This is a genomic window from Pandoraea horticolens (assembly GCF_902459555.1).
Lineage (GTDB): Bacteria > Pseudomonadota > Gammaproteobacteria > Burkholderiales > Burkholderiaceae > Pandoraea > Pandoraea horticolens.
In genome coordinates this window covers 228,991-343,686 of the sequence record NZ_CABPSM010000004.1, presented here as the reverse complement: position 1 = coordinate 343,686, position 114,696 = coordinate 228,991, and the positions used below count along the sequence as shown (strand labels likewise).

At 62.9% G+C, this 114,696-nt stretch carries 103 protein-coding genes, 5 tRNA genes and 5 pseudogenes (1 of these 113 only partly in view); 46 read left to right on the top strand and 67 right to left on the bottom strand.

What is annotated here, in order from left to right; translation table 11 throughout:
• The first annotated feature begins 67 nt into the window (after positions 1-67).
• Both PHO31112_RS10050 and PHO31112_RS10045 read left to right on the top strand, forming a co-directional pair.
• Positions 68-1,297 carry a hypothetical protein gene (locus PHO31112_RS10050; protein WP_150620366.1) on the top strand — a complete coding sequence of 410 codons (1,230 nt, stop codon included), beginning with the start codon at positions 68-70 and terminating at the stop codon, positions 1,295-1,297.
• Positions 1,298-1,640: 343 nt separating this feature from the next.
• Complete coding sequence (locus tag PHO31112_RS10045; RefSeq protein ID WP_150620365.1) at positions 1,641-2,639, top strand: hypothetical protein; 999 nt, start codon at positions 1,641-1,643, stop codon at positions 2,637-2,639.
• Between the two features lie 455 nt (positions 2,640-3,094).
• Here PHO31112_RS10045 and PHO31112_RS10040 read toward each other — a convergent pair whose 3' ends face one another.
• From PHO31112_RS10040 to pgsA, 5 genes are all read right to left on the bottom strand, one after another.
• On the bottom strand, positions 3,095-3,253 hold the full coding sequence (locus PHO31112_RS10040; protein ID WP_174995657.1) for a hypothetical protein: 159 nt from the start codon (positions 3,251-3,253) through the stop codon (positions 3,095-3,097).
• A gap of 156 nt (positions 3,254-3,409) precedes the next feature.
• A tRNA-Cys gene (locus tag PHO31112_RS10035) sits at positions 3,410-3,483 on the bottom strand.
• A 111-nt stretch (positions 3,484-3,594) separates the two neighbouring features.
• A tRNA-Gly gene (locus PHO31112_RS10030) sits at positions 3,595-3,670 on the bottom strand.
• A gap of 49 nt (positions 3,671-3,719) precedes the next feature.
• Positions 3,720-3,795, bottom strand: a tRNA-Gly gene (locus PHO31112_RS10025).
• A 177-nt stretch (positions 3,796-3,972) separates the two neighbouring features.
• Complete coding sequence (pgsA, locus tag PHO31112_RS10020; protein WP_150620364.1) at positions 3,973-4,566, bottom strand: CDP-diacylglycerol--glycerol-3-phosphate 3-phosphatidyltransferase; 594 nt, start codon at positions 4,564-4,566, stop codon at positions 3,973-3,975.
• Between the two features lie 176 nt (positions 4,567-4,742).
• Between pgsA and kch the strand changes: the two genes are divergently transcribed.
• On the top strand, positions 4,743-5,969 hold the full coding sequence (kch, locus tag PHO31112_RS10015) for a voltage-gated potassium channel protein (protein ID WP_150620363.1): 1,227 nt from the start codon (positions 4,743-4,745) through the stop codon (positions 5,967-5,969).
• Positions 5,970-5,982: 13 nt separating this feature from the next.
• Here kch and uvrC read toward each other — a convergent pair whose 3' ends face one another.
• On the bottom strand, positions 5,983-8,328 hold the full coding sequence (gene uvrC, locus PHO31112_RS10010; RefSeq protein WP_246177964.1) for an excinuclease ABC subunit UvrC: 2,346 nt from the start codon (positions 8,326-8,328) through the stop codon (positions 5,983-5,985).
• Positions 8,329-8,470: 142 nt separating this feature from the next.
• Between uvrC and earP the strand changes: the two genes are divergently transcribed.
• Both earP and efp read left to right on the top strand, forming a co-directional pair.
• Positions 8,471-9,706 carry an elongation factor P maturation arginine rhamnosyltransferase EarP gene (gene earP / locus PHO31112_RS10005; protein ID WP_174995672.1) on the top strand — a complete coding sequence of 412 codons (1,236 nt, stop codon included), beginning with the start codon at positions 8,471-8,473 and terminating at the stop codon, positions 9,704-9,706.
• Between the two features lie 140 nt (positions 9,707-9,846).
• Positions 9,847-10,404 carry an elongation factor P gene (gene efp / locus PHO31112_RS10000; protein ID WP_010805217.1) on the top strand — a complete coding sequence of 186 codons (558 nt, stop codon included), beginning with the start codon at positions 9,847-9,849 and terminating at the stop codon, positions 10,402-10,404.
• Between the two features lie 132 nt (positions 10,405-10,536).
• On the opposite strand, the gene nagZ is transcribed toward efp, so the two are convergent.
• The 21 genes and pseudogenes from nagZ to PHO31112_RS09895 form a co-directional block, all read right to left on the bottom strand.
• Positions 10,537-11,571, bottom strand: coding sequence for a beta-N-acetylhexosaminidase (gene nagZ, locus PHO31112_RS09995; RefSeq protein ID WP_150620361.1), 1,035 nt, complete (start codon positions 11,569-11,571; stop codon positions 10,537-10,539).
• Entirely contained in the window at positions 11,568-12,086 is a 519-nt protein-coding gene (gene acpS, locus PHO31112_RS09990; RefSeq protein WP_150620360.1) for a holo-ACP synthase, read from the bottom strand. Before acpS ends, nagZ begins: the two co-directional genes overlap by 4 nt.
• Positions 12,087-12,127: 41 nt before the next feature.
• A complete protein-coding gene (gene pdxJ / locus PHO31112_RS09985; protein WP_150620359.1) occupies positions 12,128-12,889 on the bottom strand; it encodes a pyridoxine 5'-phosphate synthase in 762 nt (253 codons plus the stop codon).
• Entirely contained in the window at positions 12,886-13,884 is a 999-nt protein-coding gene (gene recO, locus PHO31112_RS09980; protein ID WP_246177954.1) for a DNA repair protein RecO, read from the bottom strand. Before recO ends, pdxJ begins: the two co-directional genes overlap by 4 nt.
• Entirely contained in the window at positions 13,871-14,764 is an 894-nt protein-coding gene (era, locus tag PHO31112_RS09975; protein WP_010805222.1) for a GTPase Era, read from the bottom strand. The genes recO and era overlap by 14 nt, the downstream gene beginning before the upstream one ends.
• A gap of 321 nt (positions 14,765-15,085) precedes the next feature.
• Positions 15,086-15,818, bottom strand: a pseudogene (gene rnc / locus PHO31112_RS09970) (ribonuclease III); the annotation flags it as partial.
• A 275-nt stretch (positions 15,819-16,093) separates the two neighbouring features.
• Positions 16,094-17,008: a signal peptidase I gene (lepB, locus tag PHO31112_RS09965; RefSeq protein WP_150620357.1), complete on the bottom strand. Its 915-nt coding sequence runs from the start codon at positions 17,006-17,008 to the stop codon at positions 16,094-16,096.
• Positions 17,009-17,026: 18 nt separating this feature from the next.
• Positions 17,027-18,832: a translation elongation factor 4 gene (gene lepA / locus PHO31112_RS09960; RefSeq protein WP_150620356.1), complete on the bottom strand. Its 1,806-nt coding sequence runs from the start codon at positions 18,830-18,832 to the stop codon at positions 17,027-17,029.
• Between the two features lie 188 nt (positions 18,833-19,020).
• The gene (locus tag PHO31112_RS09955; RefSeq protein WP_010805226.1) at positions 19,021-19,266 is read right to left on the bottom strand and encodes a glutaredoxin family protein; all 246 of its coding nucleotides are present in this window, start codon (positions 19,264-19,266) and stop codon (positions 19,021-19,023) included.
• A 12-nt stretch (positions 19,267-19,278) separates the two neighbouring features.
• Complete coding sequence (locus PHO31112_RS09950) at positions 19,279-20,769, bottom strand: DegQ family serine endoprotease (protein ID WP_150620355.1); 1,491 nt, start codon at positions 20,767-20,769, stop codon at positions 19,279-19,281.
• Positions 20,770-20,899: 130 nt separating this feature from the next.
• Positions 20,900-21,919: a MucB/RseB C-terminal domain-containing protein gene (locus PHO31112_RS09945; RefSeq protein WP_425495173.1), complete on the bottom strand. Its 1,020-nt coding sequence runs from the start codon at positions 21,917-21,919 to the stop codon at positions 20,900-20,902.
• 39 nt (positions 21,920-21,958) lie between these two features.
• On the bottom strand, positions 21,959-22,660 hold the full coding sequence (locus PHO31112_RS09940) for a sigma-E factor negative regulatory protein (RefSeq protein ID WP_150620353.1): 702 nt from the start codon (positions 22,658-22,660) through the stop codon (positions 21,959-21,961).
• 38 nt (positions 22,661-22,698) lie between these two features.
• Positions 22,699-23,298, bottom strand: a complete 600-nt coding sequence (gene rpoE, locus PHO31112_RS09935) for an RNA polymerase sigma factor RpoE (RefSeq protein WP_010805230.1) — start codon at positions 23,296-23,298, stop codon at positions 22,699-22,701.
• 167 nt (positions 23,299-23,465) lie between these two features.
• Positions 23,466-24,704: a beta-ketoacyl-ACP synthase II gene (fabF, locus tag PHO31112_RS09930; RefSeq protein ID WP_150620352.1), complete on the bottom strand. Its 1,239-nt coding sequence runs from the start codon at positions 24,702-24,704 to the stop codon at positions 23,466-23,468.
• 142 nt (positions 24,705-24,846) lie between these two features.
• Positions 24,847-25,086, bottom strand: coding sequence for an acyl carrier protein (gene acpP / locus PHO31112_RS09925; protein WP_010805232.1), 240 nt, complete (start codon positions 25,084-25,086; stop codon positions 24,847-24,849).
• A gap of 136 nt (positions 25,087-25,222) precedes the next feature.
• The gene (fabG, locus tag PHO31112_RS09920) at positions 25,223-25,975 is read right to left on the bottom strand and encodes a 3-oxoacyl-ACP reductase FabG (protein ID WP_150620351.1); all 753 of its coding nucleotides are present in this window, start codon (positions 25,973-25,975) and stop codon (positions 25,223-25,225) included.
• A gap of 24 nt (positions 25,976-25,999) precedes the next feature.
• A complete protein-coding gene (gene fabD / locus PHO31112_RS09915) occupies positions 26,000-26,929 on the bottom strand; it encodes an ACP S-malonyltransferase (protein ID WP_150620350.1) in 930 nt (309 codons plus the stop codon).
• A 139-nt stretch (positions 26,930-27,068) separates the two neighbouring features.
• Positions 27,069-28,058 (bottom strand): beta-ketoacyl-ACP synthase III, encoded by a 990-nt coding sequence (locus PHO31112_RS09910; RefSeq protein ID WP_150620349.1) that lies wholly within the window; start codon positions 28,056-28,058, stop codon positions 27,069-27,071.
• Positions 28,059-28,096: 38 nt separating this feature from the next.
• Positions 28,097-29,149, bottom strand: a complete 1,053-nt coding sequence (gene plsX, locus PHO31112_RS09905; RefSeq protein WP_150620348.1) for a phosphate acyltransferase PlsX — start codon at positions 29,147-29,149, stop codon at positions 28,097-28,099.
• Positions 29,150-29,269: 120 nt separating this feature from the next.
• Complete coding sequence (rpmF, locus tag PHO31112_RS09900) at positions 29,270-29,449, bottom strand: 50S ribosomal protein L32 (RefSeq protein ID WP_010805237.1); 180 nt, start codon at positions 29,447-29,449, stop codon at positions 29,270-29,272.
• Between the two features lie 128 nt (positions 29,450-29,577).
• A complete protein-coding gene (locus PHO31112_RS09895) occupies positions 29,578-30,180 on the bottom strand; it encodes a YceD family protein (RefSeq protein WP_150620347.1) in 603 nt (200 codons plus the stop codon).
• A 175-nt stretch (positions 30,181-30,355) separates the two neighbouring features.
• On the opposite strand from PHO31112_RS09895, the gene PHO31112_RS09890 reads away from it, so the two are divergent.
• Positions 30,356-30,976 (top strand): Maf-like protein, encoded by a 621-nt coding sequence (locus PHO31112_RS09890; protein ID WP_150620346.1) that lies wholly within the window; start codon positions 30,356-30,358, stop codon positions 30,974-30,976.
• Positions 30,973-31,689, top strand: coding sequence for an SAM-dependent methyltransferase (locus tag PHO31112_RS09885; protein WP_150620345.1), 717 nt, complete (start codon positions 30,973-30,975; stop codon positions 31,687-31,689). Before PHO31112_RS09890 ends, PHO31112_RS09885 begins: the two co-directional genes overlap by 4 nt.
• Before the next feature lie 83 nt (positions 31,690-31,772).
• Here PHO31112_RS09885 and PHO31112_RS09880 read toward each other — a convergent pair whose 3' ends face one another.
• From PHO31112_RS09880 to PHO31112_RS09865, 4 genes are all read right to left on the bottom strand, one after another.
• Entirely contained in the window at positions 31,773-32,822 is a 1,050-nt protein-coding gene (locus tag PHO31112_RS09880; RefSeq protein WP_150620344.1) for a S49 family peptidase, read from the bottom strand.
• A gap of 62 nt (positions 32,823-32,884) precedes the next feature.
• Entirely contained in the window at positions 32,885-33,298 is a 414-nt protein-coding gene (locus PHO31112_RS09875) for a Rieske (2Fe-2S) protein (protein ID WP_150620343.1), read from the bottom strand.
• Complete coding sequence (locus PHO31112_RS09870; protein ID WP_010805243.1) at positions 33,295-33,957, bottom strand: HAD family hydrolase; 663 nt, start codon at positions 33,955-33,957, stop codon at positions 33,295-33,297. The genes PHO31112_RS09875 and PHO31112_RS09870 overlap by 4 nt, the downstream gene beginning before the upstream one ends.
• Positions 33,944-34,948 (bottom strand): RluA family pseudouridine synthase, encoded by a 1,005-nt coding sequence (locus PHO31112_RS09865; protein WP_150620386.1) that lies wholly within the window; start codon positions 34,946-34,948, stop codon positions 33,944-33,946. The genes PHO31112_RS09870 and PHO31112_RS09865 overlap by 14 nt, the downstream gene beginning before the upstream one ends.
• Before the next feature lie 621 nt (positions 34,949-35,569).
• Between PHO31112_RS09865 and PHO31112_RS09860 the strand changes: the two genes are divergently transcribed.
• The 7 genes from PHO31112_RS09860 (at position 35,570) to PHO31112_RS09830 (ending at position 44,212) form a co-directional block, all read left to right on the top strand.
• Positions 35,570-38,848 (top strand): Rne/Rng family ribonuclease, encoded by a 3,279-nt coding sequence (locus PHO31112_RS09860; RefSeq protein WP_150620342.1) that lies wholly within the window; start codon positions 35,570-35,572, stop codon positions 38,846-38,848.
• Between the two features lie 302 nt (positions 38,849-39,150).
• On the top strand, positions 39,151-40,278 hold the full coding sequence (gene moaA, locus PHO31112_RS09855; RefSeq protein ID WP_150620341.1) for a GTP 3',8-cyclase MoaA: 1,128 nt from the start codon (positions 39,151-39,153) through the stop codon (positions 40,276-40,278).
• Positions 40,279-40,343: 65 nt separating this feature from the next.
• Entirely contained in the window at positions 40,344-41,228 is an 885-nt protein-coding gene (locus PHO31112_RS09850; RefSeq protein ID WP_150620340.1) for a hypothetical protein, read from the top strand.
• A 38-nt stretch (positions 41,229-41,266) separates the two neighbouring features.
• Complete coding sequence (gene mobA, locus PHO31112_RS09845) at positions 41,267-41,887, top strand: molybdenum cofactor guanylyltransferase MobA (protein WP_150620339.1); 621 nt, start codon at positions 41,267-41,269, stop codon at positions 41,885-41,887.
• A gap of 88 nt (positions 41,888-41,975) precedes the next feature.
• Complete coding sequence (gene moeA, locus PHO31112_RS09840; protein WP_150620338.1) at positions 41,976-43,259, top strand: molybdopterin molybdotransferase MoeA; 1,284 nt, start codon at positions 41,976-41,978, stop codon at positions 43,257-43,259.
• Between the two features lie 108 nt (positions 43,260-43,367).
• Positions 43,368-43,652 (top strand): hypothetical protein, encoded by a 285-nt coding sequence (locus PHO31112_RS09835; protein WP_010805250.1) that lies wholly within the window; start codon positions 43,368-43,370, stop codon positions 43,650-43,652.
• A 74-nt stretch (positions 43,653-43,726) separates the two neighbouring features.
• Entirely contained in the window at positions 43,727-44,212 is a 486-nt protein-coding gene (locus PHO31112_RS09830; RefSeq protein WP_150620337.1) for a GNAT family N-acetyltransferase, read from the top strand.
• Between the two features lie 35 nt (positions 44,213-44,247).
• On the opposite strand, the gene PHO31112_RS09825 is transcribed toward PHO31112_RS09830, so the two are convergent.
• The 5 genes from PHO31112_RS09825 to pncB form a co-directional block, all read right to left on the bottom strand.
• Positions 44,248-45,714: a DNA recombination protein RmuC gene (locus PHO31112_RS09825; RefSeq protein ID WP_174995655.1), complete on the bottom strand. Its 1,467-nt coding sequence runs from the start codon at positions 45,712-45,714 to the stop codon at positions 44,248-44,250.
• Between the two features lie 103 nt (positions 45,715-45,817).
• Positions 45,818-46,810 carry a 2-hydroxyacid dehydrogenase gene (locus PHO31112_RS09820; protein ID WP_150620384.1) on the bottom strand — a complete coding sequence of 331 codons (993 nt, stop codon included), beginning with the start codon at positions 46,808-46,810 and terminating at the stop codon, positions 45,818-45,820.
• A 38-nt stretch (positions 46,811-46,848) separates the two neighbouring features.
• Complete coding sequence (locus tag PHO31112_RS09815; protein WP_150620336.1) at positions 46,849-48,267, bottom strand: sodium:proton antiporter; 1,419 nt, start codon at positions 48,265-48,267, stop codon at positions 46,849-46,851.
• 245 nt (positions 48,268-48,512) lie between these two features.
• Positions 48,513-49,175: a LutC/YkgG family protein gene (locus PHO31112_RS09810; protein WP_150620335.1), complete on the bottom strand. Its 663-nt coding sequence runs from the start codon at positions 49,173-49,175 to the stop codon at positions 48,513-48,515.
• 206 nt (positions 49,176-49,381) lie between these two features.
• Entirely contained in the window at positions 49,382-50,575 is a 1,194-nt protein-coding gene (gene pncB / locus PHO31112_RS09805; protein ID WP_150620334.1) for a nicotinate phosphoribosyltransferase, read from the bottom strand.
• A gap of 259 nt (positions 50,576-50,834) precedes the next feature.
• Between pncB and fdxA the strand changes: the two genes are divergently transcribed.
• The 3 genes from fdxA (at position 50,835) to PHO31112_RS09790 (ending at position 51,500) form a co-directional block, all read left to right on the top strand.
• Positions 50,835-51,158, top strand: coding sequence for a ferredoxin FdxA (gene fdxA, locus PHO31112_RS09800; RefSeq protein WP_010805257.1), 324 nt, complete (start codon positions 50,835-50,837; stop codon positions 51,156-51,158).
• Between the two features lie 104 nt (positions 51,159-51,262).
• Positions 51,263-51,338: transfer RNA gene (locus PHO31112_RS09795), tRNA-Asn, on the top strand.
• A gap of 86 nt (positions 51,339-51,424) precedes the next feature.
• Positions 51,425-51,500 (top strand) — tRNA-Asn (locus PHO31112_RS09790).
• A 222-nt stretch (positions 51,501-51,722) separates the two neighbouring features.
• Here the strand turns inward: PHO31112_RS09790 and oxlT are convergent.
• Both oxlT and PHO31112_RS09780 read right to left on the bottom strand, forming a co-directional pair.
• Positions 51,723-53,048 carry an oxalate/formate MFS antiporter gene (gene oxlT, locus PHO31112_RS09785; protein ID WP_150620333.1) on the bottom strand — a complete coding sequence of 442 codons (1,326 nt, stop codon included), beginning with the start codon at positions 53,046-53,048 and terminating at the stop codon, positions 51,723-51,725.
• A 997-nt stretch (positions 53,049-54,045) separates the two neighbouring features.
• A complete protein-coding gene (locus tag PHO31112_RS09780; protein ID WP_174995653.1) occupies positions 54,046-54,852 on the bottom strand; it encodes a FadR/GntR family transcriptional regulator in 807 nt (268 codons plus the stop codon).
• A 279-nt stretch (positions 54,853-55,131) separates the two neighbouring features.
• Between PHO31112_RS09780 and PHO31112_RS09775 the strand changes: the two genes are divergently transcribed.
• The 7 genes from PHO31112_RS09775 (at position 55,132) to PHO31112_RS09745 (ending at position 63,158) form a co-directional block, all read left to right on the top strand.
• A complete protein-coding gene (locus PHO31112_RS09775) occupies positions 55,132-56,727 on the top strand; it encodes an FAD-linked oxidase C-terminal domain-containing protein (protein ID WP_246177931.1) in 1,596 nt (531 codons plus the stop codon).
• Entirely contained in the window at positions 56,727-57,851 is a 1,125-nt protein-coding gene (glcE, locus tag PHO31112_RS09770; RefSeq protein ID WP_150620331.1) for a glycolate oxidase subunit GlcE, read from the top strand. Before PHO31112_RS09775 ends, glcE begins: the two co-directional genes overlap by 1 nt.
• Positions 57,852-57,859: 8 nt before the next feature.
• A complete protein-coding gene (gene glcF, locus PHO31112_RS09765) occupies positions 57,860-59,110 on the top strand; it encodes a glycolate oxidase subunit GlcF (protein WP_150620330.1) in 1,251 nt (416 codons plus the stop codon).
• A gap of 193 nt (positions 59,111-59,303) precedes the next feature.
• A complete protein-coding gene (locus PHO31112_RS09760; protein WP_010805147.1) occupies positions 59,304-59,708 on the top strand; it encodes a DoxX family protein in 405 nt (134 codons plus the stop codon).
• A 66-nt stretch (positions 59,709-59,774) separates the two neighbouring features.
• Positions 59,775-60,602 carry a dioxygenase family protein gene (locus tag PHO31112_RS09755; RefSeq protein ID WP_150620329.1) on the top strand — a complete coding sequence of 276 codons (828 nt, stop codon included), beginning with the start codon at positions 59,775-59,777 and terminating at the stop codon, positions 60,600-60,602.
• A gap of 147 nt (positions 60,603-60,749) precedes the next feature.
• The gene (locus PHO31112_RS09750; RefSeq protein WP_150620328.1) at positions 60,750-61,661 is read left to right on the top strand and encodes a LysR family transcriptional regulator; all 912 of its coding nucleotides are present in this window, start codon (positions 60,750-60,752) and stop codon (positions 61,659-61,661) included.
• A 144-nt stretch (positions 61,662-61,805) separates the two neighbouring features.
• Entirely contained in the window at positions 61,806-63,158 is a 1,353-nt protein-coding gene (locus PHO31112_RS09745) for a hemolysin family protein (RefSeq protein ID WP_150620327.1), read from the top strand.
• Between the two features lie 220 nt (positions 63,159-63,378).
• Here the strand turns inward: PHO31112_RS09745 and PHO31112_RS09740 are convergent, their stop codons facing one another.
• The 3 genes from PHO31112_RS09740 to PHO31112_RS09730 form a co-directional block, all read right to left on the bottom strand.
• Positions 63,379-64,146 carry a flagellar brake protein gene (locus tag PHO31112_RS09740; RefSeq protein WP_150620326.1) on the bottom strand — a complete coding sequence of 256 codons (768 nt, stop codon included), beginning with the start codon at positions 64,144-64,146 and terminating at the stop codon, positions 63,379-63,381.
• Between the two features lie 271 nt (positions 64,147-64,417).
• Positions 64,418-65,056, bottom strand: a complete 639-nt coding sequence (locus PHO31112_RS09735; protein WP_150620325.1) for a LysE family translocator — start codon at positions 65,054-65,056, stop codon at positions 64,418-64,420.
• Positions 65,057-65,272: 216 nt separating this feature from the next.
• On the bottom strand, positions 65,273-65,476 hold the full coding sequence (locus PHO31112_RS09730; RefSeq protein WP_150620324.1) for a cold-shock protein: 204 nt from the start codon (positions 65,474-65,476) through the stop codon (positions 65,273-65,275).
• A gap of 440 nt (positions 65,477-65,916) precedes the next feature.
• Between PHO31112_RS09730 and PHO31112_RS09725 the strand changes: the two genes are divergently transcribed.
• Complete coding sequence (locus PHO31112_RS09725) at positions 65,917-66,714, top strand: peptidoglycan DD-metalloendopeptidase family protein (protein ID WP_150620323.1); 798 nt, start codon at positions 65,917-65,919, stop codon at positions 66,712-66,714.
• 114 nt (positions 66,715-66,828) lie between these two features.
• On the opposite strand, the gene mdoH is transcribed toward PHO31112_RS09725, so the two are convergent.
• The 3 genes from mdoH to PHO31112_RS09710 all read right to left on the bottom strand — a co-directional run bounded on the left by mdoH (position 66,829) and on the right by PHO31112_RS09710 (position 71,995).
• The gene (gene mdoH, locus PHO31112_RS09720; protein WP_246177930.1) at positions 66,829-69,441 is read right to left on the bottom strand and encodes a glucans biosynthesis glucosyltransferase MdoH; all 2,613 of its coding nucleotides are present in this window, start codon (positions 69,439-69,441) and stop codon (positions 66,829-66,831) included.
• Positions 69,438-70,934, bottom strand: a complete 1,497-nt coding sequence (locus PHO31112_RS09715; RefSeq protein ID WP_174995670.1) for a glucan biosynthesis protein G — start codon at positions 70,932-70,934, stop codon at positions 69,438-69,440. Before PHO31112_RS09715 ends, mdoH begins: the two co-directional genes overlap by 4 nt.
• Positions 70,935-71,302: 368 nt before the next feature.
• Positions 71,303-71,995 carry a LysE family translocator gene (locus tag PHO31112_RS09710; protein WP_150620320.1) on the bottom strand — a complete coding sequence of 231 codons (693 nt, stop codon included), beginning with the start codon at positions 71,993-71,995 and terminating at the stop codon, positions 71,303-71,305.
• A gap of 217 nt (positions 71,996-72,212) precedes the next feature.
• Between PHO31112_RS09710 and PHO31112_RS27540 the strand changes: the two are divergent.
• A pseudogene (locus tag PHO31112_RS27540) lies at positions 72,213-72,653 on the top strand (LysR family transcriptional regulator); the annotation flags it as partial.
• 37 nt (positions 72,654-72,690) lie between these two features.
• Entirely contained in the window at positions 72,691-73,035 is a 345-nt protein-coding gene (locus PHO31112_RS27535) for a LysR substrate-binding domain-containing protein (RefSeq protein WP_246177928.1), read from the top strand.
• A gap of 168 nt (positions 73,036-73,203) precedes the next feature.
• Here PHO31112_RS27535 and PHO31112_RS27530 read toward each other — a convergent pair.
• From PHO31112_RS27530 to PHO31112_RS09675, 6 genes and pseudogenes are all read right to left on the bottom strand, one after another.
• Positions 73,204-73,370 (bottom strand): annotated as a pseudogene (locus PHO31112_RS27530) (MATE family efflux transporter); the annotation flags it as partial.
• Between the two features lie 65 nt (positions 73,371-73,435).
• Entirely contained in the window at positions 73,436-74,422 is a 987-nt protein-coding gene (locus PHO31112_RS09695) for an alpha/beta hydrolase family protein (RefSeq protein ID WP_150620319.1), read from the bottom strand.
• A gap of 253 nt (positions 74,423-74,675) precedes the next feature.
• A complete protein-coding gene (locus PHO31112_RS09690) occupies positions 74,676-75,950 on the bottom strand; it encodes an MFS transporter (RefSeq protein ID WP_150620318.1) in 1,275 nt (424 codons plus the stop codon).
• Positions 75,947-77,164: an amidohydrolase family protein gene (locus PHO31112_RS09685; RefSeq protein WP_150620317.1), complete on the bottom strand. Its 1,218-nt coding sequence runs from the start codon at positions 77,162-77,164 to the stop codon at positions 75,947-75,949. The genes PHO31112_RS09690 and PHO31112_RS09685 overlap by 4 nt, the downstream gene beginning before the upstream one ends.
• Complete coding sequence (locus tag PHO31112_RS09680) at positions 77,161-78,639, bottom strand: sodium:solute symporter family protein (RefSeq protein ID WP_150620316.1); 1,479 nt, start codon at positions 78,637-78,639, stop codon at positions 77,161-77,163. Before PHO31112_RS09680 ends, PHO31112_RS09685 begins: the two co-directional genes overlap by 4 nt.
• Positions 78,636-78,872 (bottom strand): DUF3311 domain-containing protein, encoded by a 237-nt coding sequence (locus PHO31112_RS09675; protein WP_150620315.1) that lies wholly within the window; start codon positions 78,870-78,872, stop codon positions 78,636-78,638. The genes PHO31112_RS09680 and PHO31112_RS09675 overlap by 4 nt, the downstream gene beginning before the upstream one ends.
• 312 nt (positions 78,873-79,184) lie before the next feature.
• Here PHO31112_RS09675 and PHO31112_RS09670 point away from each other — a divergent pair, with 312 nt between their 5' ends.
• The 8 genes and pseudogenes from PHO31112_RS09670 to PHO31112_RS09635 all read left to right on the top strand — a co-directional run bounded on the left by PHO31112_RS09670 (position 79,185) and on the right by PHO31112_RS09635 (position 87,215).
• On the top strand, positions 79,185-79,988 hold the full coding sequence (locus PHO31112_RS09670; RefSeq protein ID WP_246177920.1) for a GntR family transcriptional regulator: 804 nt from the start codon (positions 79,185-79,187) through the stop codon (positions 79,986-79,988).
• Positions 79,989-80,204: 216 nt separating this feature from the next.
• Positions 80,205-81,506, top strand: coding sequence for a UDP-N-acetylglucosamine 1-carboxyvinyltransferase (locus tag PHO31112_RS09665; protein WP_150620314.1), 1,302 nt, complete (start codon positions 80,205-80,207; stop codon positions 81,504-81,506).
• A gap of 134 nt (positions 81,507-81,640) precedes the next feature.
• Positions 81,641-82,258, top strand: a pseudogene (locus PHO31112_RS09660) (helix-turn-helix domain-containing protein).
• The gene (locus tag PHO31112_RS09655; RefSeq protein ID WP_150620313.1) at positions 82,255-84,033 is read left to right on the top strand and encodes an ATP-binding protein; all 1,779 of its coding nucleotides are present in this window, start codon (positions 82,255-82,257) and stop codon (positions 84,031-84,033) included. The pseudogene PHO31112_RS09660 and the gene PHO31112_RS09655 overlap by 4 nt, the downstream one beginning before the upstream one ends.
• Positions 84,034-84,245: 212 nt before the next feature.
• A complete protein-coding gene (locus tag PHO31112_RS09650; RefSeq protein ID WP_150620312.1) occupies positions 84,246-84,458 on the top strand; it encodes a hypothetical protein in 213 nt (70 codons plus the stop codon).
• Positions 84,459-84,516: 58 nt separating this feature from the next.
• On the top strand, positions 84,517-84,864 hold the full coding sequence (locus tag PHO31112_RS09645; RefSeq protein ID WP_150620311.1) for a hypothetical protein: 348 nt from the start codon (positions 84,517-84,519) through the stop codon (positions 84,862-84,864).
• A gap of 127 nt (positions 84,865-84,991) precedes the next feature.
• The gene (locus PHO31112_RS09640) at positions 84,992-86,305 is read left to right on the top strand and encodes an O-antigen ligase family protein (RefSeq protein ID WP_150620310.1); all 1,314 of its coding nucleotides are present in this window, start codon (positions 84,992-84,994) and stop codon (positions 86,303-86,305) included.
• 16 nt (positions 86,306-86,321) lie between these two features.
• The gene (locus PHO31112_RS09635) at positions 86,322-87,215 is read left to right on the top strand and encodes a glycosyltransferase family 2 protein (protein ID WP_150620309.1); all 894 of its coding nucleotides are present in this window, start codon (positions 86,322-86,324) and stop codon (positions 87,213-87,215) included.
• An 80-nt stretch (positions 87,216-87,295) separates the two neighbouring features.
• On the opposite strand, the gene PHO31112_RS27120 is transcribed toward PHO31112_RS09635, so the two are convergent.
• Entirely contained in the window at positions 87,296-87,466 is a 171-nt protein-coding gene (locus PHO31112_RS27120; protein WP_174995649.1) for a hypothetical protein, read from the bottom strand.
• Between the two features lie 122 nt (positions 87,467-87,588).
• The gene (locus PHO31112_RS09630) at positions 87,589-88,641 is read right to left on the bottom strand and encodes a YeiH family protein (protein ID WP_174995647.1); all 1,053 of its coding nucleotides are present in this window, start codon (positions 88,639-88,641) and stop codon (positions 87,589-87,591) included.
• Positions 88,642-88,885: 244 nt separating this feature from the next.
• On the opposite strand from PHO31112_RS09630, the gene PHO31112_RS09625 reads away from it, so the two are divergent.
• The gene (locus PHO31112_RS09625) at positions 88,886-89,548 is read left to right on the top strand and encodes a 2-hydroxychromene-2-carboxylate isomerase (RefSeq protein WP_150620308.1); all 663 of its coding nucleotides are present in this window, start codon (positions 88,886-88,888) and stop codon (positions 89,546-89,548) included.
• A 22-nt stretch (positions 89,549-89,570) separates the two neighbouring features.
• On the opposite strand, the gene PHO31112_RS09620 is transcribed toward PHO31112_RS09625, so the two are convergent.
• The 4 genes from PHO31112_RS09620 to yfiR form a co-directional block, all read right to left on the bottom strand.
• Positions 89,571-90,980: an SGNH/GDSL hydrolase family protein gene (locus PHO31112_RS09620; protein ID WP_246177918.1), complete on the bottom strand. Its 1,410-nt coding sequence runs from the start codon at positions 90,978-90,980 to the stop codon at positions 89,571-89,573.
• Positions 90,981-91,043: 63 nt separating this feature from the next.
• On the bottom strand, positions 91,044-91,565 hold the full coding sequence (gene yfiB, locus PHO31112_RS09615) for an outer membrane lipoprotein YfiB (protein WP_246177917.1): 522 nt from the start codon (positions 91,563-91,565) through the stop codon (positions 91,044-91,046).
• Between the two features lie 140 nt (positions 91,566-91,705).
• Positions 91,706-92,950, bottom strand: coding sequence for a diguanylate cyclase DgcN/YfiN (dgcN, locus tag PHO31112_RS09610; RefSeq protein ID WP_246177915.1), 1,245 nt, complete (start codon positions 92,948-92,950; stop codon positions 91,706-91,708).
• A 137-nt stretch (positions 92,951-93,087) separates the two neighbouring features.
• The gene (yfiR, locus tag PHO31112_RS09605; protein WP_246177906.1) at positions 93,088-93,606 is read right to left on the bottom strand and encodes a regulatory sequestration protein YfiR; all 519 of its coding nucleotides are present in this window, start codon (positions 93,604-93,606) and stop codon (positions 93,088-93,090) included.
• Between the two features lie 444 nt (positions 93,607-94,050).
• Between yfiR and PHO31112_RS27115 the strand changes: the two genes are divergently transcribed.
• The 4 genes and pseudogenes from PHO31112_RS27115 to PHO31112_RS09585 all read left to right on the top strand — a co-directional run bounded on the left by PHO31112_RS27115 (position 94,051) and on the right by PHO31112_RS09585 (position 97,664).
• Positions 94,051-94,716, top strand: a complete 666-nt coding sequence (locus tag PHO31112_RS27115) for an EAL domain-containing protein (RefSeq protein WP_174995645.1) — start codon at positions 94,051-94,053, stop codon at positions 94,714-94,716.
• 141 nt (positions 94,717-94,857) lie between these two features.
• A complete protein-coding gene (locus tag PHO31112_RS09595; protein ID WP_010805175.1) occupies positions 94,858-95,964 on the top strand; it encodes an S-(hydroxymethyl)glutathione dehydrogenase/class III alcohol dehydrogenase in 1,107 nt (368 codons plus the stop codon).
• Between the two features lie 134 nt (positions 95,965-96,098).
• A pseudogene (locus tag PHO31112_RS09590) lies at positions 96,099-97,004 on the top strand (amino acid permease); the annotation flags it as partial.
• Between the two features lie 201 nt (positions 97,005-97,205).
• Entirely contained in the window at positions 97,206-97,664 is a 459-nt protein-coding gene (locus PHO31112_RS09585; protein WP_150620304.1) for a cupin domain-containing protein, read from the top strand.
• A gap of 63 nt (positions 97,665-97,727) precedes the next feature.
• Here the strand turns inward: PHO31112_RS09585 and PHO31112_RS09580 are convergent, their stop codons facing one another.
• Positions 97,728-98,024 carry a hypothetical protein gene (locus PHO31112_RS09580; RefSeq protein ID WP_150620303.1) on the bottom strand — a complete coding sequence of 99 codons (297 nt, stop codon included), beginning with the start codon at positions 98,022-98,024 and terminating at the stop codon, positions 97,728-97,730.
• A 235-nt stretch (positions 98,025-98,259) separates the two neighbouring features.
• On the opposite strand from PHO31112_RS09580, the gene kefF reads away from it, so the two are divergent.
• Complete coding sequence (gene kefF / locus PHO31112_RS09575; protein WP_150620302.1) at positions 98,260-99,000, top strand: glutathione-regulated potassium-efflux system oxidoreductase KefF; 741 nt, start codon at positions 98,260-98,262, stop codon at positions 98,998-99,000.
• Positions 99,000-100,922, top strand: coding sequence for a glutathione-regulated potassium-efflux system protein KefC (kefC, locus tag PHO31112_RS09570; protein WP_150620301.1), 1,923 nt, complete (start codon positions 99,000-99,002; stop codon positions 100,920-100,922). The genes kefF and kefC overlap by 1 nt, the downstream gene beginning before the upstream one ends.
• Positions 100,923-100,966: 44 nt before the next feature.
• Here kefC and PHO31112_RS09565 read toward each other — a convergent pair whose 3' ends face one another.
• Complete coding sequence (locus tag PHO31112_RS09565) at positions 100,967-101,410, bottom strand: hypothetical protein (RefSeq protein ID WP_174995643.1); 444 nt, start codon at positions 101,408-101,410, stop codon at positions 100,967-100,969.
• Between the two features lie 469 nt (positions 101,411-101,879).
• On the opposite strand from PHO31112_RS09565, the gene PHO31112_RS09560 reads away from it, so the two are divergent.
• Positions 101,880-102,782: a hypothetical protein gene (locus PHO31112_RS09560; RefSeq protein ID WP_010805183.1), complete on the top strand. Its 903-nt coding sequence runs from the start codon at positions 101,880-101,882 to the stop codon at positions 102,780-102,782.
• A 91-nt stretch (positions 102,783-102,873) separates the two neighbouring features.
• Here PHO31112_RS09560 and PHO31112_RS09555 read toward each other — a convergent pair whose 3' ends face one another.
• The 4 genes from PHO31112_RS09555 to PHO31112_RS09540 all read right to left on the bottom strand — a co-directional run bounded on the left by PHO31112_RS09555 (position 102,874) and on the right by PHO31112_RS09540 (position 105,779).
• Positions 102,874-103,281 carry a DUF4148 domain-containing protein gene (locus PHO31112_RS09555; protein WP_150620300.1) on the bottom strand — a complete coding sequence of 136 codons (408 nt, stop codon included), beginning with the start codon at positions 103,279-103,281 and terminating at the stop codon, positions 102,874-102,876.
• Between the two features lie 241 nt (positions 103,282-103,522).
• Positions 103,523-104,473, bottom strand: a complete 951-nt coding sequence (locus tag PHO31112_RS09550; RefSeq protein ID WP_150620299.1) for an SRPBCC family protein — start codon at positions 104,471-104,473, stop codon at positions 103,523-103,525.
• Positions 104,457-104,813: an ArsR/SmtB family transcription factor gene (locus PHO31112_RS09545; RefSeq protein WP_150620298.1), complete on the bottom strand. Its 357-nt coding sequence runs from the start codon at positions 104,811-104,813 to the stop codon at positions 104,457-104,459. The genes PHO31112_RS09550 and PHO31112_RS09545 overlap by 17 nt, the downstream gene beginning before the upstream one ends.
• 54 nt (positions 104,814-104,867) lie before the next feature.
• Positions 104,868-105,779, bottom strand: a complete 912-nt coding sequence (locus PHO31112_RS09540; protein ID WP_150620297.1) for a bestrophin family protein — start codon at positions 105,777-105,779, stop codon at positions 104,868-104,870.
• Between the two features lie 232 nt (positions 105,780-106,011).
• Here PHO31112_RS09540 and PHO31112_RS09535 point away from each other — a divergent pair, with 232 nt between their 5' ends.
• The gene (locus PHO31112_RS09535; protein WP_425495172.1) at positions 106,012-106,401 is read left to right on the top strand and encodes a hypothetical protein; all 390 of its coding nucleotides are present in this window, start codon (positions 106,012-106,014) and stop codon (positions 106,399-106,401) included.
• A 106-nt stretch (positions 106,402-106,507) separates the two neighbouring features.
• Here PHO31112_RS09535 and mmsB read toward each other — a convergent pair whose 3' ends face one another.
• The 3 genes from mmsB to PHO31112_RS09520 form a co-directional block, all read right to left on the bottom strand.
• The gene (mmsB, locus tag PHO31112_RS09530; protein WP_150620296.1) at positions 106,508-107,437 is read right to left on the bottom strand and encodes a 3-hydroxyisobutyrate dehydrogenase; all 930 of its coding nucleotides are present in this window, start codon (positions 107,435-107,437) and stop codon (positions 106,508-106,510) included.
• A 32-nt stretch (positions 107,438-107,469) separates the two neighbouring features.
• Complete coding sequence (locus PHO31112_RS09525) at positions 107,470-108,969, bottom strand: CoA-acylating methylmalonate-semialdehyde dehydrogenase (RefSeq protein WP_150620295.1); 1,500 nt, start codon at positions 108,967-108,969, stop codon at positions 107,470-107,472.
• Positions 108,970-109,127: 158 nt separating this feature from the next.
• Complete coding sequence (locus PHO31112_RS09520) at positions 109,128-110,366, bottom strand: ABC transporter substrate-binding protein (RefSeq protein ID WP_150620294.1); 1,239 nt, start codon at positions 110,364-110,366, stop codon at positions 109,128-109,130.
• Positions 110,367-110,517: 151 nt separating this feature from the next.
• Between PHO31112_RS09520 and PHO31112_RS09515 the strand changes: the two genes are divergently transcribed.
• Entirely contained in the window at positions 110,518-111,495 is a 978-nt protein-coding gene (locus PHO31112_RS09515) for a LysR family transcriptional regulator (RefSeq protein WP_150620293.1), read from the top strand.
• Here the strand turns inward: PHO31112_RS09515 and PHO31112_RS09510 are convergent, their stop codons facing one another.
• Positions 111,496-112,476: a LysR family transcriptional regulator gene (locus PHO31112_RS09510; RefSeq protein WP_217427018.1), complete on the bottom strand. Its 981-nt coding sequence runs from the start codon at positions 112,474-112,476 to the stop codon at positions 111,496-111,498. It lies immediately after the preceding gene.
• 98 nt (positions 112,477-112,574) lie between these two features.
• On the opposite strand from PHO31112_RS09510, the gene PHO31112_RS09505 reads away from it, so the two are divergent.
• Positions 112,575-113,822, top strand: a complete 1,248-nt coding sequence (locus PHO31112_RS09505; protein ID WP_150620292.1) for an MFS transporter — start codon at positions 112,575-112,577, stop codon at positions 113,820-113,822.
• A 104-nt stretch (positions 113,823-113,926) separates the two neighbouring features.
• Here PHO31112_RS09505 and PHO31112_RS09500 read toward each other — a convergent pair whose 3' ends face one another.
• A protein-coding gene (locus PHO31112_RS09500) for an arylamine N-acetyltransferase family protein (protein ID WP_150620291.1) crosses the window boundary here: on the bottom strand, positions 113,927-114,696 show its 3' portion. Its footprint extends 88 nt past the window's final position; only the last 770 of its 858 coding nucleotides appear in the window; the start codon falls outside the window, past its right edge; its stop codon occupies positions 113,927-113,929.

Genomic DNA, 114,696 nt, shown 5'->3' with positions numbered 1-114,696 from the left:
CGCCATGTTGCGGACGTGAAAGGCCCTCAGCCAGGCGGGGATTAAGGCTGCGGGTGGGCTCGACGGTGTGGCCAGGCGGGACAATGTCCGGGTTGCGGCACTGAAAAGTTATCTGCGTGCCGACGGCAGCCTGACCCCGCTGGGCGAAGACCGGCTCACCTCGGGCAGGAAAGCGAAGATCACCGACGCCATGTTGCAGACGTGGAAAGCCCTCGGCCCGGCGGGGATTGAGGCCGCTGGGGGGCTCGACGGCGTGGCCAAGCGGGACAATGTCCGGGCTGCAGCACTGAAAAATTACCTGCGTGCAGACGGCCGCCTGACCCTGCTCGGCGAAGACCGGCTCGCCCGGGGCGGGAAAGCGACGATCACCGATGCCATGTTGCGAACGTGGAAGATCCTCGGCCAGGCGGGGATTGAGGCCGCCGGGGGGCTCGACGGTGTGGCCCGGCGGGACAATGTCCCGGCAGCAGTACTGAGAAATTACCTTCGTGCCGATGGCAGCCTGAGCCAACTCGGCGAAAACCGGCTCAACCCGGGCGGGAAAGCGACGATCACCGATGCCATGTTGCGGACGTGGAAGGCTCTCGGCCAGGCGGGGATTGAGGCCGCCGGGGGGCTCGACGGTGTGGCCAAGCGGGACAATGTCCCGGCTGGGGCATTGAAAAATTACCTGCGTGCAGACGGCCGCCTGACCCCGCGCGGCGAAGACCGGCTCAACCCGGGTGGGAAGGCGACGATCACCGAGGCCATGTTGCGGACGTGGAAGACCCTCGGCCAGGCGGAGATTGAGGCGGCCGGGGGGCTCAATGGTGTAGCCAAGCGGGACAATGTCCCGGCTGGGGCATTGAAAAATTACCTGCGTGCCGATGGCAGCCTGACCCAGCGCGGCGAAGACCGGCTCAACCCGGACGGGAAAGCGACGATCACCGACGCCATGTTGCGGACGTGGAAGGCCCTCGGCCAGGCGGAGATTGCGGCCGCCGGTGGGCTCAACGGTGTAGCCAAGCGGGACAATGTCCCGGTTATGGCACTGAAAAATTACCTTCATGCTGACGGCAGCCTGACCCAGTTCGGTGAAGATCGGCTCGCCCCGGGCGGGAAAGCGAAGATCACCGACGCCATGTTGCGGACGTGGAAGGCCCTCGGCCAGGCGGGGATTAAGACCGCCGGGGGGCTCGACGGTGTGGCCCGGCGGGACAAGGTCTCGGCTGTGGCACTGAGAAAATACCTGCGTACCGACGGCAGCCTGACTCCGCTCGGCGAGAATCGGCTCCTCCGCAAGGCTGGCGCGCACTGAGCGATTCGTGCAAGCGCGGATGGCGAGACCGTGCGACAGTCAAACGCGACCACAAGAATTTCTATCCTCTGAAGCCATGGATCAAGTTTCCAGCGTTGGAGCCACGCGCCCCCGGCCCCCAGTGACTGCGTCTACGTCGGCGCTGCCTCGACAAAATGCACGGCCGCCGACTGCGCTGGCCGCCAATGTGCACGTGGTGCATCAGGCCGATGGGCGGTCCGGCATGCCGTCGAGCTCGGCCCAACGACCGATTTCCCCCGCAACACCGGAAGTCACCTCGAACAACGGATCGGAAAAGCGTTCAGCACCACAAGACGCAAGCAGTGAAAAGGATGCTGTTCTCATGCCGCCCCTGGCCAAAATCCCTCGCCAAGAAACTGGCGTGTCGGGCGGGAAAGCGACGATCACCGACGCCATGTTGCGGACGTGGAAAGCCCTCGACCAGGCGGGAATTAAGACCGCCGGGGGGCTCGACGGTGTGGCTAGGCGGGACAATGTCCCGGCTCGGGCATTGAAAAATTACCTGCGTGCGGACGGCAGCCTGACCCAGCTCGGTGAAGACCGGCTCGCCCCGGGCGGGAAAGCGACGATCACCGACGCCATGTTGCAGACGTGGAAGGCCCTCGGCCAGGCGGGGATTGCGGCCGCCGGGGGGCTCGACGGTGTGGCCAAGCGGGACAATGTCCGGGTTGCGGCACTGAGAAGTTACCTGCGTGCCGACGGCAGGCTGACCCAGCTCGGCGAAGATCGGCTCGCCCCGGGCAGGAAAGCGAAGATCACCGACGCCATGTTGCAGACGTGGAAGGTCCTCGGTCAGGCGGGGATTGAGGCCGCCGGGGGGCTCGACGGTGTGGCCAAGCGGGACAATGTCCGAGCTACGGCACTGCGACATTACCTGCGTGCCGACGGCAGCCTGACCCAGCTCGGTGAAGACCGGCTCGCCCCGAGCGGGAAAGCGACGATCACCGACGCCATGTTGCAGACGTGGAAGGCCCTCGGCCACGAGGGGATTAAGGCCGTCGGTGGGCTCGACGGTGTGGCCAAGCGGGACAATGTCCCGGCTGGGGCATTGAAAAATTACCTGCGTGCCGACGGCAGGCTGACCCAGCTCGGCGAAGACCGGCTCAACCCGGACGGGAAAGCGACGATCACCGACGCTATGTTGCGAACGTGGAAGGCCCTCGGCCGGGCGGGGATTGAGGCCGCCGGAGGGCTCGACGGTGTGGCCAAGCGGGACAAGATCCCGGCTGGGACATTGAAAAATTACCTTCGTGCCGACGGCCGCTTGACCCAGTATGGCGAAAACCGGCTCCTCCGCAAGGCTGGTGCGCAGCCTATGTGAACGGCAATGTTCCCAGGACGGTAGACTGATCACTCGGTTCACGTCGGCCCGAGCTATCGAGTGTATTTCGCGCAACGTGGTGCCGTGTTCGTGCCCCTGCTCCGCTTGCCTCGACGGAACCCGTCCTGCCGAGCACGCCGAGCACTGAGCAATTCGTGCAAGCGCGGATGGCGAGACCGTGCGACAGTCAATCGCGATCACAAGAATTTCTATCCTCTGAAGCCATGGATCGAGTTTCCAGCATTGGAGCCACGCGCCCCCAGCCGTCAGTGATTGCGTCAACGGCGGCGCAGCCTCGACAGAATGCGCAGTCGCCGACCGCGCTGGCTGCCGATGCGCCCTACCAGCACGCCCAACAACGCTCGATCGTCATCGGGGACATGCAAAGCGACTTGGTAGGCACACGAGAGGTCCGCGAGCGTCATCGCGCGTTCGGTTGTTGGCTTGAAGAAGTCTTAAGGAACGATGCCAGCATCAAGCTGGTGCTCCAGACGACGCACGTACGCATCGCCTTCCGCTTCGGTATCGAAGCTCAGGTAAGGCGGCTTTGGGAGCAAAGCCTTGCGCTTTACGACGTACTCCCACCGCCCATTTCTGAATCGCTTGGTTGCCATGAAAACTCGCGTCTACGGCCACCCGTCACGTCGACGGGGTGGAATACCATCCGGAGCCGGGTGGATGAGTGCGGTTTTATAGCATCTGCGAGGGGGGTGACCACCAGGAAAGTGGCGCAGAAAAAAGAAAAGCCCCGATAAATCAGGGCTTAGTATTGGAGGCGGGAGTCGGAATCGAACCGGCGTACACGGCTTTGCAGGCCGCTGCATGACCACTCTGCCATCCCGCCATCAGGTATGCCGCATTGTAACCGCTCGCTGTTACCATCGAGGGCGCCCGTCGGATCGATCGCCGTGGGCTTTCGGCAAATAAAAAGGGAAGCCAGGCTTCCCTCTGGATTTGGAGCGGGAGACGAGTCTCGAACTCGCGACCTCAACCTTGGCAAGGTTGCGCTCTACCAACTGAGCTACTCCCGCATGACACCGAACACCGAGGATCAACTCACTCAATGTCCAGTGCGAAAACTGGAGCGGGAGACGAGTCTCGAACTCGCGACCTCAACCTTGGCAAGGTTGCGCTCTACCAACTGAGCTACTCCCGCATTGTCATGCGTACTACCAATCCAACCACTTCTCAAAACTTCGCTGCCGGGCGTGCGCCGTAGCAGCGAGAAGGAGATTATGTCGAAACCGTGATTCAGTGTCAAGCACCCGCACCGAAAATTTGTGAAGATTTTTCTCCTCCGCCGCGCAAATCCCGCGTCTTCAGAGACTTACGCTCACATCTTGCCCGCACCGCGCTCCCGAATCTGCGGCCACGCGCGGCGCAGATAATACAACATCGACCACAACGTGAGAACCGCCGCCACGTAAATCAGCCACGTCCCCCAGAATCGCGAGTCGAAATGCCAGCCGTTCCACACCACGGTGCCGTTGAACAACAACAGCGGGATCGCCACCATCTGCGCCGCCGTCTTGATCTTGCCCAACTGGTGCACCGCCACGCTGCGCGACGCGCCAATCTGCGCCATCCACTCACGCAACGCCGAAATCGTGATCTCGCGGCCAATGATGATCAACGCCACCAACGCATTGATCCGCCCCATCTGCAACAACATCAGCAGCGCCGCCGCGACCATCAGCTTGTCGGCGACCGGGTCCAGAAACGCCCCGAACGCCGACGTCTGATTCCAGCGACGCGCCAGAAAACCGTCGAACCAGTCGGTCAACGCCGCCAGTACGAAGACCCCGCACGCCACCCAATTCATCTCCACCGACGACAACCACGTCGCAGGTAAGTAGTAAACGCCGACCACCAGCGGGATCAGCACGATCCGAAGCCAGGTCAGGAATATGGGAACATTAAAAGGCATGGCAGCATGAGTTCGGCAAACGGCAGTCGACACACGGCGCCCTCGGCAGCCGTACCAGACCCGCATTGTGCCGTGTCTGCCCCGCAGCCACAAGGCCGAGGCACCGCACAGCGGTTGACATGTGCGCCAGTGTGCCCCTATCTTGCTCGCAACATCCCGCCAATAGCACCGATCTCGTGAAACCTCCCTGGCCCCTACCCGCCCTGCGACGACCGCTGCTGCCCCCTCACGTCATCATCGCCGCACTAGTCGGCATCAACGGCTTGCTGCTCATCGCGTCCGTGCTGTTGCGCGTGCCCGGCACGGTGCTCATCGATCTCTTCGTGCGCGGCAACGTCTCCGCGCTGGAGCGCATCGAAGCGACCCATCTGCCCCGGTTGCTCTTCGGGCTGAACGTCATCGAGCGCATCGACTTCTCGCACCTGCCCCGCGCGCTGGCCGGGCTTTCGCTGGTCGCGCTCGCCTGCGGTCTCCTCATCCGGGCCCGCACCGCCTGGGCCTTTACGCTGGTCATGCTTGCGCTGGCCGCCGCCATCAATTTCCACCTGAACATCCGCCTCGATCTGACGTTCACCCTCTCGATCGTCTGCATCGCATTACTGCTCTGGTACTGGCGGGAATTCGACCGCGCGAGCTTCGCCGCCGCCACGCTCTACACTCTCGTGGCCGTGTTCGCTCTGCTTGTCTACGCCACGTTCGGCACGATGTATCTCGGTCGCGAATTCGCGCCGCCCGTCACCGATCTGGCCACAGCGTTCTACTTCTCCATCGTCACGATGACGACCGTCGGCTACGGCGACATCGTGCCGCACTCCACCGACGCACGGCTCTTCACCGCATCGGTCATCATCTTCGGGATCAGTGTGTTTGCGACGTCGTTGACCGTCGTCATCGGCCCGCTCGTCGGCGGCAACCTTAAGAAAATTCTCGCGGGGAGGTTCACTCACGTGATACGCAAGAACCACTTCATCGTGGCCGGCACGTCGCCGCTCGCCATCAACGTGCACCACGAACTCACCAAACGCGGCTGGCCGGTCACGGTCATCATCGCCAGCGGCGCCGACAACCCCTATCCGGAAGACGCGGATGTCATGCATGGCGACGCCAGCGACAACGCCGTGCTGACCCGTGCCGGCATCGAGCATGCCAGGGCCTTACTCGCGCTGCGGGCCGACGATTCGGAAAATGCTTTCATCGTGCTCGCTTCGAAGGAAATCGCGCCCACCGTACACACCATCGCGTCAGTCAACGACAGCAAGCACTTGAGCAAACTCAAACGCGTTCAGCCGGACATGATCTTCGCGCCGCCCGTCGTCGGCGGGGAGCTTCTCGCGCGCACGCTGTCCGGCGAGACGGTCGACAACGATACCGTGATGCGCCTGCTGTTCCACGGTGATACGTGAGGCGCCGTGGGGGTCAGTGCAGTTGGCGATAAATCTGCTCGGCGAGCATTGTCGAAATGCCTTCGACGCTGGCCAGTTCGTCGACGCTGGCCGACGCCACCCCTTGCAGCCCGCCAAACCGCATGAGCAACCGCTGGCGACGCTTCGCGCCAATGCCCTCTATTTCCTCGAGCCGTGAGGTCTGACGCGCTTTCGCGCGCTTGGCCCGCATACCCGTAATCGCAAAGCGGTGCGCCTCGTCGCGAATCTGCGCGATGAGCATCAGCACCGCACTCTCGCGCCCGAGTTCGAGCGGCGCGCGTCCGTCGGCAAAAATCAGCGTCTCGAGGCCCACCTTGCGGCCCTCGCCTTTCGCCACGCCCACCAATCGACCGATATCGATCCCCAGTTCGACGAACACCTGGCGCGCCACTTCCACCTGCCCCTTGCCACCGTCGATCAGCACCAACTGCGGCAGATTGGCTTCCACGTCGGAAGCCTCCGGCGCAGCCACCGCCGGCGCACCGGCTTCGATGGGCTCGCCGGCCGGCGTCGTTGCCTCGCTGTCCGGCAACACCACGGTATCGGCTTCGGCTCGCGCCACGTCGGCCGCCACGGATGACGGATCTGTCTCGCCGCTCACCGTCGCGGCGGCGGCCTCCATCAGCCGGCCATACCGGCGCGTGAGCACCTGACGCATCGCCGCGTAGTCATCGCCCGGCGTAATGCCCGCGATGTTGTAACGGCGGTATTCGCTCGTCTGCATCTTGTGATGGTGGAACACCACGCACGACGCCTGTGTGGCTTCTCCCTGCGTATGGCTGATGTCGAAACACTCCACACGCAGCAGCGCCGGATCGTCGATGTCGAGCCCGATGGTCTGCACCAGTTCGTGCGTGCGCGCCTGCTGGCTGCCCTGCTCGGTCAACAGGCGCGCAAGCGCGAGCTGCGCCCCCTGTTGCGCCATGTCGAGCCACGCACGTCGTTGCCCCTGCGGCTGACGCACTATCGCAATACGCCGTCCCGCCTGCTCGGACAACGCCGTCAGCAACTCGTCGCTCGGCAACGCGTGGCTCACGATCAGCACCGGCGGCACCGATTGCCCCAGATAGTGCTGCGCGACGAAGGCTTCGAGCAGTCGCGATTCGAGCGACGCCGACGGGCTGTCCGATGGCATGTCGCCCGAAATCTCGCTAGCAGTGAGCACGGAATCGTCCGAGTCTGCATCCGACGATTCCGGCGTCACCGCCTCGTCTTCCTCAAACTCATCCGCGATGCCGCCTTCGACGCCGCGCTCCACATGCGCCGGGAAATACGCCTTATCGCCAAGGTGACGGCCGCCGCGAACCATCGCGAGGTTCACGCACGCCCGGCCGCCCGCGTAGGCGACGGCGAGGATGTCGGCATCCACATCCCCAACGGTTTCGACGGACTGTTGCTGAAGCACGCCGGACAGTGCCTGCATCTGGTTGCGCACCACGGCCGCTTGCTCGAATTGAAGCGCCTCGGCGTACGTCATCATCTTCTCTTCGAGCGCACCGAGGACTTCTTTTTGACGTCCGGAAAGGAACGCCGCCGCGTTATGCACGTCGCGGGCATAGTCTTCGTCCCGAATGGCGCCAACGCACGGCGCGCTGCATCGCTCGATCTGATGCAACAGACACGGCCGCGTGCGATTCGCAAAAACGGAGTCCTCGCAGGTCCGCAGTTGGAACACCTTTTGCAGGATCTGGATGCTCTCGCGCACCGCCCATGCACTGGGGAACGGTCCGAAATATTGCCCGCGACGATCCACCGAACCCCGGTAGTACGCCATGCGCGGATATTTGTGCTGAGTGAGCTTGAGAAACGGATACGACTTGTCGTCGCGAAACAAAATGTTGTAACGTGGATGCAGCGCCTTGATCAGATTGTTCTCAAGCAGCAGCGCCTCGGTTTCCGAACGGGTGACCGTCGTTTCCAGTTTCGCGATGCGCGCGACCATCAACGCGATGCGCGGAGAAAGCTGCGTCTTGTTGAAGTAACTCGACACCCGCTTCTTGAGATTGCGCGCCTTGCCGACGTACAACACGTTGCCCGACGTGTCGTAATAGCGGTAGACGCCGGGCAGATTCGGCAACTGCGCAAGCACTTTGCGGACATCGAACGACGGCGTGTCGCCGGCATCCGCCGAGGGGGACGCCTGAGTGTCGGCACTGCGCGTACGCTTCACGTTGCCGGGCTTGGCGGGCTTGGCCGATTTCGTGGTCGCTGCATCGATCGGCGTGTTCGCAGGCCCCGGCGCGGCCGGTGCCGAAGGCGGCGCGACGTCCGCACCGGTGGCGGATTTCACTTTACGGGACTTGCGCGTTGGCGTGACGTCGTGGGCGTCTTCGGTCATGAACTCTGGCAATCTGAACGTCCCCGGCGCGACCGGATGCAGGCATGGCACCGTTCGCGGCTTGCGCGATCACATTCGTTACGCGTCGCAGGGACTAGAATCCGAAGTTTAGACCAATCCGCGTCGCCGCTTCTCAATGTCCCTGCCCACCGCATCCTCTCCAGCATCAAGCACCTTACCTCTGGTGCCGCGTTGCGATCTATTCTGCACCGTCGTCGACAACTTTGGCGATATCGGTGTGTGCTGGCGGCTCGCCCGGCAACTCGTGCGCGAACACGGCTGGTCGGTCAGGCTTTGGGTCGACGATCTGACGAGCTTCCGCCACCTGCGTCCCGACATCGATCCGTCGCTGGCCCGGCAACGCTGCGACGGCGTCGACGTCCGCCGTTGGGATGCCGACTTCGGCCCCATCACCGGCGACAATGCGCCGGGCGATATCGTCATCGAAGCCTTTGCCTGCAATATTCCCGACGTCTGCGTTCAAGCGATGCACGCGCGCAAGAAGGCTGGCAACGCGCCAGTGTGGATCAATCTGGAGTATCTGAGCGCGGAAGACTGGGTCGACGGCTGTCATCTGCAAAAGTCGCTCCACCCGCAGTTGGGGCTGCTCAAAACGTTCTTCTTCCCGGGCTTTACCGAACGCACCGGCGGGCTCATCCGGGAACGGGAGTTGTTCTCTCGGCGCGACGCGTTTCTGGCCTCTCCCGAGCTACGCGACGCCTGGTGGCAGCGCACGCTCGGCCTGCCCGCCGCGCCGAAGGGTGCATTGATCGTATCGCTCTTCGCGTATGAGAACCCCGCGCTTGCGGCGTTGCTCACGCAGTGGGCCAACAGCGCGACGCCTATCGTCTGCCTCGTGCCGCAAGGGCGTATCGCACCCGCCGTAGGCGCCTGGTTCGGTCGTGAGGTGCTGGCCCCCGGGGAGCCAGCGACCCGAGGCGCGCTGACGGTATACGGGCTGCCGTTCGTCCCGCAAATCGAGTTCGACGCACTGCTCTGGGCCTGCGATCTCAATTTCGTGCGCGGGGAAGATTCCTTCGTACGCGCACAGTGGGCGGCGAAGCCGTTCGTCTGGCATATTTATCCGCAGGACGAGAATGCCCATCATGGGAAGCTCGACGCATTTCTCGGTCGATATCTGGCGGATCGGCAAGACGATACGCCTGATGCGGCGTCACTGTCGCACGGCGCGCGCGAGGCGTTGCGCACTTTCTGGCATCTCTGGAATGGCTACGCGAGCACCGCACCCGATTGGCCGGCGCTCACTGCCGCGCTGCCGGAACTGCATCGCCACGCCCGCGCGTGGGCAAATGCACAGGCAGCCCATCCGGATCTAGCGCGACAGTTGGCAAGCTTCGCGGAAATTCAGGTAAAATAGCTGGTTTTTCAACGCTTTGCTGCTGAACCTGCTGCCCCGGATCGTTCCGGGCGGACGCGGGAATCAAGCGGCGAATGGGCGTATGGAAGCGCTCAAACAAGCGGCAAATCGCTTATTTCGTCACAGGATCTCGTTTTTTTATGAAAACCGCTCAAGAACTCCGCGTCGGCAACGTCGTCATGATCGATGGTGAGCCCAATGTCGTGCTGAAGACCGAATACGTCAAGTCGGGTCGTAACTCCAGCGTCGTGAAGATGAAGTACAAGAAGCTGCTGACCGAAGGTCGCGGCGAATTCTCGTACAAGGCAGACGACAAGTTCGACGTCGTCGTGCTCGACAAGAAGGAAGTGACCTACTCGTACTTCGCCGACCCGATGTACGTGTTCATGGACGCCGACTACAACCAGTACGAAGTCGAAGCCGAAAACATGGGCGACGCGATCAAGTACCTGGAAGACGGCATGAAATGCGAAGTCGTTTTCTACAATGACAAGGCCATCTCGGTCGATCTGCCGACCTCGCTCGTGCGCGTTGTGGAATACACCGAACCGGCCGTCAAGGGCGATACGTCGTCGGGCCGCGTTCTGAAGAACGCCAAGATCAACGATCTGCTGGAAATCCAGGTGCCGCTGTTCGTGAACACCGGCGACAAGATCGAAATCGATACGCGTACCGACGAGTACCGCAGCCGCGTCTAAGCGACGGTGGATTGCCGCGACGCCTTCGGGCGAAGCGGCCGTCAGGTAACAAAAAAGCGCTCGCCCCCCCAAAGAGGGGCCGAGCGCTTTTTATTTGGGCCGCAGGTTCGGTGTTTGACGGACTTACGCTGCTTATCCGCCGAACGTCTGCGCGATCAGACGCTTCGCGGCCTGGTACTCTGGCTGGGCAAGCATCTTTTCCCAGCCGTGCACTTTGCCACGGCCCTTCAAATGCTTGATGCGGCGTTGCGAGACGATATCGGGCGCCGACTTCATTTCACGCAGCAGGCGATCCGCCTTTTCCGGGCTGTTGCAGATGAGCACCATGTCGCACCCTGCTTCCATCGCGGCATGCGCGGCCGTGACGACATCCCCGGCAGCGCTCGCGCCCTGCATCGACAGGTCGTCGCTGAAAATCACACCGTCGAAGCCATACTTGCCGCGCAGGATTTCCTTGAGCCACTTGGCCGAGAAGCCTGCCGGGTTGGGATCGACTTGCGGATAAATCACGTGCGCCGGCATGACCGCTGCAAGCGACATGCCCAGCCAGTCGTACGGCTGTGCGTCGATTGAGAGGATTTCGTCGAGCGAGCGCTCGTCGACCGGAATTTCATGGTGCGAGTCGGCCGCCACGAAACCATGCCCCGGGAAGTGCTTGCCGCAGTTCGCCATTCCGGCGAGGAGCAGGCCGTGATTCAGGCTCTTGGCCAGCATGGTCACCACGCGCGGATCGGCGTCGAACGCGCGATCACCGATCACCGTCGACGTTCCGTAGTCCAGGTCCAGCACGGGCGTGAAACTCAGATCGATATCGCACGCACGCAACTCTGACGCGAGCACGTAGCCCACAGCCGTCGTCACGCGCGTCGCCTTGAACACGTCTTCATGCCAGAGTTTGCCCAGCTTGCCCATCGCGGGTAAATGCGTGAAACCATCGGTACGGAAACGCTGCACGCGCCCGCCCTCATGATCGACGGCGATCAGGATGTCGTCGCGCACGTCGCGAATCTGCTTCGTGAGCGCGCACAGTTGTGCGCGGTCATCAAAGTTGCGGGCAAACAGGATGACACCTCCGGTCAACGGATGGTCGATGCGGCGGATGTCGTCTTCGCTGAGGGTCAGCCCGACGACGTCCAGCATCACCGGGCCCGGCCTGCGCTTCGTCATTGCGTTTTCTCCGATGCGATATTGCGAATGTTGCCTAAATTACGTGACGCGATCGCAAATGCCACCGCGTATTCCTTCTCGTCCGTGATCGAAATCTCGATCGACAGTTGCCGCTCGGCCAACCACTGCACCAACTCGCCCGACGCCGCCACGAACGGCTTGCCGGACGGCGCATTGAGCGTTTGCACGGCACGCCACGTCATCGGCCAGCGCATGCCCAGCCCGATGGCCTTGGATACGGCCTCCTTAGCGGCGAAGCGCGTGCACAGATACGCGAGTCCGCGAACTTCGGATCGCTTCTGACGAGCATAGTAGACCTTGAGTTCCTCCGGCCCCAGTACGCGCTCGGCGAACCGTCCGTTGGTACGCGTCATCACGCCCACGACACGACTGATCTGGAGGATGTCGGTGCCCACGCCGAAGATCGCTGTCGCTCCCAGATCGGAGGCAGCAGCGTTTTCGCCCTGCGGTGGCGTATCTGGGAACAAGGACGACGGCGGCGTCGAATCGCTCATGGGCGGTGCCTGATGATGGGTCGATCGTGCAATGTTGCGATTCAGCCACGCGCCGCAACGCGGCTGGCCACCATGATCGCTTTCATCTCGCGCACGGCGTTCTCCCAGCCGGCAAAAATGGCGTGAGCCACGATTGCGTGTCCGATGTTCAGTTCGGAAATGCCTTCGATGGCGGCAATCGGCTGCACGTTCTCGTAATGCAGACCGTGACCGGCATTGACCCGCAACCCCAACGACAGACCCAGTGCGACGGCACGTTCGATACGAGCGAACTCGGCCTCGCGCGTTTGCTCGTCGTGCGCCTCGGCGTAACGCCCGGTGTGCAGTTCAACGACCGGCGCCCCCATGCGAGCGGCAGCGCGAATCGGCGCTTCGTCCGGATCGATGAAAAGCGACACACGGCTGCCCGCTTCGCCGAGCTGTTGCGTAGCGGCAGCGACGCGGTCGTACAGACCTACGACGTCCAGCCCGCCCTCGGTCGTCAGTTCCTGACGGCGCTCCGGCACCAGGCAAACATCGTGCGCCTTCACGCGGCACGCAATCGCCAGCATCTCTTCCGTCACGGCGCATTCGAGGTTCATGCGCGTGAGCAGCTTGTCGCGCAGATTCGTCACGTCGTCGTCGCGAATGTGGCGGCGGTCTTCACGCAAATGCAGCGTAATGACATCCGCGCCCGCCTCTTCGGCCAGCAACGCCGCCTTGATCGGGTCGGGATAAGCCGTGCCGCGTGCATTGCGCACCGTCGCGATGTGATCGATGTTCACCCCAAGGTCGATGGGGTTGCCGTGGAAGAAGAGGCTCATAGTTTTTGCAGGTCGAGCAGGATCTGCCGGGTATTGAGCGGAACGCCGCCCAAATGGTGGTTGAGAAGAAAGCGCATGAGCAGCTTGCTTTGCTGCACGGTCTGCGCCCGGGAGTAGTCGTCTTGCTCCATGTCGAGCAGCGTTTGCCCGATGACGACAGGCCAGTCGGACGGCTCGTCACCGCGCACCGGACGCACGCCCCAGTCGGGATGAAACACGTAACGGCGCTCGGGCACCACTTTGCCGCGCGTCTGGGTGCAACGGTCAAACGCGACAGCGTATCCGGTCTCGCGCAGCAACACGCGCTCGAATGCCCGCAGAATGATGCCCGCCGGCTCGCCGTGCGCGAGATGGTGCAGTGTCGTCAGATAGTGTTGAAACAGCTTGTCGTGCGGATCATCGCGCGCACAGAACTTCACCAGCAATTCGTTCAGGTAGAAGCCGGACAGCAGCGCATCGCCCTCGAGCGGACGTAAGCCCCCCACCCACTCGGCCTTGGTCAGCGTGCGCAGCTCGCCCTTGCCGAGCCAGGCAAGCGAGAGCGGCTGAAATGTCTGGAGCACGCCGCGCAGCGCAGAGTGCGGGCGTTTGGCCCCCTTTGCCACCAGCGCGATACGACCGTGATCACGCGTGAGCACGTCGATGATCAGACTGGTTTCGCGATAGGGATAACTGTGCAGCACGAAGCCGGGTTGCTCGGCAATTCGGCTCTGCTCGCGCTCGGCTGCCCGGGCAGGCGACGGCGCACGTCGCGCACGCTTGGTCTCGCGCCTGACGGTCTCGGTATTGGCCTCGGCTTGGTGGAACGCTTCCGACGCCTCGTCGTCCACGGCCCGTGTACGCGCACTACGCGTTTGGCGCGCAGGACGCGCCCCGGTTGCCCCGGCGCGTGGCGCACGCGGTACATCGGCGACCGACGCGTTGCTTGCCGCCGGTGTTACGTCGTCCGGCGCCGCAATTTCGTCACGTGCAGTGTCGAGTTCACTCGTAGCCATACGCCCGCAGGCCGGCCTCGTTGTCGGCCCAACCGCCCTTGACCTTGATCCAGACTTCCAGATACACGGGCCCGTCGAAGAGCTTCTCCATATCGACGCGCGCGTCGGTGGAAATCTGCTTGAGCTTGGCGCCCTTGTTGCCGATGATCATCGCCTTGTGATTATCACGATCGACCAGAATCGTCGCGAAGATCCGGCGCAAATTTCCTTCCTGCTCGAACTTGTCGATGACGACCGTGCTGGTATACGGCAACTCGTCGCCGGTCCAACGGAATACCTTCTCGCGCAGAATTTCAGACGCCATGAATCGCTCGCTGCGATCGGTCAGATCATCCTCGCCATAGATCGGATCGCCCTCTAGCAGGTACGGGCGCAATATGCCCGGCAAGCGCTTGATGTCTTCCGGACGCTTGGCCGAAAGCGGCACGATTTCGCGGAAGTTCCACTTCTCGCCCATCGTCTTCAGGAACGGCAATACCTTCGCTTTATCGGTAATGCGATCGAGCTTGTTGACGATAAGCAGCACCGGTGTGTTCTCGGGCAGCAGATTGAGCACCTTCTCGTCGTCCGGACCGAAGTTGCCCGCCTCGATGACGAAAAGCACGACGTCGACGCTGGAGAGTGTAGACGTCACGGCGCGATTGAGCGAGCGGTTCAGTGCCGTCGCGTGACGAGTCTGAAAGCCGGGCGTGTCGACAAAGATGTATTGCGCATCGTCCGTGGTGCAAATGCCGGTAATACGATGGCGCGTGGTCTGCGCCTTGCGCGACGTAATGCTGATCTTCTGACCGACGAGGGCGTTGAGCAGCGTCGATTTGCCGACGTTCGGACGCCCGACGATCGCCACGGTCCCGCAGCGAAAATCCGTCTTATCGTTCATGGTTGGGAACTCTCTTGATAGGGGGCCGGCGCCACGCGCCCATCCCCTTGAATGGGGCTCAGGCGGCTGCCGGGGGTTGCTTGGCGGCGTCGATCTTCTCGGCTGTCTTCTCTGCGCTCTTCTCCGCAGGAATTACCGCGGGGCGAGTCGAGCCGTTACTGACGGATGCCGTCATGGCCGGAACATTGCCTGAGCCGGGGGCGGCTTCACCGGCGTCCTTCGGCTCCTTGGCGTCCTTCGTGTCTTTCAGCTCCCGCGTCTCGACCGGCTGCACGGTGCTCATCTGCCCGGCCTTCTTCGCCTCGGAAGCCGCGGCCTTCGCGGCACGCTTCTTCGCAGCCTTGGCGCTCTTCTCGGCCTTCGGCTTGGCGAGCGCCGGCATCTTCTGCACTTCTTCCAATGCCTTCTTGGCCGCCGCTTGCTCGGCGGCACGTCGGCTTGCGCCTGAGCCACCGACCTTGATGTCGAGCTTCGGCACGGTGCACTCCACCTCGAATTGCTGGTTGTGTGCCGCACCATGCGTTGCAATCACCGTGTACTGCGGCAATGCGATCTTGTGACCTTGCAGATATTCCTGAAGCAGCGTCTTGGCGTCTTTTCCGAGCGTCTTCGGGTCGACATGTTCCAGCACCGGCGTGTACAGACGCTCGATCGCCGCATACGCTGCGTCGAAACCGCCATCGAGGTACATCGCCCCGAATAACGCTTCGAGCGTGTCGGCCAAAATCGACGGACGGCGGAAACCGCCACTCTTGAGCTCACCCTCGCCCAGGCGCAGGAAATCGGAGACACCCAGCGTCTGCGCTATTTCGTACAACGACTGTTGCTTGACGAGATTGGCGCGCACACGCGAGAGGTCGCCTTCGTCGAGCTTGCCGTAGCGACGGAACAGGATCGCTGCGACCGAACAGTTCAGAATGGAATCGCCGAGAAATTCCAACCGCTCATTGTTGGCGGCACTATGGCTACGATGCGTCAATGCTTGGCAAAGCAATTCCGCATCGTGGAAACGATACTGGAGACGTTCTTCCAGTTGGTTCAGTGATTGAGACATGGCGCAAGTATAGCGCGACGCTCCCGCCCCGGCGCGCGTCGTCGCCAAGAAACGACGGGCGCAACCGCCGTCCGGCGGGCTTTTCGGACTCGCGTGAGGCACGTGGATCGGACATTTCCGAGGTGACGACGAATCGATCTCCCCTAGGTCTTGCCCCTGTCGCACAATTTATTCTTATTTTAGAAAAAATAATGCGTAAATTAACGATTTCTCGTCAATTTACGCATCAATTAAGCCCTAATCCAGAGAGGTGGCCTTCCCGGGGAACCGGAGGCTTATTGGAAGCCGCCCAGGCGTTTGAGGTTCGAGAAGTTCATCCAGATGAAGAATGCCCGGCCCACGATGTTCTGCTCGGGCACGAAGCCCCAGTAACGGCTGTCCGCGCTGTTATCGCGGTTGTCGCCCATCATGAAGTAGTTGCCCGGAGGCACCTTGCAGATCACGCCCTGGCTGTTGTACTGGCAGTTCTGCTTGTTCGGGAAGTCGTCGGCGCCCATGATGTACGGGGGCACGTTCGGATCGTTCAGAATGCGGTGATTCACGCCGCCCACCGTCTCTTCGAACTGCTTGAAGTAGGCGATGTGCTCGTCGTCGAAGTAGTCCGGCATGGCCACCTCGGGCACCGGCTGGCCGTTCACGGTGAGCTTCTTGTTCTCGTACGCCACCACGTCGCCGGGCACGCCGATCACACGCTTGATGTAGTCCATCGACTCATCTTTCGGGTAGCGGAACACCACCACGTCGCCGCGCTTCGGCTCGCCCAGTGCGACGATCTTCTTATTGATCACCGGCAGACGAATCCCATAGTCGAACTTGTTCACAAGGATGAAATCGCCGACGAGCAGCGTCGGGATCATCGAGCCGGACGGAATCTTGAACGGCTCGACTACGAACGAGCGCAGCACGAACACCGCCAGAATCACCGGGAAGAAGCTCGCCGAATACTCGAGCCACCACGGCTGACGCAGCTTGTCGTCACGCACTTTCGCGCGGGCGCTCGAAAGCGCATTGCCATCCTGCGTGCCAGAGCCCTGAACGCCGGAACCCTGCAACGAAAGCTGCTGCTGATCGAATTGCGCCACAGCGTCCTGTGCTGCCCGGCGGCGCGCCGGTTGAAACACCAACTTGTCGGCCACCCAGGCCACCCCGGTCACCAGCACCAGGATCAAAAGAATCAGGGCGAAATTCATGCGGGACCTGTCGCTACGTTATTTGTCTTCGACTTGCAAAATGGCAAGGAACGCTTCCTGAGGAATCTCAACGCTCCCCACCTGCTTCATGCGCTTCTTACCTTCCTTCTGTTTCTCAAGCAGCTTCTTCTTACGCGTGATGTCACCACCATAGCACTTCGCCAGCACGTTTTTACGCAATGCCTTGATGTTCTCACGGGAAATGATGTTCGCGCCGATAGCCGCCTGAATCGCCACATCGTACATCTGACGCGGAATGATTTCCCGCATCTTCGCCGCCACCTGACTGCCGCGGCGACGGCTCTCGGAACGGTGCACGATGATCGACAGTGCATCGACCTTGTCGCCGTTGATCAGCATGTCGACTTTGACCACATCGGACGTGCGATATTCCTTGAACTCGTAGTCCATCGACGCATAGCCGCGCGACACCGACTTCAGGCGGTCGAAGAAATCGAGCACGATTTCGGCCATCGGAATTTCGTAAATCAGACGTACCTGACGGCCGTGGTATTGCATATCGATCTGCACGCCGCGCTTTTGCTGACACAGCGTAACCACAGCGCCGACATATTCCTGCGGCATGTACAGATTGACGGTGACGATGGGCTCGCGAATCTCTTCGATGCGGCCCGGGTCCGGCATCTTCGACGGGTTTTCCACCGTTGTCAGTGTGCCGTCGCGTTCGATCACCTCATAGATCACGGTCGGGGCCGTGGTGATGAGGTCCATGTCGAACTCGCGCTCCAGACGCTCCTGCACGATTTCCATGTGCAGCAGGCCGAGGAAGCCACAGCGGAACCCGAAGCCGAGGGCCTGCGAGACTTCCGGTTCGTATTGCAGCGAGGCATCGTTGAGCTTGAGCTTTTCGAGCGATTCGCGCAGTGCATCGTACTGGTTCGCCTCGACCGGGTAGAGGCCGGCGAACACCTGCGGCTTGACTTCCTTGAAGCCCGGCAGCGGTTCCGGCGCAGGCTTGGTCGTGGTGGTGAGGGCGTGCGTCACGGTGTCACCGACCTTGGCAGCGTGCAGTTCCTTGATGCCCGAGATGATGAAGCCCACCTGACCGGCCGACAGCGATTCGCGCTGTTGGGAGCGCGGCGTGAACACACCGACCTGCTCGACCGGATACGTCGCGCCGGTGGCCATCAGTTGGATCTTGTCCTTCGGCTTGAGCGTGCCGTTGAACACACGCACCAGCATCACCACGCCCACGTAGTTGTCGAACCACGAGTCGATGATCAACGCCTGAAGCGGGGCGCTCGCGTCGCCCTTGGGCGGCGGCACCTTGGCGATGAGGGACTCGAGCACATCTTCCACGCCAAAACCCGTCTTGGCCGAGCAGCGCACCGCGTCGACGGCTTCGATACCGATGACGTCTTCAATTTCCTGGATCGCGTTTTCCGGCTCGGCGGACGGCAGGTCGATCTTGTTGAGCACCGGCACCACTTCCACGCCCAGTTCGATTGCCGTGTAGCAATTCGCGACCGTCTGCGCTTCCACGCCTTGCGAAGCGTCGACCACGAGCAGCGCGCCTTCGCACGCGGACAGCGAGCGGCTCACTTCGTACGAGAAGTCGACGTGTCCCGGCGTATCGATGAGGTTCAGGTTGTAGATCTTGCCGTCGCGCGCCTTGTATTGCAGCGCGGCCGTTTGTGCCTTGATGGTAATGCCACGCTCACGCTCGAGGTCCATCGAGTCGAGGACTCGGGATTCCATTTCACGATCGGACAAACCGCCGCTCAACTGGATGATGCGATCGGCCAGGGTGGATTTCCCGTGGTCGATGTGGGCGATGATCGAAAAATTGCGGATATGGTCCATGAGGCGGGGCTATAGAAAAGTCGGTGCCATCGGATTCGGCTCGGCAGCGGCTTTCGAGAGAATCGGCAAACACGACATTTTAGCCGAAAGCGCACCGATTCCGTCTGGAATCGCGCGGATCACGACGCTACATCGGTAATGGCGGGAAGGTTCTGAGGTCGTGCGGGGAATGGTGGTGTGGCGCAACGTCAATCCGATTGCAATGCAGCAGCGACCGCCGCTGCGTCGAAACGATACCTGCACAGCTCGCGCCCGTCCAGTGCAAGCACCGGCACGATCTCATCATACTGCGCCTCGAGCGCCGGATCGCTGTCGACATCGACAACCGTCACCGAGAAATTCCAAGCCGGACGCATCGCCTCCAACGCCGCCAGCATGTCATCGCAAAGATGGCACCACTTGCGGCCGTAAAGGGTCAGCGCCGGCGCAGTCATGACACTACGGTATTACTTGCCGGGTGCGCGCGGGCGCAGCGGCACAAACTGCGTGGCGTCGCCGCGACGCACGAGGATTGGCACGAGACGCTTCGGATCCAGCGTCTTGACCACGTCCTCGAATTGCTTCGCGCTGACGATGTCGGCATCGCCCACACGCAGGATGATGTCTCCCTGCTGCAGCCCCGCCCGTCCCGCCGGGCCTTCCGCCAGTTCGACCTGCACGCCGCCGCGCAGCTTCAGGTCCTTCTTCTGCGCGTCGGTCAGATCGGAGACCACCAGACCCAGTGCGTTCGGATGCGGCGTATCGGCGCTCCCGCCCTGAGCCTTCGATGCCTTCGGCGCCTCGGTGTCCGCTTCCGCGATTGTGATGCGCAGATCCTGATTCTTGCCCTTGCGCAGCACTTGCAGCGTGGCGGTCGAACCCGGCTTCGTCTCGCCGACCATACGCGGCAGGTCCGTTGCATGGTCGACGGCGCGGCCTTCGAACTTCATGATGATGTCGCCCGGCTGCACGCCGGCCTTCTCGGCTGGGCTGCCCGGTTCGATGCTGCGCACAAGCGCACCCTGCGCACGCGGCAGGCCCAGCGAATCGGCCACATCCTTGCTGACCTCGCTGATCGCTACACCAATTCGGCCGCGCACCACCTTGCCGCTCTTCTTGAGCTGGTCGGCCACGCGCATGACTTCGTCGATCGGAATCGCAAACGAAATGCCCATGAAGCCGCCGGTCTGGCTGTAGATCATCGAGTTGATGCCGACGACCTCGCCACGCATATTGATGAGCGGGCCGCCCGAATTGCCGGGGTTCACGGCCACGTCCGTCTGAATGAACGGCAGGTAATCGCCGGTATCGCGGCCCTTGGCCGATACGATGCCCGCCGTCACCGTGTTTTCGAGGCCGAACGGCGAACCGATGGCGACCACCCACTCGCCGACACGCAACCTGTTGGAGTCGCCTATCGGCACGGTCGGCAGATCCTTGGCTTCCACCTTAACCACAGCGACATCGGTGCGCTTGTCTGCGCCGATCAGTTTCGCCTTGAACTCACGCTTGTCGGTGAGGGTGACGTAGATACTGTCGGCGCCATCGACAACGTGCGCATTGGTCAGGATGTAGCCGTCGGCCGAGACGACAAAGCCCGAACCGACGCCGCTGTTCTGTTCTTCATCCGGCTGGGGTTGACCGCGTCGCGGTGTACCGCCCTTCGGACCCGGCTGCGGCTGCGGCAGCGGGACGCCGAAGAACCGGCGGAACAGCTCCGCCATGTCGTCGTCCACACCGGGCGGCAGGCTTCGCTGATTGCGGCTGACGCGCTCGGTCGTCCGAATGTTCACGACGGCCGGACCGACGCGGTCGACGAGTTGGGTGAAATCGGGAAGATTGGTAACGAGCGGTGCGGTCGACGCCGAAGCCGGTGCGGCAAAGGCGGCAGGCGCTCCCGCCAATTGAGCGGCAATGGCGCCGCCGAGGATGACACGAAGCAGGAGGGTCTTCTTCATTGGAAGATCGTGGTGCGCGATAGTCTCGGAATCTCTGAGGACAGTCTGGCACCCGACACGGCATCGCGTCTCATGTGCGCCTCGCTGCCCGGACCACGCCGTCGCCGGTCGCGGCCCACCCGACAGCCGGTCACTTCGCCGGCTGTTTGTACTCGATGCTGGAAGCGAACTGCTGCAATGTGGCCTGCGGCACTTCGCCAAGCAAGGTCAGCCAGAAATCGCCGTAGCGCTTGATGAGGATATTCGTCGCGCCGGCGTTGCCGTGGCCTTCCTTGCGTTCCCGCGTGGCCGGCTCGATGAACACTGAAAGTCCTGCCATGCCGTCGGAATATACCACCTGCTGGACTTCCAGCGGTTTCCCGTCGACCGTCGAACGCATCGTTCGACGCACCTCACGCACCGACTTGAATCCCGGTACCTTCTTGTCGACGTCGATGCTCCAGCCAGCGTCGGACAATCGCGTAGCCGTAATCTGCGGCTTGATGACGTGCCAGCCATGCGTGGCCTGGATGGCATGCACGATACGCGCCTTCTCGCTCGGCACACCGATCGAGATCTGCGAGAACGCGGCTTGCTCGAGCAAGTGACCTTCGGCATCAAGGGTCTGGGCGCGCAGCAACAGCCCCGTGTTGCGATCGGCCCACAACCGGTAGCCGAAGCGGTATTCGTCCTTCGGCGTGAGTTCGATCACCATGCAGTCGAAGCCTGCCATGCGCTCATTGGGCAGTACCTTCGGCGCGTAGTAATCAAGTACGTCGCGATTGGGGGTGGCGAGCAATGCAGGGAACGAATCCTTGCTCTCGCGCTTTTCCTGGAAGACGGTCTTCTGCTCGGGAATGAGCGTGTAGACATCTTCGTTCTGACGAAGAATGCGGCGCTGACGCCCGTCGAGTGTCTCAAGCTCTTCATACTCGTTACTCTTATCGGCGAAGTGACTGATCTTCGACGAGCGCATGGTCGAACCACGCTGGTAAACGAAGGTGCCAACGTAATTTTGCATCTGCGCAGCACGATGGATCTTATTGAGCCACGCGCTGACTTCGCGCCGCTCGACCAACGGATCGACGGACGGTGCGGAAGCCTGTGCCCACGCTTGCGTTTGCAGCGTGGTCGCCAGCAGGAAAGCGAACAGGAAGAAAGTGCGCCCCATGGGCGCACGCGGTAAGGATTCGATACTCAGACGCTGCATTTATTCGTCCGCTTGCGCCGAGGCTCGCATATAAGGGGATACGCTCTGGCCGATCGGTGTCGGGGCATATTGCTGATGCGCCGCCAGATACTGGTCGAGACGCGCGTCGCGCAGCACGATCAGATCGTTCGGCACACCTGCGCTCGCGCCGTTGGCTGCCGTAGCGGCCTGGGGCTGCTGCGAAAGCGCTACGCGCGTGAGACCGGAGCCTCCGGCAGCCGTCGCCGGTGCAGCGTTCTGAGCGAGCACCTGCGGTTGCGCACCACCGGCCGGATGATCCTGCAGACGCGGCACCACGACCCACGACAGCGCGGCAACCGCAGCGGCAGCGGCAGCCGTCGGCAACACGCGGCGTACGCGCAGGAACGGATTGATACGAGCAACTCGCGAGCCCGCGGTCTTGGCACCTTGTGCGGTGCCTGTCTGAGCATCGGCCAGTGCAGCCGGCGCGAGCAAGTGCGGCTCGGCGTCGAGACGTGCTGCGAAGGACGCCATAAAGGCCGACTCCGAACGCGGCAGTGTCAGTTCGTCGGAACGCAGCGCGTCCCCGATCAGATGATAGTCGTCCCACAAAGGCCGACCAGAGGCGTCAGCCTCATCCAGCAGAGCGGCCAGTTCGCCCGGATCGAATTCCCCGTCCATCAACGCGGAAATCCGCTCGGCTTGCAGCCCCCGCCGCGTTTGCACCGTCGCTGATCCCATGATATCCCCCAACGAAAATAACTTTCCCAGCGGCGCGCTCACCAGCGCTTACCGTCAGGCGTGTCCAGCAGCGGCCTGAGCCGACTGGCAATCGCTTCACGCGCCCGGAAAATTCGCGAACGGACCGTTCCGATCGGGCACCCCATGGCTTCGGCGATCTCTTCATAGCTCAAACCCTCGATTTCCCGCAGGGTAATTGCCGTTCGAAGTTCATCGGGCAAAGCCTCCATCGCTGTGTTGACCGTTTGAGCAATCTGCTTGCTCATCAGCATCGACTCAGGCGTGTTGATATCCCTTAGTTGATCGGCCTCGGCAAAAGTTTCAGCTTCTTCAGCGTTCGCTTCAGTCGAAGTCGGTGCACGACGCCCCTGCGTAGCCAGATGGTTCTTCGCCGTGTTGACAGCAATACGATACAGCCAGGTATAGAACGCCGATTCGCCGCGAAACTGCGGCAAAGCCCGGTAGGCCTTGATAAAGGCCTCCTGCGTCACATCTTCAACCTCGGCGGCGTCGCGCACGAGCCGTGATACGAGGCGGATGATCTTGCGGTGATATTTCGCGACCAACAGCTCGAAGGCGGCTTTGTCGCCTTTTTGCACGCGCTCAACGAGCGCTTGGTCGATTTCTCGTTCACTCACCTGATTTGGATCCGTATTTTCTCTGGCTGCCAGGCCCTGATCGGGCCCAATTGCACCACGGCAGCGTTAACTGCCATGGCTTGGAAGTGTCTGTAACGCCGCACGCCCGGCACACTCGCCGGAGCGTGGGTCAGCGAAACGGGACGCCCGCAAGGCGTCCCGCAAACTTAGACGCGCTGGAAGACCAGCGTGCCGTTAGTCCCGCCGAATCCGAAAGAGTTCTTCAATGCGACATCAATTTTCATGTCGCGAGCCACGTTTGCGCAGTAATCCAGGTCGCAAGCGGGGTCCTGATTGAAGATATTGATCGTCGGCGGCGACTTTTGATGATAAACGGCCAGCACGGTAAACACCGACTCCAGACCGCCCGCGCCACCCAGCAGGTGACCGGTCATCGACTTGGTCGAGTTCACCACCACCGACTTTGCGGCATCGCCCATCAGGCGCTTGACCGCAACCGTCTCGGCGATATCACCCAGCGGCGTCGACGTGCCGTGCGCATTCACATAGTTCACCTTATCAGCACTGACGCCGGCATCGCGCAGCGCGTTCGTCATCGAGCGCAACGCACCGTCGCCGTCTTCGCACGGCGCAGTCATGTGGTACGCATCAGCGCTCATGCCGAAGCCAGTCAACTCAGCGTAGATCTTCGCGCCGCGCGCCTTAGCGTGCTCGTACTCTTCGACCATCATCACACCGGCGCCTTCGCCCAGTACGAAGCCGTCGCGATCCCTGTCCCACGGACGGCTAGCCGTCGCCGGATCGTCGTTACGCTCCGACAGTGCCTTCATGGCCGCAAAACCGCCGATGCCCAGCGGCGACACCGTCGATTCGGCGCCACCGGCGAGCATCGCGTCGGCTTCGCCATACTGGATCATGCGCGCGGCCTGACCAATACAGTGCAGACCGGTCGTGCAAGCCGTCACGATGGCAAGGTTCGGTCCCTTCAGACCGTACTTGATCGACAGATGGCCGGAGATCATGTTGATGATCGAGCCCGGCACGAAGAACGGGGAGATCTTGCGCGGACCCCCTTCGATAAGCGCCTTATCGGTGTCTTCAATCATCGGCAAACCGCCGATACCCGATCCGACCACTACGCCGACGCGCTCCGCATTCTTCTCGGTGACCTGCAGGCCACTGTCCTCGAACGCCTGGATACCGGCAGCGAGCCCGTAATGGATAAACGTATCCATACGACGGGCTTCCTTGGCGGAAATGTATTTCTCGGTCTCGAAGTTTTTCACTTCTCCCGCGAAATGCACCCTATGGTTGCTCGCATCGAACTTCGTGATGTTGGCGATGCCCGAACGGCCTTCGACCAGATTTTTCCAACCCTCGGCAACAGTGTTGCCGACCGGCGAGATCAGGCCCAGACCGGTAATGACGACGCGACGACGACTCACGATACTCCCCTTCTTCTGCTGGGTCATACAAAACAAAAGCCACAGAGGCGACAGGGTCCGCCCCTGTGCTCCCTGCGGCTGACAGGCATGCCTGGCGCCGGGAACCGGTCGGCACCCGGCCGGCCAGGCGATCCAACGGCCCTTAGGCCTTCGAATTGCCTTGAACGTAATCGATGGCCTGTTGCACCGTGGTGATCTTTTCAGCTTCTTCGTCCGGGATTTCCGTTTCGAATTCTTCTTCCAGTGCCATCACCAGCTCAACCGTGTCGAGCGAGTCAGCGCCGAGATCGTTCACAAAGCTGGATTCGTTCTTGACGTCGGCTTCGTTCACGCCAAGTTGTTCCGCGACGATCTTCTTGACGCGTTGCTCAATGTTATCCATTCAAACCCTCCGGGGTAGTTAGTTCAGACAAGTGCGCGCATTTTAACAGGTTTGCCAAGCAAAGTTAGCCTGCGCCAAATAATGTTCAATATCGCTCAAAATTGCACAAATACAGCACAATTTTCACGATCACACCTTAATTCATGAACATGCCACCGTTCACGTGGAGCGTCGTGCCGGTGATGTAGCCGGCCTGCGGAGACGCCAGAAACGCCACCGCATTGGCGATGTCTTCCGGCGCACCGAGGCGCCCCAGCGGAATTCGCGTCTTGAGCGCTTCGTGCTGCGCTTCGCCCAGCGCCTTGGTCATATCGGTGTCGATAAACCCCGGCGCGACACAGTTCACGGTAATGTTTCGGCTGCCGATCTCGGCGGCCAACGAACGGGACATACCAGCAACGCCGGCCTTGGCGGCCGCATAGTTGGCCTGACCTGGGTTACCGGCCGAGCCGACGACCGAGGTCACGTTAATGATCCGGCCGCTACGTGCCTTCATCATCGGCTTGATGACAGCGCGCGAGAGACGGAAGATCGCCTTGAGGTTCGTGTCGATCACGTCGTCCCACTCGTCGTCCTTCATCCGCATGGCGAGGTTATCGCGCGTGATGCCGGCGTTATTAACGAGGATGTCGAGCTTGCCGTACTGTTTGAGAATGTCGTCGATCGCGGCGGCTACGCCGGCGGCGTCAGTCACATTCAGGACGATGCCCTTGCCGGTCGTCACACCCTCTGCGGTGAAATAGTCGCTGATGCCTTGCGCACCAGCATCGCTGGTGGCGGTGCCCACGACCGTTGCGCCCTGACGAGCGAGTTCGAGGGCGATGGCACGACCGATGCCGCGCGAGGCGCCGGTCACCAGCGCCACGAGGTTGTCGAGTTGCTTGCTCATGAGAGAAATACCCTTGCCTATTGCTTACGAGAGTTGGGCGCGCACATCGGCGAGCGACACCGGATCGGCGATCGCCAGCCCCGTGAGATTGCCGTCGATGCGCTTGGTCAGGCCGGTCAGCACCTTGCCTGGGCCGCACTCGATCACTTGCGTCACGCCTTGCGCGGCGAGCCACTTCACCGACTCGACCCAACGCACCGGCGCCGCCGCCTGACGCACCAAGGCATCCTTGATACGCGCCACGTCGTTTTCGACAACGACATCGACGTTGTTGACGAGCGGGATCTGCGGCACGTTAAACGTCACGTTCGCCAGATACTCACGCAGACGATCCGACGCCGGCTTGAGCAGCGACGAGTGGAACGGTGCCGAGACCGGCAGTACGAGCGCACGCTTCGCACCGGCCGCCTTGGCCAGTTCGCAAGCCTTCTCCACGCCCGCCTTGGCACCGGCGATCACGACTTGCGCCGGCGCGTTGAAGTTGACGGCCTCGACCACGCCGGCTGCCGACGCTTCTGCGCAGACGTTACGCACGGTATCGTCGTCCAGACCCAGAATGGCCGCCATGCCACCTTGGCCGACGGGCACGGCCTCCTGCATGGCTTGCGCGCGAAAACGCACGAGCGGCACGGCATCCTTGAACGCAATCACGCCGGCAGCGACCAGCGCCGTGTATTCACCGAGGCTGTGCCCTGCAACGAATGCGGGTTTGGCACCGCCCTCGGCCAGCCATGCGCGGTACATCGCGTAGGCGGCGGTAAGCATCACCGGCTGGGTATTAGTGGTGAGGTTGAGTTCCTCGGCAGGGCCAGTGGCGATCAGCTTGGCCATATCCTGCTCAAGGGCATCCGAAGCCTCGGCGAGCGTCTCGCGCACTATCGCGTTGTCCGCGAACGCGTCGAGCATGCCCACCGATTGGGACCCTTGTCCCGGGAAAACGAAAGCGAATGTCATAGCGCCTGGTTTTGCAGTCAGATTCAGAAACATTGCGGCGCATTGTCGCGCGCCTGTATGACGTGCGCGGGAGCGACGCTACGCGCGGCGCCCCAAACGGAACACCCTCAAATGCGCGCGGCGCTCCAGCGCCAGGGGGTCACATGCGGAACAGCACTGCGCCCCATGTAAAGCCGCCACCCACGCCTTCGATCATGACGTTCTGGCCCGGCTTGATACGCCCGTCGCGAACCGCGACGTCGAGCGCGAGCGGAATCGAAGCGGCAGACGTATTGCCGTGCTGGTCGACGGTCACGACCATCTTCTCTTCCGAAAGCCCCAGCTTGCGGGCCGTGCTCGACATGATGCGCAGATTGGCCTGGTGCGGAATCAGCCAGTCGATCGCCGACGACGCCAACCCTGCCTTTTCAAGAGCCTCGGTGGCCACTTTTTCCAGCACTTTGACAGCCAGCTTGAACACTGCCTGGCCATCCATATAGAGGAACGCTGCGCCTTGCACCGCGCCGGCGTTCACATTACCCGGCACGCACAGGATGTTCGCGTAGCTGCCGTCCGCATGCAGCGCGGTCGACAGAACGCCCGGTTCGCTCGAGGCTTGCAGCACGACAGCGCCCGCGCCGTCACCAAACAGCACGCACGTCGTACGGTCGTTGAAATCGAGAATGCGCGAGAATGTTTCGGCACCGATCACGAGCGCATTGCGATACGCACCGGAGCGGATGAAATTGTCGGCCGTCGCCATGGCATACGCGAAGCCGGAGCAAACTGCCTGAATGTCGAACGCGGCACATCCGTTCTTGATGCCGAGCTTGTGCTGCACGAGGCAGGCAGTACTCGGAAACACGAAATCGGGCGTCGACGTGGCGACCAGGATCAGATCGAGCTGGTCGGCGTTCAGCCCGGCCATGTCGAGAGCGCGCTTCGCGGCTTCCACCGCCATATCGCTGCTCGTCTGATCGGGGGCGGCGAAATGGCGCGCCTTGATACCGGTACGTGCAACGATCCACTCGTCGCTCGTCTCGATGCCGCGGGTAGCAAGCTCGTCGGCCAACTGCTGATTGGTCACGCGTCGCGCCGGCAGGTAGCTGCCGGTGCCGACGACACGGGAATAAATCGCGGACTGGGTCATCTTATGATCGGTTAGGGCGCCAAGAGCAGCCACCGGCATCAGAGCGCCGGAATGGCGCTCACCGGCTTGTTGTCCCGGAGCTGAGTCTGATTCTCTTCCATGGCGTGCGACAGACGGTCCAGCACACCATTGCGAACTGCATCATAGCCGCGTTTGATGGCCCATTCAAACGAGTAGGCATCGGCCGAACCGTGGCTCTTGATAACGAGCGCACGCAATCCGAGCAACGCAGCACCGTTGTAACGACGATGATCGACGCGGTTCTTGAAGCGGGTGAGAATCGGCAGCGCAACGACAGCGATCACTTTTGTCCACCAAGTACGGGTGAATTCTTCGCGGATCATGTCGCCAAGCATTTGCGCCAGGCCTTCGGAAGTCTTGAGTGCGACGTTGCCGACAAAGCCGTCGCACACGACGATGTCGGTCGTGCCGCGATAGATGTCGTTGCCTTCCACGTTGCCGTAGAAGTTCAGCGTGGAGCCGCGCAGCAGTTCGCCGGCCTGCTTGATGACATCGTTGCCCTTGATGACTTCTTCGCCGATGTTGAGCAAACCGATCGACGGACGGTCCTTGCCATCGACCGCCGCAACGAGTGCGTGGCCCATTTCGGCGAATTGCAGCAGGTGAGTCGGCTCGCAGTCCACGTTCGCGCCCAGATCGAGCATCGTGGTATAGCCGCCCTTCTGGTTCGGCAACACGGTGGCGATTGCGGGCCGCTCGATACCCGGCAGCGTTTTGAGCACATAGCGCGAAACGGCCATCAGCGCACCGGTATTACCGGCGGACACACACGCTTGCGCGCGCGCTTCCTTGACCAGATTGAGCGCCACACGCATCGAGGAGTCTTTCTTCCTGCGCAGGGCGGTCTCGACGGAGTCGTCCATGGCGACGACTTCGCTCGCATTGACCACGGACAGGCGCGGGTGATCCGTCACACGCAGCTTCGCGAGCTGCGCGTTAATGATCTCCTGCTGTCCGACCAGCACAAGTTCGACATCGTCGGTAGATTGCACGAAGTGAACCGCGGCCGGCACCGTCACCGATGGGCCGTGATCCCCGCCCATACAATCGATCGTCAGGGTGACTGTCATGTCGACGTGATTGGCTTGCGGTACAGGTAACAAAAAAAGCGGCAGGATAAGTGCCGCTTTTGCCACATCGGACGATCAAACAGCGCCATGATGGGCGCGTTTCGCCTTGAGGGGCCGAGTTTAGTCGTTCTTGGTCTTGATGACCTTGCGACCACGGTAGAAACCGTTCGGCGTGATGTGGTGACGCAGATGCGTTTCACCCGACGTCTGCTCGACGGCGGTTGCCGGTGCGGTCAGGAAATCGTGCGAACGGTGCATGCCGCGCTTCGACGGCGACTTCTTGTTCTGTTGAACGGCCATGATAACTCCTCAAAATATCGCGAAATTTTAACACAGTTCGAGCGCCGCCCTACGGTGTCGGCCTGTCGGCCCGACCTGTGCGACTAACGCAAACATGTACTTTGGTGAGCCGGAAACCCGGCCGCACATTACTTTCCGCCCTTGTCCGGCGAGCGTTTGAGCGCTGCCAGCGCCGCGAACGGAGACGGCTTATCCTCTTCTTCGGGCTCCGGGACCGGCTCAGCCAATCCATCCTCACCCGTGGCCAGGCTCTCGTGCACACTCGGACAAACCTCATGTTTCGGCACGATCGGCAAAGCCAACAACAATTCTTCTTCGATCAGCTCACGCAAATCGAAATGTTTGGAACCCACCAGCGCCTCGAGTTCGTCTTCGTCGAGGGGGCGACCTTCCGCCGCAGCCTCATCGCGCACAACCTCGAAAGTCGTTTCCGAATCGAGCGGCTCCTGGTACGGCGTGAGGCACCGCTGGCACTCGAGCCACATTGGGCCCTGCACCGAGAGCGTCAGGAATTGGGCCACCTTGGGCTTCCCATCCGCGCGCAGCACCTGTTTTTCGGCACCTTCGGCACGCCAGTGAAATACACCGTCTGCACGCCCCGACGCCGAGACTTCGGCAGGCACTTCGGTTACCATGCGCGGCAACGCCGCAAGTTGCACGTCACCTTCCGCCACTCGGCCGGTACGCGCGAATTCGAACAGATCGACGATATATTCGTTCATCACGCTCATCCTTGCCTTGGCGCATCTGAGCGCATTAACGTCCCCTGCCACCCGCAGCGCCTTGATCTGACGCCATTTCCGGGCGTTCGAACCGATATCGCGCAGACTGGCGGGACCGAGCGCCAGATTGCAAAAGCCGTGAATTCTAAATAGTTTTTCGTTTCTCGTCAAACACTTAAACCCGATGACCGCACAGCCCCTGCCACCGCTGATCCTGGCTTCCGGATCGCGCTATCGCCGTGAACTGCTCGAGCGCCTGCGCCTGCCGTTTTCGGTCGACGTCCCGGACATCGACGAAACCCCCGCCCCTGGCGAAACGCCGCATGACACCTCGCTGCGTCTGGCTCGCCAGAAGGCCGAGGCTGTCGCTGTCCGCCAACCGGGTGCCGTCGTCATCGGCTCGGACCAGGTAGCCACCTTCGAAGGCCGGCAGATCGGCAAACCCGGCAATTTCGAGAACGCCATGGCACAGTTGCGCGACATGCGCGGCAAGGTGGTCGAGTTTCACTCGGCCCTATGCGTATATGACGCCCGCAGCGGCCAGAGCCAAGCCACCGACGTCGTGACACGGGTGAAATTCCGCAACCTGCCCGACGATGTACTCGCCGCCTACCTTCGCGCCGAAACACCGTACGACTGCGCCGGCAGCGCCAAGTCCGAAGGACTCGGCATCATGCTGCTCGAAACCATCGAAAACGACGATCCGACCGCCCTCATCGGCTTGCCGCTGATCGCGTTGACGACCCTGCTGATGCACGCCGGCATCTCGCTGCCCGGCCCCGGCACGACGGGAGCGCCGGCATGAGCGGCACCCTGTATCTGATCCCGAATACGCTGGGGGCGAACACCCGCGGCGGTCTGCCGGCAGTGCTTCCCGAAGAGGTTCGTGCGGTCACCGCCGGCCTGAAGTATTTCGTCGGCGAACAAGCCAAGAGCACGCGGGCATTCCTGAAGCTGGCCGGCGTGAGCACGCCGATTCAGGAAATCGATATCCGCGAGTTGAACGTCAATACGCCGGAGGCGGCCATTGATGCCCTCCTCGCACCGATTCTCGCCGGCAAAGATGGCGGCCTTGTGTCCGAAGCGGGTTGTCCGGCCGTGGCGGACCCCGGTGCGTTGCTGGTGCGGCGCGCGCACGAGAAAGGCGTGCTGGTGGTGCCGTTCGTCGGGCCGAGTTCGATTCTTCTCGCGTTGATGGCCAGCGGCCTGAACGGGCAGAGCTTCGCGTTCCACGGCTATTTGCCGACGGACCCCGCCGAGCGTGCCAAGCGGCTACGCGAACTCGAACAGCGCTCGCGCAAGGAAAAACAGACGCAGATATTCATCGAGACGCCCTATCGCAACAAGGCCATGCTCGACGCCCTGCTGCAGAGTTGTGACGCCTCCACCCTGCTTTGCGTAGCCGTCGACGTCACGCAAGAGGCCGAGCAGATCGTGACCCATCGGATCAAGGGATGGCCTCAAACGAGCGTCGACCTGCACAAACGGCCTGCGATTTTTCTGTTTTTGGGCCAGTAGCGCCCAACATCTCGCGCCAAAATCACAAACCCCACGGAAATCTGACTTTCCGTGGGGTTTTGTCTTTTCGCACGCCCCCGGTGTTACTTCAACGACAGGGCCGAGCCCATCATCATCGTTTTCATGGCCGCTGTGCCGACGGCCGCACCGAAGCGCCGCGCCACGCGTTCGGGCAGGTTCTCCTTGACGGTGTAGTCGACGAGATCGGGGGCCTTAAGCACGTCGCGGGCGACCGAATCGACCGTTCCGAGACCGTCCGCCAGCCCGAGCTCAATCGAACGCTGACCGGTCCAGAACAAGCCGCTGAACAGGTCCGGGTCATCCTTCAGGCGATTGCCGCGTCCCTTCTTTACCGCACCGATGAACTGCTGATGAACCTGCTCCAGCATGTCGAGGGCATACGTCTTTTGCTGATCGTTCTGCGGCGAGAACGGATCGAGGATGCCTTTATTACGACCGGCCGTCAGCAAGCGTCGCTCGATCCCGAGCTTATCCATCAGCCCGGTGAAGCCGAAACCGTCCATCAGCACGCCAATGGAGCCAACAATGCTCGCCTTGTCGACGTAGATCTTGTCGGCTGCCGCGGCGACGTAATAGCCGCCCGAGGCGCAAATCTCCTCGACCACGACATAAAGCGGCTTCTTCGGGTATTTCGCCCGCAGCCGCGCGATATCGTCGTAGATCATGCCGGCCTGAACGGGGCTGCCGCCCGGACTGTTGATACGCAGGATCACCCCTGCGGCCGACGAGTCTTCGAAAGCCGACTCGAGCGCCGTGTTGATTTTCTGGGCACTCGCCTGACCGTCAGGCGAAATTTCGCCGCTCAGTGTCACGAGTGCCGTGTGCTTGCCTGAGCTTGCGCCGACCGAGGTCGTGCCGCCATCGAAATCAAAGATCGACCAGACGATGAGCGCGAGGATCGCCAGCAGCGACAACCGGAAGAATATCTTCCAGCGACGTGCTGCGCGTTGCTCGCGAATGCCGGCCATCAACACCTTTTCCAGCATTTCGCGCTCCCACGGCTTCACCTCATGGGGATCGCGCGCGGCACCGCCACCAGACGGCGGGCGTCCGCCTGGCGGCGGGAAACCGGGTTCGGTGCGGGACGAATCGGGCGGCAGGGAGTCGGCCATACGTTATCCAGAGAACTTGGGTAAAAGGCGAAAGATGCGATCGGCGTCAGGATGCGGCGCTGTCAGGGCGCCGAGGGCTCCGGCGCCTCGATGTACGCGTCGGGCCACCAGACAACAGTCGTATGAACATCGCCGCCCCCGTCCGGCATGGCGGGCCGCTCTTCGACACGCACGGGCTGCAAGGCGCCACCACGGCACGGGCCGCCGACGCAGTGCCCAGTATCGGGTTCATACGTCGCGCCGTGCGTCGCACACACCAAGTATAAGCCGGACGTCTCGAAGAACTGCCCCTCCGACCAGTCGAGTTCCATCGGCACATGCGCGCACTGATTGAGGTAGCCGTAGACCTGCCCGCCGTACCGAACGACGAACGCAGGCGTTCGGCGACCGCCGACGAGCACCTCGAAACGAACGCCTCGACCGCCGTCCTCAAGTACGGAGCCCGGACAAATCGGCAGCGGCACGGGCTCGCTCACACGCGCTCCAGCAGCCAGTCGCGCAGCTCGATCACGCTCCCCGCACAGTACGCAGGCTCCAGCGCCACCAGTTGTTCGCGTGGATGCGCACCTCCGTAGGCTACGGCCACGCCAGCCGTTCCGGCGCTACGTGCCATTTGCAGATCGTGCGTGGTGTCACCGATCATGACCGTGCGACTAAGGTCCTGACCGAGTTCACGCGTGAGTTCCTGCAACATCGCCGGATGCGGCTTCGAAAATGTCTCATCGGCACAACGGGTCGCGTCGAACATCCGCATCAGGCCCGCGGCCTCTAGCGCGCGATTCAGGCCGACACGCGACTTGCCCGTCGCCACGGCGAGGAAACGTCCCCGCGAACGCAATTCGTCGAGCAGTTCGCGAATGCCGGGAAACAGCACGGTCTCCTTGTCGCCTATCAGGTAATGAAAGCGATAGCGCTCCGACAAACGCGGATAGTGGGCCGGGTCGAGAGACGGCACGGCCATTTGCAGCGCATCGCGCAGACCGAGGCCAATCACGTGACTTGCCACCTCGTCGGACGGCACGGGCAGCCCCAGATCGCGGCAAGCCGCCTGGATGCAACGGGTAATAGTGGGGGTCGAGTCCATCAACGTCCCATCCCAGTCGAAAACGACCAGGTCAAACTCAGGGCTTGGCATCGGCGGAAGCGCCTCGAAGTTGATTCAGGAATTGCTCACATTCTGGCGGTAACGCTGCTTGCAACGCAATTGGCGTGTCCAACACGGGGTGAGTGAACTTCAGCCGCCATGCATGCAGGAACATCCGTTTGATTCCGGGACGGGCGCCGGGACGGGCAAGTGTCTTGTTCAGCGTGAAGTCGCCGTACTTGTCGTCGCCGACAATCGGCGTACCGCAATGCGCCAGGTGAACTCGGATCTGATGGGTCCGCCCCGTTTTCAGTTCCGCTTCGAGTAACGTATAAGGTGGCAACGATTCCACCATGCGAAATACGGTATGCGAGACCTGACCGTCTTCCTGCACGCGCACGCGGCGCTCCCCTTCCGCCGTCACGTACTTATACAGCGGTGCTTTGACCGCGCGTTGGCGATCGTGCCATTCGCCTGTGACACACGCCAGATAACGCTTGTCCATGCGGTTGTGGCGAATCTGCTCGTGCATGCCGACAAGCGCCGCCCGCTTTTTTGCGAGCAGCAGAATGCCGGACGTTTCACGATCCAGACGATGTACCAGTTCGAGAAACTTCAGATGCGATAACGCCCGGCGCAACTGCTCGATAACACCGAACGACACCCCGCTGCCGCCATGCACGGCAACGCCGGCAGGCTTGTCGATCGCCATCAGGTAATCGTCTTCGAACAGCACCGGGAAGGTGGCGGCGGGAACGTGGATCGGGATCTCGGCGGCAGGCGCCGCCACGCGAACGGGCGGAATTCTGACAATATCGCCAAGAACAAGTCGATAGGAAGCGTCTATACGCCCTTTATTTACGCGCACTTCACCACTACGCAATATGCGATAAACGTGGCTTTTCGGGACGCCTTTGCATTCGCGCAGGAGGAAATTATCGATTCGCTGGCCGGCCGAGCCGTCGTCAACCTCGACGAGCCGAACCTGCGGCGTGGGTGCCGGCGAAACCATTTTCTGCCGACTTTTGCCTAACTCATTCATTATGAATATAATTTGCCCAACAGAGGTGGCGGTAGCGGGAATCATGCCAAATCCCCACCTCTGTCGGTGCCTACCCCAAAACGGTATTTTACTTGCACCCCGGGCAGGCTGCTCGTCCGGTGACCCTGGAGCAGCGAGCGCACGCACGTCACGCAGCGTCGGCAGGAAGTGGGCCCATAGGCCGCTTCGGTCGCAGCGCGCGGGACGCGGATAGAGTTGGTGGTTATAGAATTTTTTGGCGATCAGCCTGGGCTCCATTGCCCGAGCTGATCGCTTTGTGAATATTGTTCGCGCACAAAGTCATAGTGAGGCGCCGTCACAAGAAGAATAAGTGTCGGCAGGCGCCCCGAGAAAATGCTGATGAAGTTTCTCGTCCAGTTTCTCCTGGTAAGGACTGCAAGCCCGAAGTGATCTGCGCTGGGCTGGAATTTTCCGGTGTCTCGGCGGTTCCGGGTGAGCGCGATAACGTATTCGCAGGCGCCTTTGCGTCCGTGGGCCTCATCGCCCGGACCCCCCGGCAATTCTTCCACTCCCGGCTCGAACCTCGCGTGTTGGATAACTCGAGTGATACGTACCCGACGCACTGCGCATTGGCAACTGCGGCGGGTGGGAGTCGTTTTCATGAAACGCATGTTGTTCAACGCCACGCAGCAGGAAGAACTGCGCGTGGCAATTGTCGATGGGCAGAAGCTCATCGACATCGATATCGAGACGGCCGGCCGCGAACAACGCAAAGGCAATATCTACAAGGGTGTCATCACCCGTATCGAACCCTCTCTCGAAGCCTGCTTCGTCAACTACGGTGAAGGCCGCCACGGCTTCCTGCCGTTCAAGGAAGTCGCCCGCGCGTACTTCCGCGAAGGTGCCGACGTGCGCAATGCGCGCATTCAGGACGCCCTCTCCGAAGGCCAGGAACTCATCGTTCAGGTCGAAAAGGAAGAGCGTGGCAACAAGGGCGCAGCCCTCACCACGTTCATTTCGCTGGCCGGCCGTTACCTCGTGCTGATGCCGAACAACCCGCGTGGCGGTGGCGTATCGCGCCGCATCGAGGGCGAAGACCGTCAGGAACTGCGCGAAACGATGGCGCAGCTCGAACTGCCGGAAGGCATGAGCATCATCGCCCGCACCGCAGGCATCGGCCGCTCGGCTGAAGAACTGCAGTGGGATCTGAACTATCTGCTGCAACTCTGGCACGCCGTCGAAAGCGCCGCTGCCAACATCGAACTGCCGCGCGACTCGGCGCTGATCTATCTCGAGTCGAGCCTCGTCATTCGCGCCATCCGCGACTACTTCCAGCCTGACATCGGTGAAATCCTCATCGATACGGAAGAAATTGCCGAACAGGCACGCAACTTCATGCAAGTGGTCATGCCCGACCACCTGAACCGCGTGAAGCAGTATCGCGACGATGTGCCGCTGTTCTCGCGTTTCCAGATCGAACATCAGATCGAAACGGCATATTCGCGTCAGGTGCCACTGCCCTCGGGTGGCGCGATCGTGATCGATCACACCGAAGCCCTGGTCTCGATCGACGTCAACTCGGCGCGCGCCACCAAGGGTGCCGACATCGAGGAAACAGCCCTTCGCACCAATCTGGAAGCGGCCGACGAAGTCGCGCGCCAGTTGCGTCTGCGCGACCTGGGCGGCCTGATCGTGATCGACTTCATCGACATGGAGTCTGCCAAAAGCCAGCGTGAAGTCGAACAACGGGTGAAGGACGCGCTCAAGCATGACCGTGCCCGCGTCCAGATGGGCAAGATCTCGCGTTTCGGCCTGATGGAACTGTCGCGTCAGCGCCTGCGTCCGTCACTCTCGGAAGGCACGCACGTGACCTGCCCGCGCTGCAACGGCACCGGCCACATTCGTGATGCCGAGTCGTCGTCGCTGCAAGTCCTGCGCATCATCCAGGAAGAGGCCATGAAGGAGCACACGGCAGCCATCCACTGCCAGGTGCCGGTCGAGGTCTCCGCTTTCCTGCTCAACGAAAAGCGTCAGGAAATCAACAAGATCGAAGCACGCTTCAAGGTTGGCGTGCTGCTGATCCCGAACAAGCATCTCGAAACGCCGCATTACAAGCTCGAACGCCTGCGCTTCGACGATCCGCGTCTGGATGCGCCGAGGGCTAGCTATGCGCTCGCCGAAGAAGCCGCGCGTGCGCTGGAAGACGATCCGGCGGGTTACAGCAAGAAGAAGGAAGACGTCCGTCCGCGTCAGGAAGCCGCCGTCAAGGGCATTACGCCCGAGCAACCGGCCCCCGCCGCGCAACCGCGCCCGGAACCTGTTGCTGCCACGGCACCGGCCGCCGCAGCTCCTGCACGCAGCGGTGGCTTCATCGGCTTCGTCAAGCGCCTGCTGGGTCTCGAGCCGGCCGCTCCGGCACCGGTCAAGGCCGAAGAGCCGGCCAAGCCGACCGCACGCCCGCCGCGTGAGCGTCATGACCGTCCGCATCAGCAAAACCGCAATCGTCGTGGCAATGCCCGCGACGACAACAAGTCGGGCAAGGACAACGCGGGTCAACCGGCTCGTGAGGGCCGCGAAGGCCGTGAAGGTCGCGGTGCACGTCCGGAGCGTGCAGAGCGCGGTGAACGCACCGACCGCAACGACCGCAACGAACGTAGCGAACGTAGCGACCGCAATGAGCGTCAGGAAGGACGTGACAAGCGTGAGCGCGACGATGCCCAGCGTCAGCCGGCACAGGACGTGCGCACCGAAGAGGGCCGCGAGTCGCGCGAAGGCCGCGAGCGCAGCAGCCGCCGTGACCGCAGCGAGCGTCGCGAACGTCGTCAGCCGGAAGACGCGGATGGCCAGCAAGCGGCACCGCAACGTGTGGCACAAGCTGCCGCACCGCTCGTCGCCGAGCATGAAGACCTCGAGCAGGATCGTCTGACGGCGCAAATCGAAGACGGTGCAACGGTCTCGGCGGGCGAAGAAGGCGAGCAAGGCGGTGAGGAGCGTCGTCGCAGCCGTCGTCGCGGCCGTCGTGGCGGTCGTCGTGAGCGCGAAGCCAACGAGCAGCAACAGCATGCCGACGGCGAACACGCCGAAGGCTCGACGTTTGAAGATATCGAAGGCGTTCGCGCCCCGGTACTGACCGACGAAGCCAGCGAAAGCGCAGCGACCGAGGCACTAGTCCGCGCCGCAGCACCGGCAATCCCGGCGAGCATCGCGGCCACGCCGGTACCTGCCGTGCAAGTCGAGCCGATGCCCGCCCCGGTGCAGGTTCACGCCGAACAAGCGGAAGCCCCGGTTGCCGTAGCACCGGTCGTCACCGTGAGCGAAGTGGCGCCGGCCGTAATGCCGGAAGCCCCGGCCCATGTGATCGCCGAACCGATCGCCCCGGTCAATGCAGCACCGCTGCTCGCAGCAGAAGTGGCCGCAGCACCGGTGGTTCCGCCGGTCAATGCACCGCTTCCTGCCGCGACGCCGAGCCCGGCTCAGCCCACGGTTCCTGCCGAAGCATTGACCGAAATCGCCGTCACGGCGGCCATGGCCAACGCCCCGGCAGACGTTAGCCACTCACCGACGGCACCTGTCGAAGCCGCCGCACCGGCCACGCCGGTCGAGAGGGTCGAAACGGTGAAGCCGGTGCAAACGCCGGCCCCCGCCGCCGTGCCGGTCGCGCCGGAAGCCGCTGCGGTGGCTACGGAAGTCGTGACGCAGCAACCGGCCCCTGTGGCTGTCGCACCGACGCTAGAACGCGGCGCACTGGAGTCGACGCTGGCTAGCGCCGGTCTGGTCTGGGTCCACACGGACGCCGACAAGCACCGCGCCGCCAAGGAAGCCGCAGCGCAAACCGCACCGGCACCGCAAGTGCGGCGCGAGCGCCGTCCGGCCACGCCGGTCAACAGCGGCCCGATGGAGCAAGTGGAAACACGCACCTCGTCGGATCATGTGGCATAACGTGTACCGCGCATGACGTTCGGGCGGCTCGCGCCTCATGGCAAGGCGCCGCCCTGCGTGATGTGACACGTCAGAAAAGGAGGCTTCGGCCTCCTTTTTTGCTGATGTGGGGATCGCCTTTCTTCCCGCAACTCCGCGTTGTCCCGACTTGTGCCTTCCCGGCCCTGCCCGTATCTTGTGACGTCGTACGGGCTTGACGTCCCCAATGAACGCCTTGGTACCGATATCCAATGTCTGAATGGCTGGCGTCGGCGGCCAACGAGCCAATTCGTTAGAATGGGGACGCAAGCTAAGGCCCCACCATGACTGAAACGATCATCCGACTCACCGATCTGCGTAGCGACGCGCGGTATGCGACGCACTCCCCGCAGGTTCCCGCACAAGTGTGCGCAGCCACCGGCCATCTCGAAGATGCGCTGGCACGGCCGCTGCACGACCTGCGCATCTCGGTGACCGATCGTTGCAACTTCCGCTGTGTGTATTGCATGCCGAAGGACGTGTTCGACAAGGACTACACCTTCCTTCCGCAATCTTCCCTGCTGTCTTTCGAAGAAATCGAGCGTGCCGCACGCCTGTTCGTCGACCATGGTGTCGAGAAGCTGCGTCTGACCGGAGGCGAACCGCTGCTGCGCAAGCACATCGAGCGTCTGATCGAGATGCTGGCTCGCCTGCGCACCCCGTCGGGCAAACCGCTCGACATCACGCTCACGACCAATGGGTCGTTGCTCGCACGCCGGGCACAATCGCTCAAGGACGCGGGGCTCACGCGTGTGACCGTCAGCCTGGACAGCCTCGACGATACGATCTTCCGGCAAATGAACGATGTCGACTTTCCGGTCGCCAACGTGCTTGAAGGCATTGCGCAAGCGCAGCACGTCGGACTCGGTCCGGTGAAAGTCAATATGGTCGTCAAACGCGGCACCAACGACACTGAAATCGTGCCCATGGCGCGGCATTTTCACGGCAGCGGCGTGGTGTTGCGTTTCATCGAGTACATGGATGTAGGCACGTCGAACGGCTGGCGCATGGACGACGTACTGCCGTCGGCAAGCGTCATCGCCCGAGTCGACGAAGCCCTGCCGGTCGAGCCGCTCGAACCGAATTACCCCGGCGAGACCGCACAGCGCTGGCGATATCGCGATGGTGGCGGCGAAGTCGGTGTCATTTCGTCGGTCACGCGCGCTTTTTGCGGCACTTGTTCCCGGGCACGCCTGTCTACGGAAGGCAAGTTGTACCTGTGTCTGTTCGCCAGCGCCGGGTACGACTTGCGCACGTTGCTGCGCAACGGCGCGAGCGACGCGCAGATATCGACCGTCATTGGCGACATCTGGCGGGGTCGCACCGACCGGTACTCAGCATTGCGTACGGCGGCCACCGGCCTGCCCGAAGACGCACCACCGAAAGTGGAGATGTCCTACATCGGCGGATAAACGTCCAGGGCATTGCCCGTTCGCTCATCCGCACGCTTTCGAATTATCGAATTTCTTCTCGACTCATGATTCCTCTTGCCCCGGACGCTCACCGCGTTCGAGACTCTCTGCTGGCCCCTCAACGCACGTCACACCTTGGCGCGCGTCTTCAGGCGCGGCGTCTGATCGTCACAGGTCTGAGCACCCTGACGTTGCTGCTAAGCGCTTTTGCACCATCGGTGGCGCTTGCCGATTGCGACCCATCCGATCGCGACATTGCGAACCATTTGATGACCTACAGCGGTCAGCTTGGCGAGCGCAATCCGTTACGGCTGGTGTTGCGCCCCACATCGGGCGGCAAGCTCGAAGGCCGCTATGCCAACGCCTCGTCGCAAAGCGATACGTATCTCACGGGGAAATTGGAAGCCAAGTCTCGCCTGCATCTGACCGAATTTGACGCAGGCGGCATGCCGCGCGCCACGTTCGAAGGCGAGTTCTCCTCGAGCGACGACGTCAACCGCCAACGTGGTGCGTCCCCCGCCTGCGAGGCCATTTCCGGTCAATGGAAGGATCTGCGCACCGGCCGGTCGGTGCCGTTCGAACTGACGCTCTCGAGCATCCAGAGCGGCAAGATAGGCCATCTCTATGGCATTGCCGGCGTGAGTGACGACGAAACCGTCAACCGGGCGGCGACACAGTTCCGCAAAGGCGTGCTCGACGACCGTCGCGATGTCGTCGCACAATTGATCCGTTACCCGCTGCACGTGTCGCTGCGCGGCAAGACATTGATCCTTCGGAACCCGAAGTCGCTGCTCGCGCGTTATAACGAGATCTTCACCGACCGTTACGTTCGCACCATTGGCGCTGCGGTACCCCGGTTGATGTTCGCCCGCGATCAGGGCGTGATGCTGGGTGACGGCGCCGTCTGGTTCGATGCAAACGGCCGCGTCATCGGGCTGAACCGATCCTAGGAAATCACCGCACGCCCACAGAGCGGGAACCCACATCCATGACTGCCACGCCGCCCCCTCGTAATGCCATCACCGGCCTGATTCTTGCGGGCGGACGCGGGCAACGCATGGGCGGGCGTGACAAGGGTTTGCAGATTTTCGGCGGCCGGCCGCTTGCCGCGCATGTCGTCGAACGGCTGCAACCGCAGGTCGGGACGTTACTCATCAGCGCCAATCGGAATTGCGATGCCTATGCGGCCCTCGGCGCAGCGGTCGTCAGCGACGAGACGCGGGACTTCGCGGGACCGCTCGCCGGCATGCTGGCCGGACTGCGGGCCGCGCACACGGACTACGTTCTCACCGCACCGTGCGACGCCCCCTATCTTCCCCTGGACCTCGGCGAACGGCTAACCGCCGCGCTAAGCACGTCGCGCTCCGGTGCAGCCGCGCCGTCACTGGCCGCGTATGCCGCCACCGCGCAGGGTCCGCATCCGGTATTCGCCCTTTTGCATCGCTCACTGGCAGACGATCTGGCTGCCACGCTGGCGGCCGGAGAGCATCGTGTGCGAGCGTGGCTGGCACGCCACAAGGCCGTACAAGTTCACTTCGGCGACGAGCGTCCGTTTTACAATGTCAACACGCTGGACGACCTCCATACCGATACGCCGCGCGCCCCCTGACAAATCGAGGCACCGACGCGGCCAGATCCGTCGCCACCGCTTTTACGGGATTCATGCCGGATACGTGCCGGATGACGACGCCACACCGATGACAACACTAGACGAAGCCTTGGCCGGCTTGCCGGCCTACGACCCCAACGACATGCCGGTCGAATTGGCGCGCGCCATCATTGTGCGCACCGCGCGTCCGGTGTCGGCCATCGAACAGGTTGCCGTACGCAGCGCACTGGGCCGCGTACTCGGGCGCGACGTCATCTCGCCGCTCGACGTCCCCGCGTTCGAAAATTCCGCCATGGATGGTTATGCCTTCGCTGGCAGCGCGCTGGCCGTCGGTGGTGAGGTCCGCCTGCGCGTGGCAGGTCGCTCGTTCGCCGGCCATCCGTTCGATGGCGTGGCCGCACCGGGGGAGTGCGTGCGCATCATGACCGGTGCGCTGTTGCCCGCCGGATGCGACACCGTCATTCCTCAGGAACAGGTACGGCGCGAAGGCGACACCGAAGTCATCGCCTTTGCAGCCAATGCCGTCACCGCTGGCCGCCATGTGCGCCATGTCGGCGAAGATCTGGCCACAGGCCATGCCGCGCTGCATGCCGGCAAACGTCTGCGCCCGGCGGCCCTCGGGCTGCTCGCGTCGCTGGGGATTGCCGAAGTGCCCGTACGCCGCCGCATTCGCGTGGCGTTCTTCTCGACGGGCGACGAACTCCGCTCGGTCGGCGAACCACTCGCACCGGGCAATCTGTACGACAGCAACCGCTACACGCTCTTTGGCATGCTGCAACGGCTGGGTGTCGAAGTACTCGATCTGGGCGTGGTGCGCGACGATCCGCAGGCGATTGAGGACACGCTGCGCACCGCTTGCCGCGAGGCCGATGCCGTCATCACGTCAGGTGGGGTCTCTGTCGGCGAAGCCGATTTCACGCGCGAGATGATGACGCGCCTTGGCAATGTGGTGTTCTGGAAGATGGCGATGCGCCCGGGCCGCCCGTTCGCTTTCGGTGAACTCGAGAGCGACGGCCAACGCGCACTGCTCTTCGGACTGCCGGGTAATCCGGCAGCCGTGATGGCGTCGTTCTATCACCTGGTTCGCGATGGTCTGTTCGCGCTGATGGGGGCCGAGCCGCAAGCCACACCGAGCTTGCCCGTACCAACGACAACAGCCATTGCCAAGCGTCCCGGCCGCACCGACTTCCTGCGCGGCATTCTCGCCGCCGACGCACAGGGCCGCTGGCAGGTCACGGTCGCCAATGCCCAAAGCGCCGGCATTCTGCGCACGATGAGCGAAGCCAACTGCTTCGTCACGCTGGGCGCCGCACGCGGCGATGTGGCGGCAGGCGAACTGGTCGACGTCATTGTGTTCGACGGACTGGTTTAGCGCGAACACCGCTCCCGATATCCAAGAAAACGAAGCAACGAAATAGCACTATATCGCCGGCGTTGGCGCTTCGACGATGACGGCAACAAACCAAAAGCACACACGTCAATGACAACGAAAAAACAGATCACCTACATCAGTCCCGGCCAGACGGCCAAAGCGCTGGTGCTGGTCTATCTCACTTTCAGTATTCCGCTGGTGCTGCTTGCCTTCCTGGCGGCATTCATCCGCTATGGCGACCTGCCGGGCCTCGCGTTCATTTCGGCGCTGATCCTCAACGCCATCGTCGGCTTCGTGCTACTCTGGATCGCTTGCCACGCCTACAACTGGGTGGCCGAACGATTTGGCGGCATCGAAGTCGCGCTGAGCGACGTCCCCGAAGAAGAATACTGATTCTCGCACCCGCGGTGGCTGACGTTCGGCGTACTTCGCTGGAGACAGCCCCCGCCTCTCATTCTTTTGCTCCCATGTCCCTGATCCTGCGTGCAGCCACCGCCGACGATGTCGGCGCGATCTACCGCCTGATGCGCGAACTGGCCGTCTACGAGAAGTTGCTCGATATCTTCGAAGCCACGCCTGACAGCGTGCACGAGGCGTTGTTCGGGAATGCCCCGGCGGCGGAGTGCCTTATCGCGGAATGGGATGGCAAGGTGGTCGGCTACGCACTGTACTTCCACAACTTCTCGACGTTCCTCGGTCGACGCGGTCTGTATCTCGAAGACGTCTACGTACAGCCATCCGTGCGCGGCAAAGGTGTGGGGCAGGCATTGCTACGCCAACTCGCCCGCATTGCCCTAGAACGGCAATGCGGACGCTTCGAATGGACGGTACTCAACTGGAATCAGCCTGCTATCGACTTCTACGCGTCGCAAGGCGCAACGGTGTTGCCCGATTGGCGCGTGGTACGCATGACGGGCGAGGCGCTCGACCGGTTCGCCAAGGGCGGTGAATAACACCTCGGCCGCCGCCGACGTGAGCGCCCTGCCGCTCACGCCTCTTCGTCGTCGCTGTCCAACTCAGCACCCAGCAGTTCAAGGGCCTGCTCGCCGGGCAGCGCTTCCACGGCCTTGAGCTGACGCGCCATTGCGCGCGTGCGCACTTCCGCCTTGTCGATGGAGCGTGTCACCGTCTCCAGTTGCGCTTTGGTCTTGGCGAGTACGTCACCGAACTTGGTGAATTCGGTTTTCACCGCTCCGAGCACCTGCCAGACTTCGCTGGAACGACGTTCGATAGCAAGTGTACGGAAGCCCATCTGCAGGCTGTTGAGTAAGGCGGTCAACGTTGTCGGACCTGACACGGTTACGCGATACTCGCGTTGCAGCAGATCCGAGAGCCCCGGACGCCTCAGCACTTCGGCGTAGAGCCCTTCCGTCGGCAGGAACAACAGCGCAAAGTCGGTCGTGTGCGGTGGGGCAAGATACTTGTCGGCGATGGTCTTCGCTTCCAGACGGATGCGGGTCTCCAACGCCTTCGATGCCTCTTCCACAGCCACCGGGTCAGCGCGCTCCTGCGCATCGAGCAGACGCTCGTAGTCCTCACGCGGAAACTTCGCGTCGATGGGCAGCCAGACCGGTATGTTGCTGTCGCTGGTCTGTCCCGGCAGCGCAATCGCGAATTCCACCCGCTCGGCACTGCCCGGTTTGGTCGCCACGTTCTTGGCGAACTGATCGGGCGTCAGCAATTGTTCGAGCAATGCCTGCAACTGCACTTCACCCCAGATGCCTCGCGTCTTCACATTGGTCAGCACGCGCTTCAAATCGCCCACACCGGCGGCGAGCGTCTGCATCTCGCCCAAACCGCGATGCACTTGCTCCAGACGATCCGAGACCAGCTTGAACGACTCGCCGAGCCGCTGTTCCAGCGTGGCATGCAGCTTCTCGTCGACCGTGCGGCGCATCTCTTCGAGCTTGGCCGCGTTGTTGACCTCGATGTCCTTGAGCTTCTGTTCGAGCGTAGCGCGCACTTCCCCCAGCCGCCGCTCGTTACCTTCGGCGAGTTGCGTGAGTTGTTGATGCTGAGCTTCGCCGAAGCGACGTAGCGCCGACGTCTGCTCCTCTCGCATCTGCTGGCCATTGAGCACCAGACTCTGACGCACTGCCTCGAGCTGTGCCGCGTTGGACTCGGTCAGCTTCGCCAGTTGCTGTGCAAAACCATCGATCTGATTGTTCTGTACCGTGGCCACGCTTGTCATTTGCGCCGCCAGCGTCTGCTGGAATTGCGCCATTTGTGCGCTCTGTTCGCCACGTCCGGCACGCGCGATTTCCGCGAACTCCTGACGCAGACCGCGCTCGCTGCGATCGGCCGCTTGCAGCAAGTCGTCCCGCACCTGGGTAAGCGAGCCAACGAGTGTCTCGCGCAGCGACGTATCGCCATTGCGTTGCCAGACCTTCACCGCAATCGCCATCATCACCAACAGATTCAGCGCTGCGAGCGCTACCAACACCATCTCCACCATCGCGTTGCGACTCCCGTTGACGCCTGCCGATCCTGCTTCCTGAACTTACCGTGTGCCATAGTGGCCATATCGGCCATAACGATCATGACGACCGCTGTGGCCGTTACGACTTGCGTGCCGCCGGATTCAGCAGACACGGTGGTTTGCCCGCCGCCGCGCCGAATCCCAGCGCTGCAATGAGATTGTCGGCCGCCAGACTGGCCATACCACGACGCGTTGCCGCCGATGCGCTCGCGATATGCGGTGTCAGCACGATATTCGACACCTTCAGCAAGTCGAGATGCACCTTCGGCTCCCCCTCGAAAACATCGAGCCCCGCCGCCGCAATCTGTCGGTTCGTAAGGGCTGCGGCGAGTGCGACGTCGTCGACGATGCCACCCCGCGCCAGATTGATCAGCGTGGCCGTCGGCTTCATGGTGGCCAGCTCCGCCGCGCCAATCGTGTGATGTGTCGCGGCAGAGTACGGCAACACCAGAATGACGTGATCCGCCGTGCGCAGCAGTGTGTCCTTGTCCACGTAGCTCGCCTTGCAGGCCGCTTCCGTCATGGCGTCGAGACGCGAGCGATTGTGATACACGACGCGCATGTTGAACCCCATCGCACGGCGCGCAATCGCCTGTCCGATGCGGCCCATGCCGATGATGCCCAGCGTGCTGCCATGCACGTCCGCCCCCAGGAACATGTCGTAGGCCCACTTATCCCAATGCCCTTCGCGCAGCCAGCGCTCCGACTCGGTCACGCGACGCGCCGTCGCCATCAACAAGGCCCAGCCAAAGTCGGCTGTCGTCTCGTTGAGAACGTCGGGGGTGTTCGTCGCCATGACGCCGGCGGCGGTCATGGCGTCGATATCGAAGTTGTTGTAGCCCACAGCCATATTGGCCACCACACGCAGATGCGGTGCACCGGCGAGCACCGCCGCATCGATGCGCTCACTCGCCGTGGTGATAGCTCCGGCCTTATCGGCCAGACGCGCGCGCAGTTCGTCGGGCGAGTACACCGTGTCGGTGTCGTTGCGCTCGACATCGAAATACTGCGCCAGACGCTCGATGATATCGGGAAAAATAGCTCGGGCTACCAGGATCTTCGGTTTCACCAGTTGTCTCGCAGGGGTTGATCGCGTGGCAATGTCGCGGCTCAGAAGAATATCAGGGTCGTCACGATGAACAGCGGCAGCAGAATCACGCCCGACCACAGCATATAACCAAAGAAGCTCGGCATGCGAACGCCGCGTTGCTCAGCGATGGCCTTCACCATGAAGTTCGGTGCGTTACCGATGTAAGTGTTGGCGCCCATGAACACCGCCCCCGCCGAAATCGCTGCTAGCGTGGCTGCCCCGGAAGTCATTAGCGTTGCGGCGTCGCCGCCTGCTGTATTGAAGAACACCAGATACGTCGGCGCATTGTCAAGGAATGACGAGAGCAAACCCGTTGCCCAGAAATACATGACATTGTCCGGCGCACCGCCCGGCCCAGTCACCAGACGGATCACCCAGCCGAGTGCGCCGGCTTCGCCCGCGCGCAAAATGGCCACCACAGGAATAATCGTCAGGAAGATGCCAGCGAACAGCTTGGCGACTTCCTTCATCGGCTCCCAGTTGAAGTCGTTGCCTTCACGCGCCGTGCGCGGTGTTATCGCCAGCGACATCAACGTCACCACGATCAATCCGACGTCACGCGCGATGTTTTGCAGTGCGACAGGCGTCCCGAAGACGTCGAACTCGACGCCCGGCTTCCAGATCCCGCTCATCAGCACCAGCCCCACGGCGGCGGCGAGCAGTACGAAATTGCGCTTGCCCTCGAGTCGCAGCGGCTCGACAGGCGGTGCCGGGTCCTGTGCTTCGATCTGACACTCGCCCTTCTGGCGGAAGTAATAGCTGTCGATCACGAAGAACAGCACCAGCAGCACAGCGCAGATGAAGAGCGTCTCGGGCCAGAGGTAAGCGGCCGTCCAGAAGAAATCCACCCCTTGCAGGAAGCCGAGGAAGAGCGGCGGATCGCCCAGCGGCGTGAGCGAGCCCCCGGCATTCGCGACGAGGAAGATGAAGAACACCACAACGTGCACGTTGTGCTTGCGGTTGTCGTTCGCGCGGATGAGCGGACGAATCAGCAGCATGGCCGCGCCCGTCGTCCCCATGATGCTCGCCAGCATCGTACCCAGCGTCAGCAGCCCCGTGTTGAGCCACGAGCCACCTCGCAGTTTGCCGTGAACGCAAATGCCGCCGGCCGTCGTGAACAACGCCGTGAGCAGCACGACGAAAGGGATGAATTCCGCGACCATGGCATGCACCGCACCATGCCATGCGGCGCCCACGCCGAACACTAACGCGAAGGGCAGCAGAAACGCCGCGCCCCAGAACGCCGCAATCTTGCCGAAGTGGTGATGCCAGAACGCGGGCGCGAGCAACGGCCCGAGCGCAATCGAGAGCAACAGCCCTGCAAACGGTACGCCCCACCAGGCGACGAGTTGTGCGCCGTCCGGTCCCGCAGCAAACGCCGCAGGACTCGCCAATGCCAGCCCCGCCGCAACCAAGGCGCCCCAAATCCCCTTAAGCATTGTTTATGGTTCCTGTTGATTGATGGTCGACTCCTTACGAGTCGACGTTAGCGGCCGAGTGCCCCAAGCAACATCAACTTGGGAGATTTCCCATACAAAATCTACGTACTACCCGGCAAACCGAAGACCAAAGTCCTCAGTTGATTCTCGAAGGATGGCGCGCCGCCGCGAACCGAAGCCTGCGCGGCGGGTGGCGACTGTCAGTGTCGGACCGGCGTCGCCAGGCGTGGCGGTTGCATCCCGCGTCAGGCGCCGTCGACGATGATGAGATGAACGCGGTAGGGACCATGAGCGCCCAGCACCAGCGTTTGTTCAATATCGGCGGTACGCGAAGGTCCGGCAATGAAATTGGTCGCACGCGAGAGTTCACCTCGCTCGCTGCGCATGAGGGCGAAACCGTCTTCGTGGCCGGCGACAATGCGCGAAGCAGGCACGATGGCGATATGAGTTTCGGGCAGCAACGTGGCCGAAGCAAACGTTTCCGGCCCGGACATCATCATCAGCGCCCCGGTCTCTGCAATGGCACAGAAGCACCCCGTGATGCCTACCAGATCGTCGCCATGCGGCTTGCGGAATGCTACGTGGCAGCCCGCCTTCGTCCAGTCGAGCTCACGCAACGTCGGCCACGCTACCGCCTGCATGGTGAGACCGTTGGCCTGTAGATAGGTCGCGGCGGCGGCGGGCACATCGCTCATGCCCGGCACGCGCGTGATCGTGGTCGACAGCGCTTCCGCCTTGCCGATGAACGTGGCAATGAGATTGGCGGACAGTGCCGGACGCGGCCCTTGCGGATGCCGTGCCAGATATTCCTCGGCCGCAGCCTGCTCATTCGTGCGCGCCACATCGGGACGATGCTGAGCATGACGAATGCGGGCAAAGATGCGATTGCGGGCGTCGGAGGTATCCATGGGCTGTCCTTGTGAAGCCGACGCGCGGTCTGCCGCCGGCATCGTCACTGATCGTCTCTCAAAGCCGCCGGTGCAAGTCCGGCGGGCGATGCGCAATTATAGCGGCTGCCCCAGCCGGCACGACGGGCGTTCGCACATTATCGGAATGGTCTGTCCCGGCGTTCGGACAACACGGCCGTTAGTACGAATTAACGAGTTACGCAGCGTCAGGCATGGGCCGCCTGTTCGGGCGCGATCTCGAAAACCTGACGCAGATAGGCCAGATACGCGTCGTCGTCGCACATGTTCTTGCCCGGCGAATCCGACAGCTTCGCCACCGGCTGGCCGTTGCAGCGCACCATCTTGATGACGATCTGCAGCGGTTGATAGCCAAGGTCGTTCGTAAGGTTCGTTCCCACACCGAACGCCAGTTTGCAGCGATCGCGAAACCGCTCGAAAAGCTGAAGGACCTTCGGAATATCGAGACCGTCCGAGAAGATCATCGTCTTGGTATGCGCATCGACGCGGTTCTGCGCGTAATGCTCCAGCAGCCGCTCGCCCCACGCAAACGGATCGCCCGAATCATGGCGCGCCCCGTCGAAGAGCTTGCAGAAATACATGTCGAAGTCGCGCAGGAAGGCAGACATGCCGTACACATCCGAGAGTGCAATACCCAGATCGCCACGATACTCCTTGGCCCAAGTCTCGAAGCCGAAGATCTGCGAATCGCGCAGACGGGGCCCGAGAGCCTGACACGCCTGGAGATACTCATGCGCCATCGTGCCGAGCGGCGTAAGGGCGAGCTTCGACGCGTAATACACGTTGCTCGTGCCCGCGAACTGCTCGCCCAGTTCGTCGCGCAACGTGAGAATCACCTCCTCGTGCCACTCCTTCGAGAAGCGGCGGCGCGTACCGTAATCGGCGATCTTGCACTCGCGATAATCCACGCGCTCGGCAAGCATGCAGATCTTGTCGCGGAGCCGTTGACGGCCTTCCTGATACGCCGGCGTACGCTGCGTATTGCGGAAATACACTTCGTTGACAATCGCGAGCACCGGGATCTCAAACAGGATCGTGTGCAGCCAAGGGCCGCGAATCGTGATGTCGATCTCACCGTTGCCCTTCGGCGAAGGCTGCACCGTGATGTACTTCTCGTTCAGATGGAACAGGTCGAGAAAGTCGACGAAATCGCTCTTGATGAAGCGCATCGCACCGAGATAACGCAATTCCGACTCGGTAAAGCGCAATCCGCACAACAACCGGATCTCGTCTCGAATCTCTTCGACATAGGGTGTCAAGTCGACACCTTCGGTGCGGCACTTGAAGCGGTACTCCACCTGCGCGGCAGGAAAATGATGCAGCACCACCTGCATCATCGTGAACTTGTAGAGATCGGTATCGAGCAGCGAGGTGATGATCATGACGACAGGCCCCGGAAGGAGCACTCACGAGAAAACAGCGAACACTGCCGATCGGCCAACGGGCCATTGGGCAGCGCACGGGAACAGCAAACATCGTACCGCAAAGCGGTGTCACCCATGGTATTCCCGCGGATTGCGCGATGGCGGGACGCCTTGCCCCGCCCGCCTTTTGGCTCTCGCCCCTGCCGCGGCGGGCTGCGTTACAATACGCGTTTTAACGGCCGTTCGAAGCCGTTTCGCGCCCTACTCTGGAGTTGGCATGACGCACGTTGTCACCGAAAGCTGCATCAAATGTAAATTCACCGACTGTGTGGACGTTTGCCCCGTGGACTGCTTCCGCGAAGGCCCGAACTTCCTGGCAATCGACCCGGACGAGTGCATCGATTGCGCCGTCTGCGTGGCCGAGTGTCCGGTGAACGCCATTTATGCCGAAGAGGACGTGCCGGGCGATCAGCAAGCCTTCATCGCACTCAACGCAGAACTCTCGCCGAACTGGCCGAGCATCACGAAGACCAAGCCGTCGCTGCCCGATGCGGATCAGTGGAAGGACGTCACCGAGAAGCTGCATCTGCTCGAGCGCTGAACCACGAGCGTTAGTGGCGAAGTTCGCATCCTCGATGCAGAAAAGATGCGCGCCCGGTGTTGACAGCGTGCAAAAATCGCCTCTATAATCGCTTTCTCTTTTGATCCCCGATAGCTCAGTTGGTAGAGCGCCGGACTGTTAATCCGTAGGTCCCTGGTTCGAGCCCAGGTCGGGGAGCCAAGAATACCGAAGCGATGGCCTCGCACACGCGGGGCTTTTGTTTTAGTCGATACATCACGACAGCGATGTATGACACACGAGTTTGATCCTCGATAGCTCAGTTGGTAGAGCGCCGGACTGTTAATCCGTAGGTCCCTGGTTCGAGCCCAGGTCGAGGAGCCAAAATGCAGAAAGCCTTGCCGATCGGCAAGGCTTTTTTGTTTTCTGCGGCGGCGATACGCGATGAGACACCATCGCCCGCATTGCGTATCCCGGGTCAGGTCTGTCGGGATCGTCGTGCAAATGAAAACGGGGCGCCGTCTCCGGCACCCCGCTCGCTTACCTCCCCAACAGCGCGTATGCGCTGCCTTATCTACTCACGTAGCTGTTCACTTACCCGTTCACTCATTCGCTAGCGGGCGCACTCATCGCGACCGGCGGTTTCATTGACGCTTGCATCTCATTGTTGTTCACGCTTTCGATCCAGCGGCGACGCATCGGGGCAAGCACGAACTTCGCCGCCACGGCCGCCGCGATGCTGATCACCGCAGCGGCGATGAACACACGATCCCAGTGACCACCGATGGCAAGCACCGAAGCCAGCGGCACCAGCAACGCCGCCGTCCCCTTGGCCGTGTACAACGTGCCCGCGTTGGACGCCGCATTCTTGCTACCGAACGTGTCCGCACACAGTGCCGGGAAAATCGAGAAGATTTCGCCCCAGCACAGGAAGGTCATCGCGGCGAAGAACACGAACATGTACGGGTTCTGACCAAAGTGCATCAGACCGAGCATGGCCACCCCTTCCCCGAGGAAGATGATGAACATCGCGTTCTCACGACCGATCTTGTCCGAGACGAAACCGCACAACGGACGCGTAAAGCCATTGCACAGGTTGTCGATCGACAGTGTCATGGTCAACAGCGGCAGCGTTGCGCCGAACAGTGTCATCGGCATCGAAGCAATACCGTAGTCCTTCGCGATCGGCCCGATCTGCGCCGTCGCCATCAGACCGCCGGCAGCCACCGCAACGAAGCAGACGTAGATTACCCAGAACACCGGCGTGCGAATCATCTGGCCCGACGTGTAGTCCACGTTCGTCGCCAGATTGCGGCGCGATACGGTGACCCCCTTCGGCGCGCGCGGCTTGACCAGCAGCAGCGCGAGAATGAAGATCGCCACGCCCTGCACGATGCCGAAATTGAAGAACGCCGCCTCATAGCCCGATTCACGGATCATGTTGGCGATCGGAATGACCGTGATCGCAGCTCCGGCACCGAAACCGGCAGCCGTCAGACCGGCGGCCAGACCGCGCTTGTCCGGGAACCACTTGAGCGCGTTACCCACACAGGTGCCATACACGCAACCTGCGCCGATACCGGCAATGACCGCCGCCGTGTACAACACCGTCAGCGTTTCGGCGTAGGAGTACATGATCCACGACAGCGCCACGCAAATCGCACCACCCGCGACCACAGGCCGAGGTCCGAAACGATCGACCAGCCAGCCTTCGATCGGCACCAGCCACGTTTCCACCACGATGAAGATCGAGAACGCCACCTGGATGGCCGCAATGCCCCAATGGTGCTTAGCCTCCATCGGCTCGACGAACAACGTCCACGAATACTGCAGATTGGCCACCAGGCCCATACAAATGATGCCGATCACCAGTTGTGACCAGCGCCCTGCCAGAAAAGAGGTCTTCTCCTCCGGTTGCGCAGCTGCTTGCATGACTTGCCTCCTATACCTGTCAGACGATTGGCGGCGGCCCGCGCCTCGTTGTGCGGTGCCCGCCGTCATCGCGTGCCGTGGCGCGTCCCGGCATGGGGGATCGCGGATACGGCACGCCTCCTGGCGTTACATGCGGCTCATGCTTGGCCGCTTGATCGCGGAACGCTGCCTGGCGGCGCGCTCGCAGGGCTTGAGCCCCGGCTGACTGACTTGCGGAAGCGCCAAAGGACACTTCCGGCCTCCGCTTCGGCGCGGCGACGCAGGCTTTTCAGGCCCGCGCCGGCAAGTTGCCGGCTGCCGAAGGGTGACAAGATGACGAATTCGAGTACGGACCGGCCTGCGCCATCAGGGTCACGGTGGATTTCCGTGGCCCCACCGCAGGTCAAGTCCCATCACTCAGGCGGGCGCGCCTCGCGGACGCGTGATCGCCAGATCGCCTGCCCGCAACGGGCGGCAGGCAGATGAGGAACACCGCAGCGCCTGACCCACAACATCGGATGCCGGCGGCGGATACGACTGGGCAGGCGATGCGAAGGAACCGTCGCATGAGGCCTGCCCGAAAGGAAATGTGTAATTACCCAACTGATGTCTCCGATGAATGCCGCGTCAGCTCGGCACCTGCCCGGCTTGATTCACGGGTCTCGATGGGTGCCGATTCAACGTTTTGAATCTGATATACAAGATTCAATATATCGAATTAAGTATTTTTTATGGTTCCAAAATTAGTCGATGGCTGGGGCACTGTCAACCCGAGAGCGCTCGCATGGGAAGGAACATGGACTGTTGGCGGCGTGTATGAGTCCGAGCGAGGTGAGCGCTCGATAACCGGCAAACATAGGGAATTCGCGGTGTTGAAGGTTTTTTCACGCCGCAACGCAGGCGAACCGGCGCCTGTGCGGCAGGCAGCCGCACGGCGCAGGGTCAGGGAAAACGATGACGTTTTGACGGCTTCGATTTGCCCGCTTGCGAGGGCGCCGTCAGACAACAGAAATCGGGGTCAGACTGACTCGACGTCGCCCGAGTTGTTGCGGATGAAGGCCAGGTGTTCGCGCAGCGAACGTTGTGCGCTGTTGGCATCGTGCGACGCCACGGCATTGAAGATGCGGCGATGCTGATCGATCAGCTCGGCCAGATCGGCACCGTGATCGACGATGGCGCGGTAGTTGTCGACGACCGACCCGCGCAGCAATTCGAAGATTGCATGCATCAGGTGCACCAGCACCAGGTTGTGCGTGGCCTCGGCCAGCGCCAGGTGAAAGTGCGCGTCGAGTTCGGGCACGCGGGTGAGCAGCGACTGCCCCTTGGCATCGCCCTCGCCGTCCAGCCCATCGCGACTTGCGGCATACGCTGCCTCGAGCGCGTCGAGCGCCTTCGCGAGCCGGGCGATGTCTTCGGGCGTCGCACGCTCGGCCGCCAATTCCACGGCCTTGGCCTCGAGCACTTCGCGCATTTCGAGAACGTCGTCGACGGTCTTGCTGTGCCGCGACATCAATTGCGACAGCGGTTCGGCAAGCAGCGGCTGGCTGGCGTTGGCGACCAGATAGCCGCCACCGGCGCGCCCCACGATCAGACCGCGAGACTCCAGCCGCAGCAGCGCCTCGCGAAGCGACGGACGCGACACGCCCATCTGCTGCGCAAGATCGCGCTCGGACGGCAGCGCCGAGCCCGGTGCGAGCCGACCTTCGACGACCATCGTCTCCAGTTGCTCATACACCATGTCGGACAGGCGCAGACGCGGTGGCGGCGTGACCGGCGCGAAACTCGCAACGGCCCCCGAAGATTCGCTGGCGGGTAGGGATGACATAGGCAGGGACGACTCGTTGGACGACATGTCGGCTTGGGTTCTCGACAGAAAAATCACAGACGCCACGATACAGGATGACGCTTCGCTCAGGGCAGCCGCTCGGCCCGTCGTCCGGTATCGCAAGTGGATCCCCCCTCAAATCAAGGGTTAACCCGCTAGTCGAAATCGGATCATTCCCTTTACGATAACGTCATTAGATAACTGGTCGACCAGTCTACCAGTAGACCACAGAGCCGGATAGGCACATTACACGTCAACGATCGTTCGAGAGCAAGCCTGATGCCATCGCATGCGTCGCCCCCTTCCCCGTCGCTGAGTTCGCAGCGTCCGGTTTCGCTACCAACGCCGACTTCGGCGGCGTCATCCTCGCCGCTGCCGGCACCGCTCGCAGACGAGCCCGTCTTCGAGACGCTCGACGACGCTACCCGCGCTGCCCGCCTCGCCGCGTTGCGTGCCGCCGTCCCCGACGTGCAGTGGCTCACCGACCGTGAGCAAATCACACCGTACGAATGCGACGGTCTGGCTGCCTACCGCAAGCTGCCGCTTGCCGTCGTGCTGCCGGCCGACGAGGATCAGGTCTGCCGCATTCTGCGAGCGTGCCACGTACACAACGTCCCCGTGGTACCGCGCGGCGCTGGCACCGGCTTGTCTGGCGGCGCCATGCCGATCACCGACGGCATTGTGCTCTCGCTCGCCAGATTCAAGCGCATTCTCGACGTTGACGCCTACGCCCGCACGGCCACCGTGCAGCCCGGCGTACGCAACCTCGCCGTCTCCGAAGCCGCCGCACCTTACGGCCTCTACTACGCGCCGGACCCATCGTCGCAGATCGCCTGCACCATTGGCGGCAATGTCTCAGAGAATTCCGGCGGCGTGCACTGTCTGAAGTACGGCCTGACCGTGCACAACGTGCTTCGCGTGCGCGCGGTCACGATGGACGGCGAGATCGTGGAATTCGGCTCGCATGCACTCGACGTGCCGGGTCTCGATTTGTTGTCCGTGTTCATCGGTAGCGAAGGGATGTTCTGTGTCGTCACGGAAATCACGGTGAAGCTCGTGCCGAAGCCGCAAGTGCAGCAGGTCATCATGGCGAGCTTCGACGACGTGGAAGCGGGCGGCAACGCCGTCGCGGCGATCATCGCGGCGGGCATCATCCCGGCAGGTCTGGAGATGATGGACAAACCGGCCACGCAAGCCGTGGAAGAGTTCGTCCACGCGGGCTACGACCTCAACGCGGCGGCGATCCTGCTGTGCGAATCGGACGGCACGCCGGAAGAAGTCGCGGAAGAAATCGCACGCGTCTCGGCAGTGCTGCGCGCGTCGGGCGCCACCCGCATTCAAGTGTCTGCCTCCGAAGCCGAACGCCTGCGCTTCTGGTCGGGGCGCAAGAACGCCTTCCCCGCCGCCGGACGCATCTCGCCGGACTACTACTGCATGGACGGCACCATCCCGCGCCGGACCATCGGCACACTGCTCAAGCGTATCGAAGCGATGGAAGTGCAATACGGTCTGCGCTGCATCAACGTTTTTCACGCGGGCGACGGCAACATGCACCCGCTGATTCTGTTCAACGGCAACGATCTCGACGAATGGCATCGTGCCGAAGCGTTCGGCTGCGACATTCTCGAAGCCTGCGTGGCGTTGGGTGGCACGGTCACCGGCGAACATGGTGTCGGCATCGAGAAGATCAACGCGATGTGCGTGCAATTCTCCCCGGAAGAACGCGACGCGTTTTTCGCGGTGAAGCGCGCGTTCGATCCGGCGGGTCTGCTCAATGCGGACAAGGCCATCCCCACACGCGCGCGCTGTGCCGAGTACGGCAAGCTGCACGTACGCGGCGGCCTGCTGCCCCACCCCGATTTGCCGAGGTTCTGATGTCGCAAGTCCTTCACGCGCCGTTGCACGACGCCGACCCGCAAGCGGCAACGCAGGCCCTCGCCACGATTCGCGAGCGCGTGCTCGCCGCCACCGCGAGCGGCACGCCGCTCGACATTCAGGGCGGCAACACCAAGCGTTGGTACGGCCAGACGCCCGACGGCGACCCGCTCGACATGCAGACGTATCGCGGCATCATCTCGTACGATCCGGCCGAACTCGTCATCACCGCCCGTGCGGGCACACCGCTCGCGGAGATCGAAGCGGCGCTGGCTGAACGCGGCCAGATCCTGCCTTTCGAGCCGCCGCACTTCGGTTCCGGCGCGACGCTCGGCGGCTGCATTGCCTCGGGCCTCGCCGGCCCGCGCCGACCGCATGTCGGCGCTGCGCGCGATTTCGTCCTGGGCGCCGTCGTGATGAACGGACAGGGCCAGGAGTTGCATTTCGGCGGACAGGTGATGAAGAACGTCGCAGGTTACGACGTCTCGCGTGTGCTCGCCGGCTCGCTCGGCACGCTCGGCGTGCTGCTCGAACTCTCGATCAAGGTGTTGCCCTGTCCGGTAGCCGAAACCACGCTGCGTTTTGAACTGCCGCAGGCGCAGGCCATCGACCGGCTCAATCGCTGGGGCGGACAACCGCTGCCCCTCATGGGATCGGTCTGGCACAACGGGGCACTGAGCGTGCGACTTGGCGGGGCCGCTGCGGCCATCGATGCCGCACGCACCACCATGGGTGGCGAACACGTCGACACCATCGAAGCGCACACCTTCTGGCAGACCCTGCGCGAACAGACACATCCGTTTTTCGCCCCCGCCCCGGTGACGGGAAACGGCGAGCCATTGTGGCGCCTGTCGGTGCCGCCGACTACGCCGCCGCTCGTGCACGGCGACGAACATCTGATCGAATGGGCAGGCGCGCAACGCTGGTGGATCACCCCGCGCAGCGCCGCCGAAGTCCGCGCAATTGCCGCAGCGATGGGCGGACATGCTACGCTGTTTCGCCACGGCGATAAGTCGGCCGGGGTCTTCACCCCACAACCGGCCGCACTACATGCTATCGGCAAGCGTCTGCAGCAAGCATTCGATCCGAGCCGCATCTTCAACCGCCATCGGCTGTACCGCTAATAGAGACGATGCAAACGAACCTCGCAGAATTCCTCCGTCATACGCCGGACGGCGACGAAGCCGAAGCCATTCTCCGCAAATGCGTGCATTGCGGATTCTGTACCGCGACCTGCCCCACCTATCAGTTGCTGGGCGATGAACTCGACGGCCCGCGCGGCCGCATCTATCTCATTAAGCAGATGGTCGAAGGCCAGAACGTGACGCGCGAGACACAGCGTCACCTGGATCGTTGTCTGACCTGCCGCAGTTGCGAATCGACGTGCCCATCGGGCGTGCAATATGGCCGCCTTGCCGATATCGGCCGCCGTCATGTCGACGCCAAGGTCGGCCGCCCCGCCGGTGAACGCGCGCTGCGCTGGACACTCGCCCGCGTACTCCCCAACCGCACCCTGTTCTCACCCGCATTGCGCCTGGGCCAGCAATTCCGCGGGCTGCTGCCGCGTTCGCTGCGCGAGAAGGTGCCGCATCGTCAACGCTCGGGTAGTTGGCCGCAGGCCAAGCACGCACGCCGCATGCTGATGCTCGAAGGCTGCGTGCAACCGGCCATGCTGCCGAACGTCAACAAGGCCACGGCCCGCGTGCTCGACGCACTTGGCATCGAAATGATCCGTCCGGCGGCAGCCGGTTGCTGCGGCGCCATCCGTCTGCATCTGAACTATCACGACGACGGTCTCGACGACGCTCGCCGCAACATCGACGCCTGGTGGCCCGAGATCGAAGCGGGTGCACAAGCGATCGTGATCAATGCGTCCGGCTGTGGCGCAACGGTCAAGGAATATGGTCATCTGCTGCGCCACGATCCGCAATACGCGGGCAAGGCACAGCGTGTCTCCGAACTGGCGCACGACCTCTCGGAAGTGCTGCTCGACAACCTGGAAGCCCTGCAACGCATTGTGCCGAATCGAAAGGCCGGCAAAGTGGCCTATCACCCGCCCTGCACGCTGCAACACGGCCAGCAACTCAAGGGGGTCGTGGAGAAAGTGCTCACGGGCGTGGGCGTGAACGTCATGCTGCCGCAGGACAGCCACATCTGCTGCGGCTCGGCCGGCACCTATTCGGTCACGCAACCGACGCTGTCGCACCAGTTGCGCGACGCCAAGTGGAAGGCGCTCGACGCTCTCGATCCCGAGCTGGTTGTCTCGGCCAACGTGGGTTGCATCTGCCATTTGCAGGCGACAGCCAAGGGCGAACACGCTCACGATCACGCTCCGGTGCAGCACTGGATCGAATTGCTCGACCGGATGATCGCCTCGGCCTGATCTCTCGCGTTAACACCACCGTGCCGCCGGTCGCCGCGCCGCAACAACGATTGATTGTCCCGACAGCAGGGACAATCAATCCCTGACTGGCGCGTTTATCTGCACGATCAGGCTTCCTAGAATTGGAGGTGAATCAGTCATCCCGTGGATGGCTGAGCCGACCGTTACCCCCGATCTCTTCCCGGAGCCAATCATGATCGATACCAAAACCGCCCCATACGCCGCGCTGCTGCTGCGCGTATCGCTGGGCATCCTCTTCCTTGCCCACCTGTCGCTCAAAGTGTTCGTGTTCACCATCCCCGGCTTCGTGGGGTTCATGGGCTCGCTCGGTCTGCCGCCGTTGCTCGCCTATGTCACGATGGCGCTGGAACTCGTCGGTGGTCTGATGCTGATCACGGGTTTCTATGCACGTTGGGCCGCGCTGCCGCTGGCCGCCCTGATGCTCGGCACTATCGTGTCGGTCCATGGCCACAACGGTTGGGTCTTCGCCAACAAGGGCGGTGGCTGGGAATTCCCGGCCTTCTGGCTGGTGGCGCTGCTCGTCGTCGCCCTGCTCGGGGATGGCGCCTGCGCGATTCGCCGTACGCGTACCGCCTGATCGCCCGCGAGCGTTGCGGTTACGTTTCATCACGTTCTTTAGCGTTCTTTTGCCGGAGTCATTGCCATGTCTGCCCTTCCCACCCTCTTCGTCTCCCACGGCTCACCGCTGCTCGCGGTCGATCCCGGCCGCACCGGCCCGTTGTTGACGGCGTTGGGGCGTGCGGTGCCGCGTCCGCGTGAGATTCTCGTGATTTCGCCGCATTGGTCGACGCCGACACCGCGCGTGGGCAGTCTGGCGCAACAGCGCACCATTCATGATTTCGGCGGCTTCCCGCGCGAACTCTATGCGCTGGAATATCCGGCCCCCGGTGCACCCGCACTGGCCGGACGTACGGTGCAGATTCTGCGCGATGCGGGCCTGCCTGCCGCAACCGACGACCAATGGGGTCTCGACCATGGCGCGTGGGTGCCGCTGAGCTATCTCTATCCCGACGCGGATGTGCCCGTCACGCAATTGTCGCTGCAACGCCATATGCGCCCGGAGTATCACTACCAGCTTGGCCAGCATCTCGCACCGCTCACCCAGGACGGTGTGCTCATCGTCGCATCGGGCAGCTTCACGCACAATCTGCACGAGGTGTTCCGTGCGCCGTCCGAAGATCGCGCGGAAGCCCCTTATCTGGCCGAGTTCGTCGCGTGGTTCACCGAGCATCTCGCCACGATGGATCTGGACGCTCTGTTCGACTACCGTGCCCGCGCACCGCACGCCGAGCGCGCACATCCGACAGACGAACATCTGCTGCCGCTCTATATCGCGCTGGGCGCGGCCGACAACGCCGCTCGTCAGACGCACTTCGACACGGGCGCCACCTACGGCGCCCTACGCATGGACGCCTTCGCGTTCGGCAGCGCCGCCCCAACGCTCGCCCAGGTGAATGCGCTGGCACAATAACGGCATTGGCGCCGGTAGCGAGGCGAAGGCATGTTCCGTTGGCCCGGCTACCGGCGGCAAGCGACAGGCGACCGGTTTCAGCTGTCGTCCAAACGCCGGACCTGACGGCGCATCGATACACGCATTCCTGAGGAGTCCCGCCCCGGCATGAACAAACTTCGCGAGATCGAGTGCTTCATCGCCGTGGTCGAGTCGGGCAGCTTTGTGAAAGCCGCAGCAACGCTGGGCATCTCGAAGACGGCTATCTCGCGTTACGTCGCCGATCTCGAGGCGCGCCTGGGCACGCGTTTGCTCCAGCGCACCACCCGGCGCCTGTCGCTTACCGAGCCGGGCCAACGCTACGTCGAGCGCTGCCGTCAAATCCTCGCGGAACTCGACGAAGCCGACGCTATGGCGGGCGAGCAGGACGGCCTGCCGGCCGGCCCGCTGCGCATCAATGCCCCGCATACGTTCGGCGTGCTCCATCTCGCGCCGCTTTGGCCGACGTTCCTCTCGCAGCACCCTCAGGTATCGCTCGATATCACGCTGAGCGATCGCCTCGTCGATATCGTCGAAGAAGGCTACGATCTTGCGATCCGCATCACGCGCCTGCCCGATTCGTCGCTCGTGCACCGGCGGCTCGCGGGGACCCGGCTGGTGCTGTGCGCCTCGCCCGGCTACCTCGCGCGGCACGGCACGCCGAAGCACCCGAGCGAACTCGCCCATCATGAGACGGTGGGCTACAGCTACTTTTCCCACCGCCGCGAATGGCGCTTCGATGGCCCCGATGGCCCCGTTTCCGTGCGCACGCAGGCGAGGCTCATCGCCGATAACGGGGACACCTGCCTCGCTGCGGGCGTGTCCGGTGCGGGCATCCTTCTGCAACCGGCGTTTCTCGTCCAGGATGCTCTGCGCGATGGCCAACTCGTTGAATTTCTGCCCGAGTACACACAGGCCGAGACCGGTATCTACGTCGTCTATCCCTCGCGCAAATACCTGAGCGCCAAAGTTCGCGCCCTCATCGATTTCCTTGTCGAAGCCTTCGCCATGCCCGGCTGGCGGGCGATCGACCGCCGGTGACGAACCCGGACTTGCCCGCATCCACCGCGAAATCCCCGTGATTCACCGGCAACAGGCCGGCAAAACACCGGAACTTCATGGTTATTTCTGATCTTGGGCAAATGTCACTTATACTGGCGGGCCTGTTGTCCCATTTCATATATTTTGGAAAACCTTTTACTGATCGTCGCTGCGATCCTGCTGGTGTTTCTCAACGGCTTCTTCGTGGCGGCGGAATTCGGCCTCGTCAAACTGCGCCAGACGCGCGTTCAAATCATTGCCCGCCAACGCGGTTGGCGCGGCCGTATCCTGGCCAAGGTGCACGGCCAACTCGATACCTACCTCTCTGCGTGCCAGCTCGGCATCACCCTCGCCTCGCTCGGCCTGGGCTGGATCGGTGAGCCCGCCTTCGCCCGCATTCTCACGCCGCTGTTTGCCTCACTGGGCGTCAGCTCGGCAGAACTGATTCACGCGCTTGCCTTCTTCATTGCGTTCTTCACGATTTCGTATTTGCACATCGTCGTGGGCGAACTCGCACCGAAGTCGATGGCGCTGCGCGTGCCGGAAGCAGTCTCCATCTGGACGGCGGCACCGCTCTATGCCTTCTACTGGCTGATGTACCCCGCGATCTGGGTACTCAACCACAGTGCCAATCGCTTGTTGCGCTGGACTGGCCTCGACCCCTCGCACGGCGCCGACGCCCATTACTCGGCCGATGAAATCAAGCTGATCATGCGCCGGGGAGCGTCGAGCGAAAAACTCTCGCGCGACGACTGGAACGTGGTGGCATATGCCATCGACTTCAGCGATCTGACCGTCTCCGATCTGATGCATCCGATGAGCGAAGTGGCGGCCTTCCGCCGCAATGCCACCTTCGAGCAGAACATGGACACGGCCTATGGCCACCGTTACAGCCGTTATCCATTCTTCGACAACGACGGCGAAACCGTGCTCGGCGTCGTCCACCTGAAGGATCTGTTCCTCGCGGAGCACCACGGCCAATCCATCAAGGATCTCGGCAGCATGGCGCGACCGGTCGAGCGCGTGCGGCCCGACATGCCGGCGCGCGAACTGTTCGACCGTTTCCGCCGGGGCGCTCCGCACTTTGCCATTGTGGGATGGCCGGATCAGAAGCCCATCGGCTTCCTCACACTGGACAACCTGCTCTCCGCGCTGGTCGGCAAGATCCGCGACGAATTCCGTCAGACGGAAGACGACTGGACGCGCATGGAAGACGGCACACTGATCGGGCGCGGCAGCTTACCCATCCTGACGCTCGAACGCGCGCTGGGCATCGATATCCCGAGCGAGCGCGCGGAATCGGTGGGGGGCCTGATTATGGATACGCTGGCCTATCTGCCGCGCGAGGGCCAGAAGATCGACTTCAACGGTTTCTCCGTGGTCGTCAAGAAGATGCAGGGGCCGCGTATCGTACTCGTGCGCATCTATCCCGACGGGGTCCGCGAAGCGCGTGGTGAGCCGCCATCCCATGTGACGGTGCAGCAACGCGAGGAGTAATGCCGGATTGATCCCCGTGCTGTCACTTGCCCGGACGGTACCCGCGAATTGCTCGCGATCCTGCGCGGCCCCGACCGTCCTCCGTTCGAAGAGATTCACGCACCGGGTTGACGTTGGGCGAGCGCCAAGCAAAAAGGGCAGCCCCACGGGCCGCCCCTTGCGGTTTCGCCCGTGCCATCAGTGAGATGGCGCGAGGCGAATATCCGACGATTTCCAACGTTCAGCCGCGCGCAAACGCCTTGCGATTGAGTTCGAGTTGCGTGATGAGCTTTTGCAGGCGCGACTCGGCGGTGCGAGACAGCGCGATAAAGCGGCAACCGATGTGATACTCGACATCCTTCGCAAGGGGCACGCTGCGAATGGCGCACACTTCCAGGTCGACCTGAACGGTGCCGTAGTCGCGCAATTCAATCTCGACGTGCATGAGCATCGAGCCCTTCGGAATCTCGGCAGCCACGTCCGATTTCGTACGCAGACCCACGCCTCCGAGCGAAAGATCAAACACCGACAGACGCATCGGCGCGTCGTCCGGAAATCTGATCGTGCACTGATACGGATCGAGGATCGGCGTCTTCACCCGAAAGTAATCGCGGCGCTGCAAGCGCACGAGCGTTTCCGGGTACGACGAGTAAAACGCCGGGTAGCCTTCGTACTCGCGCTCTTCCACGTCGCCGATGGAGAAATGCACCTGAATGCCTTCAGGCACGCCAACGAACAGCGCGCGCTTGTTGGCGAGCAACGCCCGGTTCTCGGTCTCGATACCGCCCCAATCGAAATAGAAGCCGCGGGCCTGCGGCTCGACCCTGAGCAAACGCGTGACGAGCTGGCGCTGGCCGTTCGCGAAGTACACCGTCATGAAATCGCCACGTGTCGCCAGATGACGCAGCACGCCGCCAATCTCCAGCGGATTGCTGATGCGATACGAGTCATGCAGTTGAGACTCATCGTCCGTGGGCGCCGGTGTCACCTGCGGTTCTGTCGTTTCCATACCTGATCTTCTATTTGTCCCCGGGACAGCCACGCGAGTCCACGCTAGCCGTCCACATTAAAACCTTTGCAACCCGCGACACCTTAGGGCATCACAGCGCGAATAAGCGCCGGCCGGTGCTCACTCGCCGTTTCATGCATCTGGTCATGAACGTTAACGGTTACGGGCCGTAAATATTGAGGGTTCCAGCGCACGAACTTACTGCTCCCCGAGCCGTGCGCCTCAATTGGGTTGGGAGCTCCGATGCCCCCTTGCTGCCTGTCTCGCCAGATCAGCGATGCACCGCTGCCATCAGCGCGCCGAAGCCCATGAACACGCCGCCGCTGATGCGGTTGAATGCTTTGAGCACACGCGCTTCGCGCAAGTACGGCGCAATGCGCAGTCCGCCCGTAGCGTAGACCACGTACCAACTCATCTCGATCACGGCGAACGTACCGAGCAGAATCGAGAACTGCGGGAGTTTGGCGGCCGTCGGGTCGATGAACTGCGGCAAGAACGCCGCGGCAAACAGAATGGCCTTCGGGTTGCTTGCCGCCACCAGAAAGCCCGCTTTGAACAGCTTGCCGAAGCTCGAGTCAGCCACCAGCGCAGGTGCGCCGAAACTGGCGGCCGCTTCCTTGGTGTCCACCGGCGAGCGCCAACTCTTGTAACCAAGATAAATCAGATAAGCTGCGCCGAGATAGCGCAGCGTGTCGAACAGCATCGGCCACGCCTTGAGCACCGCACCCAGGCCTGCCGCCGAAATCGACATCATCGCGATGAGCGCCGTCATGCAACCGGCCATCGTCCCCAACGATGGACGCAGGCCATGACGCGCGCCATGCGTCATGACGAGCAACATATTCGGTCCCGGTGTCGCCGAGACGAAAAAAACGGTGACTACGTATAGCCACCACGTTTGCAGGCTCATGATTGCCTCGGAAAAAATGCATGCGCGAGTTCGATCAGGCATTGTAGCGTCGAACCGTGGCGATGGCATCGTTCGTGTGCACGTCTCATGCGAAACGCGAGGGGAAAGAAATCGAAAAACAAACAGGCCCGATGACTTTCGCCATCGGGCCTGTTGATCGCGGGACGCTGCCTCACCCTAAGGCTAGCGCAGCATCACGTGAAGCGATGAAGCCGCTTAGAGCGGCTTGATGTTCGCAGCTTGCTTGCCCTTCGGGCCAGCCTTCACTTCGAACGACACGCGTTGGTTCTCTTGCAGCGACTTGAAGCCGTCAACCTTCACTTCCGAGAAGTGAGCGAACAGGTCTTCACCGCCGGCGTCCGGGGTGATGAAGCCGAAGCCCTTTGCGTCGTTGAACCACTTAACAATACCGGTTTCCATATTTTTTCCTAATAAAACAATAGCCTGGGGCCGGAATGACCCCTCTAGCGCTGACAATCAAGGGAAAATGAAGGACTAGAAACCAGCGAGAAGCAGGAAAACTACGTCTGACAACAACTTCGCGGCTTGACAATCTGCAGTTGGTTTTATACGTGTAGCGCAGCCGCTTGTCAACAGGGTAAATACCGCAAATTGAATAACAATTTCCGCAAATAGCGGGGAATTTGGGCACTCTTCCAGTGTCCTAGCGGGTGCCGCTGCCCGTACAATGGGCGTTTTGTCCCGTGCCCATGCCGTTGTCGCGCGTCTTGCCCGCGTTTTGTGCTGTCTGAAACCGCTTTCCCGTGGTTTTCCCCTATCCGACGCGCATTGCCTAACCGGCACACCAAGCGACCGCCATTGGGCCTCTCACCTGCCTACGGATGGAGCCTAACCTTCTCATGCGCCCCTCGAGGTCGCAATCTGAAGTACGAAAGTCAAGCCGACCGCATTGGCTCACCCGTTGCCGCACCCAGGTGCTGAGTCTGGCCGTCTGTGCCACGCTCGCCGCCTGCGCCGGGTCGCCGACCTATGGTCCGGTGCCTGCCGGCAGCTATCGCGTGCAGTCGGGCGACACCCTTTATGGCATCGCGCGTAGCAATAACGCCAGTACCGCCGATCTGGTGCGCTGGAACGGACTGACCGACCCCGACAAGATCGAAGTCGGCCAGGTGTTGCGTGTCGTGCCGCCCGCCGGCTCGTCCAGTGCGCCCGCTGCGGCAGCGTCGTCGGGAGGCAGCGCGTCGTCCGGCGCCGCCCGGCCGCGTGCGCAAGCCAAGCCGGCGCCGAAGTCTGCGCCCGCACCGGCGGCGCCGCGCACGGCGACAAACAGGATTCCAATGGTGTGGCCCGCTGACGGCCCGGTGCTGGCGAATTACAACGGCAGCAGCAACAAGGGGGTCGATATCGGCGGCAAGCCGGGCGACCCGATTTACGCTGCCGCCGCGGGCAAGGTTGTCTACGCGGGAAGCGGACTTCGGGGTTACGGCAACCTTGTCATGGTGCAACACGATAACGGCTATCTCACCGCCTACGCGCACAACCGCGCCATTCTCGTGAAGGAAGGCGCATCGGTCAGCAAGGGCCAGAAGATCGCCGAGATGGGCGACACCGATTCGCACGGCACTGTGAAGTTGCACTTCGAAGTGCGCCAAAAGGGCACGCCGTTCAATCCGCGCGACTTCCTGCCGTCGCGCTGATCCGATCCGCGTCATCCGTTTCGTCGTTGGGGACGAAGGCCGCGAAAGCTCAAACGGCAAGGCACGATGCCTTGCCGTTTTTTTTATTCCGTCGTCCCGAGCGGGGCGTGCCGATCAGGCCGATGCGAGGAAGCCCTGCGACAGCCCGTTGGCGCGCGCGTCGCGCCACTCACGATGCGCGCGCGGGTCCGTCCACGCAAGCAGATGGAGCGCGGCGAGTGCTCGCGGATCGTTGAGCAACTCCCACTTCTGCGTGTTCGTCAGCTTGGTGGGCCCCTTGAGCAGCGCCGTCTCGACACGGCCGGCGCGCACGGCGTCGCGCTTCGCATCGTCGCGGGTCGGCGCCACGCTCGCGGCGATCAGGGCATTGGCCATCGGATCGATCACGGCGTCTACGAAGTCGATGTGCTTGCCCGATTCCTCGGTGTACTTTTCCATCATGCGCAGTTCCTTGGGCGGCCACGACTCTTCCGGAATCAGGAACAGACGGGCGCGCTTGAGGCCGCGTCCGAGCGATACTCGGCTCGAGAACACAGAGACGGGAATCGAAATCATCATCGACCCGACGATCGGCATCAGCCACCAGATGAAGTCCGGGTTGAGCCAGTAGACGATCCCGCCCCACCCCAGCCCGATCACGGTTTGCAGGCCGTGGCGGCGAATCGCTTCGCCCCAGCTCGTCTCGGCGTCTTCGCGCGGCGGCGACTTCCACTGGATGGCGATGCCCGTGAGCGCAGCGAGCACGAACTGGGTGTGGAACAGCATCCGCACGGGCGCGAGAACGGCGGAGAACACCATCTCGATGAACATGCTCACCGTCACCGCGAATGCACCGCCGAAACGCTTTGCCCCCTTTACCCAAATCAGCAGCACCGCGAGGATCTTCGGCAGGAAGAGCAGCGTTGCCGTTGCCGAGAACAAGGCGAGCGCCCGCTCGGGATGCCACTCGGGCCAGACCGGGAAAAGCTGGCGCGGCGCCGTGAAATACTCGGGCACGACCAGTGTGTGCTGGGCGAGCAGACACGTCGAGAGGATCAGGAAAATGAACCACAGCGGCGCGGAAACGTAGGCCATGGCCCCCGTGACAAACACTGCGCGATGCACCGGATGCATGCCTTCGGCCAGGAACAGGCGGAAATTCATCAGGTTGCCCTGACACCAGCGCCGGTCGCGTTTGAGTTCGTCGAGCAGGTTCGGCGGCATTTCTTCGTAGCTGCCGGGCAGGTCGTAGGCAATCCATACGCCCCAGCCTGCGCGCCGCATGAGCGCTGCCTCGACGAAGTCGTGCGAGAGAATGGCGCCGGACATTGCCCCCTTGCCCGGTAACGGGGCAAGTGCGCAATGCTCCATGAAGGGCTTCAGACGAATGATCGCGTTGTGGCCCCAGTAATGCGCTTCGCCCAACTGCCAGTAGTGCAGACCTGCGGTGAACAGCGGGCCGTACACGCGCCCCGCGAACTGTTGCAGACGGGCATAGAATGTTTCGCGTCCGGCCGCGAGCGGCGCGGTCTGAATCAGACCGGCGCTCGGATGCGCTTCCATCATGCGCACGAGTTTCGTCAGACATTCGCCGCTCATCACGCTGTCCGCGTCGAGCACGATCATGTAGCGGTAGTCGCTGCCCCAGCGGCGGCAGAAGTCGTCGAGGTTGCCGCTCTTGCGCTTCACGCGGCGCTGGCGGCGACGATAGAAGATACGGCCGAAGCCACCGACTTCGCGGCAAAGCGCCTGCCATGCGTCGACTTCGGCCGTGCAGTTATCGGCCTCGTTGGAATCGGACAGAATGAAGAAGTCGAAGCGTTCGAGCGAGTCGGTCTTGGCCAGCGACTCATAAGTCGCACGCAAACCGGCGAACACCCGGCCGACGTCTTCGTTGCAGATCGGCATGACGATGGCGGTGCGTGCGTCGGGCTCAATAGGCGTGTCGCCTGCGGCCATCTTCGAGATCATGTGACGCTCGCCGCCGAACAGCAGAACGAAGAAGCCGAAGATAGCCGTCCAGAACCCGGCCGAGACCCAACCGAAGAGCAGCACGAACAACACCAGCACAGCGAACTCGAGCGAGTCGGCCCCGTGATACGGCAGCACGGACGCCATGAAGTGCGTGGCCAGCGCCGTCTGCGCGATCATCAGCGTGAGCAGCGTCCAGCGACGGCGGCGGCCCGCCTGCGACCACCTCCCCTTGGGATCGGGCGCGTCGCGCACGAGCGGATCGGGGTCTTTGCGACCGATCAGCTTGCGCCACAGCCGGCCGAGGGGATTGAGCGACCAGGCGCGCGGAATGAGCGACGTGCGGCGTACCGGCGGCGCAATGCGCAATGTCTGCACACCGCGCACGTCTCTCAACCCCGCAGCCGCCGCCAACGATCCGCCCTCGGTGATGGAAAGGCGCACCGGTTGCGAGGCGAGCACGGCGTCGCTGTCGGATTCGATCTCGGCGATATCGTGCGGATGCCAGACTGCGGCCGTCACGGCGCCGGCGTCGTTCTGCTCTGTCGCATCACCAGCGTCGGCAGGCCTGGCCGCCGTATCGCCCGTAGGCGGCAAAGCCTCGCCCGCGGCGTTCGTGACACGTGCAGCGAGCAAGCGCTGCAGGCGAGCGAGAACATCGAGCGAATCGCCGCCCTCACGCTGTGCTTGGGCAAGCAGCGCGCGGCGTTTCTCGGCGGGCAGGGGCAACCGGTCGACGTACAACTCGTCGACCGGAATATCGGAGCGGTCGCTCACTCGGGGGGTAACAGGTAGCTCCACGTTTCGGATAGGGTGTTACTGCCGTTGCGCAGGTAAGCGCGCATTTCGACGGGTTTCTCGGAATCGAGGCGGCGCATGCGGAGCATGACGCGATAGCCTCCCGTGACGTCATTGCGCTGCGTCTGCACTTCCAGGATCTTGCCATTGCCGTCGATGGACACGTTCCCTTCGACCTTGGCGTCGTCTGGCAGTTTCTTGAGCGCCGGGCCCTCGAAATCGAGCGCAAACAGCAGACTGTCGTCTGGTTTTCCCCGGTAGCCATGCCCACGCCGGCTTTGCGACACCCACGCCGTCGGCGGGCGCTTGTCGTTATCTTTTTGCCACGACAGCCGGTATTCGAGCGAATATGGCTGTTTGGGCTTGGGCGGCGCATCCGGTATCCAATACGCAACGATATTGTCGTTGGTCTCATCGGGCGTGGGAATCTGCACCAGCTCCACGCGGCCCTGTCCCCACTTGCCCTTGGGCTCGACCCAGGCGCTCGGGCGCAATTCGTAGTGGTCTTCCAGATCCTGATAGTTGCCGAAGTCGCGGTCGCGTTGCACGAGTCCGAATCCGGCCGGATTCGACAAGGCGAACGACGACACGAGCAAGCGCTTCGGATTGACCAGCGGACGCCAGATCCATTCGCCCGTGCCCGACTGGATCGACAGACCGTCGGAGTCGTGCACTTCGGGACGATAGTCGGCCACCGCTGCGGGCTGGTTCTCGCCAAAGTAGAACATGCTCGTGAGCGGCGCAATGCCCAGCTTGGTAACGTTCTCGCGCAGGAACAATTCGGCCTTCACGTCGACGGTGGTATCCACGCCGGGGCGCAAGGTGAACCGATACGCGCCGGTCGCGCGCGGCGAATCGAGCAACGCGTAGATGGTCAGCTCTTTGGCGCCAGGGGCGGGACGTTGAATCCAGAATTCGGTGAAGCGAGGAAACTCTTCACCGGAATTGAGTGCGGTGTCGAGCGCGAGCCCGCGCGCGGACAAGCCGTATGTCTGGTTCTTGCCCAGCGCGCGGAAGTAGCTCGCGCCAAGGAAGACCATCACTTCGTCTTTGTACTTTGGCGTGTTGACCGGGAAGTGGACGCGGAAACCCGCGAAGCCCAGGCCACGCAGTTGTTTCGGGTCGACTTTGAGTGCGCCGAAATCGAACATGTCGGGGCTGTAGCGCAACTCGCGCACGGCGTTGCCCGACAGCTCGTTGATCTTGACCGGGCGGTCGTAGTACGAGCCCTCATGGAAGAACATCAGTTCGAACGGCAGCTTCTGCGCACGCCACAACGCCTTCTCGGGCTTGAAGCGAATGTTGCGATAGCGGTCGTAGGTGAGGTTCTGCAGTTCTTTGGGCAGATTCGGATCTTTCGGCTTATAGCGGCTGCTCGCGAGCGTGCGCGCCTGTTTGGCGACATCATCGAACGAAAATGCATGCGCGGCACCGGACACGAGCGCGCAAAAACTCAGCACACTGGCGAGCATCAGGCGCACGGCACGGTGGGAAATCATGCGGGGAACCGCGTTGGGCAGGAATTCCATCGGCAGTGGGGGATAGCGTGTAACGCGCGTGCCAACCGTAGCCAGCGTGCGCCGAACGCGCAATTTTACCCGTTCATTCACCGATTGACTAAAGATGCATCGGCAAAACCTTCGAAGCGGGTGCTCACATTACCCCAATCGTCCACTGGGACGCCGCTCACGGGGAGTCATGAATTTGTGACCATTTGTGACGAATGGGCAAAACGGCAGGATTTCACCCCCCTTCTTCAATCCCACCCAGGTCGTCCGGAGGTCATTCTCACGCCGTTACCACGCCACTCGAGGCCGATTCTCATCCGTCGCAGGGGCGATTACCGATTCGCCATCGCCAATAACCCGCCAAGCGTTATCAGCGCTCCACCAATAGTGCGCCGGACGATGGGCTGACGTCGAACCATCGCCGCTCGCATCCAACCCGCAGAGAAACCCAGCGCGACAAGGCTGAACCACGCCCAATGCGCAAATGACATGAACGCCCCATAAGCCAGCCCAAGCGCCCACCCCGTCCCCAGATGAACGATCTGCGTGAACGTGCTCACCACGAACAACGTGGTCTTCGGATTTAGTGCGTTGGTGAAAAAACCCTTGCGCAAGGCGCTCGCGGCTTCTTGCCAATGCGTTGGGCCAGAAACGCCCGATCCGGCACACCACGCCGACTCACCCGCCACTCCCGCCACTCCCGCCACTCCCGCCGCCCCCTCTTCCCGCATCACATCCGCTACCGGTGTACGGTCTCGCAACGTCCGCCAACCTATGTACATCAAATACGCCGCCCCCATCCACTTGATCACCGTAAATAACCACGGCACCCGCGCTATCAGTATCCCGACCCCGACCAGCGTATAGATGACATGCACCTGCACCCCCACCGCTATCCCCACCGCCACCCACATCCCCGCCCGCCGACCATGCCGCCAACTCTCCCGCGTCACCATCGCGAAATCCGCCCCCGGACTAATCACCGCCAACACCGTGATTGTTATTACCGCTAGTAACTCTTGCATGATGAAACCTCACCGAATTCAATACCGACGGACCGGCGCCCTATTCCGCCACTCAGACAGTGACCCAACTCGCGGCAGAATAGGGCCCCGATCCGTCTCACTTGGTTTTCAAGCGTTTTTTTACTTATTGGGTCCCGAGTTTTTCGTTATTCTGTGAGAATTCGGCAGCCGCGAAAAACGATCTTTGTGCTCATTTATTCGTGATAATTTCTCACCTATGAATCGGTCGCTACCCCTTAATGCCCTCCACGTTTTCAACGTCGCCGCCAACGAGCTGAGCTTCGCCCGCGCCGCCGACCATCTGTTCGTGACCCACGGTGCCGTCAGCCGCCAAATCCGTACGCTCGAAAATGCCCTCGGCCTGCCACTGTTCGAACGCCGCAATCGCGCCGTTTTCCTCACCCCCGCCGGAGAACGCCTCCACACCACCACCCGGCAAATGTTCGAACATCTCGCCTCAACCGTCGCCAGCCTTCGCCCCCCATCCCCCACCCTCGTCGTCTCCTGCGAACCCACCCTCGCCATGCGCTGGCTCATCCCCCGCCTCGGCACTTTCGCTCAAACACATCCCGACATCACACTCCATCTCCATTCCGCAGGCGGCCCTCTCGATCTCGCAGCCTCCAGCGTAGACGTCGCCATCCGGCGTAATGATTTCTTCTGGGGACACACGCTCGCCGCCGAACCCCTCGCCGATGAATGGATCGGCCCCGTCGGCTTACCCGCCTCGTTCGATATCCCCCACCGATGCGAACACCACGACACCGCCGTTCGAACACTTCTATTTAAGCTTGCAGGCAGCAGGCGCCGGGCTGGGGGCCGCCATCGGCTCCGTGTATATGGTGAGCGACGAACTCAACGCGGGACGCCTCGTCGCCCCCTTCGGCTTCGCCCGCGATGGCTCAGCGTACGTCGCGCTCGCACGCGAACCGTTTGCCGCAAACCCAGCCCGCGAAGCACTCCTGCACTGGCTTCGCTCCGCGCTCGCGGAATCGGCATCGAAATGGATCTCCCGCGAAACGCAAACCGATACGCGCTGACACGCACCGCTCAGAGGCTACGGTCGTTTTGTGTACCCCCCTGGTGTGACGGCAGCAGCACTCTCGTCATCCGCCAACGGTGCGACGGCCAGCGAACCTCGCCCCGGGCAACATATGCCCACCCCGCCACCACCCCCGTCGCACGCACAACCACGCCACCACGGCGTTGATGTGCTGCGCAATAGAGATCCCGTAGCCGTCGTCGGGCAGGAAGAACGCAGGATGTTGGCGTTGGATGCGGCGGTTAGCGCAGACTCGCCCAGGAAGTGCCCGATCCACATTGCGTTGATCGAGGCATTGAGCGATTGAAGTACATTGCTGCCCAGCGCCGGCAGCGAGAATCAGAATAAGGTCTTTCCGATGGGCCCACGCGTGAGGTCATGCCCGGCCATGACGCGCCCTACTTGGTGTCGAACTTCACGCCAGCCGCCGGCGCGGGTACCGCACATTGGTGCGCGCGCAGATTGTCGAGAAAGCGCTGGATCAACGGCAACACCTTGACCTCGATATCACCGTGTCCGTAGCCGAAACCGGCAAAGTTGAAATGCGTGGCGCCATCGACAACCGCCTGCCAGTGACAACCCGTCGGCAGATCCGCGTACGGTTCGGTGCGCACCTGCCACTTGCCATCCAGCGGCGCGTCGCGCGTGCCGGTCACGAGCAACACGGGCTTATGGATGTCGTGCCACGCGCCCGCCGGAAAAATCGGTCCCGGCCCCTGCGGCGACAGCGCAATGTAACCATCGAAACGGTCGTCGCTGTCCAGCCCGAGCTTGTTCTTCGCCCCCGCCTCGACCATCACCGTGACCGCACCCATCGAATGCCCCGCGAAGACCGCCGGTCCCGACCGGCATTGCGTGCGTGCCCAATGCAGCGCCGCACCAGTGTCTTCGAGACGGTCGACATACGCTTCGGGGTCCGTAGTGAGCGCCAGCAATCCGTCGCGCAACCCGCCATTGCGCACGCGATCACGCAACGAGTCACGCCCGCTTTCCTTATGCGCCATCGTCACCGTCAGCCAACCGTATTGCGAGAGCGCACGCCCAAGCCAAGCCAGCGCGTCACGGTCGTCTCCCGCGCCGGGACTGAGCACGGCCACCCCACTGCAAGCGGCAGGCGGCCGGAAGACATGGAGATTGACATACCCGCCGTCGCTGCGCAGCACCCGCAGGTCGACACCAGACGGCGCCGGAGTGTCCGGCGGAGGCGCGACACCAGAGGAGGAAGAGGAAGCCGGGGGAACCGCGGGAGAGGCAGGTTTCGCCGTCGGTTTGCCCGGCATTGTCGTGTCGGCAGCCGAAGCAAGCAGGGGGAACGAAGCCAGCAAGGAGATGCCGAGACCGCAGGCACCGAGCGCGACGAGCATCGTCGCGAACGATCGTCCCACGGCCCTGCGCGACATTCCGAGCATCCGTTCTCCCCTGGTATCTGGCAGCACACAGCCACCCAGGCCGGCAGGCCAATCGGGCCGGGAACAACGGTCTCGCGCCGAAGCCCCGCTGCGACATCACACGATGGATCATCTTAGCGCGGATTGCGTAGGGAATCGCATGAATTTTGCATACGACATACCTGTCTCGCGTGCGCAACGCGTGCGTCGCTCGTGTTGCGTGAATCGCGCGTATCCCTCGCCAAACGCGTCAGGCACGCTGATGACGGGCGCCGTGTATATCGCGCGATAAGCCGAGGGCCGACGCATATCCCGCCGGATCGAAGCGCCACGTCAACGCGATCAGCGCCACGTTGAGCCCGATGAGTCCGACCCATGACGGCACGAAACTCGCGGTCGCCGCAAGCACTGCGCCCGCACCGAACGGCGCCAGTGCCGCGATGCAGAAACCCACGCCCTGCATGAACGCCGCGAGCGCGGCGGCATGACGCGGATGCGCGTGGTGATCGAGCGCCAGCACCAGCCCGAGCGAGAACGTACCGCCCAACCCGAACCCGATGGCACCGACCCACGCCCATGCCGCAACGCCGGGCGCGACCACCAACCCGGCAAGTCCGCCGAGCGTGGCCACGAGCGCGAGCGTCAGCCAGCGCCGGCGATCGACGTTACGGCGGGCAAGCCACGGCAACGTCAATGCGGCGACGACCTGACATGCCGTCAGCCCGGCCAGCAATGCGCCGCTGCGCGTCGCGCTCATGCCGTGCTGCTGATAGAACGGCGGCAGCCACGCGACCATGGTCGTGTAAGTGCAGTTGATGAGGCCGAAGTAGACGGCAAGCATCCACGCGCGGCGCTTGCGTAGCAGTTCGAACATGGACGGCGCCCTATCGACCACAAACGCAACACGCTCACTCGCCTCGCGACAAGCCGCTCGCAGTTCCCATGCGGCCGGCGTTGCTTGCGTCGCCGGTGCCACCGTAGCCCGACCCAACGGCGCGCGCCACCATGCAAACGCCGCCACGCAGACAACCGCGAGCCACATGCCCAGTCCGACACGCCAGTCCCCCGTCTCGGACGCCGCCCACGGACTCGCCACCGCCCCCAGCCCGCCACCGCCCATGAGCGCCGCCGAGTACACGCCCATCATCGCCGTCATCCGCGCTGCGCTGAAGTTCGCCTTCACCACACCGGGCAGCAGCCCCTGCACGATGGCAATGCCGATGCCCGACGCCAGCGCGGTGCCTATCATCGTCACGGTATCGCCGGCGACGAAGCGCACACCGCAGGCCAATGCAAGCGCGGCCAAACCAAGCAGCACGCCAAGTCGCTCACCAACACGACGCGTCAATCCATTCGCCGCAAAAGCCCCCACCCCCATCGCAAGCACCGGCAGCGAGGTGAGCAATGCCGCCACGGGATAGGTCATCCCGGTGGCTTCGCGGATCTGCGGCAGCAGTGGGCTGATGGACGTGAGCGTCGGCCGCAGCGTCAACCCGACGGCGACGATGGCCAGCCAAAGGGTCATACCGCCACACCCTCGCTCACCACGATATGACCGTTCGCCACCACCCAGCAGCGCGGCGCACGCGTGACGATGGCTTGCGCGGCATTCGCCGCATCGACCAGCACCAGATCCGCGCGCGCCCCCGCTTGCAAGCCGTAGTCGTCGAACCAGCATGCCCTCGCGCCCTGATAGGTGACGCAATCGAGCGCGATCTCCAACTCGTCGTCACGGCGCAGGTTGTAGCGCAGACCGATCATCATGGCGCGTTCAAGCATGTCGGGCGTGCCGTACGGTGTCCACGTGTCGCGAATGCCATCGTTGCCTCCCGCGAGCGGAACACCCGCGCGGCGGCACGCCATGAGCGGCGGCACGACGCGCGAGGGCGGTGCCGTCGTAATCAACGCAACGCCCGCATCCGCCAGACGCGCGAGCAACGCATCGGCACGCGCCGCCTCCAGTTCCCCCAGACAAAACGCATGCGACACAACAACCTTGCCTTGCATGCCCAGCGCCACAATGCGATCGAGCATCAGCTCGAGCGAGAACGCGCCCATCTCGCCCGGCTCGTGAAGATGAACATCGACGGGGCAACCGTGCTTGTCGGCCAGCGCGAACATGGCGTCGAGCGATGCCTTCGGGTCGCGGTCGATGGCACACGGATCGAGCCAGCCCAGCACGTCAGCGCCCCGCGCGAGCGAGTCGTCGAGCAACGCGACCGTGCCGTCGCGATCCAGCACGCCCGATTGCGGGAAGGCGACGATCTGCATGTCCAGCGTGTCCGCCAGCGCCTCCCGAGTCGCGAGCACGCCATCGAGATGACGCAGGCCCGCGTCGGTATCGATGTCGACGTGTGTGCGCAGCCGCGTGGTGCCTGCCGCAAGGAATGCACGCCCGAGCGCAAGCGACGCCGCCCCCGCATCGTGCCCGCTCTCGGCACGCCACCGTCTCTCGTTGTCGATGCGATCAATCAGGCGCGAGCCGCACTCGTTGACGTACCACGGCATGCCCCACACAGTCTTGTCGAGATGCGTGTGCGACTCCACAAGACCGGGCAGCAGCAATGCTCCGCGCGCGTCGATCCGGCGGGGGGCGTTCCCTTGTGCGACGGGAAACGACGGTAGCGACGGCAGCGACGCCAACGACGGCCCGATCGCCGCAATCCGCCCGTTCTCGACGCGCACCTCGACCGGTGCACCGTCGAGGCCGCGTGCATTGCAGATGTCCAGTGTTGTCATGCCTTCCCCAAATTGATTTCCGTGGCAACGTTGCGCGAGCGGGTGAGCACACTCACGGCCACGAACGTCACCGCATTGACCGCAAGCGCCACCAGGCCCATGTTGATCGACCCCACGGTATCCGGCGCGCCGGGCATCAGCGTGCGCAAGTTGACGTCGAACCCGACGGCCGCTGCGAGCACGATGGCACCCGCGCCAATCCCGGCAAACGCGCCGTACTTGTTACCGAACGGGCGCGGCAGCAAGCTCGCCACGAACGACGGGAACAGTTGCGTCAGCAAGCTCGAGGCGAAGAGCGCCAGCGCCACGAACGTCGCGCCGCCTCGCAACACGAAGCACACCGCCACCAGCCCGAAAACCGGCAACACGCGCTTGGCAAGCTTGGCGACGAAGGCCTCGCTGGCATGCGGCGCAAAGCCGTCGCGGTAGATGTTCTTTGCAATCAGCGTCGACGCATTGAGCAGGATCATCGAGCCCGGCACGAGCGCGGTCAACACCCCGACGCCACCGATCACACCCACGAACCACGGCGAGAACGTCTGCTTCACGATACGCAGCAAGGCCAGATCCGAATCCGCCCCCGTCAGGCCAGGCACTTGCAGAATCGCCGCGAAGCCCACGAAGAACATGAACGCGATCACCATCTGATACAGCGGCATCAGGATCGTGTTCTTACGCACGGCGCTCTCGCTGTTTGCCGCGTACACCGACGTGAAAACGTAGGGATACAGGTAGTAACCGAGCGACGTGAGCAGAATCGTCGAGTTGTACCAGGACAGCGTCAGGCCGCTCGTGGGCATCTGCAGGAAGCCCGGACGCGCCGCCTCGATGCGATCGAACATCTCGCCGAAACCACCGAAGTAATGCAATGGCAGATAGATGCCGAGGAATACGGCGATAACGAGAATCAGAATGTCCTTATAGATCGCAATGCTCGCGGAGCCGTGAATGCCCGACACCGTGATGTACAGCACCATCGCGATGGCCCCGCACCAGATCGCCACCGCGGGCGGAATCGTGCCGTACGACGACTCCGACACGATGATGCCCAACCCGCGCAACTGGATGATCAGCAGCGCCGTCATGCCGAGCACCGCCACGAGCGAGACGACGACCCCCAAGGCGCGCGAACGATACGCCGTGGCGAAGAAGTCGGAGAACGACACGCAGCCGTGGCGCGTTGCGTGACGCCACGCCGCCGGCAGCATCCAGTAGCCGAGCAGGTACGCGAGTGCGCCGTAGGCGAGGATGTAGAACGCGGGCGGTCCCTTGCTGTACGCCCATCCGCTCGCGCCGAGGAACGTGAACGTCGAGAAGGCTTCCCCGGCCATCAGCAGGAAGACAAGCAGCGTGCCGAAGCCACGCCCCCCCACCGCCCACTGCTCCAGACTCATCGTGCGACCACGCCGTGCGCGCAGCCCCACGAAAAGCGCAAATGCGAGAAACGCCGCGATAACGGCCAGCGCAGCATTCATGATGCCGCTCCGTCGCGTTCGCGCAGATCCGTTGCCGGAGCACTCGCCGCCTCGCGCGATCCATCGAAGCGGAACATCACGACCATCACCACCGACGTGAGTAGCAGCCAGACGATATTCCACGTCATCAGGAACGGCAGCCCGGCCAGCCGGGTGCCCACGTGTTCGGCAAGCCAACCGCCGCAATAAAAGGCCGCGATGGGAAGCGCAGCCAGGCAATGCACAGGTTTCATGACGTCTCCAGACCCAAAAAGGAATCCACGGGCAGCCGCCCGGATGTGTCCGTCGCGGCCTCATGGCTTGACACTTCGTCGATATCCGGGGAATGGCACATCGCGATAATTTGCCATATCATCAACCAAATATAACAAAATGGTTAACCATTTTTGTTGACCATTATCGATAACGATTTACCGAAATGCAAGGTCGCGATACGGGGACGGCGGAAACCGAGGGTTTTCCGGGAGAGGAAACCGGGAGGTGGAGGGGGCCGGGTACAATGCGCCCCACGTCTACGTGAACCGCGACCATCGAGGAGATCAGGCTTGAGCCGCACCGCAGCACCGGCGTCGCCGCACGACGCGTCCCGCACCGAGGCAACGCCCGACACGGCACCGGATCTGCCGGCCGGCAGCGATGGTTCGCCGGGCAGCGCGGGCCAGCAGATCGAGGCCCGTGTCTATCTGGCGATCTCGCAAGCGCTGCTCTCGGGCAAGCTCCGGCCGGGCATGCCGCTGCGTGAGCGCAATCTGGCGCAGGCGTTCGATTGCACGCGTGGCGCGGTGCGCAAGGTGCTCGCCCGGCTCGGCTTCGAGGGCAAGCTAGTGCTCGAACCGAACCGGGGAGCGTTTGTGCCGCAGCCTTCGCTCGACGACATCCGTCAGACGTATCGCGCACGGCGCGTGCTGGAAACCGGGGTGATCGCGAATATTTGCGGCCAGTTGAGCGCGTCGCAGCTTGCGGTGCTCGACGAGCACGTCGCCACCGAAGCCCGCTCGCATGCCGAGGGCACGCACGAGCGCTCGATTCGCCTCGCGGGCGAGTTTCATCTGAAGTTGATCGGCATGGCCGGTAGCACCGAACTCGATGTATTCGCGCGCCAGCTCGTCGCCAAGACCGAGCTTTACAAAGCCCTGTACGACCCGGCGGAATTCATGCGTTGCGCGCCCACGGAGCATGCTCAGCTCGTCGGTCAGTTGCGCGACGGCAAGACGCAAGCCGCCATGACTCTGGCGGCAGCGCATCTCGACGAACTGGAAGCCCGGGTACTCACCCGCGCCGCCGCCGCCGAGACACCCGACTTCCGCGCCATCTTCGCCGAAGCCTTTGCGGGCGCGGCGGCGTCGTGAATCGCAACGCCCTCCGGTAGCGCCCCGCCGCCGATACTGCGGGCTGTCGCCCGTCAAGCCGCGCGGCAATCCCACTACGGGCTCCGAGGGCGCATGGCACACGCGCCACATTCAGAGGTATATTTCGCCTGTTTGCGACGGGCCTGCGGCCCGCCTGCCACTTTTGCCCCCACCCGACACACGAAAGCACGAAGGCACGAAGCCCGAAGGAAGCCCATGTCCCATCTGGTAGTCCACGGCGGCCAGCCCCTGCGCGGCCGCATTATCCCTTCCGCCAACAAGAACGCCGTTCTCCCGGTGCTCTGCGCCACGTTGCTCACCGATCAGCCCGTGCGCCTCATCGGCGTGCCCGAGATCACCGACGTTCGCAAGATTCTCGATATCTTCCGGCAGCTCGGCAGCGATGTGAGCGTCGATTTCGAGACCGGTACGCTCGACGTCCATCACCGCAATACGAAGTTCGATCCGCGCACCGACCATCTGCCGGAAGAAATGCGCTCGTCGATCATGCTCGTGCCGCCGCTGCTCGCGCGGTTCGGCGTTGCGCGCATCGAAGACAACATCAAGGGCTGCACGCTCGGCGTGCGCGAGATCGACCCGCACATTGAAGTGCTGCGCCATTTCGGCGGACGTGTCGAGCGCACCGAAGGCTCGCTGCTCATCCACGCAGACGATGCGCGTCCCGCCATCCGCCATTGGCTCGATTACGCCTCGGTGACAACCACGGAGAACTTCGTGCTGTGCGCGGCATCGGCCAAGGGGCGCTCGCAACTGAACAACGCGGCCTCAGAGCCGCACGTGCAGGAGTTCTGCCGTTTCATGCAGATGCTGGGGGTGCCCATTGAAGGTGTCGGCACGTCGCAGCTCGCCATCGAAGGTGTGGAACGCTTCGGCGGCGGCGAATTCCGCTTTGCCGAAGATTTTCATGAAATCACGACGTTCCTGGCACTCGGCGCTATCACCGGCGGCGAAATCACAGTCAGGAACTCGGCACCGGATCAGTTCCCCCTGATCGACCGCACGTTCGCCAAGTTCGGCGTGAAGGTCGAGCACCGCGACGGCTGGTCGACGGCCATCGCGCAAGGCAAACTCAAGGTGCAGACACCGTTCACGCAGAACATTCTGACGAAGGTGGAAGCCGCCCCCTGGCCATATTTCCCCGTCGACCTGCTACCGATCTTCATCGCGCTGGGCGTGAAAGCCGAGGGCAGCGCCATGTTCTGGAACAAGGTGTATGACGGCGCCATGGGCTGGTCGACCGAGTTGTCGAAGTTCGGTGCACACGTGTTCCAGTCCGATCCGCATCGCCTGATCACGTTCGGCGGCGTGCCGCTCTCGCCGGCCGTCGTGGAAAGCCCGTACATCATCCGCGTGGCGATTGCCCTGCTGATGGTGGCCTCCAGTATCGACGGACAATCGACCATCAAGAACGCCCAGCCGATCCAGCGCGCACACCCGCGCTTCGTCGAAAACCTGTGCTCGGTGGGCGCGAACGTCGTCTGGACGACACCCGAGTAAGCCACTTGTGTTCTGCCGGCGACCAGCCCCCCCACGGGGGGCCGGGCTCGCCAGACGGGGCACGCCGACGGCGATCGCCCCCCTGATCGCCCGCGTACCGGCCCTCACCCAGGCGAACCCGACGGCAGACCATCATGAGCGATCGTCCCCTGGCTCCGCTGCCGCTTTTCACGCCCGTCTCTCGTCCTTCGAGTAACACGTGGGCCGCCTCGCCACGCGCCCGCCAGTTGTCGGGCGTGCGCGTTGCCGGACTCTCCGCGGGCGCGGTCGATTACATCGCCAAGCCGTACGACTTCGAGGAAGTGCGCCTGCGGCTGTCTATTCCTCTGAAAGCGATGAGACCGGCGCCATTGCCCTCGGCCACGAACGAAAGCACCAAGCTGCCGGTGCAGGCGCATACGCTCGACGCAGTGCTCTTCCGTGCCACGCGCGCACTGCTGCTCGACCGGCTCGATACCACGCCCGAACTCATCGGTCTCGCCAGCGCAGTCGGCACCAACATGCGTCGTCTGAATCTGGCGTTTCGACGTTGTGTCGGCGTTACGGTGTTCGACTTTCTGCGTGAAGAACGCATGAAGTAAGCGCGCCAGCTACTCTCGGAGACGTCGCTCGACGTGCAGGACATTACCAGCGCCGCCAATTTCGCCACGGCGTTTCGCGAACGCTTCGGCATGCCGCAGAGCGGCTTCCGTGAGCTTGGCGCGCAAAGCTCACCCTCCCCCGACACATCGGACGCACGCCCCTCAGCATGAACGTTGTGCCATCGGACCTGCCGGCGCCCGGGCTACGCCGGCCTCTGATTGCCTGGGTTGCCCTCGTCATCGTCTTCCTGACGCTATTGCTGCATGGCGTTCGCGCCTTTGCCGCACCGGCCGCCCATTCACCGGTGTCGTCTGAGCCGCCGATCGACCTCTGGAGCGCGCCATCACCGCTTAATCTGGACAGGCAACTGCGTCTGCTGGAAGCCCCCACCGCACGCCTTGACACCACTCAGGCCCTCGCCGCCCACGGCTGGCGACGTGGCGCCGCCAACGCGCGGCTCTGGCGGCTGGCGATCATCAACGGTCTGCTGCCCGAGGACTGGCTCGCCAATGCCGTCGACGCGCGCACGCGTGAATGGCAAGCCGCCCTCATCGCCGCCGACGAAGCCAACAGCGCGAAGAACGACTTCCTCGCTCGTATCAGCCACGATCTGCGCACGCCGCTCACCTCCATCATCGGCTTTGCCGATCTGGTGCAATCAGGCGGACGCGAAGACGCCGGCCGGGGACGTATCATCCGCCGTAGTGCGCATCACATGCTCGCCATGGTCAACGATCTGATCGAGTATGCGGGCGGCGGCGCGGCCGATTCGCTGCACGTCGCGCCCGTCTACATCCACGCGTTCATCGACGGCATGGCACACGAAGGGATGAGTCTCGCACGCAAGCACGACAACACGTTCGTGCTCGATGTGCGGGCGCCGTTACCTGCGCTGCTCACCTTCGACGCAAAACGTGTGCGCCAGGTACTCGCCAATTTGCTCGACAACGCCGCGAAGTACACTGCGAACGGCACGATCACGCTATCGCTCTCGGCCACGCCGGACATGACGCGCGCGGATATCGTACACGTGCGTTTTAGTGTGAAGGACTCTGGCTGCGGCATCGCACAAGACGAGCTGCCTCGCGTCTTCGAACCCTTCGCACGACTCGACCGGGCGCGACGCGTTCCGGGTGTGGGCCTTGGGCTGGCCATCGTGCAGCAGTGGATCGAACGCATGGACGGCGCCATCACCCTCGACAGCACGCCGGACGTGGGCACACGCGCGGTATTCACGTTGCCGTTGCAGATAGCGCGCGAGGCCGATCTCGCGCAACAGTCGCTTGCGCGCGCAACCTACGCTTTGCCCTCGCTCGATGGCAGCGGACACCACCTCTGGCTCGCCGAAGATTCGCCCGAGATCCGGCAGTTCCTGCATGACGAACTCGCAAGCCTGGGCTTTACGGTGCGCACGTTCAACGATGGCGTGGCGCTCATCGCCGCACTGGACGATTCTTCAAACATGAGACCGGATCTGGTCATCACCGACCACATGATGCCCAATGCCGACGGTCTCGCGGTCGCCCACGCCATACGCTGCCGCTGGCCCGGCATGCCCGTGCTGGCGATCTCGGCATCGCCGCAAATCGTCGCGGGCAGCGGCTACGATGCGTGCCTGCTCAAGCCCATCGAACTCGCCGATCTGCGCAACACGCTCGCCCGCCTGCTCAATCTGCACCGCGACGACACCCCCAGCAGCGCATGGGATGGCGGCGACGTGAGTCATTCGAGCGACGCGTCATGGCGGTCCCCGTCACACGAGCATATGTTGCGGGCCCGGCAGCTGATCGCGTTGGGCGCCATTACCGATCTGATGGACTGGGCGCGCGACCTTAGCGACCAGTCGCCGCAATTCGATGGCTTCGCCCGGCACGTCCATCAACTCGCGCAACGAGGCGATCTGGCCGGGTTGGCGGAGTTGTGTGCAGCACCGTTGTCCATCTGATATCCGAACACATCCCGCCCCCCGGCGGTGTTACGTCTTGCCGTTTCGGCGATGTTTCGTTTTCGTAACGTTTTTCAACCGCGCTCGCCTATCCTCTAGGCAACCTCCTTATATATCAATCAGTTAGCTGATTCTGACGGAGTGGCGCGCAACTTGCTTATGACAGAACAACGGCCCGTCGAGGCTGGAGGGCCGAATTTCTGGAGACTGTCATGGCAACCGCTCATTTCCGCCGACCGCATCCGACAGTGGAGCTCGCGCGCTGCGTGTTCCGGCAGCATTACATTCGCATCATGCAGGCCGATCAGCCCGGCGACTACGCCGTACTGGTCGATGTCTGGCCCATGGATGGCAGGACGTTCAAGAGCATCGATCAAGCCAAGCACGCGGCCATGCTGTTCATCCGCGATATGGAAAACGACTGAGTCCACGTAAGCGATTCCGCGCCAGCGGCCTTGGCGCGGTCAACGAGACGAGACCCTCATGAAACGTCACCACGCACGCAATGGCGCCACCGGGCGCCACGCCCTGTCCGCTATACCTCGTCCGGCGGCCAGTCACCCAGTGGTACTCGACCCGGCAGGCGACCCTTACGCGCGGGTTGCCGTCGAGGCCTATGCCGAAGCCTGTGCCCACGAGCAACCGTGGCTGGCCGAAGCGCTTCAGCGCCAATACCAGTTGGCCGGAGGCACGCCCTCGAGCGCCGCCGCCCTCTGGCGTGCATTTCACGAAGCGCAGCGGCAAGCGCGCGAGGAAGATTCGTACGATGAAGCGGCCTGGACCCATGTGGCGCTGCATCGGTGCAGCGTGCTGGGGGCGATGAACTTGTAACGCGGGTTCAGCACGATTCTCCCTGTTTTCCCATGGGCGGTTGTACGCATTCGACGAAAATGCGTCGGCGCGGGCATTTCTGGCATACTTCGTGCAAATGCAAATCGCGAAGTCCGCCAGTTAGCCAATGAGCAAGTCTGAAACGTCGGCGATCACGTCCAGCCGACATCTTTTTGCCAAAATTTTCGGCACACTAATCCTGTTGTTTCCCGCCGCCGCTCTTATCGTTCCGCGCGGAGGGAACACTGTTATGTTTTTGATCGTGGCGTTGGGTGCGGCCATCCTCCTGACGGATCGTAGGTTCGGCGAGATTTCCTCCCTCATCAAGACCAGCCCCCACGTCCGGGTGCTTGTCGTCGTCTTGTTTCTGCCGTTCTTTGCGATCCTGGCGGTTGAGGTGTTCCACGGCAAGATCGTCGCGAATACGCTCGACTCCCCCGTGCGTTTCCTGCTCGCCACCATCGTGTTTTTCAGTCTGCGCAGGATGACCTATGTCCTTCCGAAATGGGTCGACCTGACATTCGGTGCCGGAGCCATCTGCGCCGCAGCCATGGCCTTGTACTCGACGGCAGACCTCCTCGCCGCGAGAGCCGAAAGCTCGTTTCTGAACCCGATTCATTTCGGAGATATCGCACTGCTGCTCGGCATCCTGTCTCTCGTTTCGATTCACTGGCTCTCCCATGACAAGCCGTGGATCGTCGCCTTTAAGATTCTCGGGGGTGCGGCTGGCTGCTATGCGTCATGGGCGAGCCAATCCCGTGGGGGCTGGATCGCATTGCCCTGTCTGCTGGTGGTGTGGTTCTTTTGGCACAGACATCCCATCAGCGCGGGCCGGCGAGTCGCGGTTGCACTCTTTGCCGTGGTGCTGCTGATCAGTGCCTTTGCTTCGCCAACGGTTCGGGAGCGATTCGAGGCCATCCGTACAGATCTCACCAGTTTGTCCGCCGGGCAACCCGATTCATCCACGGGCATCCGGCTTGAACTATGGAAGGCCGCAGGAAAACTCATCGAAGCGAAACCTATACTGGGATGGGGCGCCCACGGTTATCGCGACGCCATGCCCGCCATGGCCGCCACTGGGGTCCTGACACCGATGGCTGCTAACTATGGAAAAGGCGAGATTCATAATCAAATTCTTGCTTACGTCGTCGACTACGGACTGGTGTTCGGCCTATTGAGCATTCTTGGCGTCTACGTGGGCCCAGCCTATTTCTTCATCCGGTCTGCCAAGCTCCGCCATAGCCCCAGGGAGCATCGCGCTGCGCTGATGGGCCTGATGACGGCGGTCGCTTTCGCCATATTCGGTCTGACTGTGGAGACATTCAATCTGAAGGTTACCGTCGCCTTCTACTCGACGATGGTGGCCCTGTTCGCAGCCTTCGCATATCCTGTGGACAATTCGATCGACACAATCGACGACAAGATCCCTGCCGCGCCGTAATCACGCCGTTCCCCACATGCTAAGTATCCTGATTCCGACCTGGAACAATCTGCCGTTCCTAAAGCTATGTATCGATAGCGTCCGCCGACACTCCGGCAAAGCGCACGAAATCCTCGTTCACGTGAACGACGGCAGCGACGGCACGCTGGAATGGGTACGGGAGCAAGGCCTGCGTCACACGCACAGCAGCGGCAACGTCGGCGTCTGTCTGGCGCTCAATCAGCTCGCACCGCTCGCGTCGCACGACCAGTTGCTCTTTCTGAACGACGACATGTTCGCCACGCCCGGCTGGGACACCGCCCTCATCGACGCCGCCCGCGCACTCGATACGCCGGTGTACTACCTCTCGTCCGTGATGATCGAGCCGAACGCCGGGGGGAGCAAACAGGTGGTCTCGCGTGACTTCGGTACGACGACGGAGACGTTCGACGAAGCCGCCCTGCTCGCCTTTGCGGCCTCGCTCGGCCGTGAGGACGTCAACGGCGTGCCGACACAGCCCACCCTCGTGAGCCGCAGTCTGTGGCATCTCGTAGGCGGCTACAGCATCGAGTTCGGACCAGGCATGAGCAGCGACGACGACTTCCTCATGAAGTTATGGCTCGTCGGCTGCCGCACGTTCCGCATTGTGGGCAAAAGCGTGGTGTATCACTTCGGCTGCCGGTCAACGGGCCGTGTCGTCAAGAATCGTGGCAGCCGCGAATTTCTGATGAAATGGGGGATGACCCAGGCCGAGTTCAAGCACGGCTATCTCGATCTGGCGGGCACACCGGCCGGCGCCGCGTTGCCCAACGTCCCCCGGCCCAGCGGCCGGAGCCGCATCAAACGGGCCGTACATGGCAGCAAACCGTATCCGCTCGAAGACCTCGAGCGCTGGGACCCGAACGTGCCGAGTCACCTGAAGCTCGACTGAGCGGCGGGGCACACTTTCCCGTCGGCTGACGGGCGTCAGCCGTCGTTCCCGAACGTTTCGAGAAGCGCCGCCTCAGGCAATCAATGCCGCGGGTGGCGAATCTTCTCCCACGCGTGCTCGAAACGTTGCACCGCCCGATGATCGGGGTGGCGCGTCCACCAGACACCCAGCTCCCACACCATGCCGGCCAGCAGCGCGATTACGACCAGCGCGCCGATCGTGTACCAGATTTCACCGAATGAGGTTGTCATCACGGCCTCCGGAAATGCTTCACGGACGGCCGACGGTCGCCCGTAATTCCATTTTAGGCGACCGCCCCCGGCTTGCCCGCCGGGTCTGCCCTAGGCCTGAGTGTCGTCCCCCGCCCTGCGTATCAAAGCTGGCCCATTGCCAGTTGCACCGCCAGACTGCTGACCGACACGGCAGCCCACACCCCCAACCCCAGCAGAATAGGCCGCACACCGGTGGAAGCCATGCGGCGCAGGTTCGACGACAGGCCGATCGCCGTGAGGGCGACGATGATGAGGAACTCCGCTGCGTCGTGAATCCAAGGTTGCAGTTCCGCCGGCACGAGCCCGGCCGTGCGCACACCCGATGCGATCAGAAACCCGAGGATGAACCAGGGGAAGATGCGGGCGAGGCTGAAGTTGCCGGCCCCTGCACGCTTGGCACGGTACGCCACGATGGCAGCCAGCGCGAGGCAGACCGGGATGATCAGCGTGGCACGCGTGAGCTTGACGATGGTCGCGTAATCGCCTGCCGTCTTGCTGTAGCTATAACCGGCGGCCACGACCGACGACGTATCGTTGATCGCCGTGCCCGCCCACATGCCGAAGCCGAGGTCCGACAGGTGAAGCATGTGACCGAGCATCGGGAACAGCAACACGGCGGCAATGTTGAACAGGAAGATGGTCGAGATGGCGAACGCCGTTTCGTGGTCGTCCGGCTTGACGATGGGCGTGACCGCTGCAATGGCCGACCCGCCGCAGATCGCCGTGCCTACGCCGATAAGCAGCTTGAGCTTGTCGCCCACGCCGAGCAGGCGGCCCAGCCCCCACGCCGACAGGCCGGCAGCGGTGATCGTCACCCCCGTGACCGCCAGCGACTCAAGCCCCGTATGCGCCACTTGCGACAGGCTCAGACCGAAGCCGAGCGCAATGATCGACCACTGGAGCACATACTTCGAGGCGAACTTTATGCCGGCTTCGTAACGAACACCGGGCGAGAACACGTTGCGAACGATGATGCCGAGCAGGATACCGAACACCGGACCACCGATGAGCGGCATCTGACGACCGAGCAACAACGCCACAAAAGCAATCACCGTCGAGAGAATCAGACCGGCCCACGGATTCTGCCAATCCGGCACCAGCGTATCGGGCCGGCTGGCCGTGGCGGGGCGGGTGATCTGGGTTTTTGTGGTCATCGCAGGCACTCCTCTGGAATGACTGCAAGTCTAAAAACTCTGCTTCAATAATAAAAATCGTTATATCGGATACGATATATCCAAATAACCGATAATTATTTATCCGGCATGTAACTCATTGAATCGATGGTTTTTTTCACCTGCGCCGCAAATACCGACGGGTACAAACGTCTGCGATGGACCGCTACACTCTTCCAAGCCATCAGGAAGAGCGTCCAGAGTCCAGATCAGGAGATCGCACCTCATGTCACAAGTTGCCGCCCCCCCTGCCCGCCGCGCGCAGTGGTATTTTGATTTCTCCTCCCCGTTCGCCTATCTGCAATTCGAGCGTTTCGACACGCTGCCGCGCTCGCTCGCCATCGACCTCAAGCCGATCGTGCTGGGTGCGATCCTCGTGCATCTGCAAACGCAGGGGCCGGCCGAGACCCCCCATAAGCGCATCTTCACGTACCGCATGGCGCAGTTTCGCGCCGAGCAGGACGGCATCGCGTTTCGCATGCCACCGGTGCACCCGTTTCATCCAATACGCGTGCTGCGTCTGGCCGTGGCGCTCGGCGCCACCCGCGACGTCGTGCGCGCGATTTTCCGGTTCATCTGGGCCGAAGGGCGCGACGTCACCGACGCACAAGGCTGGCAAGACTTGTGCGAGCGCCTCGGCCTTTCAGCCGACGAGGCCGTCGCGCTGGCCGAAGCCCCACAGGCCAAAGCCGCGCTACGCGCGAACACCGACACGGCGATTGCCGCCGGTGTGTTTGGCGTTCCGACGTTTGCCTATGACGGGGAGTTGTACTGGGGCGACGACGCCACGGCGTTGTTCCGCCACTGCCTCGCTCATCCGGAATGGCTGCACTCGCCCGACGTGGTGCGTCTGCAGCAGGTGACGGTCGGTGTGCGGCGCGAACGCTGACGCCCTTGCCTGAGCGTTAGCGTTACTTCGCCCCGCCAAGCACCAGCGGCAGCGGCACGGCGTCGGCCATGGCCGCATAACCGGCATCGCTCGGGTGCGTGCCATCGCCACTGTCCAGACGCGGCAACATGCGCGTGGGTTGCGCCGGATCGTGCAAAGCGGCGTCGAAATCGATCACGCCGTCGAAAGCTCCGCTCGTACGCACCCATTGGTTGACAGCTTCACGCACCGCTTCTCGCTCTGGCGGCAGCTTGCCCGGTGGAATCGTCGTTCCAAGAATGCGGACGTTGCGCGAACGCGCAGCGGCGATCAGCGACTGATACCCCGCAATCATGTCGGGCGCGCTCACAATCACATGGGGCACGTCGCAGTCGAGGCCGCCGTGAGGTGGCACGTAGCCGAAATTGATGTCGTTGATACCGATCTGCACGACAACGGTTCGCACCCCCGGTTGCTCCAACGCGTCGCGCCGGAAGCGCGCAACGAGGCGCTCGCCGTAACAGGCCGAATCGTGCAGCAGGCGATTGCCGCTGATGCCGAGATTGAGCACGGAGATGTCGCGCCGCCCGGCACGCTCCAGACGCCGCGTCAGTTTATCCGGCCAACGCCGATTTGCGTTGAGCGTACTGCGCATGCCGTCCGTAATCGAGTCGCCGATGGCGACAATGGCGTGCGCAGGCGCTTCCGGCACCACGCTAAGTCCGGAGAGCCATAACGTATTCGTGAAACGCGTGGGATAAGCCGACGCCTGCGCCGTGTCGACGAAATCTCCCGCGCCACTCAGAAACGCAGTCTGCTGCGCAATCTTGTGCCACGTTGTTGGCGGTTTGGTTTCACGCGTGAAAAGACTGACCGCCAGCGGCGTTCCGGCGCGCACGGCGAAGGGTAGCGGGTCACTCTCGAGCGAGGCGCCGGGCGCAATCCGCGCCATTGGCTGACCGCCAAACGTCAGTGGGCGCATGCTGGTGGCATCGACCGTCGCCCCCCGCAACGACAGGGCGAGGCTCGCGCGCTCGATCACCAACGGCTGCGTGCCGTAGGCGTTGGAAAAGCGCACGCGAACATCGTTGCCGGAAAGGGTGGGATAGACGATCTGACGAAGGGTGCGGCCGCTCACCGCCGGCGCCCGATTGAAAGACGGTGCCGCCGGATGCTGCGCCACGGCTTGCGGTGCCGTCGCCCACGCACCAACGCGCGCGTTCTGCGCAAAGACCGGCGGCGTCACGCCCGTCGCCACAACGGCACACAACACGCCGCTCAGGGCAACGCCCAGCGCGCGCAGCGCCCGGGGCGTTCGGCGCAAACCGTCGGCGAAAGAAGACCGGTGGATCAGAGACGTCGGGAGCATCGGGGCAACGTAGGCAATTCGGCCGGAATCGCCCGGCAATAGCCGCCATTGTGCCTGATTGTGGCCAAGGTCAATGACCGGCATGCCCGGCGTCGATGCCGACGCAGCACACGGTTTGATGTGACGAAACTCGATGCCGTGAAAAATTTAGCGCGTCGAAATGACGATGGCAACGCGCCGGTTCTGCGCACGGCCGGCGGGCGTGCTGTTATCCGCCACGGGATTACGCTTGCCGGCGCCGATCGTTTGAATGCCGGCACGCTGCATGCCCGCGTCGATCAGCACATCCGCGACAGCTTCGGCGCGACGTGCCGAGAGCTGCTCGTTGTATGTGTCGGTGCCCACTGAGTCTGTGTATCCGTAGACACGGACCTCGTTCAGCCCGACCCGCACAAGCGTTTGGCCGATACGCAAGACAGTCTGCTGTGCAGGCTCGCGCACCACGAACTTACCGGTATCGAACAGCACCGTGTCGGACAGGCCGAATTCCCAGCCTTCGTCGGTCTGTTTGAAACCTTCCGCCTTGAGCGCCGCGACCTGCTCGGCCGTCAGGCCGTGAACCGGCGTGGTCTGGCAACCGGCCAGCCCACCGAAGCCCAGTAGGCAGACGACCGCCAACAGCCGGCGAGCCAACGTCCCCCACCGCGAGATGGCGCGAGCAAGGGACACCGCGAAAGTGAGGTTCAGCGAAGGCGATTGTGAATCATGTGTGTCAACAGCGAAGTCCAAAGCAAAGTCCCCATTGCGTTATGTAATCCGGTCGTCATTCATGTTGATGGTGTCTCTCAGCTTAAGTGCTGCGCGCCGCCTTAACTCTTGGGGCTTCCCGCAACATGCCAGGTGCCGACACCAGCACGCTTGGCCTGATACATCGCCGCGTCCGCCACGCGCAGTAGCGCGGGTGCATCGTCGGCATGTGTCGGGTACAACGCGATGCCAATGCTCATCGACGTCACAATCTCACCGCCATCGGGCAGCGTAATCGGCTTTTCCATCGCCACGAGCAAGCTCTGCGCGAGCCGCACGGCGTTCGACGTCTGTCGCACGCCCAGCAGCATGACGGCGAATTCGTCACCGCCCAGCCGCGCGACCAGATCGCCCTCGCGCAACGGCTGACGCAACCTCTCGGCAATGGCCACGAGCACGGCGTCGCCGGCGTCATGCCCCAACTGGTCGTTGATTTCCTTGAAGCGGTCGCTGTCGAGGTAAAGCAGTGCGACATGCGTGCCGACCTCGCGCGCGTCGACAAGCGCCTGCGCAAGCCGCGATTCGAAATACGCCCGGTTCGGCAGCCCCGTTAAAGGATCGTGATTCGCCTGATGTGCGAGCGTGGCGTTCTGCGCTCGCAAGTGATTCTGCCAACCCTCGAATTCGTCGAGCAACGCGTTGAAGTCGTCGCCAAGCTCCTTGAGTTCAGCCAGCGGTGTGGCCGCCACCCGCTGATGGAACGCCCGCTCGCGGCGCACGGCGTGCGCCACTTCGGCAAGCGCACGCAGCGGCTCGACGATATCGAGATGCATCCGCTTCGCGAGCACATTCGACACCGCGAACGTCACCAGCAGACAAGCGAGTATCCCGCCCACACCGCTGAGCAGGAAGACGAAGAACTGATGTCCCTCGCCCTGCACTTCGACGTAACCGACGACCTTTCCGTCATGACGAATCGGCAGCGTGACAGGGCCGGGCAGTGCAACTTCCGCCACCATGCGCTCGACTTGTGCAAGTGTACTGCCATCGCGCCTGCGCCACAGGGCAAACTGCGCCTTGCTCACGTCGAGCACGCGCACCTGAAAGACATCTTCGTCGTTGGCAATAAGGGCAATCGCTTCCTGCGCGGCCACGCGGTCTCCGAACACGACCGCAGCCTCTGCGGTATAGGTCAGCGAGCGCCCGATGAGCAGCAAATTGTTCTCGGCATACGTGCGCAAGGCGAGCCACGCCACGAGCGAGAGCGCGACGGCGGCGAGCACCACGGCAGAGACGGCCAGGCGCAAGTGGGTACGGCGCAACACGCCCTGCAACGACGGGCGTCGGCGGGCCGAGGCCCGCCTCATGGTGGGATGTGCGACGGGCGGCGACTCATGACCACCACCGGCCGGCGCGCCGGATGAAGAAATATGGGGCGGCAGCAACCCGGCAACGGGCTCGCCTGAACCAGGAGGCATAGGGGGGGTTGGGGGGCGTGAAGTCGTCATTGTGTCCCCGGTTTTCGTGCCAGCTTCAGCACATTGGGGTGGACACGTACACCGCTGCGCGCGACGGTGTCGAGGTTGATGTCGAAAGTCACCCGATCGGGATCGACGTTCAGGCAGAACATTGTCCCGAGCGTGCACGAGTCGTTTCGCTCGCTGATCGTCAATATGGGGTGACCCGCAATGGTCGCCAGCACTTGCCGGCGCTCGGTGTCTGCCATCGCACCGAGATACAACACGTCGCACTGTGAACCGATCGCAGGATCGGCGACGGACACACGTTGCGCCTCGACCGGTACGCCGCTGCTCGGCAAGGGCCCCGAGAGCAGGTCGCGCGCATAGTCGGTATTACCGCTCACGCACAGGCGCACTTTGGCCGGCGGCGTCGGCCAGCGGGTGAAGCTGATGATGCCGAGCACCACCTGACGCACATTGGTCTCGCGCGTGCCGGTGGGCGCGGTGGCCTCGGGCGTCTGCGCAGCGGCATTGCCGAGCGCAGCCCAACAGACGAGTAGCATGAAACGCGCCAGACGCGCGTGCAGACGATGAGGCGGCCGGCGTTCTCGCCAGGTGCCTCGTGCCATCCCGCTTGTCGATATCCAGGCGCAATGCAACGCTGTCTTCCTTTGCCGAAAAAGTGGATCGGGGCAGGCAACGCGATATCCGGCTCGCGTTTGTGCACAGCCCCGCTTGAATCAGGCCGCATGATACCGAAGGACCCGCCGGGAGGCCATATTTTCCCGTGCCCACGCAGGCTCTCGACGTGGCGGAATGGCGCTCGTAACCATTTGATAAACAACGAGAATCGCGCGATACGATCGCTCGATTCTCGAGATAAAAATCGCGACGCCAGGGAGGTGTTGCATGACGTTCCTGAACTCCGGCCGACCTGCTGGGCAAGCGCAGCTTTCTCTCGCTGCTCGACCCGTCGGAACTGGCTCGCCGCCGCTTGCCCGCGCTGGGTGGGTATCGTACTCGACCTCTCGCAACAGGTGCAGGTGGCGTCCCGGCTCTGGTACGTCACGCACCATGATCCCGTCACCCGTCTGCCCAACCCGCCCCTGCTCAACGAACGGCTCGAACCGGCGATCCATCGTTGTGCGCGCCAACAGGCCGGACCACGGTCCTGCTCGTCGAACTCGATCAGCAGCGAGATGGACGCGCACGCACACCGCCGCAACGAACTCGAAAGCCTGCTGCGCGTGGCGGTGCACGAGCAGGCACGCTCGCAACTGCATCTCGTCTATCAGACTCAGGTCAGTCTGGCAAACGGCGAAATTCGTCACGCCGAAGCGCTCCTGCGCAGGCGTCACCCGTCACTGGGTGCCGTCGGGCCAGCGGAATTCATACCGATTGCGGAAACTGCGGGGCTGATCCTGCCGCTTGGCGAGTGGGTGATGCACGCGGCGTGCCGCGAAGCCCGTCGTCTGTTGCGGCGCGGCGGGCAACTGCCGCGCATTTCCGTGAACGTCTCGGCGCAGCAGTTCGCACGCCAGGACGTCGTCGGCATGATCGGGCGCGCCCTGAGCGCGCATGCGCTGGAGCCGCGCTATCCGGAAATCGAAATCACGGAAACTGTGCTGCTCGGAGATCAGTCATGGCTCAAGCCGACAGCCGGGCCATCGTAAGACGAAAGACCGGCAATTCTTGTATCCGGCCCCGCTATTTCCGTTGACATGGCGTGTCAAGACTCGCGCGCGACTTTAGAAAGCGGTAAGGTACGTCGCGAAGGGATTCCCCCGAACGACGTTGCAACGAGGAATATCGCCATGAAAACCAAAGCCGCCATTGCCTGGGAGGCAGGCAAACCCCTGACCATCGAGGAAGTCGATCTGGAAGGACCGCGCGCCGGTGAGGTGCTGATCGAGGTCAAGGCCACCGGCATCTGCCATACGGACTACTACACACTCTCCGGCGCCGATCCGGAAGGCATCTTCCCCGCCATCCTCGGCCATGAGGGTGCCGGTGTCATCGTCGATGTCGGCCCGGGCGTGACCACGCTGAAGAAAGACGATCACGTCATTCCGCTCTACACGCCCGAATGCCGCCAGTGCAAGTTCTGCCTGTCGCGCAAGACCAACCTCTGTCAGGCGATCCGCAGCACGCAGGGCCGCGGCCTGATGCCTGACGCCACGTCGCGCTTCTCGCTCGACGGCAAGCCCATCTTCCACTACATGGGCACGTCCACGTTCTCGAACTACATCGTCGTGCCGGAAATCGCCGTCGCCAAGGTGCGCTCCGACGCCCCCTTCGACAAGGTCTGCTACATCGGCTGCGGCGTGACGACCGGCGTGGGCGCCGTCGTCTATTCGGCAAAGGTCGAAGCGGGGGCCAATGTGGTGGTGTTCGGTCTCGGCGGCATCGGCCTGAATGTGATCCAGGGGGCGAAGATGGTCGGTGCCGACAAGATCATCGGTGTCGACATCAACCCGGGTCGTGTCGAACTCGCCAAGAAGTTCGGCATGACGCATTTCATCAACCCGAAGGAAGTCGAGAACGTCGTCGACACCATCGTGCAACTGACCGACGGCGGCGCCGATTATTCGTTCGAGTGCATCGGCAACGTGACGACCATGCGTCAGGCGCTCGAGTGCTGCCACAAGGGCTGGGGCCAGTCGTTCATCATCGGCGTGGCCGCAGCGGGTCAGGAAATCAGCACACGTCCGTTCCAACTGGTGACCGGCCGCGAATGGAAGGGCTCGGCCTTTGGCGGCGCGCGCGGGCGCACCGATGTGCCGAAGATCGTCGACTGGTACATGGAAGGCAAGATCAACATCGACGATCTCATCACGCACACGCTGCGCCTCGATCAGATTAACGAAGGCTTCGATCTGATGAAGCGCGGCGAGTCGATTCGCTCGGTCGTGCTGTACTGATCGCATGACACGCGGCGGTGCGCTCGTGCCGCCAGACGGCCCCGCTGGTAGCGCCAGCGGGGCGCTCGCCCCCCATCCACCGTTGGTTTCGCCCGCCCTCGACACGGCCCCGGCACGCGACGCCCTCCCCCTTTCTGCCCGCCGCCATCACGGCGGCGCCGGGGAGCTTGCCGGGCGTCTCGACGCTCATCAACCTGCCGGCCGTCGTCATCATGCTGCTCATCACCTGGGTGCTGTCGTACGGCGTGCGTGAGTCCGCCCGCATTAACAATGTGATGGTGGCAATCAAGATCGGTGTGGTGCTGCTGTTCATCGCCGTGGGCGTGTGGTAGGTAAAACCGGCCAACTGGACGCCATTCATGCCGTTTGGCACCCGCGGCATGTTCAACGCGGCGGCCCTCGTGTTCTTCGCGTTCATCGGCTTCGATGCAGTGACGTCGGCCGCCGAAGAGGTTCGCAATCCGGGCCGCGATCTGCCGATCGGCATCACTGGCTCGCTCATCGTCTGCACGCTGCTGTATGTGACGGTTGCCGCGGTCATGACCGGGATCGTGCCCTTCGCACAGTTCGCGGGCGTTGACCATCCGGTGTCGCTAGCACTGCAATTCGCCGGTCAGAACTGGACCGCGGGCTTCGTCGATCTGGGCGCGATTCTCGGCATGACGACAGTGATTCTGGTGATGACGTACGGCCAGACGCGCATCGCCTACGCGATGTCGCGTAACGGCCTGGTGCCGCTGGGCGTGCTCGCCGAGCTGATCAATATCGGCACGCTGTCGGCGTTCGCGCTGGTGTCGGTGGCCGTGCTGGTGCTGCGCCGCACGCGTCTGGACCTGCCGCGTGCGTTCCGCGTGCCGGGCGCCCCGGTCGTGCCGCTCATCTCCGCCGGTCTGTGCCTGTTCCTGATGGCGCACCTGCAATCGACCACACGGATCGCCTTCTTGGTGTGGCTCGTCATCGGCATGGTGATCTATTTCACGTATGCCCATCGCAACGCCCTGCTGCATAGGCATGGCAACGTACCGCACACGTCCTCCTGATCCGCCTTACATCGGCTGCACCGCCTCGCGCCCCGGCGCGAGAGCGCGTATAGTCCGACACAGGGCTCGCCGCTCCCACCGAAGTGCCGCGAGCCTTCCGCTGCCATGACGGCGGGTTATGTCGTTGTGCCTCACACAAGCCGTTCGTCCGTAGCTCCCCTTGCTGCTGTTTCGTCACGCCCCTGCAAAGGAAAATAGAACATGCGTCGCTATGTCCTGCTGGCCGCCGTACCCGCCGCGTTTGCCGCGGGCTTCCTCTCGTCCCACCTGATGCCCGGCGCGATGGCGCAGGCCACTGCCCTGAGTGCCCAGATCATCGACGTCGGCGCCATGACCGACGAGCAGATCGGCAAGCTCGTGCCCAATGTCGGCACGCTGCGCACGCGCACGCTGGTCGCCACGCCCAACGGTACGATCGCGGTACAAAGCGGCAACGTGCCGCGCCACACCCACCAGGACACCGACGAAATTCAGTATGTGATTTCGGGCAGCGGCACGTTCTGGCTGGGCGACCAACAGCGCGAGGTGCATCCGGGCGATCTGATCGTGATTCCGCGCGGCACGGTGCACGCGGGTTCACAGAACACCAGTGGCGAGTTCAAGGTGCTGGCCGTAAAGCTCCCGCCTCAGGCGCCGACCGATATCCAGTTCGTCAAATGACGGTGTGACATGCGCGGCGGACGGGCCGGAAAACGGCCCGCGTCCGGCTGCGTTCGAGCAAGATCAGCCGAAGAAGTTGCGCTTGAGCCACACCGCGCCGTAGCCGATCGCGAACATGGTGAGCAGCAGTGGCACGGAAATCCGCAACACCTGAATGACGAGCGGACGCGGTGGCAGATCCTCGTCGTTCGGCATGCGCGCCGCCTCTTGCAACGCGCCCGTACAGAGCGCCGCCGCGACAGCACTCGCGAAGACCCAGAACGTCTGGTTGTAGAGCAGCGCGACGAGCAACAACGTGAGCGCAATGTTGCGGCCGTGATAGATCAGATTGACGGTAGTGCGAAAGGCTTGCGGCGACATATTGGTATGACGCAGGCACGGGCGTTGAAGCCGCACCGGCGCGAAGGTTCTTGTTATTTGTCCTTTTGACCACGGCACACCCGGCGGCGCAACGTGGCAATCGAAGGCGTCAATGATGCATTGAGCATATCCACACTTAACGGCTTTCGCCACCGTTGTCTTTAGCCGGAGACGGCATCCGCACGCGCGACGCGCGCGATGCCTGGCGTCATACGAATGCGGTATCCTCCCCCGCATGACTGCCCCCGCATCCTCCCGTCTCTCAAGTGCTTCCGATGACACCGTCGACGCGTCTCGCGCCGGTGTGCCGGCGCGAGCCGTCTATGTCATCGTGGCGCATCCGCGCTGGCGCGACTCGCGCGTGAATCGCCGCCTGCTCGACGCCGCTCGCAGCATCGCAGGTGTCGACGTCAACGATCTGTACTCGACGTATCCCGACTTCAGCATCGATGTGGCTGCCGAACAACGGCGCGTCGCCCGCGCCGACCTGATCGTGCTCGTTCATCCGATCTATTGGTACAGCATGCCGCCGTTGCAAAAGCTCTGGCTCGACGAAGTGCTGTCGTGGGGCTGGGCGTATGGCCACGACGGCCATGCGCTCGCGAACAAGGATCTCTGGCTCGTGGCCAGCACCGGCGGGCCGGCATCGAGCTATCGCCCCGAAGGCTACAACCAGCACGACTTCTCGGCATTTCTGCCTGCCTACGAGCAGACGGCACGCCTGTGCGGCATGCGATTCCTCCCGCCACATGTGTTTTTCGGCGCGCGGCGCAGTGACGAGGCCATGCTCGATACTCACGTGAGCGAGTTCGCAGGCCGGTTAGCCACGTATCCGCAGTGGCCGGAACTGATCTCGATGGCAGACGCCCCCGAATGTCAGGACATTCCGGCGACGGATCGTCCGTGCGGCGCGACGGACATCGCGGGCGCGCACGACGACACCACCACAAACGCAAGTGCGGGGAGGGCCGCCTGATGGAACACGTGCCCGCCTGGCTGCTTGCCAGTCTGATTTACCTCGCGGCGGCCGTCATCGTCGTGCCGCTGTCCCGTGCATTGGGGCTCGGCGCAATCATCGGTTATCTCGCCGCCGGGATTGCCATCGGTCCGTGGGGCCTCGGTCTCGTCTCGCGAGTGGAAGACGTGCTGCACTTCGCGGAATTCGGCGTGGTGCTGATGCTCTTCCTCGTCGGCCTCGAACTGGAACCGCGACGTCTGTGGAATCTGCGACGGCCAATCTTCGGGTGGGGATCGGCACAGGTCCTCGGCTGCGCCGTGCTGCTCTTCGCGGTGGGCATTGCGCTGGGCGCTCCGTGGCGCATCGCCCTCGTTGCGGCGCTCGGCCTCGCACTCTCCTCCACCGCCATCGCCCTGCAGGTGATGGCGGAGCGTAATCTGCTCGGCACTCCGAGCGGTCAGGCGGGCTTCTCGATCCTGCTGTTTCAGGACGTTGCCGCGATCCCGATCCTCGCGCTACTGCCCCTGCTCGCGAATTCCTTCGACAGCCATGTGATGACGGGCTCGGCACGCGCCCTCGAAGCACTGAAGATCGTCGGCGTGATTGCAGCGATCATCCTCGGTGGCCGCCTCGCGTTGCGCCCACTGCTGCGCTGGATCGCCAACAGCCGCACGCCCGAGATTTTCACGGCGGCGTCGCTGTTGCTGGTCGTGGCCATCGCCACGTTGATGCAATGGGTCGGCCTGTCGATGGCACTCGGCGCTTTCCTCGCCGGCGTGCTGCTCGCCGAGAGCGAATACCGTCGCGAACTGGAAACTGACATCGAACCGTTCAAAGGGTTGCTGCTCGGGCTGTTCTTCATCGCGGTCGGCATGAGCATCGACTTCGGCGTGCTGCTCGCCCAACCGCTGCGCATGATCGCCGTGGTCGTCGGCTTCATGGCCCTGAAAGGGCTGGCGATCTACGGCGTGTCGCGGCTGATGAAACTGCCTTATCAGGAACGGCCGATCTTCACACTGCTGCTCGCGCAAGGGGGTGAATTCGCCTTCGTGGTGTTTCAGTCGGCGGGGCCGCAGGTATTGCCGCCGGCCGTGTCGTCGTTCCTGATCGGTGCTGTCGCTCTTTCGATGCTGATCTCGCCGTTGCTGCTCGTGGCCATCGAAAAATGGCTGCTGCCGCGTTACAGCCTGAAAGGATCGCCACGCATGAAAGAGATTGCCGAGCCACAGTCGGCCAGCGTCGTGATTTGCGGCTTCGGGCGCTACGGCCAGATCGTCGGGCGTACGCTGGTGCCGCAAGGCGTGTCGGTGACCGTGCTCGATCACGACCCCGACACCATCGAGAGCCTGCGTCAAATCGGTTTTCGCGTGTTTTATGGCGATGCCACACGTCTCGACCTGCTGCGCATTGCGGGCGTCGCACAGGCGCGGGCCGTTGTCGTGGCGGTCGATGACGTCGATCAGTCGCTGGAGATCGTCGACCTGATGCGCAAGCACTTCCCCGACGTTCCCGTCGTGGCACGCGCGCGCAACGTCGGCCACTTGTTCCAGCTTCGCGATCGTGGCGTGAAGCACATCGAACGGGAGGTCTTCGAGTCGTCGCTGCGCAGCGCGCGCTCAGTGCTCGAGGAACTGGGCTGGCCGGCGGCTGAAGCGCGCGAAGCAGCGATGGCGTTCCGTCGCGCCAATCATCAACTGGCCGACGAGATGTACCCGGCCTATCAGGATCGCAACAAGATGATTGCCACGGCGAAGGAGGGCCGCCGTCAGTTCGAAGAGCAAATGATGCGCGAGCGTGAACAGCGTCGCGCGCAGCACCAGGTCACCTTCGGCTGGGATGGCGAAAGTGCGCCCGGCGAGACGCCAGCACCGCCCGTATCGCCAACCTCGAAGCCCTCACCGTCCGGCAGCCAATCCCCTCCAGACGACAGCCGGACCTGAACCTCGGGCCGGCGCCGCTCCTCCGGGGTGTTTCGCCAACGTGGTTACACGGTGCGGGCGAAACCGTCGAACGGGCGGAAATGCCCATCGGCCGGCGCCGTCGCGTCGGCACGCAGACGCGCCTCGGCGTCGAGCCCGGTCAGCCCGCGATAGTAGAGATGCACGGCGATGGCCGCCGAGTAGCGGAGGATCTCCACGAGCGTGAGATGCGCATGCTGGGCCGACGTGAACATCAGGTACGGCGATTCCGCTTCGATCAACCCCGCGACCTGATGCAGCCCGTGGCGGTGCAGCACCTCCGCGAGCTCGTCGCGGCTGCGGTGCGTGTTCGCGTCAGTGGCCGGGTACATCATGCGCAGCAACACGAGCGGATGCTCGGCGCAGGCCAGCGACAGCGCCTGTACGACAGCGTGGCTGTCAAGCGCCGTAGCCACGGAGTCCCCCTCGGGACGATGCTGTGGAAAGAGTTGCTCAAGGGTCAGCGTCATGACGACTCCAGTAAAAAAGCTGCGAGACAGCCACAGCGGACTTCATAGTGTAAGCACCCGTGAGCCGCCAATATACGATGTTCTGCGAATACTTGCGTTGCACGCGCGACAACAATTACCAAATATTTCACCACCGGGCGCGAAGCGCCGTTACGCGCGCGTGCCACACGTTCTGCCGCGTTGGCGTTACATAGTGTTACGTCATGTCCTTGACGCGAGCGCGTGACAGCAACGCATAGCAATCCGATGGAAAAGATCGCCGGCCTGCATCATGGGCTATTGTGCGACGACGCGGCTGTTCCCGTGCGTGATTGTCGTCGCCGGAATGTCTCTGCTCCAACGCGTCGTAAACGCGTGTCGGACGCGACTGCCAGAGCATTCTGTACAGCGGCCGACAGTCGCTTGATGATATGATTTTTGCCGACGCAGACAAGACTCAGACTCATATTCCATGCGATATCCCGACCAGATGTCCGACACGCTAGCGGTTGCCGTCGCGCAGGCCGACCACGTCATGCGCCATTGGCAATACGATGTCGATGGCACTGTGCCAATTGGTTCGGACTCCCATAAACGCATGTTCTGCCGCATGCTGCTCGAGTCCCACAACCCTTACAAACCCTCGGTCATCGACTGGCCGACGCTGCCACCCGACGCGCTCAAACGCCTGACCGCCCTGCCCATCTGGGACATTGCCGTGCAAACCGAAGGCCGCGCATCGATCCGCGTGGCGACGTACGCCGCCACGATTCAGGACCCGCTGCTGCGCGAGGCGCTCGTCATGGACGGCGAGGAAGAGGCACGCCACAAGGTCGTGCTCTCCAAGCTGGTTGAAGCGTACGGCATCGAACTCGCCCCCGAACCGCCCTACCCGCCGCCCAAGGACGCTGAATGGGCATGGATGAAAACGGGCTTCAGCGAGTGCATCGACAGCTTCGTCGCCTTCGGCCTGTTCCGTTCGGCCCAACGCTCCGGCTACTTCCCCGAAGCCCTCGTCGAGACGTTCGAGCCCGTCATTCAGGAAGAAGCCCGGCACATTCTGTTCTTTGCGAACTGGGTGGCGTGGCACCGGCGCAGTCTGCCTGTCTGGAAGCGGCCGTGGTTCTACGCACGCGTGGCGGCCGTCTGGGTCACCTTGATCTGGGATCGCATGGCGATCGCACGCGGCATCGATACCGATGGTGTGGCCCGTGACGCCAACTTTCCGGCGACCGGTACCGCCGACATCGGCGAGTCGCTCAAGCCCCGCGACCTGATTGTCCTGTGCCTGGAGGAAGATGCAAGACGCATGGATGGCTACGACAAGCGCCTGTTGCGCCCGACCTTCGTGCCGAAGCTCGCCCGGATTGCGCTTCGTTTCATGAAGTCCTGAGCGGCACGTCTGGCGTACCGAAGAAAAAAAAGCCGTCCCGAGTTCCTCACTCGGGACGGCTTTTGATTTTGCTGCGACAGCCAGCGAGCGCTTAGCTGCCTTGGCTGACGCTCAGTTCGCCGGCGGCGCGAGCGCGGGCCAGTTCCTGCTTCACGTCGGTGCGCGACACGCTCGGGCCTTGCGAGGCGACGACCGGGTAATCGATGTCGTTTTGGGCCATGAGGCCTTCAGCACGCGCCTGAGCCAGTTGGGCCTTCACTTCGGTGCGGCTCATGGCCGGACCCGAAGCGACATACACCGGATAATCGGCGTCGCCGTGCGGGATCACGCCTTGTGCGCGGGCTTGAGCCAGATCGGCCAGCACGTCGGCACGCGTGAGCGGCTGACCTTGCGAGGCGACTTGAGGATAGTTGTTGCCATTTTCTGCTGCGTTGCTGGCAACGGCACCGAGCGAAGCTACGGCGGCGATAAGGGCGATTGCGATGTTCTTGGTGTTCATTTTCTTAACTCCTGTCTAGTTGCGACGACTTTTTTTGCATTGCGCCGTCGATGTAAAGAAGTCTAGAACTCGCTGCCCCGATGAAAAACGCGATATTTGTCGAGGAACTATTGCGTCATTCGACGGGAATCGATCGCGCCAGATCGGTGCACTCGACCATAAAAAAACGCCGCATCTCCCCCATTGCACTGAGGGAAAAGCGGCGTGACAGAAGAAAGGAAATAGAGGTGAACCGGTTCACTTAGTCCGTGAGCGACGCGCCAAGGGCGTCGAGCAAAAGTCGGGTGCCGCGCTCGCGCGAGCCTGCGTCGTCGTAACCGTCCAGAAACGCGCCTTGCTCGGTCATGACGAGAAGCGTGCCGCCATCATTCGCGCGGAGATCGACCGTCGCGAGCGATACGGAAATCTTGCGGGTATCGAGGTGCATTTCGTAAGCGTAGACAAGCCGCGTATCGGGCACGACATCGAAATACATGGCGTCGAACGTCGACACCATGCCCCCAGCCCACTGCCCGCTCACGCGCTCGCGACCACCGGGCCGGACATCCATCGATCTCTCCAGCACTGTGAGACCGTCGCTGCGGGCGAACCAGCGGTCCTTGGCCTCGCGATCGGTCAGTGCGCGGAAAACCCGTGCGGGAGATGCGGGGTACTGACGCTCGATGCGAAAGGTCGCATGCACGACGCTACGCTGCGTCGGCGCCCCGACCTCGCGCATGACCTCGCGACCGAGCTTGTCCAACGTCTGCGCCCAGCCGGCACCGGCGCCTTCGGGCATCCAGGCATAGGCGGGGTCGTGAACGGTGTAGCGTTGCTCGACATCCAGCCGCGTGCCTTGCGCTACGTCCGTAAAGGACACCGTCGTGAGCGCACCGAACAGCGCCCCCCCTTTGGCGTCGGTCACTTCCATGTCGATTACGAGACGTCCGGGGGTGTCGATCTCAACGAAGCGCCCGCGAATCCAGTGCGCTTCGCCTTCGGGCGACTGCATCTTCAGTTCGAAAGCGCCGCCCACGTGGGCGTCGATCCTGGCTTCAGGTACGGTGTAGCCAGCCGGGCAAAACCAGCGCTTCACCGCCTCAGTGGTTGTCCAGGCGCGAAACACCGTTTCTCGCGAGGTGGCGTACGTACGTCCGACCGTCAGCGGGCGCGGCTGCGCCGCAGACGCTGCTGCGTCACTTGCTGTCCTCATGACATGCTCCTTCGGGGGGCAGGCTGGCCAGATACTCGCCCAAACGGTCGAGATGACCTTCCCACTCATGACGGCGCTGGTTGATCCATCGTTCGGCAAGACTCAGCGCCTGGGGTTCGATCCGGCACGTGCGCACACGGCCGGCCTTCTCCGTTCGCACCAGCCCCGCGCTCTCGAGCACGGCCAGGTGCTGCATGACCGCCTGCAACGACATCGCCAACGGCTGCGCGAGCGCACTGACCGACGCTGGCCCCTGCGCCAGCCGCGCGAGCATTGCGCGGCGCGACGCATCGGCCAGTGCCTGAAAGGTCAAATCGAGGGCGTTGTCATGGTCAAGCATGTGCTTGAGTATAGGCGTTCAAAAAACTAAAGCAAGCACTTTAGTATCGACGCATCAAGTGATGATGTGGTGATCGCGCGCACGCACGCGGGCCGTGTGCTGGCGGTGAAGAATTTCGCTCAGCGATTGCTCGATCGTCTCGGACATGGCGTCGAGCGCGAGGTCGTTCGGCTCCAGCCCGAACGGCTCCTCGATTTCGGCGCTGACGGCTTCGAGCGCGAAGAAGGTGTACGAGAGGAAAGCCACGATCACCGGGGTCATCGGGCCGATCGAGTCGACCAACCCGAACGGCAGCAACAAGCTGTAGAGATAGGTCACGCGGTGCAGGATCACGCCGTAGGTGAACGGAATCGGCGTGGTCGCGATCCGCTCGCAGCCGCCGATGGCATCGCCCAGACGATCCAGATGCATTTCCATGACCTGCGCGAGCGGTGCGTCGATCTGCCCAAGCACCCGACGCTCTCGCAGCCACTCCCCCGCCATGAGCAGGATCGTGATCGGCTTGAACTGTTTGCGCGCGAGGCACGCCACCTCTTCCTTCCCGAGTAGCCGTTCGAAGTCGGCGCGGGGATCGGTGCCGCGCAACTGATGGCGCATGCTGTGCACGAAGGCGATGAGATAAGAGACGAAGCGCGGCGAATCCGAGGTATCGGACACCAGCGTCATCGACTGACGGGCCAATGCACGCGTCTCGTTGAGCACGCTGCCCCAGAGCATACGGGCTTCCCAGTAGCGAGCGTAGCTCGTAGTGTTACGAAAACCGAGAAAGATCGCGAGCGTTATGCCGATCAGCGAGAACGGAATGAACGTGAGCGGAATCTTCCATTCGAAGATGCGCCCATGGGCGAGTGTGACAACTATCGAAATGATCGTGGTGAAAATGAGCTGCGGGGCGATCTTGGGCAAGATCGAGCCGCGCACGACGAAGAGCATGCGCAGCCAATGCAGATTGGGTCGAACGATCATGGCAACAAAGGCGCTCGCAAGCGCGGAAAGGCAGGCTGTGGGGGGAAGCCGCTGCGGCGCGATGATACGCCCATATTGACGGGTTTGAAATGGTTGCAACCGATTGCAACATCGCTATCCGGCGCTCGCACGGATAGTGAGAATGCCAATACGCCGTCTTGGCGTAGATAAGGGCTAAGGGCCAATAACGATCATGAACGTCGCGCACTCCACTTCTCGCATTCCCTCCGCGATGGCGCCCCGCAAGACTCGCGCACGGGCCGCCATCGCGTTGCTCGCCGGACTCGCGGGCGTTATCGGCAGTTTGTCGGGCTGCGTGATAGAACCGCCACGGCCAGCCCCCGCTGCGCGAGTCATCGTGGAGCCCGATCCGCATACCGTCGCCATACAACGGCGCGAGCAGATCGACCGCCGCATCGGCAACGAATCGCGCGATATCGACAATCATGTGAATCTGGGCTATTACCCGCCGCCGCGCGGTGATGAATTGCACCGCCGCCTGGACGCCATTGCGCAGGAAACCCGCGACATGGCAGCGCAACACGGCGGCGGCCTGTCGGGCGACGAACAACGTGTGCTCAATCAGGAACTCGACCAGTTGCACCGTCTGATTGCCGGTTGACGTGACGACGCGCCGCCTCGTCGGCGCTCAGCGACGAACCTCCGCAAAAGAGAACGCCCGCCGGCCGCAAAGCCAACGGGCGTTTGTCTGTCTCGCCGGGCAGGAATTACTTCACATCCAGCGCCTGCGCCAGCGTGACCGGGTCCTGGAAGATGCTCGAGAAGTCGAGCGCCCCATGGCCGTTCGCCCGATGTACCTCGAAGATGCGGCGTGCCAGATCGCCAAGCGGCGTCGCCACGTCGCTGGTCTCGGCCGCCCCGTGGGCTAGGCGCAAGTCCTTCGCCATCAGATCGGTCGCAAAACCGCCCGTGTACCCGCGTGACGACGCCGTGTTCTCCATCACGCCCGGACACGGGTTGTAGACCTCCAGTGTCCAGTTGCGCCCGGAGCTTTGCTGCATGACCGCCGAGAGCACCTTCGGATCGAGCCCGTTAGCGATGCCCAGACGCAGCGCCTCGCTCGTGCCGGCCATCAGAATGCCCAGCAGCATATTGTTGCAAAGCTTGAGCGTCTGCCCGGCGCCAAGCGGGCCGCCGTGATGAATCGCACGTCCCATGTTGCCGAGCAGCGGCCGCATGCGCTCGACGAGCGCCGCGTCGCCGCCCACCATGAAGGTAAGCGTGCCGGCCGCCGCGCCCGCCGTGCCGCCGGAGACCGGCGCATCGAGCAGCAGCGTGCCCGGGCGGGCGAGTTTGGCCAACTGACGGGGAATCTCCGGCGGCACGGTGCTGCTGTCGATCAGCACGGCGTCTGACGCAGCATTCGCGAGTACCCCTTCCGGGCCATCGTATGCCGCGAGCACATGCTCGCCGGCAGGCAGCATCGTGATAACCACCTGCGCGTCGCGCACGGCATCGGCAATCGACGTCGCGGCGCGGCCACCGGCGGCCGCCAGCCGCTCCACTGCCCCACCGGATAAATCGAAGCCGCGCACCGCATGCCCCGCCTTGACCAGATTGGCCGCCATCGGGCCGCCCATGTTGCCAAGGCCGATGAACGCGACGCGCAACGTTGCTGGTTGAGTTTCCGTAGCCATCGTCTGTCTCCGAAATCCGTAGGAAAGGCGTGTTATTTGAGTGTGATCGTCGTGTTCACGCCCGACGGGCCGGTACCGCGCGCTTGCCAGCGCGCCGTCACGGTCTTGGTCTGCGTCCAGAACAGAATGGCTTGTTTGCCGTTCGGCCCAAGATCGCCGAGCTTCGAGCCGCGCGAACCGGTGAAGCTGAACCACGCGACCGGCACCGGAATCGGCAGGTTGATCCCGACCTGACCGACATCGATCTCGTTCTGGAACTGACGCGCCGCGCCGCCGTCCTGCGTGAACAGCGCCACACCGTTGCCGTTCGGGTTCGCGTTGACGAAGGCAATCGCTTCGTCGAGCGTATCGACCCCTGTCATGCACAGCACCGGTCCGAAAATCTCGTCGCGGTAAATCGACATGTCGGCCGTCACGCCATCGAAAATGGTCGGGCCGACGAAGTTGCCTTCCGGCGCTTCCTTGACCGAGTGACCGCGACCGTCGAGCAACAGCTTCGCGCCCTCTTCCACACCGGCGCCGATGAGTTTCTCGATGCGCGCGCGCGCCGGCTTCGACACCACCGGGCCGAGATCCGCGCGGCGATCGGTACCCGGCCCCACCTTGAGCGCACGTGCGCGCTCCACCAACTCGGGCACCCACTCGCGTGCCTCGCCTACGAGCACCGCGACGGACGTTGCCATGCAACGCTGGCCCGCCGCGCCGAACGCCGCCCCCAGCAAATGGTTGATGGCCTGCTCGCGATCCGCGTCGGGCAGGATCACGCAGTGGTTCTTCGCGCCCATCATCGCCTGGCAACGCTTGCCCGCTTCCGAAGCGCGACGATAGATATGCGTGCCGACATGTGTCGAGCCGATGAACGATATGGCCTTGATATCCGGGTGATCGCAGATGGCGTTGGCGATGTCCGGGCCGCCGTGCACGACGTTAAGCACTCCCGGCGGCAGACCGGCTTCCAGCGCAAGTTCGGCCAGACGCAGCGATGCGCTCGGATCTTGCTCCGACGGCTTGAGCACGAACGTGTTGCCCGTTGCCACCGCGAGCGGAAACATGAAGCACGGCAGCATCACAGGGAAGTTGAAAGCCGTGATGCCCGCGCACACGCCCAGCGGTTCGATCAGCGTGTAGACGTCGACGCCACCGGCGGCATTCTGTGCGTACTCGCCCAATTGCAGCGACGCAATGGCGCATGCGTGTTCGACGACTTCGAGGCCGCGACCCACTTCGCCTTCGGCGTCGGGCAGCGTCTTGCCGTGCTCGCGTGTGATCAGTTCGGCGAGTTCGCCCGTGTGATCGCGCAGCAATTGCTGAAAGCGCAGCATGATGCGCATGCGGTTCGCTTGCGACGTATTGCGCCAGCTTTTGTAAGCCGCCTTGGACGACGCCACGGCCGCGTTGAGTTCTTCGATCGTCGCAAACGGCACGCGGGCAACGACTTCCTGCGTCGCCGGGTTCACAATGTCGCGCCACTGCGAGGTTTTCGACTCGACGCGTTTGCCGTCGATGAGCAGCGGAAGGGTAGGTAGGGACATGACAGGCTCTCCAGATCGAAACGAATGCAAGAATTCGGGGCTTGCGCCACTTCGGGGTTCGGGCAATGGCGGGCTGCGGCAAGTGGGCACGCAGCGCCGCCGGCAATTACAAGATAGGCAATCGGGGCCGGGCCTGCGCCATCGCGATCAGCCGGCGCTCACTTCGCTGCGGTGTTCGCCTTCACGAGCGAGCAGGTCGATTTCGACAACGGTTGGAAGGCTTCCGTCGCGGGCACGGTGGCGACTTTGGTGTAGTAGTCCCACGGGCCTTTCGACTCGGCGGGCGACTTCACACGGAACAGGTACATGTCGTGAATCACGCGGCCGTCCGGACGAATGGACGCGTTGTGCATGATCGGGTCCCGGATCGGCATTTCGCGCATTTTCTGCGCGACCACCTTCGCCTCCACGCTCTTCGTCGCCGCCACCGCGCGCAGGTAGTGCAGCACGCTCGAATACACGCCCGCCTGCACCATCGTCGGCTTCAGATCCTTGTATTTTTTCTGGAAGCGGGCCGACCAGGCGCGTGACGCGTCGTCGAAGTCCCAGTAGAAGCCGTCGGTAAACAACAGGCCCTGAGCCGTGTTCAGACCCAGCGCATGAACATCCGAGAGGAACACCAGCAGCGCCGCGAGCTTCTGCCCCCGTTGCACGATGCCGAATTCACGCGCTTGCTTGAGCACATTGACCGTGTCCTGACCGCCGTTGGCGAGCGCCACGACCTGTGCCTTCGAGCTTTGCGCCTGCAACAGAAACGACGCATAGTCGGAGGCATTGAGCGGATGCCGCGACTGGCCCACCACGGTGCCGCCGAGCGTCTTCACGATATCGGCGGCGTCCTTCTCCAGCGAATGCCCGAACGCATAGTCGACGGTAATGAAATACCACGACTTGCCGCCGTCGCCGACCACGGCGCGCGCGGTTGCCGCCGACTGGGAGTAGGTGTCGAACATCCAGTGAAAGCCCGTGGGCGAGCAATCTTCGTTCGTCAGACGCGTGGTCGCCGGGCCCGAGAACAGCGCGACGCGCTGCTTGTCCAGCGCGAGTTTCTGCACGGCGAGCGCGGCGGCCGAGTTCGTCAGATCGGCAATCGCGTCGACGTTGTCACGGTCGAACCATTCGCGCGCCTTGTTGGCGGCAACATCGGCCTTGTTCTGGTTGTCGGCCGAGACCAGATCGATCTTCATGCCCTTGCATTCGGCCGCCAGACAATCGTCAATGGCCATCTGCGCCGCCACGACCGACCCGCCGCCCCCCATCGCGGAATACGTGCCCGACATGTCGGTCAGCACACCCACCTTCACCGGACGGTTCGGCAACTCGGCCATCCCCGATACCGACGTCAATCCCAGGCCCGCGCCGAGTCCCAGCGCGAGCAGCCACGGCTTCATCTTCATCGCTTTGTCTCCTTCAGATCCTTTCAGGTCTCTTATGCTTTCGTCGCCGTCGTCTATGCGCAGCGCTCATAAATTGTATTTGTGCGAATTTGCTTTACATAGCGAAAATCTGCATCTACTTTGTGCATAAATACACACAGGAGATCGGGCGATGGCTCGCACCTCAACGACACGGCAGTCAGGCATCGTCGGCGCTTCGAGCGCGGAGCCACGTCCCGACTGGGACGATCTTCGGTACTTTCTGGAGGTTGCGCGTACGCAGCGGGTGAGTGCGGCGGCGCAGCGTCTGGGAGTCGATCACACCACGGTCTCGCGGCGTGTCCGGGCGCTGGAACAGTCGCTCGGCACTTTGCTGTTCGACAAATCGCGCAACGCGGGCTTCGCCCTGACGCCGGAAGGTCAGCAACTCCTCGTTCACGCCGAGCAGATGGAGACGGCACTGCAATCGGCCTGCGAGCAAGTCGCCGGTTTGGGACAAACGCTCTCGGGCCATGTCCGCATCGGGTCGACGGAAGCGTTCGGCACGTATTTCGTCACACCCGTGCTCTCACACTTCCAACGCGAATATCCCGCCATTGACTTCGACGTGTTGCCGGTGCCTCGCTTCGTGAGCCTCTCGAAGCGCGAGGCCGATCTGGCGATCACCATCGAACGTCCGCAACGCGGCCCATACGTGTGCAGCAAGCTGTGCGACTACCGCTTGCAGTTGTACGCGACGCCCGGCTATCTCAAGCAATACGGCGAGGTCGCAACGTTCGCGGATCTGAGCGGGCGCCGGTTCATCAGCTATGTCGACGAACTCAGCTTCAGCAACGAGTTGCGCTATCTGGAAGACGTCGTGCCCGGATGCCACATCGTGCTGCGCAGCACGAGCGTCATCGCGCAATATCAGGCCGCGTTGCAGGGCGAGGCGCTGGCGATCCTGCCTTGCTTCATGGCGGCGCAGGACGCCCGGCTGGTGCCGTTGCTCGTCGACGACGTGGCGGTCACACGCAGCTTCTGGATCTACTGCCATGAGGAGTTGCGCACGCTCAAGCGCATTACGGTGCTATGGGACTATCTGCGCGCCGCCGCGCAGCGCAACGACGCCCTGTTGCAAGGCAAGGCCGGGCAATTGCAGTTGATCTGATCAACGAACCTTGCGCTGTTCCGCATCGATCACAGGGGGAATGGCGTAGCGCATCACTTCGATGAAGCGGCGCAAACGTGCCGGGTAGTACTTCGCATATGGATAGATGATGTACATCGGCAACGGCGTCGGGCGCCATTGCGGCACAAGCTGGATCAGACGCCCCTGCGCCACATCCTCGGCCATCACCCATGCGGAGCAGACCCCCACCCCGAGCCCGCGTATTGCGGCACTGCGCAACGCATAGAGATTGTCCGTACTCATGCGCGGATCGAATGCGATGCGCACCGCCTCGCGGGTTGTCTCATGCGTGAGCGTGATCTCGTTGCGATAGAACGTCGAGTGCGAGAGCCAGGGTAATGCAACCAGATCGGACGGATGCGCGGGCTGCACATGTCCCTTGAACAACGCCGGCGACGCCACGACGATTCGCGGCACATCGAGCAACGAGATCGCCACATTCGACGGATCTCGCAGTTCCCCCACATGGATCGCACAGTCGAGACCTTCGGCGATGAAATCCGGCTCGCGGTCCTGCAAGATCCACTGCACCTTCATTCCCCGGTAGCGCTCGAGAAAGTCCGCAAGCGGTCCGACCATCATTTCCTGTCCGAAAGCATGTGGCACGAGCACGCGCAAGGTGCCCTCCGGGTCGTCGCCCGTGCCGCGCAGATCGGCCTCGAATGCCTCCCAGCTCGTCACCAGTTCTTTCGCTCGCGCGAAGCAACGCTCACCGTCTTCCGTGAGCTTCATGCGGTGCGTCGAACGCTGGAGCAGCCGGAGCCCCAACGAACGCTCGAGCATCTGCAAACGCCGGCTGACGGTCGGCTGCGTGGTACCGAGCCGCGCTGCTGCCGCCGACAGACTGCCAGCCTCGACGATGCGCACAAACGTTTGCATCAGCTCGACGCGGTCGGCGCCTCCGCCCCGGCTGGCGGAAGCGTCGGTCGTAGCGGGTGGGGGTTGAAGGGGTTCTGTCATACGCGTCACGTATAAATGTTGTACGGATTATAGGCCTACCGCTGCACCGCACCAAGCGAGACACTACGCCCACACTTTTGCTACCGGAGTCCCCCTAAATGAGTTCCGCTCAAACATGCGATGCGGCCGGCAAGAACAGTACGGCTGAGGCCGCTGTCCGGCCTCAGCCCGAATTGTCCGCCCGGCTGATCCTGTTGCTGGCCACCGGCACCGGCCTGACCGTCGCCTCGCTGTACTACGCTCAGCCGATGCTCGGCATCATGACCGACGACATCCACGCGGCCAACACGACCGTCGGCTGGGTGCCCACGCTCACACAGCTTGGCTACGCGCTTGGCATTCTGCTGCTGGTGCCGCTTGGCGACATCATCGACCGGCGTCGCATCGTGCTGGTCAAGGGCGCGATTCTCACGCTCGCGCTGCTGCTGGCTGCCTTCGCGCCGGGCATCGGCACGCTGCTCGCCGCGAGTCTGGCCATCGGCCTGACCGCGACGATGGCGCAGGACATCGTGCCTGCGGCGGCCGCGCTCGCCCCCGAATCGATCCGGGGCCGGGTGGTCGGCACGGTGATGACCGGGTTGTTGCTGGGCATTCTGCTCTCGCGGGTCGTGTCGGGTTTCGTCGCGCAGAATTTTGGCTGGCGTGCGATGTACGTCGTCGCCGCCATCAGCGTGGCCGGCTTTGGTGTCGTGGCGTGGCGCGGTCTGCCGTCATTCCATACGACGACGCAGATGACTTATCGCCAGTTGATCGGCTCGGTGGCCAGCCTGTGGCGGCGTCATCAGGCGTTGCGCCGTGCCGCTGTGGCACAGGGCTTGCTGTCGGTCGGGTTCAGTGCCTTCTGGTCAACGCTGGCCGTGATGCTTCACGACGCGCCGTTCCATCTGGGGGCCGCTGCGGCGGGCGCCTTCGGTCTGGCGGGTGCGGCTGGTGCACTCGGCGCACCGTTGGCCGGGCGTATTGCCGATCGTCGCGGGCCGCAGATCGTGACGCGTCTCGGTGCGGGTCTGGTGGCCGTCTCGTTTGCAGCGATGCTGTTCGCCCCCATGCTCGGCGCGCACGCCCAGTTGTGGTTGATTGGCCTGGCCGCCATCGGGTTCGATCTTGGGGTGCAAGTGGCGCTCGTATCGCATCAAACGATCGTGTACGGCATCGAGCCGGCCGCCCGCAGCCGTCTGAACGCGGTGCTCTTTGTCGGCGTGTTCATCGGTATGTCAATAGGCGCGGCGCTCGGTGCTCAGGCGCTGGCGCACTGGGGCTGGACGGGCGTCGCGTCGCTCGCCACGCTTGCCGCCCTCGGCGCACTCGTGGTGCGGATGTGGCCAGGCACGGTTTCGGCTCACTGACACACATCGACAGATAACGCAGTGCAATGACAAAGGCCGCCTCTCTCGGGAGGCGGCCTTTTCTTTTCACGCAAACGCGCGACAGGAAGCCATTGCCATGACCGTTACCCGGCCGCCTTGGCGGCGCACGCTTTCGCGCGCTCATACAGCGCATCGGTATCGATGCCGTCGAGCGTCAGACCGAATCGCTCCCCCAGAATCTGCGCGAGTTGCGCGCCCGATGCGATATTGGTTTCCGCCACGAGTTCGCCTTGTGCGGAGCGCTCCGTGAACGTTGTGTTGAGCAAGGCGATTCGCCCCTGAGGCAGCACACGGCATGCGATGAGTCGATTCAGGAAGATCGAGTCCGGCGCACTCGACGTGTACCAATTGCCCAGCTTGTAATCGATCCATTCGGCGGGCTTCGGCGTAAAACGATACACAGGCAGCCACCGCTGTGCCGAGCGCACGCTCAAACGATACTCGCTGGGCGGTGCACCATCGCCCGCACCGACCGCCTCCAACTGAAACGTTTCCAGCAAGGTCGATTGCGGTTGTGCCGATTGCAGGCGCAGCGGTGCTGTGAGGGTCACGGAGCCGAAGCCGACATCGGCCAGCCAAGCCTCGCCGTCCAGATCGACACGCAACAACATGTGCGTCAGCGGCGCTTCCGCATCGAACGAACGTCCCCATGCAACGCGCCCGATCAATGGCGTGACGGCGAACCCCAGGTGCGTCAGCGCGTTGGCGAACAAGGCGTTCTGCTCGAAGCAGTAGCCGCCGCGTCCGCCGTCGAGCAACTTGGCGACGACCGACGGCAGATCGACCTCGACCGGCCGGCCGCGAATCGGGTCGAGGTTTTCGAAGGGGATCGCCAGAGGATGCAGCGAGTGCA

Coding starts and splice junctions, on each gene's coding strand:
- PHO31112_RS10045 (WP_150620365.1), top strand. CDS start 1,641: ATGCCGCCCCTGGCCAAAATCCCTCGCCAAGAAACTGGCGTGTCGGGC.
- PHO31112_RS10040 (WP_174995657.1), bottom strand. CDS start 3,253: ATGGCAACCAAGCGATTCAGAAATGGGCGGTGGGAGTACGTCGTAAAG.
- pgsA (WP_150620364.1), bottom strand. CDS start 4,566: ATGCCTTTTAATGTTCCCATATTCCTGACCTGGCTTCGGATCGTGCTG.
- uvrC (WP_246177964.1), bottom strand. CDS start 8,328: ATGACCGAAGACGCCCACGACGTCACGCCAACGCGCAAGTCCCGTAAA.
- efp (WP_010805217.1), top strand. CDS start 9,847: ATGAAAACCGCTCAAGAACTCCGCGTCGGCAACGTCGTCATGATCGAT.
- nagZ (WP_150620361.1), bottom strand. CDS start 11,571: ATGACGAAGCGCAGGCCGGGCCCGGTGATGCTGGACGTCGTCGGGCTG.
- acpS (WP_150620360.1), bottom strand. CDS start 12,086: ATGAGCGATTCGACGCCGCCGTCGTCCTTGTTCCCAGATACGCCACCG.
- pdxJ (WP_150620359.1), bottom strand. CDS start 12,889: ATGAGCCTCTTCTTCCACGGCAACCCCATCGACCTTGGGGTGAACATC.
- recO (WP_246177954.1), bottom strand. CDS start 13,884: ATGGCTACGAGTGAACTCGACACTGCACGTGACGAAATTGCGGCGCCG.
- era (WP_010805222.1), bottom strand. CDS start 14,764: ATGAACGATAAGACGGATTTTCGCTGCGGGACCGTGGCGATCGTCGGG.
- lepB (WP_150620357.1), bottom strand. CDS start 17,008: ATGAATTTCGCCCTGATTCTTTTGATCCTGGTGCTGGTGACCGGGGTG.
- lepA (WP_150620356.1), bottom strand. CDS start 18,832: ATGGACCATATCCGCAATTTTTCGATCATCGCCCACATCGACCACGGG.
- PHO31112_RS09955 (WP_010805226.1), bottom strand. CDS start 19,266: ATGACTGCGCCGGCGCTGACCCTTTACGGCCGCAAGTGGTGCCATCTT.
- PHO31112_RS09950 (WP_150620355.1), bottom strand. CDS start 20,769: ATGAAGAAGACCCTCCTGCTTCGTGTCATCCTCGGCGGCGCCATTGCC.
- PHO31112_RS09945 (WP_425495173.1), bottom strand. CDS start 21,919: ATGGGGCGCACTTTCTTCCTGTTCGCTTTCCTGCTGGCGACCACGCTG.
- PHO31112_RS09940 (WP_150620353.1), bottom strand. CDS start 22,660: ATGGGATCAGCGACGGTGCAAACGCGGCGGGGGCTGCAAGCCGAGCGG.
- acpP (WP_010805232.1), bottom strand. CDS start 25,086: ATGGATAACATTGAGCAACGCGTCAAGAAGATCGTCGCGGAACAACTT.
- fabG (WP_150620351.1), bottom strand. CDS start 25,975: ATGAGCAAGCAACTCGACAACCTCGTGGCGCTGGTGACCGGCGCCTCG.
- fabD (WP_150620350.1), bottom strand. CDS start 26,929: ATGACATTCGCTTTCGTTTTCCCGGGACAAGGGTCCCAATCGGTGGGC.
- PHO31112_RS09910 (WP_150620349.1), bottom strand. CDS start 28,058: ATGACCCAGTCCGCGATTTATTCCCGTGTCGTCGGCACCGGCAGCTAC.
- plsX (WP_150620348.1), bottom strand. CDS start 29,149: ATGACAGTCACCCTGACGATCGATTGTATGGGCGGGGATCACGGCCCA.
- rpmF (WP_010805237.1), bottom strand. CDS start 29,449: ATGGCCGTTCAACAGAACAAGAAGTCGCCGTCGAAGCGCGGCATGCAC.
- PHO31112_RS09895 (WP_150620347.1), bottom strand. CDS start 30,180: ATGAGCGTGATGAACGAATATATCGTCGATCTGTTCGAATTCGCGCGT.
- PHO31112_RS09890 (WP_150620346.1), top strand. CDS start 30,356: ATGACCGCACAGCCCCTGCCACCGCTGATCCTGGCTTCCGGATCGCGC.
- PHO31112_RS09885 (WP_150620345.1), top strand. CDS start 30,973: ATGAGCGGCACCCTGTATCTGATCCCGAATACGCTGGGGGCGAACACC.
- PHO31112_RS09880 (WP_150620344.1), bottom strand. CDS start 32,822: ATGGCCGACTCCCTGCCGCCCGATTCGTCCCGCACCGAACCCGGTTTC.
- PHO31112_RS09870 (WP_010805243.1), bottom strand. CDS start 33,957: ATGCCAAGCCCTGAGTTTGACCTGGTCGTTTTCGACTGGGATGGGACG.
- PHO31112_RS09865 (WP_150620386.1), bottom strand. CDS start 34,948: ATGAATGAGTTAGGCAAAAGTCGGCAGAAAATGGTTTCGCCGGCACCC.
- PHO31112_RS09860 (WP_150620342.1), top strand. CDS start 35,570: ATGAAACGCATGTTGTTCAACGCCACGCAGCAGGAAGAACTGCGCGTG.
- moaA (WP_150620341.1), top strand. CDS start 39,151: ATGACTGAAACGATCATCCGACTCACCGATCTGCGTAGCGACGCGCGG.
- PHO31112_RS09850 (WP_150620340.1), top strand. CDS start 40,344: ATGATTCCTCTTGCCCCGGACGCTCACCGCGTTCGAGACTCTCTGCTG.
- mobA (WP_150620339.1), top strand. CDS start 41,267: ATGACTGCCACGCCGCCCCCTCGTAATGCCATCACCGGCCTGATTCTT.
- moeA (WP_150620338.1), top strand. CDS start 41,976: ATGACAACACTAGACGAAGCCTTGGCCGGCTTGCCGGCCTACGACCCC.
- PHO31112_RS09835 (WP_010805250.1), top strand. CDS start 43,368: ATGACAACGAAAAAACAGATCACCTACATCAGTCCCGGCCAGACGGCC.
- PHO31112_RS09830 (WP_150620337.1), top strand. CDS start 43,727: ATGTCCCTGATCCTGCGTGCAGCCACCGCCGACGATGTCGGCGCGATC.
- PHO31112_RS09825 (WP_174995655.1), bottom strand. CDS start 45,714: ATGGTGGAGATGGTGTTGGTAGCGCTCGCAGCGCTGAATCTGTTGGTG.
- PHO31112_RS09815 (WP_150620336.1), bottom strand. CDS start 48,267: ATGCTTAAGGGGATTTGGGGCGCCTTGGTTGCGGCGGGGCTGGCATTG.
- PHO31112_RS09810 (WP_150620335.1), bottom strand. CDS start 49,175: ATGGATACCTCCGACGCCCGCAATCGCATCTTTGCCCGCATTCGTCAT.
- pncB (WP_150620334.1), bottom strand. CDS start 50,575: ATGATCATCACCTCGCTGCTCGATACCGATCTCTACAAGTTCACGATG.
- fdxA (WP_010805257.1), top strand. CDS start 50,835: ATGACGCACGTTGTCACCGAAAGCTGCATCAAATGTAAATTCACCGAC.
- oxlT (WP_150620333.1), bottom strand. CDS start 53,048: ATGCAAGCAGCTGCGCAACCGGAGGAGAAGACCTCTTTTCTGGCAGGG.
- PHO31112_RS09780 (WP_174995653.1), bottom strand. CDS start 54,852: ATGTCATCCCTACCCGCCAGCGAATCTTCGGGGGCCGTTGCGAGTTTC.
- PHO31112_RS09775 (WP_246177931.1), top strand. CDS start 55,132: ATGCCATCGCATGCGTCGCCCCCTTCCCCGTCGCTGAGTTCGCAGCGT.
- glcE (WP_150620331.1), top strand. CDS start 56,727: ATGTCGCAAGTCCTTCACGCGCCGTTGCACGACGCCGACCCGCAAGCG.
- glcF (WP_150620330.1), top strand. CDS start 57,860: ATGCAAACGAACCTCGCAGAATTCCTCCGTCATACGCCGGACGGCGAC.
- PHO31112_RS09760 (WP_010805147.1), top strand. CDS start 59,304: ATGATCGATACCAAAACCGCCCCATACGCCGCGCTGCTGCTGCGCGTA.
- PHO31112_RS09755 (WP_150620329.1), top strand. CDS start 59,775: ATGTCTGCCCTTCCCACCCTCTTCGTCTCCCACGGCTCACCGCTGCTC.
- PHO31112_RS09750 (WP_150620328.1), top strand. CDS start 60,750: ATGAACAAACTTCGCGAGATCGAGTGCTTCATCGCCGTGGTCGAGTCG.
- PHO31112_RS09740 (WP_150620326.1), bottom strand. CDS start 64,146: ATGGAAACGACAGAACCGCAGGTGACACCGGCGCCCACGGACGATGAG.
- PHO31112_RS09735 (WP_150620325.1), bottom strand. CDS start 65,056: ATGAGCCTGCAAACGTGGTGGCTATACGTAGTCACCGTTTTTTTCGTC.
- PHO31112_RS09730 (WP_150620324.1), bottom strand. CDS start 65,476: ATGGAAACCGGTATTGTTAAGTGGTTCAACGACGCAAAGGGCTTCGGC.
- PHO31112_RS09725 (WP_150620323.1), top strand. CDS start 65,917: ATGCGCCCCTCGAGGTCGCAATCTGAAGTACGAAAGTCAAGCCGACCG.
- PHO31112_RS09715 (WP_174995670.1), bottom strand. CDS start 70,934: ATGCTCGCCAGTGTGCTGAGTTTTTGCGCGCTCGTGTCCGGTGCCGCG.
- PHO31112_RS09710 (WP_150620320.1), bottom strand. CDS start 71,995: ATGCAAGAGTTACTAGCGGTAATAACAATCACGGTGTTGGCGGTGATT.
- PHO31112_RS27535 (WP_246177928.1), top strand. CDS start 72,691: ATGAATGGATCGGCCCCGTCGGCTTACCCGCCTCGTTCGATATCCCCC.
- PHO31112_RS09690 (WP_150620318.1), bottom strand. CDS start 75,950: ATGACCCTTTGGCTGGCCATCGTCGCCGTCGGGTTGACGCTGCGGCCG.
- PHO31112_RS09685 (WP_150620317.1), bottom strand. CDS start 77,164: ATGACAACACTGGACATCTGCAATGCACGCGGCCTCGACGGTGCACCG.
- PHO31112_RS09680 (WP_150620316.1), bottom strand. CDS start 78,639: ATGAATGCTGCGCTGGCCGTTATCGCGGCGTTTCTCGCATTTGCGCTT.
- PHO31112_RS09675 (WP_150620315.1), bottom strand. CDS start 78,872: ATGAAACCTGTGCATTGCCTGGCTGCGCTTCCCATCGCGGCCTTTTAT.
- PHO31112_RS09665 (WP_150620314.1), top strand. CDS start 80,205: ATGTCCCATCTGGTAGTCCACGGCGGCCAGCCCCTGCGCGGCCGCATT.
- PHO31112_RS09655 (WP_150620313.1), top strand. CDS start 82,255: ATGAACGTTGTGCCATCGGACCTGCCGGCGCCCGGGCTACGCCGGCCT.
- PHO31112_RS09650 (WP_150620312.1), top strand. CDS start 84,246: ATGGCAACCGCTCATTTCCGCCGACCGCATCCGACAGTGGAGCTCGCG.
- PHO31112_RS09645 (WP_150620311.1), top strand. CDS start 84,517: ATGAAACGTCACCACGCACGCAATGGCGCCACCGGGCGCCACGCCCTG.
- PHO31112_RS09640 (WP_150620310.1), top strand. CDS start 84,992: ATGAGCAAGTCTGAAACGTCGGCGATCACGTCCAGCCGACATCTTTTT.
- PHO31112_RS09635 (WP_150620309.1), top strand. CDS start 86,322: ATGCTAAGTATCCTGATTCCGACCTGGAACAATCTGCCGTTCCTAAAG.
- PHO31112_RS27120 (WP_174995649.1), bottom strand. CDS start 87,466: ATGACAACCTCATTCGGTGAAATCTGGTACACGATCGGCGCGCTGGTC.
- PHO31112_RS09630 (WP_174995647.1), bottom strand. CDS start 88,641: ATGACCACAAAAACCCAGATCACCCGCCCCGCCACGGCCAGCCGGCCC.
- PHO31112_RS09625 (WP_150620308.1), top strand. CDS start 88,886: ATGTCACAAGTTGCCGCCCCCCCTGCCCGCCGCGCGCAGTGGTATTTT.
- PHO31112_RS09620 (WP_246177918.1), bottom strand. CDS start 90,980: ATGCCGGTCATTGACCTTGGCCACAATCAGGCACAATGGCGGCTATTG.
- dgcN (WP_246177915.1), bottom strand. CDS start 92,950: ATGAGGCGGGCCTCGGCCCGCCGACGCCCGTCGTTGCAGGGCGTGTTG.
- yfiR (WP_246177906.1), bottom strand. CDS start 93,606: ATGCTACTCGTCTGTTGGGCTGCGCTCGGCAATGCCGCTGCGCAGACG.
- PHO31112_RS09595 (WP_010805175.1), top strand. CDS start 94,858: ATGAAAACCAAAGCCGCCATTGCCTGGGAGGCAGGCAAACCCCTGACC.
- PHO31112_RS09585 (WP_150620304.1), top strand. CDS start 97,206: ATGCGTCGCTATGTCCTGCTGGCCGCCGTACCCGCCGCGTTTGCCGCG.
- PHO31112_RS09580 (WP_150620303.1), bottom strand. CDS start 98,024: ATGTCGCCGCAAGCCTTTCGCACTACCGTCAATCTGATCTATCACGGC.
- kefF (WP_150620302.1), top strand. CDS start 98,260: ATGACTGCCCCCGCATCCTCCCGTCTCTCAAGTGCTTCCGATGACACC.
- kefC (WP_150620301.1), top strand. CDS start 99,000: ATGGAACACGTGCCCGCCTGGCTGCTTGCCAGTCTGATTTACCTCGCG.
- PHO31112_RS09565 (WP_174995643.1), bottom strand. CDS start 101,410: ATGACGCTGACCCTTGAGCAACTCTTTCCACAGCATCGTCCCGAGGGG.
- PHO31112_RS09560 (WP_010805183.1), top strand. CDS start 101,880: ATGTCCGACACGCTAGCGGTTGCCGTCGCGCAGGCCGACCACGTCATG.
- PHO31112_RS09555 (WP_150620300.1), bottom strand. CDS start 103,281: ATGAACACCAAGAACATCGCAATCGCCCTTATCGCCGCCGTAGCTTCG.
- PHO31112_RS09550 (WP_150620299.1), bottom strand. CDS start 104,473: ATGAGGACAGCAAGTGACGCAGCAGCGTCTGCGGCGCAGCCGCGCCCG.
- PHO31112_RS09545 (WP_150620298.1), bottom strand. CDS start 104,813: ATGCTTGACCATGACAACGCCCTCGATTTGACCTTTCAGGCACTGGCC.
- PHO31112_RS09540 (WP_150620297.1), bottom strand. CDS start 105,779: ATGATCGTTCGACCCAATCTGCATTGGCTGCGCATGCTCTTCGTCGTG.
- PHO31112_RS09535 (WP_425495172.1), top strand. CDS start 106,012: ATGGCGCCCCGCAAGACTCGCGCACGGGCCGCCATCGCGTTGCTCGCC.
- mmsB (WP_150620296.1), bottom strand. CDS start 107,437: ATGGCTACGGAAACTCAACCAGCAACGTTGCGCGTCGCGTTCATCGGC.
- PHO31112_RS09525 (WP_150620295.1), bottom strand. CDS start 108,969: ATGTCCCTACCTACCCTTCCGCTGCTCATCGACGGCAAACGCGTCGAG.
- PHO31112_RS09520 (WP_150620294.1), bottom strand. CDS start 110,366: ATGAAGATGAAGCCGTGGCTGCTCGCGCTGGGACTCGGCGCGGGCCTG.
- PHO31112_RS09515 (WP_150620293.1), top strand. CDS start 110,518: ATGGCTCGCACCTCAACGACACGGCAGTCAGGCATCGTCGGCGCTTCG.
- PHO31112_RS09510 (WP_217427018.1), bottom strand. CDS start 112,476: ATGACAGAACCCCTTCAACCCCCACCCGCTACGACCGACGCTTCCGCC.
- PHO31112_RS09505 (WP_150620292.1), top strand. CDS start 112,575: ATGAGTTCCGCTCAAACATGCGATGCGGCCGGCAAGAACAGTACGGCT.